The 115,343-nt window shown below is 40.2% G+C and carries 97 protein-coding genes, 1 pseudogene and 1 riboswitch (1 of these 99 only partly in view); of the genes and pseudogenes, 12 read left to right on the top strand and 86 right to left on the bottom strand.

Annotated features, from left to right (window positions below; all coding sequences use genetic code 11):
- The 3 genes in view from G592_RS16625 to rsgA are tightly spaced (at most 42 nt apart) and all read right to left on the bottom strand, a layout consistent with a single transcriptional unit that may run on beyond the window.
- On the bottom strand, positions 1 to 95 hold the 5' portion of the coding sequence (locus G592_RS16625; protein WP_051194935.1) for a GNAT family N-acetyltransferase. The gene continues 718 nt to the left of window position 1, outside the view; the window shows 95 of its 813 coding nt (coding positions 1-95); its start codon is at positions 93 to 95; its stop codon lies beyond the left edge, outside the window.
- Between the two features lie 13 nt (positions 96 to 108).
- Positions 109 to 1,017: a DUF2268 domain-containing protein gene (locus G592_RS0113430; protein ID WP_028248270.1), complete on the bottom strand. Its 909-nt coding sequence runs from the start codon at positions 1,015 to 1,017 to the stop codon at positions 109 to 111.
- A 42-nt stretch (positions 1,018 to 1,059) separates the two neighbouring features.
- Positions 1,060 to 2,046 (bottom strand): ribosome small subunit-dependent GTPase A, encoded by a 987-nt coding sequence (gene rsgA / locus G592_RS16620; protein WP_051194934.1) that lies wholly within the window; start codon positions 2,044 to 2,046, stop codon positions 1,060 to 1,062.
- 357 nt (positions 2,047 to 2,403) lie between these two features.
- Between rsgA and G592_RS0113420 the strand changes: the two genes are divergently transcribed.
- Positions 2,404 to 2,784: a PH domain-containing protein gene (locus tag G592_RS0113420; RefSeq protein ID WP_028248269.1), complete on the top strand. Its 381-nt coding sequence runs from the start codon at positions 2,404 to 2,406 to the stop codon at positions 2,782 to 2,784.
- A gap of 49 nt (positions 2,785 to 2,833) precedes the next feature.
- On the opposite strand, the gene G592_RS16615 is transcribed toward G592_RS0113420, so the two are convergent.
- From G592_RS16615 to G592_RS0113370, 10 genes are all read right to left on the bottom strand, one after another.
- Positions 2,834 to 3,601 (bottom strand): EFR1 family ferrodoxin, encoded by a 768-nt coding sequence (locus G592_RS16615; protein WP_051194933.1) that lies wholly within the window; start codon positions 3,599 to 3,601, stop codon positions 2,834 to 2,836.
- Between the two features lie 191 nt (positions 3,602 to 3,792).
- The gene (locus tag G592_RS0113410) at positions 3,793 to 4,647 is read right to left on the bottom strand and encodes a KilA-N domain-containing protein (RefSeq protein ID WP_028248268.1); all 855 of its coding nucleotides are present in this window, start codon (positions 4,645 to 4,647) and stop codon (positions 3,793 to 3,795) included.
- A gap of 105 nt (positions 4,648 to 4,752) precedes the next feature.
- A complete protein-coding gene (locus tag G592_RS0113405) occupies positions 4,753 to 5,100 on the bottom strand; it encodes a helix-turn-helix domain-containing protein (protein WP_028248267.1) in 348 nt (115 codons plus the stop codon).
- 180 nt (positions 5,101 to 5,280) lie between these two features.
- A complete protein-coding gene (rlmD, locus tag G592_RS0113400) occupies positions 5,281 to 6,672 on the bottom strand; it encodes a 23S rRNA (uracil(1939)-C(5))-methyltransferase RlmD (protein WP_028248266.1) in 1,392 nt (463 codons plus the stop codon).
- Between the two features lie 9 nt (positions 6,673 to 6,681).
- Positions 6,682 to 9,018 carry an ATP-dependent helicase gene (locus G592_RS0113395; RefSeq protein WP_028248265.1) on the bottom strand — a complete coding sequence of 779 codons (2,337 nt, stop codon included), beginning with the start codon at positions 9,016 to 9,018 and terminating at the stop codon, positions 6,682 to 6,684.
- Between the two features lie 86 nt (positions 9,019 to 9,104).
- Positions 9,105 to 9,737 (bottom strand): DUF1836 domain-containing protein, encoded by a 633-nt coding sequence (locus G592_RS0113390; protein ID WP_028248264.1) that lies wholly within the window; start codon positions 9,735 to 9,737, stop codon positions 9,105 to 9,107.
- A 94-nt stretch (positions 9,738 to 9,831) separates the two neighbouring features.
- Positions 9,832 to 10,119 (bottom strand): YerC/YecD family TrpR-related protein, encoded by a 288-nt coding sequence (locus G592_RS0113385; RefSeq protein WP_015548776.1) that lies wholly within the window; start codon positions 10,117 to 10,119, stop codon positions 9,832 to 9,834.
- Positions 10,120 to 10,424: 305 nt separating this feature from the next.
- Entirely contained in the window at positions 10,425 to 11,435 is a 1,011-nt protein-coding gene (gene asnA / locus G592_RS0113380) for an aspartate--ammonia ligase (RefSeq protein ID WP_028248263.1), read from the bottom strand.
- A gap of 23 nt (positions 11,436 to 11,458) precedes the next feature.
- Positions 11,459 to 12,859: an asparagine--tRNA ligase gene (gene asnS / locus G592_RS0113375; RefSeq protein ID WP_028248262.1), complete on the bottom strand. Its 1,401-nt coding sequence runs from the start codon at positions 12,857 to 12,859 to the stop codon at positions 11,459 to 11,461.
- Between the two features lie 267 nt (positions 12,860 to 13,126).
- Entirely contained in the window at positions 13,127 to 15,214 is a 2,088-nt protein-coding gene (locus G592_RS0113370) for a beta-galactosidase (protein ID WP_028248261.1), read from the bottom strand.
- A 117-nt stretch (positions 15,215 to 15,331) separates the two neighbouring features.
- Here G592_RS0113370 and G592_RS0113365 point away from each other — a divergent pair, with 117 nt between their 5' ends.
- Positions 15,332 to 16,555, top strand: coding sequence for a DUF4317 domain-containing protein (locus tag G592_RS0113365; RefSeq protein ID WP_028248260.1), 1,224 nt, complete (start codon positions 15,332 to 15,334; stop codon positions 16,553 to 16,555).
- Positions 16,556 to 17,031: 476 nt separating this feature from the next.
- On the opposite strand, the gene pepF is transcribed toward G592_RS0113365, so the two are convergent.
- Positions 17,032 to 18,828, bottom strand: coding sequence for an oligoendopeptidase F (pepF, locus tag G592_RS0113360; RefSeq protein WP_028248259.1), 1,797 nt, complete (start codon positions 18,826 to 18,828; stop codon positions 17,032 to 17,034).
- A 135-nt stretch (positions 18,829 to 18,963) separates the two neighbouring features.
- Here pepF and G592_RS0113355 point away from each other — a divergent pair, with 135 nt between their 5' ends.
- A complete protein-coding gene (locus tag G592_RS0113355; RefSeq protein WP_028248258.1) occupies positions 18,964 to 19,329 on the top strand; it encodes a hypothetical protein in 366 nt (121 codons plus the stop codon).
- Positions 19,330 to 19,426: 97 nt separating this feature from the next.
- Here G592_RS0113355 and G592_RS16610 read toward each other — a convergent pair whose 3' ends face one another.
- From G592_RS16610 to G592_RS0113280, 15 genes are all read right to left on the bottom strand, one after another.
- Positions 19,427 to 20,425 (bottom strand): SPFH domain-containing protein, encoded by a 999-nt coding sequence (locus tag G592_RS16610; RefSeq protein ID WP_036953009.1) that lies wholly within the window; start codon positions 20,423 to 20,425, stop codon positions 19,427 to 19,429.
- A gap of 119 nt (positions 20,426 to 20,544) precedes the next feature.
- Positions 20,545 to 21,180 carry an ECF transporter S component gene (locus G592_RS0113345; protein WP_028248257.1) on the bottom strand — a complete coding sequence of 212 codons (636 nt, stop codon included), beginning with the start codon at positions 21,178 to 21,180 and terminating at the stop codon, positions 20,545 to 20,547.
- Positions 21,181 to 21,280: 100 nt separating this feature from the next.
- Positions 21,281 to 21,412, bottom strand: a riboswitch (FMN riboswitch).
- A gap of 55 nt (positions 21,413 to 21,467) precedes the next feature.
- The gene (locus G592_RS16605) at positions 21,468 to 23,006 is read right to left on the bottom strand and encodes a DHH family phosphoesterase (RefSeq protein ID WP_051194932.1); all 1,539 of its coding nucleotides are present in this window, start codon (positions 23,004 to 23,006) and stop codon (positions 21,468 to 21,470) included.
- A 111-nt stretch (positions 23,007 to 23,117) separates the two neighbouring features.
- A complete protein-coding gene (locus G592_RS0113335) occupies positions 23,118 to 23,624 on the bottom strand; it encodes a MarR family transcriptional regulator (RefSeq protein WP_081660416.1) in 507 nt (168 codons plus the stop codon).
- A 7-nt stretch (positions 23,625 to 23,631) separates the two neighbouring features.
- Positions 23,632 to 24,060 carry a 3-hydroxyacyl-ACP dehydratase FabZ gene (fabZ, locus tag G592_RS0113330; RefSeq protein ID WP_015548764.1) on the bottom strand — a complete coding sequence of 143 codons (429 nt, stop codon included), beginning with the start codon at positions 24,058 to 24,060 and terminating at the stop codon, positions 23,632 to 23,634.
- A complete protein-coding gene (fabF, locus tag G592_RS0113325; protein ID WP_028248255.1) occupies positions 24,057 to 25,289 on the bottom strand; it encodes a beta-ketoacyl-ACP synthase II in 1,233 nt (410 codons plus the stop codon). The genes fabZ and fabF overlap by 4 nt, the downstream gene beginning before the upstream one ends.
- Complete coding sequence (gene fabG, locus G592_RS0113320) at positions 25,289 to 26,014, bottom strand: 3-oxoacyl-[acyl-carrier-protein] reductase (protein ID WP_028248254.1); 726 nt, start codon at positions 26,012 to 26,014, stop codon at positions 25,289 to 25,291. Before fabG ends, fabF begins: the two co-directional genes overlap by 1 nt.
- Positions 26,011 to 26,964, bottom strand: a complete 954-nt coding sequence (gene fabD, locus G592_RS0113315; protein ID WP_028248253.1) for an ACP S-malonyltransferase — start codon at positions 26,962 to 26,964, stop codon at positions 26,011 to 26,013. Before fabD ends, fabG begins: the two co-directional genes overlap by 4 nt.
- A 29-nt stretch (positions 26,965 to 26,993) precedes the next feature.
- On the bottom strand, positions 26,994 to 27,929 hold the full coding sequence (locus tag G592_RS0113310) for a nitronate monooxygenase (RefSeq protein WP_028248252.1): 936 nt from the start codon (positions 27,927 to 27,929) through the stop codon (positions 26,994 to 26,996).
- A gap of 3 nt (positions 27,930 to 27,932) precedes the next feature.
- Positions 27,933 to 28,862: a beta-ketoacyl-ACP synthase III gene (locus G592_RS0113305; RefSeq protein WP_028248251.1), complete on the bottom strand. Its 930-nt coding sequence runs from the start codon at positions 28,860 to 28,862 to the stop codon at positions 27,933 to 27,935.
- Entirely contained in the window at positions 28,863 to 29,663 is an 801-nt protein-coding gene (gene accA, locus G592_RS0113300; RefSeq protein WP_028248250.1) for a carboxyltransferase subunit alpha, read from the bottom strand.
- Positions 29,664 to 29,694: 31 nt separating this feature from the next.
- Positions 29,695 to 30,462 carry an acetyl-CoA carboxylase carboxyltransferase subunit beta gene (locus G592_RS0113295; RefSeq protein ID WP_028248249.1) on the bottom strand — a complete coding sequence of 256 codons (768 nt, stop codon included), beginning with the start codon at positions 30,460 to 30,462 and terminating at the stop codon, positions 29,695 to 29,697.
- Positions 30,459 to 31,832, bottom strand: coding sequence for an acetyl-CoA carboxylase biotin carboxylase subunit (accC, locus tag G592_RS0113290; RefSeq protein WP_028248248.1), 1,374 nt, complete (start codon positions 31,830 to 31,832; stop codon positions 30,459 to 30,461). The genes G592_RS0113295 and accC overlap by 4 nt, the downstream gene beginning before the upstream one ends.
- A gap of 5 nt (positions 31,833 to 31,837) precedes the next feature.
- On the bottom strand, positions 31,838 to 32,296 hold the full coding sequence (accB, locus tag G592_RS0113285; RefSeq protein WP_028248247.1) for an acetyl-CoA carboxylase biotin carboxyl carrier protein: 459 nt from the start codon (positions 32,294 to 32,296) through the stop codon (positions 31,838 to 31,840).
- Positions 32,297 to 32,298: 2 nt separating this feature from the next.
- Positions 32,299 to 32,538, bottom strand: coding sequence for an acyl carrier protein (locus tag G592_RS0113280; RefSeq protein WP_028248246.1), 240 nt, complete (start codon positions 32,536 to 32,538; stop codon positions 32,299 to 32,301).
- Positions 32,539 to 32,750: 212 nt separating this feature from the next.
- Here G592_RS0113280 and G592_RS0113275 point away from each other — a divergent pair, with 212 nt between their 5' ends.
- Complete coding sequence (locus tag G592_RS0113275) at positions 32,751 to 33,143, top strand: pyridoxamine 5'-phosphate oxidase family protein (protein WP_028248245.1); 393 nt, start codon at positions 32,751 to 32,753, stop codon at positions 33,141 to 33,143.
- A 63-nt stretch (positions 33,144 to 33,206) separates the two neighbouring features.
- Here G592_RS0113275 and G592_RS0113270 read toward each other — a convergent pair whose 3' ends face one another.
- The 4 genes from G592_RS0113270 to G592_RS0113255 all read right to left on the bottom strand — a co-directional run bounded on the left by G592_RS0113270 (position 33,207) and on the right by G592_RS0113255 (position 46,045).
- Positions 33,207 to 34,163: a hypothetical protein gene (locus tag G592_RS0113270; protein ID WP_028248244.1), complete on the bottom strand. Its 957-nt coding sequence runs from the start codon at positions 34,161 to 34,163 to the stop codon at positions 33,207 to 33,209.
- A gap of 78 nt (positions 34,164 to 34,241) precedes the next feature.
- The gene (locus G592_RS0113265; RefSeq protein ID WP_028248243.1) at positions 34,242 to 40,685 is read right to left on the bottom strand and encodes an InlB B-repeat-containing protein; all 6,444 of its coding nucleotides are present in this window, start codon (positions 40,683 to 40,685) and stop codon (positions 34,242 to 34,244) included.
- A gap of 191 nt (positions 40,686 to 40,876) precedes the next feature.
- Positions 40,877 to 44,116, bottom strand: a complete 3,240-nt coding sequence (locus G592_RS0113260; RefSeq protein WP_028248242.1) for a hypothetical protein — start codon at positions 44,114 to 44,116, stop codon at positions 40,877 to 40,879.
- A 243-nt stretch (positions 44,117 to 44,359) separates the two neighbouring features.
- Entirely contained in the window at positions 44,360 to 46,045 is a 1,686-nt protein-coding gene (locus G592_RS0113255; protein WP_028248241.1) for a methyl-accepting chemotaxis protein, read from the bottom strand.
- Between the two features lie 258 nt (positions 46,046 to 46,303).
- On the opposite strand from G592_RS0113255, the gene G592_RS17200 reads away from it, so the two are divergent.
- Positions 46,304 to 47,620, top strand: a complete 1,317-nt coding sequence (locus G592_RS17200) for an HD-GYP domain-containing protein (RefSeq protein ID WP_051194931.1) — start codon at positions 46,304 to 46,306, stop codon at positions 47,618 to 47,620.
- On the opposite strand, the gene G592_RS17195 is transcribed toward G592_RS17200, so the two are convergent.
- From G592_RS17195 to G592_RS0113225, 5 genes are all read right to left on the bottom strand, one after another.
- Positions 47,621 to 53,686, bottom strand: coding sequence for an efflux RND transporter permease subunit (locus G592_RS17195; protein ID WP_051194930.1), 6,066 nt, complete (start codon positions 53,684 to 53,686; stop codon positions 47,621 to 47,623). It lies immediately after the preceding gene.
- A 149-nt stretch (positions 53,687 to 53,835) separates the two neighbouring features.
- Entirely contained in the window at positions 53,836 to 54,654 is an 819-nt protein-coding gene (locus tag G592_RS0113240; RefSeq protein ID WP_028248240.1) for a carbohydrate ABC transporter permease, read from the bottom strand.
- Between the two features lie 40 nt (positions 54,655 to 54,694).
- The gene (locus G592_RS0113235) at positions 54,695 to 55,588 is read right to left on the bottom strand and encodes a carbohydrate ABC transporter permease (protein ID WP_028248239.1); all 894 of its coding nucleotides are present in this window, start codon (positions 55,586 to 55,588) and stop codon (positions 54,695 to 54,697) included.
- A 101-nt stretch (positions 55,589 to 55,689) separates the two neighbouring features.
- The gene (locus tag G592_RS0113230; protein WP_028248238.1) at positions 55,690 to 57,015 is read right to left on the bottom strand and encodes an ABC transporter substrate-binding protein; all 1,326 of its coding nucleotides are present in this window, start codon (positions 57,013 to 57,015) and stop codon (positions 55,690 to 55,692) included.
- A 194-nt stretch (positions 57,016 to 57,209) separates the two neighbouring features.
- The gene (locus tag G592_RS0113225) at positions 57,210 to 59,414 is read right to left on the bottom strand and encodes an alpha-galactosidase (RefSeq protein ID WP_028248237.1); all 2,205 of its coding nucleotides are present in this window, start codon (positions 59,412 to 59,414) and stop codon (positions 57,210 to 57,212) included.
- 153 nt (positions 59,415 to 59,567) lie between these two features.
- Between G592_RS0113225 and G592_RS0113220 the strand changes: the two genes are divergently transcribed.
- Entirely contained in the window at positions 59,568 to 60,401 is an 834-nt protein-coding gene (locus tag G592_RS0113220; RefSeq protein ID WP_051194929.1) for an AraC family transcriptional regulator, read from the top strand.
- 11 nt (positions 60,402 to 60,412) lie between these two features.
- On the opposite strand, the gene G592_RS0113215 is transcribed toward G592_RS0113220, so the two are convergent.
- The 3 genes from G592_RS0113215 to efp form a co-directional block, all read right to left on the bottom strand.
- Complete coding sequence (locus G592_RS0113215; protein WP_028248235.1) at positions 60,413 to 61,561, bottom strand: FprA family A-type flavoprotein; 1,149 nt, start codon at positions 61,559 to 61,561, stop codon at positions 60,413 to 60,415.
- A 93-nt stretch (positions 61,562 to 61,654) separates the two neighbouring features.
- Complete coding sequence (locus G592_RS0113210; protein WP_028248234.1) at positions 61,655 to 61,858, bottom strand: hypothetical protein; 204 nt, start codon at positions 61,856 to 61,858, stop codon at positions 61,655 to 61,657.
- A 30-nt stretch (positions 61,859 to 61,888) separates the two neighbouring features.
- Positions 61,889 to 62,446 (bottom strand): elongation factor P, encoded by a 558-nt coding sequence (gene efp / locus G592_RS0113205; RefSeq protein ID WP_028248233.1) that lies wholly within the window; start codon positions 62,444 to 62,446, stop codon positions 61,889 to 61,891.
- Between the two features lie 172 nt (positions 62,447 to 62,618).
- Here efp and G592_RS0113200 point away from each other — a divergent pair, with 172 nt between their 5' ends.
- Positions 62,619 to 63,050, top strand: a complete 432-nt coding sequence (locus tag G592_RS0113200) for a CYTH domain-containing protein (protein ID WP_028248232.1) — start codon at positions 62,619 to 62,621, stop codon at positions 63,048 to 63,050.
- A gap of 10 nt (positions 63,051 to 63,060) precedes the next feature.
- Here G592_RS0113200 and G592_RS0113195 read toward each other — a convergent pair whose 3' ends face one another.
- From G592_RS0113195 to G592_RS0113180, 4 genes are all read right to left on the bottom strand, one after another.
- A complete protein-coding gene (locus G592_RS0113195; protein WP_028248231.1) occupies positions 63,061 to 64,068 on the bottom strand; it encodes a substrate-binding domain-containing protein in 1,008 nt (335 codons plus the stop codon).
- Positions 64,058 to 66,079, bottom strand: a complete 2,022-nt coding sequence (locus G592_RS0113190) for a methyl-accepting chemotaxis protein (protein WP_028248230.1) — start codon at positions 66,077 to 66,079, stop codon at positions 64,058 to 64,060. Before G592_RS0113190 ends, G592_RS0113195 begins: the two co-directional genes overlap by 11 nt.
- A 113-nt stretch (positions 66,080 to 66,192) precedes the next feature.
- A complete protein-coding gene (locus tag G592_RS16590; RefSeq protein WP_051194928.1) occupies positions 66,193 to 66,444 on the bottom strand; it encodes a hypothetical protein in 252 nt (83 codons plus the stop codon).
- 19 nt (positions 66,445 to 66,463) lie between these two features.
- Entirely contained in the window at positions 66,464 to 67,477 is a 1,014-nt protein-coding gene (locus G592_RS0113180; RefSeq protein WP_028248229.1) for a phosphatidylinositol-specific phospholipase C domain-containing protein, read from the bottom strand.
- 125 nt (positions 67,478 to 67,602) lie between these two features.
- Here G592_RS0113180 and G592_RS0113175 point away from each other — a divergent pair, with 125 nt between their 5' ends.
- Positions 67,603 to 67,863 (top strand): hypothetical protein, encoded by a 261-nt coding sequence (locus tag G592_RS0113175; RefSeq protein WP_028248228.1) that lies wholly within the window; start codon positions 67,603 to 67,605, stop codon positions 67,861 to 67,863.
- Here the strand turns inward: G592_RS0113175 and G592_RS0113170 are convergent.
- From G592_RS0113170 to G592_RS0113000, 35 genes are all read right to left on the bottom strand, one after another.
- Positions 67,860 to 69,368, bottom strand: a complete 1,509-nt coding sequence (locus G592_RS0113170; RefSeq protein ID WP_196801848.1) for a GGDEF domain-containing protein — start codon at positions 69,366 to 69,368, stop codon at positions 67,860 to 67,862. The genes G592_RS0113175 and G592_RS0113170 overlap by 4 nt on opposite strands.
- A 209-nt stretch (positions 69,369 to 69,577) precedes the next feature.
- Entirely contained in the window at positions 69,578 to 70,237 is a 660-nt protein-coding gene (locus G592_RS0113165; protein ID WP_028248226.1) for an alpha/beta fold hydrolase, read from the bottom strand.
- 32 nt (positions 70,238 to 70,269) lie between these two features.
- Entirely contained in the window at positions 70,270 to 71,031 is a 762-nt protein-coding gene (gene dapB, locus G592_RS0113160) for a 4-hydroxy-tetrahydrodipicolinate reductase (protein WP_028248225.1), read from the bottom strand.
- Positions 71,032 to 71,135: 104 nt separating this feature from the next.
- Positions 71,136 to 71,615: a cob(I)yrinic acid a,c-diamide adenosyltransferase gene (locus G592_RS0113155; RefSeq protein WP_028248224.1), complete on the bottom strand. Its 480-nt coding sequence runs from the start codon at positions 71,613 to 71,615 to the stop codon at positions 71,136 to 71,138.
- An 8-nt stretch (positions 71,616 to 71,623) separates the two neighbouring features.
- Positions 71,624 to 73,456 carry a translational GTPase TypA gene (gene typA, locus G592_RS0113150; protein WP_028248223.1) on the bottom strand — a complete coding sequence of 611 codons (1,833 nt, stop codon included), beginning with the start codon at positions 73,454 to 73,456 and terminating at the stop codon, positions 71,624 to 71,626.
- A 100-nt stretch (positions 73,457 to 73,556) separates the two neighbouring features.
- Entirely contained in the window at positions 73,557 to 74,846 is a 1,290-nt protein-coding gene (gene serS / locus G592_RS0113145) for a serine--tRNA ligase (protein ID WP_028248222.1), read from the bottom strand.
- A gap of 22 nt (positions 74,847 to 74,868) precedes the next feature.
- The gene (locus tag G592_RS0113140; protein ID WP_036952997.1) at positions 74,869 to 77,154 is read right to left on the bottom strand and encodes a protein translocase subunit SecDF; all 2,286 of its coding nucleotides are present in this window, start codon (positions 77,152 to 77,154) and stop codon (positions 74,869 to 74,871) included.
- A 54-nt stretch (positions 77,155 to 77,208) separates the two neighbouring features.
- Positions 77,209 to 78,594, bottom strand: coding sequence for a thioether cross-link-forming SCIFF peptide maturase (gene scfB / locus G592_RS0113135; RefSeq protein WP_028248220.1), 1,386 nt, complete (start codon positions 78,592 to 78,594; stop codon positions 77,209 to 77,211).
- A 98-nt stretch (positions 78,595 to 78,692) separates the two neighbouring features.
- Complete coding sequence (scfA, locus tag G592_RS16585; protein WP_015548727.1) at positions 78,693 to 78,836, bottom strand: six-cysteine ranthipeptide SCIFF; 144 nt, start codon at positions 78,834 to 78,836, stop codon at positions 78,693 to 78,695.
- 96 nt (positions 78,837 to 78,932) lie between these two features.
- Positions 78,933 to 80,099 (bottom strand): FKBP-type peptidyl-prolyl cis-trans isomerase, encoded by a 1,167-nt coding sequence (locus G592_RS0113125; RefSeq protein WP_028248219.1) that lies wholly within the window; start codon positions 80,097 to 80,099, stop codon positions 78,933 to 78,935.
- 71 nt (positions 80,100 to 80,170) lie between these two features.
- Positions 80,171 to 81,685, bottom strand: a complete 1,515-nt coding sequence (gene malQ, locus G592_RS0113120) for a 4-alpha-glucanotransferase (protein WP_028248218.1) — start codon at positions 81,683 to 81,685, stop codon at positions 80,171 to 80,173.
- A gap of 44 nt (positions 81,686 to 81,729) precedes the next feature.
- A complete protein-coding gene (locus G592_RS0113115) occupies positions 81,730 to 82,572 on the bottom strand; it encodes a carbohydrate ABC transporter permease (RefSeq protein ID WP_028248217.1) in 843 nt (280 codons plus the stop codon).
- Positions 82,572 to 83,423 (bottom strand): carbohydrate ABC transporter permease, encoded by an 852-nt coding sequence (locus G592_RS0113110; RefSeq protein WP_028248216.1) that lies wholly within the window; start codon positions 83,421 to 83,423, stop codon positions 82,572 to 82,574. The genes G592_RS0113115 and G592_RS0113110 overlap by 1 nt, the downstream gene beginning before the upstream one ends.
- Positions 83,424 to 83,613: 190 nt before the next feature.
- Positions 83,614 to 84,924 carry an ABC transporter substrate-binding protein gene (locus G592_RS0113105; protein WP_028248215.1) on the bottom strand — a complete coding sequence of 437 codons (1,311 nt, stop codon included), beginning with the start codon at positions 84,922 to 84,924 and terminating at the stop codon, positions 83,614 to 83,616.
- Between the two features lie 79 nt (positions 84,925 to 85,003).
- A complete protein-coding gene (locus G592_RS0113100; protein WP_036952991.1) occupies positions 85,004 to 86,014 on the bottom strand; it encodes a LacI family DNA-binding transcriptional regulator in 1,011 nt (336 codons plus the stop codon).
- Positions 86,015 to 86,658: 644 nt separating this feature from the next.
- A complete protein-coding gene (locus G592_RS17190) occupies positions 86,659 to 87,363 on the bottom strand; it encodes a hypothetical protein (RefSeq protein ID WP_051194927.1) in 705 nt (234 codons plus the stop codon).
- Positions 87,364 to 87,713: 350 nt separating this feature from the next.
- Positions 87,714 to 89,297, bottom strand: coding sequence for a DUF5722 domain-containing protein (locus G592_RS0113090; protein WP_028248213.1), 1,584 nt, complete (start codon positions 89,295 to 89,297; stop codon positions 87,714 to 87,716).
- A gap of 14 nt (positions 89,298 to 89,311) precedes the next feature.
- Complete coding sequence (locus tag G592_RS0113085) at positions 89,312 to 90,847, bottom strand: DUF5722 domain-containing protein (protein WP_028248212.1); 1,536 nt, start codon at positions 90,845 to 90,847, stop codon at positions 89,312 to 89,314.
- A gap of 217 nt (positions 90,848 to 91,064) precedes the next feature.
- The gene (gene ade / locus G592_RS0113080; protein WP_051194926.1) at positions 91,065 to 92,780 is read right to left on the bottom strand and encodes an adenine deaminase; all 1,716 of its coding nucleotides are present in this window, start codon (positions 92,778 to 92,780) and stop codon (positions 91,065 to 91,067) included.
- A gap of 59 nt (positions 92,781 to 92,839) precedes the next feature.
- On the bottom strand, positions 92,840 to 93,511 hold the full coding sequence (gene hypB, locus G592_RS0113075) for a hydrogenase nickel incorporation protein HypB (protein ID WP_028248210.1): 672 nt from the start codon (positions 93,509 to 93,511) through the stop codon (positions 92,840 to 92,842).
- A gap of 299 nt (positions 93,512 to 93,810) precedes the next feature.
- On the bottom strand, positions 93,811 to 94,578 hold the full coding sequence (locus tag G592_RS0113070; RefSeq protein ID WP_051194925.1) for a class I SAM-dependent methyltransferase: 768 nt from the start codon (positions 94,576 to 94,578) through the stop codon (positions 93,811 to 93,813).
- 42 nt (positions 94,579 to 94,620) lie between these two features.
- Complete coding sequence (locus G592_RS0113065) at positions 94,621 to 95,403, bottom strand: class I SAM-dependent methyltransferase (protein WP_028248208.1); 783 nt, start codon at positions 95,401 to 95,403, stop codon at positions 94,621 to 94,623.
- A 42-nt stretch (positions 95,404 to 95,445) separates the two neighbouring features.
- Positions 95,446 to 96,204: an ABC transporter ATP-binding protein gene (locus G592_RS0113060; RefSeq protein WP_028248207.1), complete on the bottom strand. Its 759-nt coding sequence runs from the start codon at positions 96,202 to 96,204 to the stop codon at positions 95,446 to 95,448.
- Positions 96,204 to 96,998, bottom strand: a complete 795-nt coding sequence (locus tag G592_RS0113055; protein WP_036952986.1) for an ABC transporter ATP-binding protein — start codon at positions 96,996 to 96,998, stop codon at positions 96,204 to 96,206. Before G592_RS0113055 ends, G592_RS0113060 begins: the two co-directional genes overlap by 1 nt.
- A 1-nt stretch (position 96,999) precedes the next feature.
- Positions 97,000 to 98,580, bottom strand: coding sequence for an ABC transporter substrate-binding protein (locus G592_RS0113050; protein ID WP_028248205.1), 1,581 nt, complete (start codon positions 98,578 to 98,580; stop codon positions 97,000 to 97,002).
- A 30-nt stretch (positions 98,581 to 98,610) separates the two neighbouring features.
- Complete coding sequence (nikC, locus tag G592_RS0113045; RefSeq protein WP_028248204.1) at positions 98,611 to 99,417, bottom strand: nickel transporter permease; 807 nt, start codon at positions 99,415 to 99,417, stop codon at positions 98,611 to 98,613.
- Positions 99,410 to 100,354 (bottom strand): nickel ABC transporter permease, encoded by a 945-nt coding sequence (nikB, locus tag G592_RS0113040; protein WP_028248203.1) that lies wholly within the window; start codon positions 100,352 to 100,354, stop codon positions 99,410 to 99,412. Before nikB ends, nikC begins: the two co-directional genes overlap by 8 nt.
- Before the next feature lie 231 nt (positions 100,355 to 100,585).
- Positions 100,586 to 103,786 (bottom strand): carbohydrate binding domain-containing protein, encoded by a 3,201-nt coding sequence (locus tag G592_RS17185; RefSeq protein ID WP_051194924.1) that lies wholly within the window; start codon positions 103,784 to 103,786, stop codon positions 100,586 to 100,588.
- Positions 103,787 to 103,957: 171 nt separating this feature from the next.
- Positions 103,958 to 104,431 (bottom strand): Cys-tRNA(Pro) deacylase, encoded by a 474-nt coding sequence (ybaK, locus tag G592_RS0113030; RefSeq protein WP_196801847.1) that lies wholly within the window; start codon positions 104,429 to 104,431, stop codon positions 103,958 to 103,960.
- 48 nt (positions 104,432 to 104,479) lie between these two features.
- The gene (locus tag G592_RS0113025) at positions 104,480 to 105,250 is read right to left on the bottom strand and encodes a methyltransferase domain-containing protein (RefSeq protein WP_028248201.1); all 771 of its coding nucleotides are present in this window, start codon (positions 105,248 to 105,250) and stop codon (positions 104,480 to 104,482) included.
- Between the two features lie 32 nt (positions 105,251 to 105,282).
- The gene (locus G592_RS17630; protein WP_155942211.1) at positions 105,283 to 105,444 is read right to left on the bottom strand and encodes a rubredoxin-like domain-containing protein; all 162 of its coding nucleotides are present in this window, start codon (positions 105,442 to 105,444) and stop codon (positions 105,283 to 105,285) included.
- Between the two features lie 406 nt (positions 105,445 to 105,850).
- Entirely contained in the window at positions 105,851 to 106,669 is an 819-nt protein-coding gene (locus G592_RS0113015) for a sugar nucleotide-binding protein (protein ID WP_028248200.1), read from the bottom strand.
- A gap of 2 nt (positions 106,670 to 106,671) precedes the next feature.
- On the bottom strand, positions 106,672 to 107,199 hold the full coding sequence (locus G592_RS0113010) for a cysteine hydrolase family protein (protein WP_028248199.1): 528 nt from the start codon (positions 107,197 to 107,199) through the stop codon (positions 106,672 to 106,674).
- 12 nt (positions 107,200 to 107,211) lie between these two features.
- Entirely contained in the window at positions 107,212 to 108,063 is an 852-nt protein-coding gene (locus G592_RS0113005) for a metallophosphoesterase family protein (RefSeq protein WP_028248198.1), read from the bottom strand.
- Positions 108,064 to 108,095: 32 nt separating this feature from the next.
- The gene (locus G592_RS0113000) at positions 108,096 to 108,683 is read right to left on the bottom strand and encodes a nitroreductase family protein (RefSeq protein WP_028248197.1); all 588 of its coding nucleotides are present in this window, start codon (positions 108,681 to 108,683) and stop codon (positions 108,096 to 108,098) included.
- 126 nt (positions 108,684 to 108,809) lie between these two features.
- Here G592_RS0113000 and G592_RS0112995 point away from each other — a divergent pair, with 126 nt between their 5' ends.
- The 3 genes from G592_RS0112995 to G592_RS0112985 all read left to right on the top strand — a co-directional run bounded on the left by G592_RS0112995 (position 108,810) and on the right by G592_RS0112985 (position 110,368).
- Complete coding sequence (locus tag G592_RS0112995; RefSeq protein ID WP_028248196.1) at positions 108,810 to 109,409, top strand: HAD family hydrolase; 600 nt, start codon at positions 108,810 to 108,812, stop codon at positions 109,407 to 109,409.
- A gap of 143 nt (positions 109,410 to 109,552) precedes the next feature.
- Positions 109,553 to 110,143 (top strand): helix-turn-helix domain-containing protein, encoded by a 591-nt coding sequence (locus tag G592_RS0112990; RefSeq protein WP_028248195.1) that lies wholly within the window; start codon positions 109,553 to 109,555, stop codon positions 110,141 to 110,143.
- 30 nt (positions 110,144 to 110,173) lie between these two features.
- Complete coding sequence (locus G592_RS0112985) at positions 110,174 to 110,368, top strand: hypothetical protein (protein ID WP_028248194.1); 195 nt, start codon at positions 110,174 to 110,176, stop codon at positions 110,366 to 110,368.
- Between the two features lie 76 nt (positions 110,369 to 110,444).
- Here G592_RS0112985 and G592_RS16570 read toward each other — a convergent pair whose 3' ends face one another.
- The 3 genes from G592_RS16570 to G592_RS0112970 form a co-directional block, all read right to left on the bottom strand.
- Positions 110,445 to 111,482 (bottom strand): Mbeg1-like protein, encoded by a 1,038-nt coding sequence (locus G592_RS16570; protein ID WP_051194923.1) that lies wholly within the window; start codon positions 111,480 to 111,482, stop codon positions 110,445 to 110,447.
- A complete protein-coding gene (locus tag G592_RS0112975; RefSeq protein ID WP_028248193.1) occupies positions 111,470 to 112,423 on the bottom strand; it encodes a putative ABC transporter permease in 954 nt (317 codons plus the stop codon). The genes G592_RS16570 and G592_RS0112975 overlap by 13 nt, the downstream gene beginning before the upstream one ends.
- A gap of 135 nt (positions 112,424 to 112,558) precedes the next feature.
- Positions 112,559 to 113,008: a GNAT family N-acetyltransferase gene (locus G592_RS0112970; RefSeq protein ID WP_196801846.1), complete on the bottom strand. Its 450-nt coding sequence runs from the start codon at positions 113,006 to 113,008 to the stop codon at positions 112,559 to 112,561.
- 349 nt (positions 113,009 to 113,357) lie between these two features.
- Here G592_RS0112970 and G592_RS0112965 point away from each other — a divergent pair, with 349 nt between their 5' ends.
- Positions 113,358 to 113,912 (top strand): GNAT family N-acetyltransferase, encoded by a 555-nt coding sequence (locus tag G592_RS0112965; protein WP_028248191.1) that lies wholly within the window; start codon positions 113,358 to 113,360, stop codon positions 113,910 to 113,912.
- A 443-nt stretch (positions 113,913 to 114,355) separates the two neighbouring features.
- On the opposite strand, the gene G592_RS0112960 is transcribed toward G592_RS0112965, so the two are convergent.
- The 3 genes and pseudogenes from G592_RS0112960 to G592_RS18175 all read right to left on the bottom strand — a co-directional run bounded on the left by G592_RS0112960 (position 114,356) and on the right by G592_RS18175 (position 115,287).
- Positions 114,356 to 114,907 carry a flavin reductase family protein gene (locus G592_RS0112960; protein WP_028248190.1) on the bottom strand — a complete coding sequence of 184 codons (552 nt, stop codon included), beginning with the start codon at positions 114,905 to 114,907 and terminating at the stop codon, positions 114,356 to 114,358.
- Positions 114,908 to 114,925: 18 nt separating this feature from the next.
- Positions 114,926 to 115,183 (bottom strand): annotated as a pseudogene (locus G592_RS18105) (flavodoxin family protein); the annotation flags it as partial.
- Positions 115,150 to 115,287, bottom strand: coding sequence for an NAD(P)H-dependent oxidoreductase (locus G592_RS18175; protein ID WP_330365460.1), 138 nt, complete (start codon positions 115,285 to 115,287; stop codon positions 115,150 to 115,152). The gene G592_RS18175 and the pseudogene G592_RS18105, both read right to left, overlap by 34 nt.
- Between the last annotated feature and the right edge of the window lie 56 nt (positions 115,288 to 115,343).

The following is a 115,343-nucleotide window of genomic DNA, read 5'->3' as shown; positions in this document are numbered from 1 at the left end:
GGATAATACTTGTTCCAAAAGCTACGCATCGCCATAAGTTCTGTATTGTAATAATCTTCAGGTTTTTCTTCCCTGATAATTAAATTCTTAATCAAATCCTGCCCTCCTTTACATTTCCCAGAACTCAGGGACTTCTTTTAGTATCTCGTCAGCAGGAAGGATAGTGGCTTTTTCTATAGGCATGCCAGTCTTTTCAAGATAATATTTGACCAAATAATATCCTGTGGCATAGCCTGCACAGTATGGCAAGCCCACCTTTGGGAACTGGCGCATTTCCGCCATTTCATCACCATAGAGATATGAAGTAATGTTGTCAAAACCTGTCACCTCCAGACCATCATGGATGATTTCCTTGATAAGAGGCATCAGCTCCATGTCTGTTTTTGTGACCCATGGCCCAAGGTACTCTTCGCCAAAAATTGTAGTGGCATAATTTTCCGCCAAACCTTCACTTACAATCATCTCGGCCACATTTACATCGTTTGTCCATTTGATAAACTGATAGCGCACATTGTGATTTGTTTCATGAGCAAGAGCAACTGGAAGTCGCTTTATATTTTCCTCGGTAGGTATAAGCCAACCCATGATAAATCCTGGAATTCCGCCATCCCCACAGTAGCCATCATTCATGATTGTGTATGGACTCTTTGGGTCTGCCAGAAGAATTGAATAGGTATATTCTTCTGTCTTCAAATCAATCCCATTATCGTAAAAACGAAGTAACGCTTTCTCGATAGAATCCTGACAGGCTGTCCACATCTCATCATTTGCCAGTGAGTTTATCTGATTTTCGTAACTTCCATCTATGTCCGATGGAGATGCCAAACCAAACATTCTATTTGCCATTATTATGTCGTAACCACCTGGGTATTTAGGTGTCATAGGTATGTGATAAATATCCCATTTTCCTTTAAATGGCATCATCATATCATAGCGGTAAATATCATCCTTTTTATCCTGGTCCGCCAGCATAATCTTCCTGTAAATATCTGGTGAGTATAGTCTGTTAACTTTCATTTTGTCCTCGATTTCTAGTAATTATTGTTATCAGTTACAGTATTAAAATTTGTTTTTCTTATAGGCCTTGGCCCACTTTGAAATCTCTTTTTTCTTGGCATAATTTTTTGTATTTTCCTGACCAAGATTTTGATAAAGCTGGAATCTTTCCAGGGATAATTCTCCATTTTCTATAGCAGCCTTTATAGCACAACCAGGCTCTGTATCATGTCTGCAGTTGCTGAATTTACATCTACTTTCAAGCTCGATAATATCTGAGAAAGTGCTATCAATCCCATCCTCCACCATCGCCATTCCAAGCTCTCTCATACCAGGAGTGTCGATAATAGAGACACCATTTTCTAGTTCGATTAACTGTCTGTGTGTGGTAGTGTGTCGACCCGTATCATCAGATTCTCTGATAGCAGAAGTCTTCATAACTTCTTCCCCTGTAATAGCATTGAGAAGTGTTGATTTTCCTGCTCCGGAAGAACCCATCAGGCAAATTGTTTTTCCTGGCTGAAGGTATTCTTCCAGCTCATCCATGCCAATGTCATATATGGCTGATATAGCATGAACTCGCACGTCTTCTGCAATTGTTTCCACCTCACGGATGTAGCGTCCCACGTTGTTGCAAAGGTCCGACTTCGTAAGAATCACTACAGGTGTAGCACCACCCTGAAGAACCATGCTGACATACCTTGCTATTCTGTTGTAGCTGTAATCCTCATTCAAAGATGTGACTATGAATACATAATCTACATTTGCAACCATGTACTGCATGACGCCTGTTTTGGCCTGATCTGGTCGCTGCAAAAAGCTCTTTCTTTCCTGCACTGACTGTATCATAGAGTCACCAGTTGAATTGTAATCAAAGCTTACATAATCTCCCACAACTGGCAATTTATCAGCACTTTCCTCATAGAAAAATCCCTTTAATTTAGCCGGAATATCCTGCCCCTGAAATTTGATTCTGAAGCTGTTCTTTTGAACCTCAGAAATACGTCCAAGCTGTTCATTACTAGTAATCTGTTCATTAGTATTATTCATTTCTTTGTCTCCTATTATTTTCAAAATCAAGAAATCGTACGGAGACCCTATATGGAAAACTGCCAGAAATAGGCATAAAGAAACCGTGACAAAATAGCCACGGTTGAAATCATATCAATAAGTTAAAATCCCAAAACCGAGGTCTTCATACGATATTCAGTTACAATCTCTGTGCTCATGACACGCATCAAATTTACCTCGCTTTCCTCTATATTTTTTTTTACTACGAGCACATTATTGCATAATTTTCAGTAAATATCAACACATTTATCATATTGATATATTATGTATTTAATTGTATTAGTGAGTAATAACGATTATAAATAGCAAAAGACTCAAATTTTAAGGAGGATAATGATGGCAGATATTTTATGGCATGACAGAAAAAGACATTTTGGACTTCCACTTAGTTTTACAAAATATAGCATGAGCGAGGACAGATTATTTGTTGAGACAGGATTTTTTAATCTTGTTCAGAATGAAGTGAGATTATATAGAATTCTTGATCTTCAGCTTAAGAGAAGCCTCGGTCAGCGAATCTTTGGAGTAGGCTCTATTTTTGTCAGCTCTTCTGACAAAAACCTTGGAACATTTGAAATTAAAAATGTAAGAAATTCTGCAAATGTAAAGGAAATGCTTTCCGTTCAGGTTGAACAGCAGCGTGAATCTAAGCGTGTGGTAGGCCGTGAATACATGGGCAGTGAATTCGAGCTGGACGACGATGATGACGATAGATAAAAAAATTACAGGGTACATGCCGAATGGCGCGTACCCTGTTTTATTGTCTTTAATTATCCTGTTGTAAAGTGAAAAATGGTCCCGGATATCTAGGCTTTCCGATTGTGTTTTCACCATACTCAATGGAGCCCTTCGGACAAAGATTAATGCAAGCCATACAGTGTGTGCAATCATCACCCCAAACTGGCTTACCTTCCACAATACTGATATTACCAAAGGGACATACTCTTGCACATTTTCCGCAGGAAATACAGTCGTCCTTTACCATAAATTTTTTGGTTCCCATGAAGTATTTATAATAAAGATTACCTATAGAAACAGTGAAAACATGCTCCAGCAATGAAATCCATCTTTCTTTTATTTTCTCACCATTTTGTATTTTGGTTGCAAGCTCCTCAATGTGTGAAACGGCATCCTTTATGACTTTAAGATTCTCAGCACTCTCCTGGGTTTTAAAAAATACAATATAATTCTGTGGCATCTGAATCTGTGCAGAGCCCATGTATTTAAAGCCCTTTTTCTTACATAGCTTTTTAGCTATCTTTGGTGTGGTGCCCATAGAAGCCACACAGGTAACTACAAAATATGCCTCTATGCCCGTAGGAAATGTAGCATCCTCAACGAAATCAACCATCGCCTTGGCAGGTGCTGACATATAGGATGGTGCAACAAAGATGTATTTTCCACCCTCTGTAAATGCAGGTTTCTCCTTTTTCTTTATAAACTCTGAGATATCACAAACTTTTTCATTTAAGGCATTAGCTATTCTCTCCGCAACAAATTTGCTATTGCCTGTACCACTAAAATATAAAACCATTATTCTCTTCCTAATTTTTTAATTAAAAGAAAAAGAACGAGCAACCCGCTCCTTTTAATAGACCTGCGGCAAAAAACCCGTTCCCAAAGAATTCTTTCTTATTCAGCAGCATCGATCTAGGTCTTAACCTTATCCGCTGTAGTGTTTAGTTTATACATAATACTTATAAATGTCAAAGCAAAAGTGTTTAACTAGGGATTTGTTGCACCAGGCAGTCTCTTAAGCCCCTCATTATTTACATATTCCAATGTTTGCATCTGTTTTACTACAAGCTGTCTAAGAAGTACCAATCTTTCTGATTGTGGCTTCCCCTGCTCAATTAAGATAGCATTATAGCTTTCCATATTTGCAAGTACCAACAGTTGATTTAAGCTTGCGAAATCTCGCATATTGTCTTTTTTATCTTTATTAGAATCTCTCCACTGTTTAGCTGTCTTGCCAAATAATGCAACATTAAGAAGATCCGCTTCACTTGCATATTTGAATGAAATCTGCTCTGGTGTAAGCTCTGGTGGAATAAGATTATCCTTAATTGCATCTGTGTGTATACGATAGTTAATCTTTGCAATTTCACGATTTAAATTCCAATTAATTGAGAGTTTACTATTTTCATCCTTCTTGAGTCGCTTATAGTCTTTAATGATATATAGTTTAAATTCAGCTGATATCCAAGACGCAAACTCCAGTGCAATGTCAGAATGCGCATATGTCCCACCATATCGACCAGCCTTTGAAACAATACCAATAGCATTAACGCTTTCTATCCACTTTGTTGGCGACATTGTAAATGCGTGTAGACCTGCCTCGCTTCTAAACCCGTCGAATTCGACGGGTTTAAAATCCGGATTATGAAGACTTTCCCATAAACCCAAGAATTCAAGAGTGTCCCTGTTTCTCATCCAGTTTTTTATGACATCATTTGGCGCATCACTCTTGTATTTTGCAATATCGGTTAAAGATATAAATTCATTCTCATAGTCCATAGTATAAATTCCTATGTCAAATCCTTTAGCGTGTATAGTATCTTTTATTATTGCTTTTCCCATGTTTATCTCTCCTATCTTTTAAGTTTTTAAACTTATCGAAATCGATAAGTTTAAAATACATAATCCTAATGTATCTAAACCGTATGTAAATGCACACGGTTAAAACTATAAATCTTCTAGTTTCGTCAGCTCCCCCAGCTTCTTAGCATACGTCAGCAGCCTCTTCTGGGCATCCTCATTTAAGCCTTCATATTCCAATAGTAGCTGTTTACCCTTGTAATCTACCTTAGACTCTGTGATATCAGCTTCATCTATTCCTTTCCCAGTAAGAAGAGCCTCAGGTGTTACCTCTAACACTCTGCATATATCCATAATCTTATCAGCTGAAGGTGTATGCCCCTTTGTCTTCCAGTCACTTATAGTGCTAGGAGCAATACCAGCTGCCTTGCCAAATGCATTTTGGCTTAACCCACGTTCTTTTATAAGAAAAAAAATTCTTTCTATAATTGTCATTGTAACTATCCGCCTTTCCGAATTGTGCAAATTCGTCATCACGTATATATTATCATAAGTGTTCATATTTGAACACTTAAAAAAGATTTAAAAAATAGAGGTCACAAATTGTGACCTCAAAAGTTTTTCCTATTTCATTTTGTAATTACAGTTCTACTAATCCCATACAATAATCCCCAATTATTTTCTAGTCAGTGCACAAATAGATTCACAATGATATGTTCCAGGGAACATGTCCACGCAAGCAAGGCGTGTAACCTTGTAGCCACGTTCAAGGAATACCTCAAGGTCGCGAGCAAGGCTGGTAGGCTTGCAGGAAATATAAACAAGTGAATCTACACCGTAATCAATAATCTTATCAAGTGCCTTTGGATGGATACCATCACGTGGTGGATCAAGGATGATATAATCTGGCTTCTCAGTGATATCATCGAGAACCTTAAGTACATCACCTGCGATGAAATCGCAATTCTCAAGTCCGTTGAGCTTGGCATTATCCTTTGCTGCCTCAACTGCCTCAGCGATAATTTCTACACCTGTTACATGCTTTGCTGCTGGTGCAATAACCTGAGCAATTGTACCAGTGCCAGAATACAAATCATATACCTCTGCACCGTCAGCACCGCTGGCAATAAAGTCACGTGCTGTGCTGTAGAGCACCTCAGCACCAAGTGAATTTGTCTGGAAGAATGAGAATGGAGTGATTGTAAAAGAAAGTCCTAAAATCTCCTCCTTGAACCAATCCTGACCATAGAGGATTTCTGTACCCTCATCGCAGACAACATCTGCTTCTCTATCATTCTTTGTATGAAGGATTCCTGTAAGCTTTCCTTTCCAATCTGGGCAATTAATAAGCGCCTGCTTCCAGCCCTCTAAAAGAGCAATCTCATAGATAGATGAAATCTGTGTGCTTGTAACAAGATCAACAAGGATCTCGCCTGTCTTTGCTGCCTTACGAACTAAAAGATGACGCAAATATCCTTCGTGAGTATTCTTGCGATAATATGGCTGCTTCGCATTTGCGAAGTACTCCAATGTGATAGTAAGAACGCGTCTCATATCAGCATCGATAATTTGGCAACCATCTACAGTGACAACATCGTAGAAGCTACCCTTTTTATGCATACCAAGAGTGAGAGGACCATCCTTTACCTCGTCACCAAAAGAGAACTCCATTTTATTTCTATATTCAAACTGCTTAGGGCTGGCCTTAATGCCTTCGTATGTGGCATTCCAAACATCCTCTCCGATTACAGGAGCCATAAGGTCATGAATCATGCCCTCCTTAATCTTAAGCTGCTCCTCGTATGGAAGAGACTGATATGTACAGCCGCCACACTTGCCATAGTGAACACATGCTGGCTCTGCCATCTCAAGTGCTGATGGCTCATCCACTGAGAGCAGATTGCCCTGTGCCTTTTCCTTGGAAGATTTCTTCACACGGACAGATACAGTCTGACCTGGAAGAACACCTTTTACACGAAGGCGGTCACCCTCAGCTGTCTCCACAATGCCCTTGTTGGGGAAATTTACTTTTATAACTTTACCCTGTACGATTTCTCCACGTTTCATAAATACCTCTTATAACTTTTTAAGTTTTGCGAAAGATGCGAACATCTTCTTCACACCGACACCATCGAACTCTACTGTAACCTCGTAATCGCGGCCCTCGTCGATGATATCTTTAACTGTTCCTTCTTTAAATTTGATATGGCTGACACGGTCGCCGATGCCATAATCCAAATCAGTTTTCTCAATCTTAGTGCCATTCTTATTGGCCACTGCTGTTGTAGAGCTGCCTACAGAATATCTGCTGGCGCTGTAGCTGCCCTTGCCTGTGCCGGCTGTAGATCCAGCTGTACCGTAGCTTGTAGAAGCGGCAAATGGCTTTCCAAATCCTGATGGCTTCTGATATACAGAATACTCCCCGATAGGTGTGCTGCTATAATCATCCATTGGCTTTGGCTCCCAAAGATTGCCCTTCACAAGCTCCTCTGGAATCTCCTTTACGAAGCGGGAAATCTTATGGAATGCAGTCTCGCCTCGAACCATTCTCATGCGTGCTGCAGTCATAGTCAGATGCTCTCTGGCACGGGTGATACCTACATATGCCAGACGTCGCTCTTCCTCAAGCTCTGAATCTGCTCCGCCACCATCAAAAATAGCTGCCTGGCCTGGGAACAATCCGTCCTCCATGCCGGCCATATATACACGAGGGAACTCCAATCCCTTTGCGCCATGAAGAGTCATGAGCACAACGTAATTGTCGCTTTCCTCGTAGCTGTCTATATCTGCAACAAGCGCTACATCCTCTAAGAATCCTGAAAGTGTAGGCTCCTCTCCATCGTCTCTTGCGTCCTTCTCATAGGCAACAGCCTTTGTAAGGAGCTCATCGATATTTTCGATACGAGCTTTTGCCTCATCTGTGCCCTCAGCTTTCAGCTCTGCCACATAATCTGTCTGATCCAAAATCTCCTCCACAAGAGCTGAAACGGATTCTTCCTGAGCAATCTGACGAAGCTTTTCAATCAGACTGGTAAAGCCCTGAATCTTTGTCGCTGCCTTTCCAATAGATGGCACCTCTTCGCAATGAAGCAATGCCTCATAGAAATTCAGGCCTCGTTCTCTGGCAAAATCAGAAACCTTAGTGATAGTGGTAGCACCAATTCCACGCTTTGGAATATTGATAATACGCTGAACAGCAATATCGTCACTGCCATTATCAACAGTCTTTAAATATGCAAGAACGTCCTTGATTTCCTTACGGCTATAGAAATTAACACCGCCTACAATCTTATAAGGGATGCCCTCATAAATCATTTTTTCTTCTATAAGACGTGACTGTGCATTGGTACGATAAAGCACTGCGCAATCCTTATAATCTGCTTCGCCTTTACGAACCAAGGCTCCAATATTACTAGCTATAAAGCTAGCCTCTTCATAAGCACTGTCAAACTGCTGGAACTGGATTTTATCTCCATCCTCAGCCTCTGTCCAAAGAGCCTTTTCCTTACGTCCCTCGTTGTTGGCAATGACAGAATTGGCAGCCTCCAGGATGTTTCCTGTGCTTCGATAATTCTGCTCAAGCTTAATAACGTGAGCTGCAGGGAAGTGCTGCTCAAAATTCAAAATATTATAAATATCCGCACCACGGAACTTGTAGATAGACTGATCGTCATCACCTACAACGCAAAGATTCTGCGCACCACCTGTGAGTAGACGAACAAGCTCAAACTGAGCCGCATTGGTATCCTGATACTCGTCTACCATGATGTATTTGAACTTATCATTATAGTAAGCACGAACGTCTCCATCTAAACGAAGGAGCTCTACAGTCTTCATAATCAAATCATCAAAATCAAATGCATTATTCTGGCGAAGACGAGCCTGATACTCACGATAAACTGTGGCCTGACGGGACATATTAAAATCTCCCATGGCACGATTAGTAAATTCTTCTGGACCAATCAATTTATTCTTAGCATCAGAAATAACATTTAAAAATGTGCGCTCCTTAAACTGCTTTGTATCTATCTGAAGATATTTGCAAACCTCTTTCATAAGAGTCTTGCAATCGTCTGTATCGTAAATAGTAAAATTGCTGCTGTAGCCCTGTCCAAGATTCTCGCAGAAACGACGGAGAATACGAACACAGCTGGCATGAAAGGTAGCTACCCAAACACCATCTGAGCCGAAGCCTACGATATTATCTATACGCTCCCTCATCTCTCTGGCAGCCTTATTAGTAAAGGTGATGGCCATGATGTTATAAGGCATCACACCCTGTTCTATTAAATAAGCAACGCGGTGTGTAAGCACTCTTGTCTTTCCGGAACCGGCACCCGCCAAAATAAGCACAGGTCCTTCGGTTGTGACTACACCCTCTCGCTGCTTGTCATTCAAAAAATCTAAATTCATAACAAAACTATCCTTACATTTATGATTATTTTCGAAACTTTGTTCTATAATTCTAACATAGAAACATAGTTGCTTCTACCTAATAATCACTTTTCTTTTGGTTTTTCTTTGGAACTATTGTCTGCCTTTTCCTCATCTTCACGACGGTTGGAAATATACTGTTCAATCATCATTTTCTTAACAAATACATCAAATGAAAGCAGGCAAATGAAGGTGAAATCCTGAAGTACATCCTTGCTTTCCTCGTCCTGGTCTGCAAAAGCCTCGCGACTTATGTTGTACTTCTTGATAATGTCCTTTGTTACTTCCTTTGCGACCTTGCGCTCGTAGCCTACCATGTCGCTATAAATATCAAAGAACGACAGACCTTCACTGTCCCCATAATACTTGTCGTTGATTGGATCCAAAATACTTTTGATATCCTTCAAACCTAAAAAATTCTTAAAGTAATAAATAAAGATAAGATTCAGCATATGCTCTCTGGAATACTTTTTCTTTTCTGGAGGTGGCATAAGCTGATTCTTGGTATAATTGTTTATCATAGTCTTAGTCATTGCCTTGTCTTCTGTGGCCTCACGAACTGTTCCTAGCTCCTGATCCAAAAATGTCAGCACCTGATCCATATATAAATCAATATTTGGAATATCAGCAGGATGAACATAGTCTATCTCAGCCAGCTGATGAAGAATTTCGTTAAGTCGTTTTCTAGAATTATCCATACGTTTCCCCTTATACAAAAAATGAGATGTAGTTTCAGAAACTACATCTCACATTTTAGCATAAATATAATACGAATCCAATTAAGCTATAATACTACTTACTGATTCTCTTAAGAACCATGTCGTAACCATCGTTTCCATAGTTAAGGGCACGATTAACACGGCTGATTGTAGCTGAGCTGGCGCCAGTCTCATCAGCGATGTCCTGATATGTACGCTCTTCACGAAGCATCTTGGCAACCTCGAAGCGCTGCTTCATAGCTACCATCTCGTTAACTGTGCAAAGGTCTTCAAAAAATTCGTAGGCTTCCTCGACTGTCTCGAGGCTAAGAATGGCTCTTAAAAGCTCATCCATCTCTGCTGTTTCAAGTTTCTTATTCATTATCTCAAATACTCCTGTAAAATCCCTATAATACTTTACTGCCCTTTAATTCCTAAACTTTCCCTATGCAAAGGCCAATTCCCATAATCAATCCTCAGCATAAGTACAGTTTATCACACTAAAGTTTTAAAGTAAAGAATCATAATAAAAAATATGTCTAAAATAAAAAAATTTAGTTATAGTAATAATTTTAATCGCAAAAAATCGGCCCTCTAAAAGAGAGCCGAAGGATATTTTACGATAAAATTATTAATTTGTAAAGGATTTTGTTTCTCTCAGAAAGACACTATCGTGAAATATTCCGCCTACAGGATAACAACGCCCTTTTCATTTGCAGTCTTTACATCCTCTTCAGGCCAGATAGAACACTGTACCTCTCCGATATGGCACTTTCTGAGGAAGAACATACAAATACGGCTCTGGCCGATACCACCACCTATTGTATATGGAAGCTTCTTTTCAAGAATAGCCTTCTGGAATGGAAGCTCTGCTCTTTCTTCGCAACCAGCCTTCTGAAGCTGAGCCTTAAGGCTGTCCTCATCAACACGGATACCCATTGATGAAAGCTCAAGTGAAATATCATCTACTGGATAGTAAACGATAATATCACCGTTAAGCTGCCAATCATCATAATCAGGAGCACGACCGTCATGCTTCTCACCTGACTTAAGCAAATCACCTATCTTCATAAGGAAGATTGCGCCGTATTCCTTAGCAGCCTCATACTCACGCTGAGAATGGTCAAGATCTGGCCATCTGTCCTCAAGCTCCTGAGTAGTGATGAAGTGAATCTCCTCTGGGAGAATGCACTGTACATAGTCATATGAATTTGCAATATATTTCTCAGTAACGCGAAGAGCTGCATAAACGCTCTTTACGTACTTCTTAAGAGTCTCTTCGTTACGAGCAGATTTCTCGATGATACATTCCCAATCCCACTGGTCAACATAGATAGAATGAATGTTATCTGTATCCTCATCGCGGCGGATAGCATTCATATCAGTATAAAGGCCCTCGCCTACATTGAAACCATAACGGCCAAGTGCCATTCTCTTCCACTTTGCAAGAGAGTGAACAACCTCAACCTCTTTGTCGTTCTGTTCCTTTACACCGAAAGCAACTGGACGCTCAACACCATTTAAGTTGTCGTTCAAACCTGACTCAGGTCTTACAAAAAGTGGTGCTGTAACACGGTGTAAATTTAACTCAGCTGTAAGCTGTGCCTGGAAAAAGTCTTTAACTTTCTTAATAGCTATCTGGGTCTCTTTCAAATCTAACGCTGACGCGTAGCCATCTGGGATGTAAATCTTACTCATAACTTTCTTCCTCCTAGTCTATCTTATAAGTCACAATTTCCAACTGTACGTGGGAATGGAATTACGTCACGGATGTTACCCATTCCTGTGAGGTACATTACGCAACGCTCGAATCCAAGACCAAATCCAGCATGTCTAGATGAACCATACTTTCTAAGGTCAAGGTAGAACTGGTAATCCTCTTCCTTGAGACCGCACTCCTTCATTCTCTGAACAAGTACATCGTAGTCGTCCTCACGCTGTGAACCACCAATGATCTCACCGATACCAGGAACGAGACAGTCCATAGCTGCAACAGTCTTTCCATCCTCATTGAGCTTCATATAGAATGCCTTGATTTCCTTTGGATAATCTGTAACGAATACAGGCTTTCCAAAAATCTTCTCTGTAAGATATCTCTCGTGCTCTGTCTGAAGATCACAGCCCCAAGATACCTTGTAATCAAACTCATCATTGTGCTTCTCAAGCTCAGCAACAGCATCTGTGTATGTGATGCGACCGAAATCAGAAGAAGCTACGTGATGTAATCTATCAAGAAGTCCCTTGTCGATGAAGTTGTTGAAGAACTCCATCTCCTCTGGAGCATGCTCAAGAACGTAGTTGATAACGAACTTAATCATGTCCTCAGCGAGAATCATATCATCCTCAAGATCAGCAAATGAAATCTCTGGCTCAATCATCCAGAACTCAGCTGCGTGACGAGTTGTGTTTGAATTCTCAGCACGGAATGTAGGTCCAAATGTGTAGATGTTCTTGAATGCCTGAGCATATGTCTCACCATTTAACTGACCTGATACTGTGAGGTTTGTAGCATGTCCAAAGAAATCCTGTGAGAAATCAACCTTGCCATCCTCTGTCTTAGGGATGTTGTTAAGGTCCATTGTTGTAACCTGGAACATCTCACCTGCACCTTCACAGTCAGAACCTGTGATAAGTGGAGTGTGTACGTATACGAAATCACGCTCCTGGAAGAACTTGTGAATAGCGTATGCACAAAGAGAACGAACTCGAAATACTGCCTGGAATGTATTTGTACGTGGACGAAGATGTGTCTGTGTACGAAGATATTCCATTGTGTGTCTCTTTGGCTGGATTGGATAATCTGGTGTAGACTTTCCTTCTATCTCAACCTTTGTAGCCTGAATCTCAAATGGCTGCTTTGCCTCTGGTGTAAGTGTAACGATACCTGTTACATATACTGCTGCACCTACATTTAGATGGCAAACCTCGTCGAAGTTGTCAATCTTATCCTGGTTAAATACAACCTGTACTGGGTTGAAAAATGTTCCGTCAGCAAGTACTAAGAAACCGAATGTCTTAGAATCACGCATGTTGCGGACCCAACCTGAAACTGTAACTTCCTTGCCGTCGAACTCTTTAAAGTTTCTTGAAAGTGTTCTTACGTCTGTAGTTTTAACGCTCATTGTTTTACTCCTTATAATTTTTATACTGAAGAACAGCAATAAAATAGCCCCACCAAACTTGCGCTTGATGAGGCTTTCTAATTCTTACTTAATTTGAACAATCTTCAAATCTCATCAACACAATAAAATTAAATCCCCTGATTATTATTCACGGAATTATTATTGTTATTATTGAGATTGTTAAGCATAGATGTAAATGCCATGACTGTTCCCCTTCTTTATTTGAGTAAAGTATAGTTATTTAGACTTTTAAAGTCAAGTGCCTTTTTAAGCCTGCCCTTCCAAAGTCTCCACCAAAGCCACTTCTCCAAGGGCAAAATGCATGCCTTCGGCCTTTTCAAGCCTTCCAGCCATTGTGGAAGAAACGTCCACTACCACATCTTCCTTCTTTGGTGTGATATAAAGTGTCAGCACATCTCCTTCTTTTATGCCAAGCTCTTTCAAACCAATTTCCCAGGTCTTTTCACAGCAAAAATCATCGTGAACCAGCTTGCCTGATGCATCAAAAAGGCTGCCAATGTCGCCGCTATAATTAATCTGAAGCAATGTATCCTTTGCTTCCTCATTGAGCATCGGAATCTCAATAGTAAATCTGGACTCCCCGCACTGCACAGGTGTAAGTACTCTTTTATTTTGATTAATAAGTTCTGCAGGTGGCTTTATTTCCGTAAACTCGTAGCTCATCTCTCTGGATAGGGTAATGAAGCAAATTGTCTTCCCGTTAACGTACATAGGAAAACTATAGGAAGGGCTATCTTCTGGAACAATAGGTTCCTCACCTTCAAATTTATATACTGGCTTCATTCCCTCTGGTTTAAAGAAAATATAGGAAATCACATCCGGTGATTCCACCCTGGCCAGTGGCTGCACTGTAGCATACTCAAGCTTTATTCCATCCAAATCAAGATTAATAGGAAGTATGGCTTCCTCTCCTGCTGCAATGATCAAATCATCTATGTTTATTTCCTTGCCCGGCAACTTGATTGTTATTGATTCCCCTGCCTTATCGGAAAGCTTCACATGATCCTGATAATTATTGATAAAAAGGAATCCACTTTCCCCATCTGTGCGGGCAGCATATCGTAAATACGAAGTATCCTCAGGCTCCCTACCTTCATTATCTTCAGCCAATAGCGTGGTCATGGGACAAAGCAAATGGCCAAAATGCTTTACAAAGGTATGTATACATCTCAGCCTATAATAGCTTGGACGAAGCTGACCAAACTCACCTATAGGTGCATTGTAATCATATCCCAGCTTTGGCACCTGATGCTCATTTAAAAATTCCGTAGCAAATCCATGAGGATTGGTGCCACCACGGTACATGTAATAACCAAGGAAATTACATCCCCCCGCCATCTTCACGTTCGCCATAGCATCCACTGATTCATATGGAAAATGGAATCGATAATTATAGAAAGGAATCATTCCTCCGCCCATTTCACAGCAGGAATAAGGCATGGATTCCGGCTCATAAAATGGCTCAAAATTGTAGGTGGATTTCACAGCATTATTGTGATTATCCCTGTAAATATATTCTGGTGTGGCTGGATGCTTGTAGTCCTTATTTCCATAGAACATCCAAGGCCAGAATGCATAACCTCCCCAAAGTGGAAGCATATGCTCTGTAGGTGTGGCAGCACCACCCCAGCCTGTACATGTGTAAAATGGAGTCTCTATTCCCTCTTCAATAGCAAGCTTTTTCAACGCGATAAGATATTCATCACCATCTTTTCCACCATTCACCCACTCGTTGGAAATTCCTGTGGACATCTCCCAAGGCGCCGCTGAGTGCATATATTCATTGTCAAGTTGAGCAGCGATGATTGGGCCTCCATCCTTAAAAAGTAGACCCTGAATCTGCTGTCCTATAGCCCTGTAAAAAAGTCTCACCTGCTGCAAAAACTCAGGATTATTACCTCGCACATCATAAGGCTTTCCATAAAGCCAGTCTGGCAGGCCACCATTTCTACACTCACCATGACAGAATGGACCAATTCTAAGGATTACGAACATGTCATGCATCTGGCAAAGCTCCACGAACTTTCTCAGATTTCTTCTGCCAGAAAAATCAAACTGCCCCTCTATCTCCTCATGATGGTTCCAGAAAACATAGGTGGAAATTATATTTAATCCACCTGCCTTCATCTTCAGGATGGTGTCCTCCCACTGGTTTTCAAACACCCTTGAAAAATGACACTCACCGCTTATAGCAAAGAAAGGCTCCCCATCTATTGTCATATAATAGTTGGTAAAACCTATCTCCTTCCCATCAGGATTTCTCCCATAAAATGTCTTTGGTAATGGGTAAATCTCCTGCTTTCTTGCCTTTGTAAAATCTAGTATATGTTCCATAAAAATCCCTCAATTTCCTTTAAAAAGAAAAACTCTTGATATCAAATTTTGACGCAATTATAATTATAAAGCATGTTACAAAAGATGTAACTAATTACTATTTAGGAGTAGCGATTTATGAATAAAAAAGAAATAAATGAAATAAAACGACGCTTTAAAAAGGATTCCTGCAACTTCGACAAGATGGTAGGTTGCTATGTTGATGCCAACAAGGAAATGGTTCTCACTTTTAAGGAGACCTTCCTTAATCTTGAGGATGAAGAATTCCACAAGTATCTTGAAATTGCAAACAAGTCCCTTTCAGGAACTGTAGGAAACAACTTGCTAGAGCTTCCATTTGACCCAGAATCTGAAATAGAAGGAAGCGGTCACGACCTTCTAATGAGACTTCGTGAAAGCCGTCTTCAGGATGAGAAGCTTCTTATCGAATATTACAACAGAATTATCGAGTCATATGATTTCGTTGGAAACTACTTGATTCTTCTCTATCACGACACATACGATATTCCTATGAAGACTTCAGATGAGCTTACACTTGATGAGTCTGAGGAAGTTTACGATTACATCATCTGTGCTATCTGCCCTGTAGCTCTTTCTAAGCCAGGACTTGGATATCGTGAGGATGAAAACAGAATCGGTGCACGTATCCGTGACTGGGTTGTTGGTCCTGTAGATACAGCATTCACATTCCCATGCTTCTCAGAGCGTACTACTGATTTACATGCATGCTTAGCTTACACAAAGAATACAAAGGAGCCTCATGTAGAATTCTGGGAGAACTGCATCGGCTGCGGCACAAAGAAGACTTCTACTCAGAAAAAGAATGCCTTCAACAATATTCTTGATCAGGCTCTTGGAGAAGAGACAGATGAAACTATCGAGACAAAGCTTGATATTCAGCAGAATCTTTCTGATTTCATCACTGTAGAGACTGAGCGTCTTGGTCAGGATGAGCCTATCATCCTAGAGCCACAGGATGTTGCAAACATCCTCACTGATTCTGGTCTTTCTGATATAAAGGTGGAAAAGATTCAGGCCAAGTTTGAAAACTACTTCGAGGAGCAGCTTCCACTTGCAGAAGAAATCCTGGATGAGAAGGCTCTCAAGAATAATGAGCTTCGTGTAGAAAAGAATGTTCTTAAGGAGCGTGTTGTAGATCTTACAAAGCAGCTCAAGGAAGCAACAGGTGTCACAGAAGATGGCAAGCCAGCCGATATCGTAGTGAAGGTTTCAGAAGACAAGGCAGCCACAGTCACTACAGCATATGTAGATGGAAAGAAATGCGTCTGCGTTCCAATCGAACCAGATGAAGTATTGTTCTTGAATGGAGAACAAATATAATATAAAGCTTTTGGCTAGTCAGCCTTTCTTTTGCATTTTACATCGTTTATGCTGCAAGATATCTGGACTACTTATGTAATAACCAAAAGGTCCAATACATCCGTATACTTTTTACATACATTTACAGTCATATACATATTATCGAATTATATGACCGTAATATAATTTTTTTGAATTTGAAGACTACGGTCATATTTAGATAAACATCAGATATGACCGTAGTCTTTTGATTTATTTCCATATATTTTACGGTCATACTGCCCAATTATTACCTGATGAATGAGCGCCAACTCTTTCATATACAATCTATGCTCTAATCCTACGGTCATCCGTCTTATTTTCTCTTATTTGACCGTAGGATTGAAAAATCAATTTTTTAAACTACGGTCAAATACCAATAAGTTTGTCTGATTACCGTAATAATCCACATAAAAAAAGAACTAGCATTGTGCTAGCTCTTTTAGATATTCCTTACATTATACTAATGTCTTCAACTCTTCTACGATTTCTCCCATCTTAGCAAGTGCTGCTTCGATTGGAGCTGGTGTGGTGAGGTCTACACCTGCAATCTTGAGAAGCTCAACTGGTGCGTCTGTGCATCCACTTGAAAGGAACTTCTTGTAGCGTGCTACTGCTGGCTCACCCTCCTTTAAAATCATGTCTGCAATGGCAACTGCTGCACAGAAGCTTGTTGCATACTGATATACATAGAAATTGTAGTAGAAGTGAGGAATACGTGCCCACTCATATGCAATCTCATCATCAGAAATCATATCTGGACCATAGTACTTCTCGTTGATTTCCTTATAAAGCTTGCAAAGATTCTCAGAGTTGAGATTCTCGCCAGCCTCTACCATCTCGTTTGTAGTCTTCTCAAACTCAGCGAACTGTGTCTGACGGAAAACTGTACCCTTGAAGCTGTCAAGGTAGTGGTTGAGAAGGTAAGCCTTCTCCTTCTTATCAGTGCAGTTCTTAAGAAGGTACTCTAAGAGAAGAATCTCGTTACATGTAGATGCTACCTCTGCAACGAAAATCTTGTAACCACTGTAGATATATGGCTGTGCCTGATTTGAGTAATAGCTGTGCATAGAGTGCCCCATCTCGTGAGCTGTTGTAAACATGTCATCAAATGTATCTGTGTAATTAAGAAGCATGTATGGGTGAACACCGTACGCTGTAGCTGAATATGCACCGCCGCGCTTGCCCTTGTTCTCATAAACATCAATCCAACGATTTGCAAAACCTTCCTTAAGAAGAGCTACATAATCATCACCAAGAACTGCAAGAGCCTCACAGATAGTCTTCTGAGCCTCCTCATACTTAACTGTCTTTGCAGCATCTGGAATCATTGATGTGTAGATATCATACATATGAAGCTCATCCACACCCAGGCACTTCTTACGAAGAGAAACGTATGCATGTAATTTATCAAGATTTGCATTTACTGTCTTAACAAGATTGTCGTAAACCTGTGGTGACACATTGTTTTCATCAACAGCTGCCTCGAGATTTGAGCTGTAGTTGCGCACACGTGAATTGAAGATATGCTGCTTTACTTCACCGTTATAGATAGCAGCCATTGTATTTAAGTACTTCGCATAAACACCATAGTATGCTTTGAATGCATCCTCGCGAACTCTTCTGTCGGCAGACATAAGCATTGGTACAAAACGGCCATCTGTAAGAACTACTTCTTCGCCATTCTCATCCTTGATTGCAGGGAATGTCATATCAACATTCTTAAATGCGCTGTAAACTTCTGTTGGTGTGTTGCCCATTTCCTGTGTCATGGCAACAACCTTTTCCATCTCTGCTGAAAGTGTGTGAGCCTTTAATCTCTGAATCTCCTTAATCTGGAGTCTGTAAAGCTCAAGCTCTGGCTTTGCTGCGATAAATCCCTCGATTACTGCTGCATTGCAGGCAAGGATTTCAGGTGAAACAAATGCTGTGGCTGCATTAATCTTTGCATAGAGAGCAAACATTCTCTGTGACATTGACTGATGCTCAGTATTTCCCTGATCCTGATCAAAGATACGCTCAGCATAGTTAAATGCAAGCTCAAACTTTTCCTCAGCTATAGCGCTAAGCTTAAGAACTGCAAGAAGGTTCTCTGCACTCTCACATACCTTTCCCTGGTATTTACCCACCTCAGCAAGCTTCTCATTTATAAACTTGATATCAGCTTCCCAAGCTTCTTTATTCTCGTACATTGCGCTAAGATCCCATGTGTCCTCTACACGAACCTGGTCGCGGCTTACTAATTCCTTTGCCATAAAAATATTCTCCTATTAATTAAATTTAGCTGAAAGATATTTTAACACATTTCAAACTTTCTACACCATTTTTTCAAAAATACATTGTATCCTAATAATACAGTACAAAATGTCGTTTGAAAAAAGGAGTCGTTTATGTCAGATAGCAGAGCAGATCTTATCAAAGGACTCAATCAGGCAATGAATGGTGGCAAGGAAGACGAGCTTGGCCGTCAGTTCTTTGCTGATACCAACACACTTAAAACTGGCGCAGCTGGTGGAAATGTTGAGGTAAGTGTTTTAGTTTCAAAGGCTGAATTTGCAAGAATTGCAAGTGGCGTTGTGAAATATCACATCACAGACCGCCGCGGAATTGAAGATGGAAATGATATTATTTTCAATGAAGTGGAATCTGATGGATTTACCCAGACAGGTCACAAGCTGACCAAGAGAGTATGTGATGTTAAATCTTATCTTCAGGTGCCAGGCCTCAAAGATGGATTCAATATCGTATCATTTTAAAACTAAATATCGAAGTAAACTGCGTACTTTTTGTACGCTGATATAATAAAAGGACTCAGCTACCATCCAGTTTAGATGGAACGCTGAGTCCAATTTTTTATTCTGCCTCTACAAGCTTACGTGTTGTAGCACCCTTATCTGCATCGCTGCAGCATGGGTCTTCTTTCTTTGGTGTCTCCTTCTTAGGAGCTGATTTGTCGATTGGTGTGCTCTCACCAAATCCAAGCATCTCAGTCTTGAATGTAAGATCAGCTGCTGCTGATGCAAGGTCTGTAGGAACTACAATCTTTGTTGCTCTGCCATCGCCCATCTTCTCTAATGCTTCAAGCTTCTTGATAAGAAGAACTCTCTCATCCATATTTGCTGCCTTGAGCATTTCAATACCGCGAGCCTCAGCCTCATATACAAGGCGGATTGACTCAGCCTGACCTGTTGCTCTTGCGATAGCTGCATCTCTTTCAGCCTCAGCTTTAAGAACCAGGGCCTGCTTATCACCTTCTGCTCTGGTGATAGATGCCTGCTTGTGACCTTCTGCCTCAAGAAGAGTCTCACGACGATCACGCTCAGCCTTCATCTGCTTCTCCATTGAACGCTGAATTTCCTCTGGTGGAATAATGTTCTTAAGCTCTACACGGCCTACCTTGATTCCCCAAGGATCAGTAGCCTCATCAAGGATAACTCTCATCTTAGAGTTGATATTGTCTCTTGATGTAAGAGTCTGATCAAGCTCAAGCTCACCTACGAGGTTACGAAGTGTTGTAGCTGTAAGATTTTCAAGAGCAAGGATTGGGCGCTCAGCACCATAAGCATAAAGCTTAGGATCCTGTACCTTGAAGTAAACTACAGTATCGATTTTCATGATAACATTATCCTTTGTGATAACGTCCTGTGGTGGGAAATCAGCCACCTGCTCCTTCAAAGAAACCTTCTTTGAAACTCTCTGAAGGAATGGAATCATAACATGGATACCTGCCTGCCATGTAGCATGGTACTTACCAAGGAACTCGATTACATATACGTAGCCCTGTGGAACAATACGAATGCCAAAGGCGATTATAACCAAGATTATGACTAAAATAGTAATTAATACTGGCATAACAAAACCTCCTCATTAATTGTTTTTTATGGTTTAAGTATAATAAATAAAGGAGCGGATTTCTACTCAAAATCTGCTCCTTTAAACAATTCTAATTGTTCCAAAATAGTAATTTAACTCTAGTTATTTCCCTTTAATAATGGGCGAAGTGGCTGATAGATAAGCACTGTAATAATTGCTGAAATCATACCCTTTATGAAAGTGAATGGTACGTTGAACATAAGTAAGCACTTCTCGATTGAATCAACCTTTGCAAATGGTGCTACAGCCTGGTAAGCCTCCACGATAACTTCCTTTGGCATGAAGTTGTAGTATACCGGATATACGATATAAAGGTTTGATGGGAAGCTGATAGCTGCCATGATAATCGCACCTACAACTGCACCAAGAATTGCATTTGTCTTTGTCTTCTTGTGGTGATAAATAAGACCAGCTGGAAGTACAAAAGCTGCACCTAAGATGAAGTTTGAAAGCTCACCTACACCACCTGTCTGAGTAATTGTAAGGTGGATGAGATTCTTAATCAAGCAAACGATAACGCCATATACTGGGCCAAGTGCAAATGATGCCATAAGTGCTGGAAGCTCTGAAACATCAAGCTTGATAAAGCTTGGCATAATAGGCACTGCTGTGTCTAAGAACATGAGGACGAATGCAATTGCTGAAAGCATTGCTGTCACTGTCATGCTTCTTACGTTTACTTTTTTCGCTGTTCTACTCTCCGCATTTGTTGCTGAAAAATTTGTTGTATCCATGTTGGACCTCCCTGAATAATTAATTTGATAGGAAGTCTTCTAAATTAAGAAAAGCCCTGAGCATAAACTCAGGGCATTGCGTACACAAATAAAAATATCTGCACATCTTCTTCCATCCAGACTATACTGTCGGTACTGGAATCACACCAGTTCAGTCGTAATGACTCGCGGACTATCACCGCCGGTCAGGAATTGAAAGCATAAGCTTTCGCACCTTGCCCTGAAGATTTCCTATTTAACTAATGAAACTATACTATATTTTGCACAATTAATCAACAAAAAAACGTCTACTCTACAGGTGTATAAGTCTTGTGGAACAGCTCGTTATCTACCACATAGATGTTTGAAAGATCGTTTTCTGAAACTACCATGTAATCACCTGGACGACCTAAGCAGTAGTTCTCTGGATTCCATTTTGTAAATACCTTTGTACGGCACATGAGCTCCTTGGCATAAATGTTTCCATTGCCCTCATAAGTACATGAATGAACAAGTGGAAGTAAGCCCATGGCAGTTCTATCTTTAAGCTTTCTGATAGAAGGTGCATATTCACCTGGGAACTCATATTTCTTGTCGCAAATCTTGTAGTATTTATCGAAAAGCTCTACCTTAGTGATGTAGACTTCTCCACGAACACCTACTGCAATGATAGTGTCTTCTTTTATTTCAAGCTCCTGGTCACCTTCCATGGCACGGATAACAGCCTTTGTACCAACTGGGAAAATCTCACTTCCCTTAACATATCCGATAGTGACACCCTTGCTCTTGTATAAATCCATGGTGCTGATATCAGCTGAATATTTTCCGGCGTAGATAATCTCATTATCCATGAAGTATTCATCCATACGCTCTCTGAAGAAATGCTGAATAGCTGATGGAGTGTAATCGAGCTCCTGTCTTTCAAGGAGTGAGCGAACGATGAATCCGCCGGCCTTTGTGAGGTGTCCACCTCCATCGCCTACACCCTGACAAATAAACTTGGCAAGCTCATCTGCCTTTACTTCCTTAACGCAGCTACGCACTGAAAGCTTAATGCCACCCTCGTGAATAGAATACGCAAGACAGCTCTCCACATCCTCCACCTGGAGCATCATGTCGGAAATAATACCAAGGATGTTAGGATCACATGGGTCTGTTTTAACTATTGAATAATGATTCTCGTGGTAATACTCTGAACCGAGCAGCGCAATTCCCGCAATGCGGAGCTCTTCCTGAGAAATATTAGAATTCTTAAACTTTATGATGGCAGAATTACTGTATTTGAGGTAATCTCGCATATCCATGTCCAAAGGATGCTGGATTTCGGAGAAATTATTACTGTCTGTCATAAGACCATAGTAAAGAGCTGTAGAAAGCTTTTTATCTTTCTCTACTGGATAGCCTTCTTCCTTGAGCATGTCCCAAAGAATAGTAGAACAGCTGGCAAGATAAGAACGAATCTCTGAAAGCTCTGGCAATGGATTAGATATCTGATGATGATCTATGACTGCTATCTGTCTGGCCTTAAAGATGCGGACATTTCCCTCTCCGTACTGACAGTCTACTGTGACAATAAGCTCTGGAAGCTCCTGCTCACGAATGCCTAGAAGCTGTGAAAGCTGAGCCTGATGACGCACATAATGAATGTCTACGCCAAGGTCGGAAATCATAAGCTTAAGATTACTCTTAGTAATCTCGAAATTTCCTCCATAGACGAAGGCTACAGTCTTGTCATGGGCCCTGAGGTACTGTGTCAGAGCCATTCCTGAGGCAATAGCATCAGCATCAGGGGTGTTATGACACTGAACTATTATATTGTTGTAATCTAATAACTGTGTAAGTTTCATATATACTCCCAATATTTTATCTGAAAACATTATACCGTATAACGCTTGGTAAATGTTAACAAAAAAGGTTTGAAACCTAAAATAGTCTCAAACCTCTGAATTATATATCTATTATTGAGTAACTTCAACAGGTGGAATTGCCACTTCATGCATAAGTTCAAGTGACATATCCCTAAGGATACCATCCAATATCTCTACCTGCTCAGCTGAGAAATATTCCTGAGCACGTTCTACTACAGTACTAACGTACTTCTGAGAAAGATTGAAGTAGTTATAATATTTTTCGGTCACGTGAAGATGGTACTCGCGTCTATCTGTCTCTGACTGTACCTTTTCAATGTAACCCTTCTGAATCAAGCTGTTTACTTTGTAAGCTGCGTTTGGTGATGATACATTAATAAAATTTGCAAACTCTGCAACTGTAGGGTTCTTAAGTGCGTGAATAATCTCCACACAGAAAAGCTCCACTGTGGTCAGTGATGTCTCACGAGAATTTAACTTCTTGAACATCTCCTGATAAAAGTGAATTTTAAATTTGGTGTACACCTCGGAAAGTGTCTGTTCTAACATTTCTAGTACCTGTTCCTTTTTGTTATTTATGTCCCCAAGTACCATCATAGCGAAATTACTCTCCTATGGCAAAGGAAATTTCTGCCTTTGCTGCAATCTGGCCATCTACATAAGCTACGGCCTCACCAAATCCTACAGGTCCTTTTCGAGATGTGAGCTTGCATTCAAGCTCCAAAACATCTCCTGGTTCCACCTGCTTTTTAAAACGGGCATTCTTTATTCCACCGAAAAAAGCAAGCTTGCCTTTGTTCTCTTCCTCTGTCAAAAGAGCTACCGCCCCAACCTGGGCTAAAGCCTCTATAATCAGCACTCCTGGCATAACAGGATGCCCTGGGAAATGTCCAAGAAAATGCATTTCGTTTGCTGTTACACATTTGATACCCTTGGCATAATTTCCAGGCTCACACTCCTCTATTCTATCCACCAAAAGAAATGGATAACGGTGTGGCAAAATCTCCTGAATCTGTGATGAATTTAGCTTCATGCGTACCTCCTGAATACCAAGGATGCATTGTGACCACCAAAGCCCAATGCATTTGAAAGAGCCACATTAATCTTCTCATTACGACCGATGTTTGGAACGATATCAAGGTCGCATGCCTCATCCTTTTCACGATAATTTATTGTAGCAGGTACAAATTCGTCTTTAAGTGCAAGTGTTGTAATGATAGCCTCAACAGCTCCTGCTGCGCCGAGAAGATGTCCTGTCATAGACTTTGTAGAGCTTACCTTAAGCTTGTATGCATGGTCGCCAAATGCCTTTTTAATGGCAAGTGTCTCGCCAGCATCGTTAAGGCTTGTGCTTGTTCCGTGGGCGTTGATGTAATCCACATCTGACATTTCAAGGCCAGCATCCTTAACAGCAAGTGCCATACATTTTGCTCCGCCTTCTCCCTCTGGATTTGGAGCGGTAACATGATAAGCATCACAGTTTGAACCATAACCAACAATCTCACCATAAATCTTTGCACCACGGTTGAGAGCATGCTCTAATTCCTCAAGTACAAGAATACCGGCACCCTCGCCCATAACAAAGCCATGACGTTCCTTATCAAATGGGATTGATGCACGATTTGGATCCTCGCTTGTGCAGAGAGCCTTCATGGCCTGGAATCCACCGATTCCAAGAGGAATGACTGTACCTTCGGCACCACCGCAAACCATAACATCTTCATAGCCATCACGAATTCTGTGGAAGGAATCTCCAATGGCATTATTTGAGCTGGCACAGGCTGTAACTACTGATGTGCACATTCCCTTTAATCCGTATGTGATAGCAATCTGACCTGCTGCCATGTTGCTGATAGACATTGGGATAAAATAAGGTGAAATCTTGTTATAGCCCTTTGTCTCACCCTTTCCATGTTCCTCAGCGATTGTTGAAAGACCGCCGATTCCTGATGACATGATACAGCCCATTCTGTCGTGATCTTCCTTTTCCAAATCAAAGGCTGCATCCTCCATAGCTTCCTTGGCAGCTGCACAAGCGTACTGCGTATACACATCCATACGTCTTGATTCCTTTGCGCCAAGTATCTCGGCTGCATCAAAATTCTTAACCTCTCCTGCTAGCTTTACCTTGAAATCAGTGGTGTCAAAATGGGTAATCTGACCGATTCCGCACTTTCCTTTTTTCACAGCATCCCATGTAGACTGAACGTCGTTTCCAAGTGGATTAACTGTGCCCATTCCAGTAATTACAACTCTTCTCATTACATTCCTCCGGTAACTTCTATAACCTGTCCTGTTACATAGTCAGATCTCTCTGACGCCAAAAATTCAACCACATTAGCCACATCCTCAGGACTTCCAAAGCGTCCTACAGGAATCTGCTTTAAATAATCCTCCTTCACATTTTCAGGAAGCTTATCTGTCATGGCTGTCTGAATAAATCCAGGGGCTACCGCATTTACGGTAATACCTTTGCTGCCATATTCTCTTGCAACTGACTTCGTAAATCCGATAATTCCAGCCTTGCTGGCAGCATAATTTGACTGGCCAGCATTTCCATTTACACCGACGATAGAAGTGATGTTTACAATCTTTCCTCTTCTGGCCTTCATCATGTCTTTAATTGCAGCCTTTGTACACAGGAAAGTGCCCTTGAGATTGGTATCAACAACGGCATCGTAATCCTCCTCGCTCATACGAAGAAGAAGTCCGTCCTTTGTAATTCCCGCATTGTTTACAAGGACTTCTACCGGACCCATAAGATCCTTTACTTCATCAAACATGTTTTTTACATCAGCTTCGTTACTTACATCAGCCTTTATAAACATTGCCTGAACTCCAAATTTCTTGCACTCAGAGATAGTCTCCTGTGCAGCAGATTCATTTCCGGAATAACAAATGGCAATATTAAATCCCTGTCTTGCAAGCTTCTCTGAAATCACTCTGCCGATACCTCGGCTACCACCTGTAACTAAAGCTACACTCATGCCAACTCCTCCAATGCATTTTCAAAATCTTCAACAGTGTCTATTGAATAAACCTTTACATTATCAACAGTCTTACTAATAAATTTGCTGATAGCCTTACCTGGTCCAATCTCAATGATTGTATCCACTCCGGCATCAGCCATATATTTAATGGAATCTTCCAGGTAAACTGATGACTGCACCTGCTTTTCCAAAAGCTTTGGAATCTGCTCGTCACCTGTTTTTTCTCTGCCAATGCAATTGAAAATAACCTTTGAATTTCCTTCCTTGAAATCTACCTTTTCAAACTCTGCAGCCAATTTATCTCCTGCTGGCTTCATAAGTTTTGTATGGAAAGGACCACTTACCTTCAGAGGTAAAATTCTCTTGGCTCCTGCCTCTTTCAGATATGTACTTGCCTGATCTACTGCAGCTGCATCTCCTGAGATTACAATCTGTCCTGGGCAGTTGAAATTTGCTGCCTGAACAATAAGCTCATTACAGAAAAATGCGTTTGCTTCATCACAGGCTTCCTTCACGATATCTCTGTCAGCACCAAGCACTGCGCACATCTTTATAGGTCTGTCTCCAGATGCCTCTGCCATAAACTTTCCTCTCTTGGCAATAAGCTCCAGGATTGTAGACTCATCCAAAATTCCTGCCTCATAAAGGGCTGAGTATTCTCCAAGGCTGAGGCCACAGGTGTAGTCTGCCTTGATGCCCTTCTTGTGAAGAAGCTTTGTAACGCCGATGGCAAATGCAACCATTGCTGGCTGAGTGTACCTTGTCTCTGAAAGCTGCTCCATCGGACCATTAAAACTAAGGTCTGCCACATTCATCTCTGTAACACCACTTACTGCATCAGTTGCATTATCTATGGTCTCTCTGAACTCTTCATATTTTTCATAAAAATCCTGACCCATACCTACACGCTGAGAACCCTGGCCAGCATATACAATTCCTAATTTCATAATTCTCCTAATCCGCTGATTACGCTCGTTTATATTGCTATATTTCCCGCACTGTGTAATGTTTTCTTAGCATTTACATACATCTCATCCAGGATTTCTACTGCAGGACGTATACGTGTGAGCTGCCCACAAGTCTGACCTGCCATAAGTGAACCATGAACTGTGTCACCTTCTACTACGGCTTTGCGAAGACTTCCTAGAGTCATACGCTCTAAATCCTCGCGGCCTGCACCTTCAGCCTCAAGCTTGAGATACTCGCGAGCCATCTCATTTTTGATGACACGTACTGGTGCGCCCTGACTGCGTCCAGTTACAGTTGTGGAATTATCCTTTGCCTTGATAAGAGCCTGCTTGTAATTCTCGTGAATTGGACACTCCTCTGAAACCAAAAGACATGTTCCAATCTGTACACCGCATGCTCCCATAAGAAGGGCTGCAGCCATCTGCTTTCCATTTGCAATTCCACCTGCTGCGATAACAGGCACATCCACTGCTGCTACCACCTGAGGAAGCAGGGTCATTGTGGTCATATCACCTACGTGTCCGCCAGACTCGCCGCCCTCTGCAATGATTGCATCAGCGCCTGCTCTCACCATCATCTTTGCAAGTGCCACAGAAGCCACTACGGGGAATACTTTTGCGCCCATAGACTTCCAACCTTCCATGTACTTTCCAGGATTTCCAGCACCAGTTGTAATGAACTGGACCTTTTCCTCGATGAGCATTTTTGCAATGTTGTCCACATCAGGATTCATCAACATAAGATTTACACCAAATGGCTTGTTGGTTAATGATTTGCAAATCTTTATCTGCTCACGAAGCTGCTCAGCATTCATACCACCAGATGCCACCAGACCAAGTGCTCCTGCATTGGAAACTGCTGCTGCAAATTCACCTGTAGCGATGTTAGCCATACCGCCCTGAATAATAGGATATTTAGTTCCTGTTAAATCATTTAATTTCATAATCTACATCTCCATAACCACGGCGCCCCAGGTCTTTCCTGCTCCAAAGGCACACATGAGAACTTTATCGTTTTTACGAATTCGGCCATCAGCTATTGCCTCATCAAGTGCAAGTCCCACACTGGCTGCTGATGTATTGCCGTACTTTTCTATATTTACAACGAATTTATCCATCGGTTGTTTTACTTTTTTCGCGATGGATTCAATTATTCGAAGATTTGCCTGATGTAATACAAAATGGTCAATGTCGTCATAAGTAAGTCCTGCCTTTTCAACCACCTGCTCAATAACCTTTGGCACTGTGGCAACGGCAAATTTATATGTGCCCTGACCATCCATGTGAATAAATCCATCTGGGGATTTGATGTTAATCATCTCCTCATCCCCGCTTACGCCAATCACCGATGTATAGCTGTTCTCCGCAAGCTCCACCACTGCAGCTGCAGCGCCATCACCAAATAACACGCAGGTACTTCTGTCTGTCATATCCATTTTCTTGGAAAGTACCTCAGCACCAACTATCAGTCCGTACTGTGCATTTCGCGCCATCATCAGTGCTCTGATTGTTTCAAGCCCAAATATAAATCCGGAGCATCCAGCGCCAATGTCCATGGCAATTATGTCATTTGAAAGACCAAGTCTGCCCTGAATAATACATGCGCAGGATGGTGAAAAATAATCTGCTGAAACGGTACAAACAAGTACCACTCCAATCTTTTCTTTTGGAATACCAGCACGCTCAATCGCCTGTTTTGCAGCCATCTCGGCTAGCCATGTGTGATTTTCTTCACCTTCCACATGATGTCTTTCAGACATGCCTGTGCGCTGACTAATCCACTCATCACTGGTCTCAACTATCTTTGCCAAATCGTCGTTTGTAACTATCTTCTTAGGAGCCTGAGCTCCTGTAGCTATAATTTTTATTCCAGTCATTTACACATTTTCCATTCTAGCCGAGGTTCCTGTCTGTAAGAATCCCTCGTCAAAGCTTCTAAATTTTTCAAATCTCTCCTGGGCCAGTTCTTCCCCTGACATTTCGTCTAATTCCTTTAGGGCGCTGGCAATCACATTTGAAACCCTGATATACAAACCTCTCTCAGGAATAATTCCATCGATAACACCAAAATCAAACAAGTCCTGAGCAGTAAGCTTCATAGCCTCAGCGGCCTCATCACGTCTGCTGCTGTCACTCCATAAAATAGATGCAAATCCTTCTGGGGAAAGGACTGAGTACACAGCATTTTCCAGCATGTAGACTCTGTTGGCCACAGCAAGACCAAGTGCGCCACCACTGCTACCCTCACCTGTAACAATAGTGATTACAGGAACCTTCAGAGAACTCATGGCTGCAAGATTTCCTGAGATAGCCTGGGAAATTCCATAAGCCTCAGCCTCCAGTCCAGGATATGCACCTGGTGTATCAACAAAAGTGATAATTGGACGACCAAATTTCTCCGCCTGCTTCATAAGTCGAAGGGCTTTTCTGTAGCCTTCAGGACCTGGCATGCCAAAATTGCAGGTAATATTTTCATTTACATCATTGCCTTTACGATGACCAATTACAGTAACTGGTCTTCCCTGAAAAAGCGCGATACCGCCATATATGCTGGCATCCTCTTTTCCGAGCATATCTCCCTTCTGCTGGAAGAAATCCGTAAATACGTTATCGATGTAATCAGTAATCTTTGGGCGGTCCTTTTCACGGGCTGCCAGAACTCTGTCGATAGCTTTCATATAAACACCTCATCAGTCACCTGTAGTGACCTTAACTATGTAGCATCAATATTTTTGTGAGAGTCACCTTCATATCATCTCTCTTCACTACCTCATCCACAAATCCGTGCTCCTCAAGAAACTCGGCTCTCTGGAAGCCTTCTGGAAGAGTCTGTCCTATGGTCTGCTCGATTACTCGAGGGCCTGCAAATCCAATAAGTGCTCCTGGCTCTGCAAGTGTGATATCTCCCAGTGTGGCAAAGCTTGCGCTTACGCCGCCTGTGGTAGGATGGGTGAGAACTGTGATATACAATCCACCCTGACTCTTAAACTTTTCAATAACCGCACTGGTCTTTGCCATCTGCATCAGAGAGAGGATTCCCTCCTGCATTCTGGCGCCACCGCTGGCAGTGAAAATAATAAGTGGAAGCTTGTGTTCCATGGCATACTCAGCACTTCTGCAAACTGTCTCACCAAGCTCGATTCCCATGGAGGCCATCATAAATTTCTTATTCATGATAGCCAGCACCACAGGATATCCACCAATCTTGCATTTGCCAGCAATTATTCCATCATGCTGTCCACTTTCGGCTCGAAGTTCTTCTTTCTTTTCCACATATCCTTCGAACTCTAAGGGGTTTGTTTCGGGAAAGTCAAAATGAAATTCTTTGAAAGTGCCGGCATCTGCAATATCTTCTATGCGATCTTGAATAGTGTACTCTGAGACTGGCTTGATAGCTGGAGCCAACACCTCTTCAGGGTTCTCGCGAAGTTCTTTATAGCGATTAAATTTTTCTTTTCTTTCATCGACTACATTCATTCGTCTACCGCCTTATCCCATGCCAAAATCTCATCAATGTGTTCCTCGATGAAGCCCACATTATAATTTCCTTTTACGAAATCCGGATGATGTAAAAGCAAATAATCGAAGTCACCATTTGTGATAATGCCTTCTGTAACAAGCTCTAGAAGTGCTCGACGCATACGTCTGATTGCTTCAAGTCTTGTCTGGGCATGTACGATAATCTTTGCCATCATGGAATCGTAAAAAGGACTTGTCTCGTAGCCGTTGTAAAGAAGTGTATCCACTCTTACTCCCGGACCACCAGGTATATTTAAGAATGTGATTTTTCCAGTGTTTGCCATAAATCCCTTTGAAGGATCTTCTGCGTTAATTCTGCATTCAATGGCATGTCCTTTTAGTCTCACATCTTTTTGTTTTAAATTCAAAGGCTCGCCAAATGCTATTCTGATTTGCCATTTAATCAAATCTATTCCAGTAACAGCCTCTGTCACTCCATGCTCCACCTGAATTCTTGTATTCATCTCTATGAAGTAGTAATGATTTTTCTCATCAAGTACGAATTCAACTGTTCCAGCATTGGTATAGCCTGCAGCCTTTGCCGCAAGCACTGCAGCCTTACCCATAGACTTACGCAAATCCTCATCTATGAACATGCAAGGACTTTCCTCGATAAGCTTCTGATTCTTTCTCTGAATAGAGCAATCACGCTCACCCAGATGGATTACATTGCCATACTCATCTGCCAGAATCTGAAACTCAATGTGACGAGGATTCAAAACAAGCTTTTCAACATACATTTCATCGTCGTTAAAGCACGCTCTTGTCTCTGCCTTTGCTTCCTCATAAAGCTTCTGCAAATCCTCTGGATGATAAACACGGCGCATTCCTCGGCCACCACCACCGGCACTGGCTTTGATTAACACCGGGTATCCGATTTTCTTTGCAATCTTTTCAAGTTTCTTGAAGTCCTCAACAGGTCCTTCGCTACCAGGAACAACTGGAACACCTGCCTTCATCATCATTTTTCTGGCAGTGGATTTGTTTCCAAGTGCATCCATAGCATCAGCTGTAGGTCCTATAAATGTGATTCCTGCTGCTTCGCATTTACGAACAAACTCAGAATTCTCTGAAAGAAAACCAAAGCCGGGATGAAGTGCATCGCATCCTGTAACCTGAGCTGCTGTGATGATAGCATCCATATTCAGGTAACTGTCTGCTGCCCTGCCGCCACCTATGCAAATGCTTTTTGTGGCAAGCTTTACATGAAGTGATTCCTTATCTGCTGTGGAATAAACTGCCACACTTTCGATATTCATCTCCATGCAGGCTCTGATTATTCTGATTGCAATTTCCCCGCGATTAGCTACCAAAATTCTATTAAACATAACTACTAATCTCCTATGAGAAACAGCTGATCTTCAAAACCAACAACGTCCTGATTCTTAGCGTATATACTCTTAATCACACCATCTCTTGGTGCAGTGATTTCACTCATCATCTTCATGGCCTCGATAAGACATAAAACCTGTCCGGATTTAACCTTATCTCCCACCTGAACATATGGCTTATCCTCTGGGGATGGAGCTGAATAAAATACACCTACAAGTGGTGCAAGGACAAGGTCGCCATCTGGCTCTTCCTGCTCCTGCTCCTCTGTGCTGACAGCTGTTTTTGGAAGTGGCATCTCTACAATGTTGCTCTTTGGTGCCACATCCTGAGACACCATAATAGTCTGTGCCTCAGATGGCTTTTTGAATTTGATTTCCACGCCATCCTGTTTAATTTGAAAATATGAGCTGCCGCTTTCATCGAAAGCTTTGAGCAGCTCCTTAATTTCTTTAGTATCCATGATTACTTATGTGCCTCAAGATAATTTACGATATCAGCTACTGTCTTAATCTCTGCCATAGCATCCTCATCGATAGTGATGCCTGTCTTTTCCTCTACTGCAAGTGAAAGCTCTACAGCGTCAAGTGAATCAGCACCAAGATCCTCGAAAAGGTTAGCTTCCATTGTTACCTTCTCTGATGCACAGCTAAGTGTGTCGATAATAACTTCCTTTACCACATCAAACATTGCTACTTCTACCATAATTGTTCTCCTTCTCTGTTGATAATTATTCTCATTGTTTAAAAGATTTTAGTTAAAATATTTTAACTAACTAAGCAATATAATACCCATCTTTTTTACTATGTCAAGGTATTAGTTAAAAATTTTTAGGTATTTACTCAGCTGTTGTATTATTCTCTAATGAGTTTTATAATTAGTTGCATACAATTGAACACACGGAGGAGGATAAAAATATGCAGGAAGTATTAGAATTTCTCAAGGCTTGTGGTACATACTACTTAGCTACTGTTGATGGAGATCAGCCAAGAGTTCGTCCTTTTGGAACTATCCATATTTTTGAAGATAAGCTTTACATCCAGACAGGAAAATCAAAGGATGTTTCAAAGCAGATTCAGAAGAATCCTAAGGTTGAGCTTTGTGGATTCGCTCAGGGTAAATGGGTTCGCGTAGCTGGAGAGCTTGTACGCGACGACAGAATAGAAGCAAAAAAGAGCATGCTTGACGCATACCCTTCACTTCAAAATATGTATTCTGCAGAAGATGACAACACAGAGGTACTCTACTTCAAGAATGCAACTGCAACATTCTCATCTTTTACAGAAGCACCAAAAACTGTAACATTTTAAACAAGACACAAATTAAGCACCTGTAACTAACAAGCATTAGCCTGTTAGTTACAGGTGCTTTTTCTATCTTCTTTTCTTACTGTACAACGCCTTGAAACGCTCCCTAATCATGGCCGCCATCAATATTCCTGCTGCAATAAACCATCCAAGATTATCGTTTGCAAATAACGAAATCTTATGATCTTTTGCTTTCACTACAGCTGTTGTGGCTTTCTGTTCCTGCTCATCAAAAATAATTGTATATACCTCCAACGAATCAGCATTGATTGTTATAGTGTCAGACCTCTTATCTAAATCCTCATGAATTTCGGTTTCATTATTATGCAGGCATATAGTGTAATAATCCTGTGCCAGTCCTCTGTAATATTCAGGAATTATCAGTGTCAACTTGATTGGTGCCTGCAATTCTTTTACATCTACCCAATTATCATGATTCATTTTTACCTGAACAGATACATCAATAAAATTTCCTTTTTTGATATTTGGAACTGTATTTCTAAGGTCTGATATAGCTTCTTCTATAAGTGCCAAATCATCTCTCGAAACACCACTTTGGTAAAGAGGAACAGTTCTCAAATTAATCTGAGCCTTGCTTCCTGCCCTTACGCTTTCCATCTGCTCTGGTGTCAAAATGGCCTGTACAGCTGCCTCGGCATCCACTATACGAGCCTTTGAAACAGTCTTATTATCATTTTTTATTGTCAGTACAATTGAGCCATGACCTATTCTGAAGTTGACAGGCTTTTCTTTAACTGTGATAACGTTTTCGTCTGACTCCTCATCTAAATATCCTTCGTCAGCTTCTTCTGTCTCTATTTCAGCTGCAGATTCCTCAACCTCTTCTTCATCAGAATCAAAAAGTTTTTCCAGAACTTTTAGTTTTGGAATAGGGGCCTTTACTCTGCCTTCAGTGTTTTCTGTATTTGTTTCTTGGGCAACAGCAATATTGCCTGCGCATGTAAATGTAAGCGCAGCCGCGATTCCAAATACTACTATTTTTCTAAATGTAGCCTTAATCATAATCACGACCTCCTATCTATCACCCATTACAAAAATCCCCTTATCTACCTTACATATCGGATAGATAAGGGGTTCTGTTTACATTAGAGTCTTATGATTTCGAGCTTTTTTCACACTTTCACGTCTCTTAGCCTGAAGTGAAAGTCTATCTCTTAGGAATACTAGTAATAATGCAATACCCGCTACAATCCATCCCATTATGCCCTTGAAAGGTCTGGAATTATTACTGTTAACAACTGCTGCCTTAGCAGCGTTGTCTTCATAGAGAATTGTGTATGTAGAGAATCTGTCACTACCGATTGTGATAGTTTCATCGTCCTCATCCAAATCCTCTAATAATGTTGTCTCACCCTCATGTACTCTGAGAATGTAGAATTTTTCTGACTTTCCTTTGTCTTCATCAGATATGCCAACTGTGATTTCGATTGGCTTTCTGGTAGTTGTGATAGCATCCCAGTTATCATGGTCAAACTTAACCAGTAATGAAATATCGATAGACTCAGCCTGCTTGAGATTTGGCATAGTCGCTTTCAAATTCCTGAACTCAGCAGCGATTATATCCTTCTCATCGTCTGTGATACTATCCTCTGACAAAGCTGTTGTCTGAACTTTAATCTTAACCTTGCTACCATTCTCAACCATTGCGAGAAGCTCATCTGAAAGAATCGCCTCAACAGCTGCCTTAGCATCAGCAAGACCTGCGTTTAATGCACCTGTTCCGTATGCTCCGCCACCCTGACTTGTGTTAGCCATAGCAACTTCTATTGCGCCACTACCATATTTGAGTGTTACAGGCTTATTTGATTCTACTGTAACAGGCTCTGATGATGTAGAAACATCTACTACCTGCATGATATCAGGATTGAAAAGCTCCTCGTCAGATATTGTCTCTTCAGACTCTTCATCATTATTCAGTAAAGCATCAACAACCTTATTTATTGGATTCTTCTTATCCTCGCCAGTTTTATCCTTATTGTCCTTATCCTTATCATCGGTCTCATCTTCACCCGGAATCACGGATGGAGTTGCACTTGGACTAGGGCTTGGAGTACCTGGATTAGGCTTTCCTGAATCAGAACTTCCTGAATCAGCCTCTGGTGTTGGTGTAACTGTTGGTACTATGGTGCCTACAGGGATTGTTCCTTCGGAAATATAACTAATAGTATCAAAGGCATTTTCCCTTACTGGTAACAACTGTATTACATATAACACAATGGATTTGCCATCGTCATTATCAGTAATTGTGTAGTCCTGATTAGCAGCAAGTAGCTTTTCATTCACTTCTTCAAGTGTAATGGTTCCATCTGGATGTAAATCATCTGCATAAAGCCATGCATATCCTGACAATTGTAAATTCTTTAGCTTATCACTGACTGTAAGCACATCTCCTACCTGTGGTGCCGAATCCAAAACCTCGCCTGTATCTGCCCTGTAAATTTTCGCCATGCTCTTTTTCAAACGAGTGTATTCATCATAGAAATATGCTACTAATACCATATCCTCAGCTGGCATAGTATATTCGTAATAATAAACTCCATCTTTCTCACTCCAGCTATCTGAAATTTCAATGATATAATCCAGCCATATTACATCAAAATCATCTGAGATATCATTAGATGCAAAGCATATGAACTCATATTTGTCTGCAGGGTCAATCTTAATCTTTACTATATCACCTGCATTGTAATAATCCTTCTTTGTCTCAGGTGTAATTTCAGCTGTTCCATGTGTCTGTCCATCCTCAGGATTAATTCCTGCATGAACATCTAATATAAACGTTGTACTTTCTTCATATGTTACAGTAACAGTAACATCGCTATCAGGCTCTCTGAAACAATATGTATTACCTGATATTTTGACAAGATTTACATCACGCCCCTTTGCATCCTTGGCTACAACTGTCTTTGGCTTATAACCTGCCTGTGGTGTAAGAGTTAATACCACTCTATTCTTAGTCCTTATTTTACTTACATCTGGAGAAATTGAATATGACTCACCTCCATATCCATTTTCCACTATAACAGTATGATGTCCCGCATGTATACGATTAACTGATCGGGTTCTTGCAGACTTGTCTGTTGCCTCATTTGTTACTTCAACATATATATATTTGTCAATATCTTCGCCTGTAAGAAGATATGTATCACTTGTAGCCCCCTGGATTTCCTCATCATCGCGATACCACTTATATTTAAGTGGCTCTGTGCCATAAATCAATTCACCTATACTAGCAGACAACTCATTTCCATCTTCCTCTGTACCAGTGAGACTAACAGTATTTGTTGTCTCTCCAACTATAACTGAATCGGTATAGCTGGCAAAACTATTGCTTGTAGCTTTATATCGAACTACATAATGGCCCTTCAAAACAGGTGTAATATCATATAAAGCATCGGTGTATTCTGAATCATCAGCATCCTTAAGCTTATACTCCATATCTGTTGATGTTCTGATAATCGCACCATATCGCTTTAATGTTCCAGCATCCCACTCGTATACCTGAGGAGCTCGTGGTATATCTAATTGGACGCTAACCCATTTACTAGGTAAATCCGTAGCTGTTTCTTTAGTTCTAATATAGATATATTTATAATATGTATCATTTCTTGCAAGGGTTTCTGTAAGAGAAATAGTTGCACTTCCTGTAGTTGCTTCATTAGATGTGGCAAGCTCATATATTCCATCTGCTGCAACAGATGCGGTCTCACCTAAATAATCATATGTAATTGCATCTGCAGAATAAATGTAGGTGCCTGCTCGTTTTCCTACAGGTTCTGTTGTTATAGTAGCTGAATACTCTACATCTCCATAAGTCTGAATAGCTTTTACAACAATTCTCTTACCCAGATATTCCTCTTCAATTTTATCCAAATATGCACGTTCACTAATAGGATTATCTAAATCATCCTCAAGATACCATGCGTAACTTATGAAACCTGAATTATATCCAGGGATGGCCTCTGTATATGCCTCCAACAAATCATCTATTGAAGGTGCTACAAATGGATTAGTTCCGTAATAATACTTAATATGTAAATTATCATTGCTTAGCGGAATTATCTCGTCAAACTCTGCATAGATAGTGACATCCTGTGCTGGCATTTTAAAATATCTGTTTGCTACATTGATTCTGCCATTAATTCTTGGTCTGTAATATACATAAGCAGCATCTTCACTAATCCAGATTTTCTTTAAATAGTAACCTTCATCAGGAGTGACCGTAATATCTATCTCCATATTCACTTTAGAAGTATTACCTGGTTCTTTCGAATGGCTTATTGTTCCATGCCCTGTTACATTTTTAGAGATATTGTAATAAATTATTGTAGTATCAAACTTTAAATAAACTGTCTTTGCTGGCTGTACGAAGCTATATTCTCCTGTCTCGTTATTTGTTGTGTATGGTATATCATTCTTGCTACCATCCTGAAGAGTAAAGCTATTTAAAGTATAACCAGGCTTTGCTTCCAGTTTAAAAGTAACAGTGTCATTTGTTCTAATTGATCCCTTAGCTGGAGTAATAGTAACATTAACCGCAGTTTGGCTATAAGATACAGTTCTCCTCTTACCAATTACTACGTCTGTATAATCAGTCTCAGCTTCTTTATCCGGTTTAGATTGAGTAGCCTTAACTTTAAACCTATGTCCTATATCATCTGTTGTTAATACATATTTATCCTCAGAATCAGCCACTGTATTAGTAGCAAATACTTCATCATCTCTATACCAATAAAATATGTATGTACCTGTGGTACCTACAACCTTTGCTGTTAAGGTTTGTTCCTCTTCTATAGCTTTAGCAGAAAGAGTGACCTTGAAATCGACAATACTAAATTCTTTCGCAAGCTCAATTTCTTCAGAAGCAGTTGTTATAGTTACCTTAACAATATAATTACCTATTTCGCTTGGTGCGCTGGCAAGTACCTGGTCTGAATCTGCGCTGTAATATCTATAATCACCTATAGAATAGTTTCCTTCAGTAGCTGAAGGGAAACCATTTTCCTTTACTAATTCAGCTGATACAGCAGTACCATTATAAGCTTTATCATCACATACTAATTTTGCATTTTTGCCATATAAATAGCATTCTTCTTTATCGCATGAAGCTTTAACTGTGACATCGTCAACTTTCTGAATATTCCAGTCATGGGTAGTTACTAAACCATCAACAGCTTTTACTGCATAGTGATTTAGTTCTCCAAATGCTTGGACAGCAACGAGGTATAGTTGTTTTCCTATATCTTCTGGCTGAACAGTATAGATTCCATCATTTACATCGTACAGATAATAATCTGTCTTATCAAAATCTCCGTCAAAACCTAAAGCTAGTAACTCTGCTAATTGTGTAGCATCCACCCATCTATAATAAAGTATTGGTGAATCATAGATGGTTGCTGATGCAGTTATAATTGTCTTTAGTTCATCCCCAACACATGGGTCTCTTCCTAGATAATCCTCCGTTTCAGCATCAACAATATATACTCTGCTACTGTTTAGTCTGTAAAAGTCTTCTATAAATAATCCACGTAATATAACATCCTCAGCAGGCATTATATAGTTGTAGTAGTATGCATTTTCTGTCTTAACATATGTAACATCATCAGATAAGAATTTGGTAACACTAGCATTACAATCCTGATTAAAATCATTTATAGTAATAAAAATAAAATCGCAATCAGTATTAGGGACAAATTTTAGTTTTATTGTTTCTCCTTCGCTATATCTTCCATCTTCGTTACCATCTATGATTGTTACAGTTCCATTTGCCTGGCCATTACTGTCTGGAATAATACCTGCCTCGGCTGTAAAGGTATACCTTCCATCAAAATCCTGAAGAGTAATATTTATAGTTACTTGCTCTATCCCAGCTACCTCAGGGTTATCAGATTCAACATCATAATTGATAGTAAGTTCGACTGTATCACCCACTACGAACTCATCCTGTATTGTAATAATGCAATGATCCTTTCCGTCAGACAAATATGGTGTACCTAAAGTTACTTTCCCCAAATCATCTGTATTGTCCACTTGTACACCACACGAAAATGAATCTGATGCAGCTACTCCCAATGTCTCAGCCACTTCGGTAATATCAAAGGAATCACGATTATATATATTCCACACATTAGCGTTGCTTGTAAAAATAAGCATATACATTGAGAAGCCATCAGTCTCAACACTGATTGTGGAATTATTCTCTTCTACAATTGCCAATTCATCTACCTGATTATTATCATCAATATGGTAAACTTCTGTCTCTAATTTTGAATTGCCAATCTCATCAGTCTCAAAGGAAACTGTTACATTGCCACGGCTTGTGTCAGGCTGTACTTCATTACCTGCTGCATCAACTATAGAAATATCAAAAGTATAGCTGCTGGCAACATTCTTGTGTTCACTAGTCTGAGCGTCTACAAGCTCTTCTACCTGTGCTTCCTCTTCACCTGTTATTTTGTGTGCGATAAGTCTTACTCCTTCTGGGAATACACCTTCATCAGCACTAACTGTAATCTTCACGCCATCAATAATAGTAGACTGAGTGAATGCTGGTCTGTTTTCTGCAGGAAGTACTCTTACTTCGATAGTTGGAAGATTTGCTGCCACATCATAAAGCCATGAAATTTCAGGCATCAAAACATAGTTTGATTCCACACTAAAATCAAATTTTCCAAAAGTACTTCTTGCCGAATCAATTTTCCAAGATACATTTTCAAAAACAACAGTCTCTCTATTTGTTACTGTCTCAACTACAGTTTCATACTCTATCTCTGGCTCTGCTGCTGGAGCTTCTACAGGCTGGTCTGTAGTCTCTGCAGGTGTTTCTTCTGGAGTATCTAATTCCTCTGCATGAGCAATAATCGCAGGGAATAATAAACCAACTAGATCCGGTTCTGCTGAAGGATTATCTGTTGGTTCACTAACAGGCTCTGCTACTGGCGCTTCTACAGGAACTGGTGCTGGTTCTGGTGCTGGAGCAGAAACTTCTGGAGCTGGCTCAGGAGCTGGTGTCTCTGGAGATGGTTCTTCTGGTGTAGGCTCTTCTGGCGCTGGTGTCTCTGGATTTGGATCTGGTTCTGGATTTGGAGCATCTGGAATTGGCTCACCTGAATCAGGCTCCGGTGTTGGCGTAACCTCAGGAGCAGGCTCCTCTGGTGTAGGCTCTTCTGGAGTAGTCTCAGGATTTGGTTCTGGAGTAGATGTGTCCTCAGGAGGGGCCACTGGATCCTCAACAGGTTCCTCTTCCTGTACAGGCTCCTCTGTTTTCTCCTTTGGTATAAGAGTTTCCTTTTTAACTTCCTTTTCTACAGTCACAGTCAATGTAGAAGGGAATACGATTTCCTCAACACTTGCCCCAACTGTGAATTCCTGAAGTCGAATGCTGTCTGGTATTTCTTCAAATGCCACAATACGACCAGACGAGCCTCTAAGCTCATCTGCTATAGTGTTGAAGTTCAAACCTGTCACAATAAGAAACAGTATTAAGATAATCGATACAATTCGCTTTACTTTAATCTCCTTCATATTGTGCACCTCCTCTCTAAAACCCCAACCAGAGGTGGCTTTATTATCCCCACATTTAAATTCTAAAATAAACCAAAAAGGACCTGGTCATGAACCAAGTCCTTTCGCAACATTTCCCTAATTGAATTGTATCACAATTATCGTTATAAATCAAATATATCTGATAATATATTTTAAAAATATAACTTTTTCTATAATATGTGGCTATGATTTAATGCTTTTCTAAGGCTTGCACGTCTCTTTACATTAATTTCGTGCCTATCATTAAGGTAAACAAATAACAATGATAAACAAACTGCCAACCATCCAAGCTTAATTCTTGATAAAGGAATCACTGATGATTTCTCATTATCAGCACCATTGTAAGTTTCTATCTTATCATAAAGTATAGTGTATGTTGAGAATCTGTCACTTCCAATAGTGATTGTATCTTCATTGTTATCTGTATCCTCTAACAAAGTAGTCTCAGTGCCGTGTACTCTGAGAATATAATAGTTTTCTGACAATCCCTTATCATCATCTGGTATGCTAACCGTAATCTCAATAGGCTTTCTTGTGGTTGTTATATAATCCCATTCATCATGGTCAAATTTAACCATTAATGAAATATCGATAGACTCTGCCTTCTTAAGATTTGGCATAGATTCCCTAAGTTCTTTGACACCCTTATCAATAAGATCCTTTTCATCATCAGTAATGCTGTCTGATGTAAGCGGAGTGGTTCTAACTTTGATTTTCACCTTACTTCCTGACTCAACCATGGCCAGGAGTTCATCTGAAAGGATTGCCTCGATTGCTGCCTTTGCATCAGCAAGACCTGCATTGAATGCTCCACTACTTCCATCGCTGTTGTTTGCCATTGCAATTTCTACAGCACCGTCACCATATTTGAGTGTTACAGGCTTATTGCTTTCTACTGTTACAGGCTCTGACGATGTCTCTAAATCTACATACTGCATGTTCTCAGTGTCAAATAATTCTTCGTCTGATGGCTCTTCAACGGTATCATTGCCACCTCTGTTAATAATCTTGTCGATGACTTTCTGGATTGGGTTCTGTGGCTTCTCTTTTTCATCTGCATCATCTTCTGAAGACTTAGGTGCAGGCGTCGGTGTTGGAGTTACAGTTGGAGAGGTTGTAGATTTACCTCCACCTGATGAGCCACCTCCAGAACTGTTATCCTTTTGTTCCTGATTATATCCCTGAGTTCTTTCTCTTACAACAGCTGGGAATTCTTTAACAGCATACAGATTAAGATCTTCAAAGGACTGAATAACTATGAGATAAAGTTTATTTCCTATATCTGATTCCTTTACCTCATATACTCCGTCTTCTACCTTATATCTATAGTAGCCATCCTTATTGAAATCATATTCATATCCTCTAGCTACCAGCTGCTCCAATTCTGCTGCATCTACCCATTTGTAATACAGCATATAATTATCTGTATTTTCATCAAAGTTGTAAGTAACTTCTGGTATAATAGCCAACTTGTCACCAGGACATGGTGCTGATGTCAGCTCCTTATCTGTGTTAGTATCATAAACCTTTACTCTTTCAGGAATCACCCTTATATATCCAGGCATGAAGTATACTTTTAGGTCAGCGTTCTCATCTGGCATAGTGTATTCATAATAATATGCACCTTCGCTTCCAACATAAGTAACCATATTTTGAAGCAAAGACACCTTATCCATTTCAAGGGAGCCATTAGGAGCATTTAAAGTAGTGCAGAGTAAATCAAACCCATCTTTAGGTGTAAGTTTTAACTTTATTTTATCTCCAGCCTGATATTTACCATCTGCATGTTCACCACTAACTATTTCTACAGTTCCATATGGTGCTTCAAGTCCTTCGATGTCAAAGCTGCCTGCAGAAACAACAAAATCTATACCTTCGATAACTTCACCTGATACGTATTGAATATCATAACAAGATGTATAATCATCTTTCGAATAATCTGTGATTATTGCAGCGGAAGGTATAATAGAACCACCACTAACCGTTGTTGTTATCTGTGACAGGTAATGTTTATCTACTAAACCCTGACAAATAACACGAGAGACATCATTGTCTACTATATTAAGACCGCTGTTAGCCACTTCCTGACTAAAATATCTATCCTTGGCCGTTATGGTAATCTTTTTTTGCCTTACTTTAACAGTTCCCAGTCTCTCAGGAGGCATATCTTCGTAATCACTGTTTCTTGACCAAATCATCCACCATACATAATAAGTACCGGCATTTCTGACAAATGGTGTATACTGCACGAAATCACCAAGTTCAGGTGTATAACCATTATCTTCTGTCACGAAATAACACATGATTCCAAGATCAGACTCACCTCGTATTAAAAGATCATGATAATCACCATCATATGTCCATCCGGACACAATTTGTGGTGCTACTGTAGCTACTGCCATAGGAGCATCTGAAACAGGATATGTGGCAGCTGAATGAGAAAAGGTAACCTGATAATCAATCTGGCCGTACTCGTTAACAGGTCTGCCCTGAACGACTATAGCAATAAGATGTTTTCCTATATCTTCTGATCTGACAGTATATTGTGTTCCCGTAGTGTACCAACCATTTATTTGTGGGGTAAACACTTCGCAGGTATAGCTTACATCTGGATCTGAATAATCTCTATTATCATGCAAGCTTGCATTTTCAGAATAAGTCCAATAGTAATAAAGTGGAGAAGCATCTGTGTTTATATTCATAGTTAATACTTCACCCACTAATGGATTTCTATTTAAATTATTGCCATCTATATCTTTAATTGTAACTGTACAACCACCTATATTAATTATAGGTACTTCTTTTATCTCAAATGTCAGAACAATTGGGTCTCCAGTTTCTGATTCATATTCACCATATATATCAATATGAGCTGTATAAATGCCTACATCGATAAATGGATGCTCAATGTTTTCATAGTCCCACTGTAAATCGTATTGATTTCCTACAACAAATTCTGGCACGTCTTCTCTAAGGCAAACCAATGTTGGAATATGTTCATTTCCATCATAAGTCACTGATGCGGGATCTAGTTGTAAATCTGATGCCCTAATAATATTTGAATCATCTGGCTCTGGATTTGCACCTAACAAAACAGGAGGCTCTGGATCTGCTGTGTCTGGATCTGCTGGGTCTGGGTCTGCTGGCTCTGTATCTGCTGGATCTGGGTCTGCTGGGTCTGGACCTGCCGGGTCCTCAGGGACCTCTGGTTCTTCAGGTTCCTCTGGTTCCAATAGTTCTGGCTCTTCTATGTCTGTTATTGGCTCTTCAGCTGGAATAGCCTCTATGATTTCATCGTCTGTATTATCTAAATTATCTAAGTCGTCAGCAAAAGCATAAAAACCTAACCCTGTCAAAGTCAACAGGATTACCATTCCCAATGCTGTTATTTGCTTAATTCTACTCTTCATAACTGTGTCCTCCTTATTTCCATATTTCGTTGGAGTCACCTTTATCTATAATAATCATCGGCTGCCAGATTATCTCTTCATAGTTTTTTCACCGATTTTTAACAGATTCTGAGTAGTAAAATACAAAGAAGGACCTGGTATTAGAACCAAGTCCTTCCAAATAACAATTCCCTATTCAAATTGTACCACAATAATCATTATATTTCAATTATATCTGACAATTATCCCAGATAGTATAACGCTTTACCTCTTTAATTCAAACTTCTCAACAAGACCCTTCAATGAATTTGCATGCTCGTTCATCTCATGGCTGAGAGCCAGTGATTCTTCTGAGGTTGCAGCGTTGTTCTGACCAACGGAAGAAATCTCTCCGATATTAGCTGACATCTCTTTTACAGATACTGCCTGTGAATTTGATGCCTCAGCAATAGTCTTAACCTTTTCTGCGATGCCCTGAACCTGAGCCACCATGCCATTGAGCTTTTCAGCTGTATCGTTGGCGATAGTAATACCTTCCTCTACACTCTTAAGAGATGCACCGATAAGTCCTGCTGTATTCTGGGCAGCCTCTACAGTCTGACCAGCAAGCTGAGATACCTCAGTAGCTACGACTGCGAATCCCTTACCAGCTTCACCTGCACGGGCTGCCTCAATTGAAGCGTTAAGAGAAAGCAGGTTTGTCTGGTCAGCAATGGCATTGATTGTATCAATAATCTTTGAAATCTCCTGAGATGACTCAGAAATTGCATCCATAGCCTTAACCACATCCTGCATTCGCTGATTACCTTCTACGATATTCTCAGCAACAACTTCAACCTCTTTAGAAATAGAAGTTGCATCAGTAGAGTTACTTGAAATCTGTTCTGTAATATCCTTAACTGTTACAGAAAGGTCATCAACAATATTAGCCTGTGATGTAACTGTATCTGCAAGGTTTTCACCTGCACCCGCGATCTGATTTGCACCGTCTGAAACCATTTCTGATACTTCCATAATTTCTGTCATGGAATCCGAAATCTTTCTAGAGAATTCATCAATAGAATCCTGAATGGCTCTGAAATCACCACGAAAATCTTTTTCAAATGATATATTAAAGTTTCCGGCTGCCATTGTGGACATCTTACTTTCAATTTCATCTATACAGTACGCAAGGGAATCAATAGCACTTTTCAACTGCTTGATAACTCGACCAATTTCATTATCCACATCAAAATCAATGTCCACGTGAACATTTCCATTTGCCAGCTCGCTTGCTGCATGGTCGAGGATTTCCAAATCGTCATTAATCTGCTTAGTCAAATCCCTTGTTGTTTTCTTGCTTCGTGTAACTATGATGACAAGTGCTACAAACAGTATCACGATTGCAACAATAATAACTATACTGATAATACGATATTTACCAGCAGCTGCTGCTTCTGCAAGCTCGCCTGTCTCATCAAGAGAATCTGCCAGAGTCTCAGCTGCTTCATTCAGTGTGGAATTAAAGTATTCAACTGCCTCCTGATTCTGTCCTGCTTCCACCATTGTAAGCATTTCAAAGGAAGCTGTCTCAAATGCCTTCCAGTTAGTGGTCAGTCTTGAACCAAGCTCTTCATTATTAAGATTCTTTGAGATTACTGCAAAATATCCCTCAATCTTTGGGAATCTCTTTTCAAGATCTTCTTTCTGAGCTGCAGTTACATCTGGATTATTAGATGCTACTGCGAACAACAGACGCTTATTAATTGTCTGTACGTCTTTACGAATTTCCATCTGATACTTTTCAGTTACAAACTGGACATTGTAAAAACTGTAGAAATTCACAAAGATAACCGCCAGAAAAATACCCATTACGATGGCGCTGGTTAAGAACATTTGGATAGAGAAACCAGAAAAGTATCTCAACGCACCTGCAATAGTTCTCTTGTCATTTGCATTTTTAGACCTCATAAAATTAACCTCCAATATAATATGCCAGCCTTATGATTTCCAAGAGTATTATTCCACACACCACCACACGCTTATTATATTGCAAGCAGACAATCAAATTGTTGATTTTCACATAAAGTTTGCAGTTTCTTTATAGTTTTTTAACTAATACAACGATATTTTCCCTATCCGCTTAGGTTACATACTTTTGACATATTTTGATGTTAGACTTTTTTAATAATGCAGTAGTATGTGTTTTTTTACTATAGAGGTTTCTTGATGGCTATATTTGATTATTTCTATTACAACTGGCCAAAGCTTATTTTTGCTGCCTGGTTTTCAATCTTCAACTTAATACTTGTGGTCACATACGTAAAAGATAAGCGCTTTCTTATCGAAAGATTTCTTATTGGCTTTTTTGTATCAAGTGCCTTCATGTCTATAATCGCGGAAATAATCGGTGTTTCCGTTTACAACATAATAATCGACAATGGTCTTATTACTGATAGTTACAATTTCTTCTTTATAGCTAACAGTATTCTTTTTGACTGCCTTTTTGTTTTTATCGGCGGAAATCTTTTTAGTTATTTCACTGGTTTAAGAAATTATGTAGGTGCCAGCATTTACATGGAATATGTGTGTCTGGAAAGATTATGTCTTGTAGTGGCTACAAATTATGCCAACTATATTGGTTGCTATGTCGTATTCCAGTTTTTAATGTTCGTAATGATGAAGAAGAACCTGAAGTATTTGTTTGACACTTCTTCATTGAAATGGAAAAGAATATTCATGTATTTGATTGGTCTTTTCTATACATTAGACCTGTTATACTCTGCATATCTTATTTTCCCAGAGCTTGGAACTAACGTCATAAACATCCAAAATGTATTTTGGCTTGATACAATGGCAATTATCTCATGCGCATTTGTAGCAGGCTATGTTAGTATTTCCATTTCTGAATCTAAAGAGCATGATGGAAAGATAGAATATTTTGAACGTCTTCAGCGTTCTCAGGAAGATATAATAATCACTCTTGCAGAAATGTCAGAGGCAAAATCTGGCGAAACAGGCCAGCATGTTAGACGAGTTGCTGAATATAGCAAACTTCTAGGAACAAAGCTTGGGCTTGAATATGAAGAAACAGAGAATTTAAAAATCGCTGCCATGATGCATGATTTAGGCAAGCTTATGATTAGCCATGACATAATTGAAAAGCCTGCAAAGCTTACACCAGAAGAGTACGATATCGTGAAGCAGCATACTCAGTATGGCTGGGACATCCTTTCAAAATCAGATGGTGAGCTTATAAAAATGGCCCGTATAATTGCAGTACAACATCACGAGTACTGGAACGGACAAGGCTATCCTCTCGGATTAAGTGGAAATGGTATCTCTATCTATGCCCAGATTGTATCTGTGGCTGATGTTTTTGATGCCCTCACAAGCGAGCGTTCTTATAAGAAAGCCTGGTCTACAGAAGAAGCATATGATGAAATAGTAAAACAGCGAGGAGAGCAATTCTCTCCTCGCGTGGTTGATGCATTTGTTGAATGCTTTGATATGATTTGTCTAATTAGAAATACTTATTTAGATTAATTATATGTATTTAACAATCTTATAAATATTCTGACCGCCCTTGTATTCATACTGGAAGCTATCCATAGCTATCAATACCATGATAGCGCCAAGATAATTAATATTTCTGCCTTCATTAATAAGTTCTTCCTGAGTCTCATCAGCGAACTCATTGAAAGGTTCTCCTGTATCTACCAATACAAGGGTTACACTTCTGGACATCTTATCGAATCCGTATTTTACAGTTATGTTTTTATCACTGCTTCTGCGAAGCTGGTGTACCATATTCAGGTAGATTTCTTCAACAGCCAAATCGATTATCATCTTATCTCTTAATTCGCATTTACGATAATCCAATTTAGAGTCAATGTATTTCAATACACGAGGAAGATTACTTCTACGCCCCTCTATGCTGAAGTTCTTAAGCTTCGCTTCTGTAGATTCGCTCTCATCATTATAGAATATCTGCTCTTTACTTCTAATGCGGGTAGCCACTTTATCTTTTCCAGTAACAATAGTCTTATGCATACGTCTTCTAACTTTAATAATTCCGTTAATAACATATCTTAGAGACGCTGCAAATATTACCATAGCCAACAGGACTAAATACTTATAGGCAACTCGTTCTCTTCCTGTAAATCGTACGTTAATATTCAACTCATTTCCTTCAACTTCATAGGTATTGTAATTACCCATTTTGCCAGTAGGAACTATAGATGTCTCACTTCCATCTGAACCTATAACAAACAACTCAGGAGCATAGGAAATATCACCCAGCTCTATTGTTGATTTAAATCTAATGGTATGTTTCTTCTGACCATCATCAGGAATAACAAGTTTTATGGACTCATAATCTGAAACACCATTAATTCTTGCATTCATGTTTTCATATAAGTCCACATCATACAGATATTCTCGCTCAACTTTAAGAACATCGTCCTGCTTAAATAGACCGTCAACCAGAATATCACTTTGGAACATCTTCTTGCTGTCACCTGAAGTATCCTCTCCAATGGTGGTTCGGTACTTAACATATCTGCCAGTTATGATTTCATCATTTTTGATATCCAATAATCCTTCCGTATCCCAGACTACATAATAACCAGCCCTTGCTGGGAGGCTTGGATATTCTTCAAGAGTAACACCTTCACCATATTTTTTATGCTGGCTCTTTAAAAGAATTTCTCCATCAGGATACTCAGGATCACTTAAAATATATGAAACATTAAATTCCGTCAAATCGGCTGGCAGGTTTTCATCTGTTATTGAAATCGGCTCAGCTTTTAATGAATAGCTCACTCTGTCTAATCCCGCAAGATCATCACTGACAAAGTAATTATCCCTTACGACGCCTTTATCTCCCACATAGCCAGCTATAGAACCGTAGCAACTCTTGGCATTTTTAACCTTAACCACTGAATAGCTGTCGCTAATGTGCATGCCTTCTCCAGCTATTCCACCCACATATTTACTTCCATCAACAATACCTCTTGTTTTAGAAGATAAGATATAGGAAATAGACTGGCCGCAAATACCACCAACATATTCGCCGGAAATGGATTTGATGTCACCATAATTAGCGCACCCCTTTATAGTTCCCATTTCCTGTATACCGCAGATTCCACCTTCGTAATTTTTCTCTCCAATTACACTGTTGTAATTTGTATTGTTACGAAGGACGCACTTGGTAACGTACTTGGACAGCAGATTGCCCTCTGCCAATCCAGTGGAATCACTTTCTCTATCCAAATCGTACTCAATAGCCATAGTTCCAACTATTCCTCCTACATCCAAATCGGCCTGAATGCGGGCAAAATTAGAACAGTTTTCTATAGTGGCATCAGTGGTAGAATCAACCTCTTTAATGGAAACATCTTCGTATATCTCATGATCTCCAATATTAGTCACACCATTGATAGCCTCAGAGAACAATTTCATGACAGTGTTAAACTGCTTATTAACAGCCTGCAAATCATCTGCAAGATTTCCTGTGGCATTATTTGCTTCCTGATTAAGAATGCCAAAATTATCATTGAGACTGTTAATATTATTTATCAAAGACGCAGAGTGGGCCTGATACAAATCAGAGAATGGAATAATTTTCTTGAGCTTACCGTCAGCAGCCTTATCAGCTGTAGCACTTATTGTGTTTCCAACGGCTTCTATCTCTGACATTGCCTTTTGAATAACATTAATAACAGTAAGTGCCTGGTCTCTTGTATCTCCTGTCATCCTTGGCAGGTAATCAACATAAAGGGACAGAATTCCTGCTGCACCTCGTAATGTTGACCATGTTGAATCGCTATCCAAAAGTGTCTTGGCATCTTCGTATTTTGTCATATCTTCATCAGTCAGATATTTTAGAATATCGAATTCTTCAATTGCTGCTTTGATTCTGTTTACAGCATCTATCACATCTGTTGTCGCATTTGCGGAATGGTCAATAACACCTCCACTACCTGCCACACCTTCCATGATATAGTCAGCTCTTGATAAAACATCATTTGCAGCACCGGCAACACTGTTTGAATAAGTAACTGTACCCGTCATAACGTAATACAGGTCATCTATGGTAGATGATGTAAGGCCCTGAATAACACTCATTCTATAGCTAATTAGATTTGACTGCTTCTTGGCATCTGAAATCACTTTGCTGATACTGTTGCTTAATTTATTTATTTCTGTATCCAGTCTTCCAGCTGTGGAACCATCCATATCTACAGTTAAAAATGGCTCGGCCTGACCTACGATTCCACCTACATCTTTTCTTCCTAAAATTTTGGAATTATTAATACAACCTACAATATATCCTGACTGTCTTCCTGCTATACCACCAACGTTGTAACCTAAATGTTCATATCCAACGTTTTCTGAATTAATACAATCCTGAATAACACCAAGAGACAGACCGGCTATTCCACCTACATCTGTGATAGCTGCGTCAAGGTTTCTAACATCGCTAGGATTCCTGTTGAAATGCTTTACAAAGTTCATCATGTTACTGATGGCACTCATCATGTTGACCTGCTCATCAGTTTTTGATGTATTGACCAAAGCATCATTTTTACAATTAGCCACGTAACCCCTGTTCTCACCAACAATACCACCAACAAAATGCTGGCCTTTTACATATCCCCTTGATGAGCAGCCAAGTATCTGACCATTAAGCTGGTTTACACCTGCAATGCCTCCAATATAATCACTGGATGAAATGACACCATCAAAAATACAATCATTAATAACGCCGTAGTTATTTCCTACTATTCCAGCCACGACTGCCTGCTCACCTACAGGCAATACTCTACCTGCAACTCTTAGGCTTGTGATGACTCCGGTGTCCTGAAGGTTTGAGAACAGTGCACAATTTGAAATACTTTCATTAGAGATATATATTTGGATTGTATGTCCGCCACCATCGAAATATCCGCCAAAAGAAGGCACCGAAATAAAATCATAGCCAAGGTCAATGTCCTTCTGAAGAATAACCTTCTTGTTTACCGACCATGTATCAAGGCTACAATTTTTTACAAAGGCAGTGAAATCATCTTTTGAAGATATATAAATCTCCTCTATTTCACCATCAACTATCTCCAGTCTTTTATCACGAATATCTGCATCAACATCATAGCTGTGTTGAACTGACTTTTCGTGGGTACCAGTTTTAAGGTCTGTTACATTGGAAGCACATACACTCATGCCCATCATATTAAATGCCAAAAATGAGATTAAAATCAGACTCATTAACTTGGTTTTGCTGGTCTTCTTGTGTGGAGTCAGGCTTTCTTTGAGCTCATCAATATTACCCTTTGCAAAGAATGATGTAACTTCAATCACCTTGTCACCCACAAGCAAAATCTGAGGAAGCACGAACATGGTAACAAGGATAGATATAATTGTTCCCTGTCCAAGATATTTTCCTATGCCATAAATAGAACGCTCAGATGTCATTCTTCCAATCAATACTCCTGAGGCTGCAAGCATAGTTCCAGAGGTAATGATTGTTGGGAATGAAACATTCATTGTCTCTATAATAGATGCCCGCTTACCTGTGTTGGTTCTCAGCCTTATGTATCTGCTGGCGATTACAATGGCATAGTCAATATTTGCACCCATCTGAATAGCACTAACCATTAAGAATGACAGGAAGAAAATATTATCGTGAGTGATAGTTGCACTTGAGAAATTAATCCAGATACATCCCTGAATTACACCAATCAAAAGCAGTGGCATTCCTACTGACTTAAATGTAAACAGCAGAATTATAAGAACGGAAATGATAGAGATTGCACTTGTCACAATGTTATCTCTGGCAAAGCACTTCTTCAAATCATAATCCACCACCGATTGACCTGCCACGAAGAATTCATCTACTGGGAAAAATTCCTGAGTCACTTCATGAAGATCATCTATATACTTAAAAGTTTCCTCGGATTCCTCTGGAAGATTCAGATTGATTATAATTCGATCATATTCTTCACCTTGAAGCTGATTCTTGGCGAAGCTTATCATGGTATTGGATTCTCTTATCTGCTGAGTAAGTTCCTCGCCAACAGTAACATAACCTTCGTCAACTTCTCTATAAACAAATGAGAACATATCAATAAATGGAACCTTGTAATTTTCGATTCCATTAACAGCCTTGGTATAATCTTCATCATCCACGGCGTAAGCAGTGTAAATCAACTCAGCCATTTCATAATCAACATTTACCAGCTCAGAGAACTGTCTAGGTGTGAGCTTCTCTGTCAGAGTATGGCCATTCATAATCTCAATGTTTGCCAGACCCATAACATTGTTTACTCTGTCGTCTAAAACAAGCTCATCTATCAAAGCTTTTTGAATATCATAGTCGCCCTTTGGGAAAATCAATATTAAAGAATTCTCTTCCTCAAAGTTTTCTCTTATCATCTCTTTTGCGATATAGACAGAATTTTCTTTAGGGGTTGATACCTTGGAATATCCGTAAACATATGGTACCTTTGATGAAAGATTAATGGCGATTACAATAACCAATAAAAATATAGGTGGGATAATATATCGTGTTTTATACGCAAATCTTCCAACGAAGCTTATATTTGGAATAAAACTTTTATGCTCAGTCCTTTCGATTGCTTCGGCGAAAACCATAACAAGACTAGGCAGTAACGTAAATACACAAATGATACTTATGACTATTGCCTTAATCAAAACACGACCTACATCGCCAACTATTGTGAACTCCATGAAAAGCATGGAAATGATACCGCCGATAGTTGTAAGAGAACATCCTAATATCTCAGGAATTGCCTTTGACAGAGCTACTATACAGGCGCCCCTGACATCTCTATATTCTCGTTCTTCATTATACCTGGTTACATAAATTACGGTGTAATCTACAGAAAGAGCCAGTTGAAGTACGATTGTAATTGAATTTGATACGAAGGAAATGGTACCGAACATGTAATTTGTACCCTGTTGAATGATTGCCGCACAGGCAAACATCACCAACATAATTGGCACATCTATATATGATTTGGTGGTAATGATAAGAACCACGATTACCAGGAAAAATACCATTACAGCAATAACCTTGATTTCTTCTGTAGCCAGCTCAATATTGATGGTACTCATATTAGTAGAGATATAGCTGTCGTATTTAGAAAAATATTTTTGAAGTTTTTTAAGAAGAACGGCACTCTCATCATCTTTAGTACCGTAATCAAATACGATACCCAAAAATGCAGAGCCATTCTTGTAGTGTTTATCTGAATCATCAAACTCCACCTGGAAAACACCTTTTATATTTTCCACATCCTGTTTAACCAGAAGAGCCTGATCATAAGATATGTTTGCAATCATCACATCCATTGTTGCATAGGTAGAGAACTCTCGCTCCATGATGTCCAAACCGCGACGAGTCTCAGAGTTTTCCGGTAAATATACCTCTAAATCATCCTCTACCTTTACCCAATTAGATGAGAAGAATGAAAAAATACATAAGATTGTAAAGATAAGCAAGAAAAGAACATGTTTATCAACTATAAACATGCACAACTTCAATATCAAGTTGTTTCCAGCCTTATCGGCTTCATTTCCCACTTTACCCATATAGCATGCCCTGAGCCCTCAGCCAGTGGCTATGAGGGCACAATAGACTATAGTACTACTTAAATTATAGGACATTACTATATGGTTCTTTAGGGTTTTAACCGAATTTTTAGGCTTATTTCATTGAATCTACATACTTTAAAATAGGATTAAAGTTTTCCACCTGATGTAGCAATTCCTTCGATAAACTGCTTCTGGAAAATTACGTAGATTACTATCATTGGAAGACATGCAATAAGTGCTGCTGCCATCAGCTCTGGATAATTAGAAGAGAACTGCCCCTGCATCTTTGAAAGTGCGCTGGCAAGTGTAGTCTGATTGGTATCTGGACATACAATCATTGGCCACATCAAATCCTTGTAGGCAAACACTGCGGTGAAAATGCCCAGCGCTACCATGGAAGACTTAGTAAGCGGAGCCATGATAAATAGGAATGTCTGTCCAATATTACAGCCATCTAATCTCGCAGCCTCCTCAAGCTCTCTTGGTAGGCCCATGTATGCCTGTCTCAAAAGGAAGGTTCCAAATGCTGATACCAGACCTGGGAATAACAAGCCCATCATGGAATTTGTCCAACCTAGCTTACTTACCATGACATACTGTGGAATGATGAAAATCTGTGATGGTATCATCATCTGAAAAAGCACCAGCCCAAACATCAGATTCTTTCCCCTGAAATTTAGTCTGGCAAAGGCATAGCCTGCAATTGTAGATGTAAGCACCGCGCAAAGAACGCGAAGTACAATCATCATAACCGTATTAAAATACAATCTTCCAAAATTTACATTATGAAGAACTTCGTTAAAGTTGCTAAGTCTAAAATGAGATGGGAAAATAACAAATGGATCCATCTGTGTAGACTCACCAACTGTCTTGAATGCTGTAAGAACCATCCATGCAAAAGGAACCAGCATAACGAAGGACATAATCACTAGTACTATATATATTATGGTTTTATTTTTGTTCATAGCTTTCCTATCCCTTCTATGTAAGAAGATTCCCTCCTTATTACGTATAGTGTACCCACTTCTTCTGTCCTATCATCTGAAGGACTGTGAAAATCATAATTACAACCAAAAGTACAACTACAACTGTAGCTCCATAGCCCTTATTGCTCTGCTGGAATGAATACTTATAGAATAAGCAAACCAGTGACTGGGTCTTGAAAAGAGCTGGGTTGTTGTTATCAATAACCATGTAGATAACATCAAATACCTGCATAGCAGCAATGATTCGTGTAACCATTACAAAGAAAATAGTTGGTGAAACCAAAGGTATTGTGATGCTAAAAAACTGCTGCACACCGGTAGCTCCATCAATTGCAGCTGCCTCATAATAATCCTTTGGCACCTCCTGAAGACCTGCCAAAAACAAAACCATATTGTATCCAATAATCGACCATATACCGATTACAGCAATCGAATAAATTGCGATTTTCGGATTTGAAATCCAGTTTGTTTTACCTGGAAAAATATGATTCAACAAACCAAATTCTGAATTATAAAGCCATTTCCAAACCATAGCTATAGCAGCTGGTGCTGCAACCATTGGAAGGAAGAATATAGTTCTAAAGGTACTTTTACCTTTTATTTTCCCATTTAAAAATACTGCTAAAACCAACGCAATAATAATTGAAAGTGGCACCTCCACAACTGCGTATTTTAAGGTGTTAAAAAGTGCCTGCCAAACCTCTTTATCTGCAAAAACCTTTTGATAATTAGCAAAGCCTACAAAAATATTTCCTCTTCCAAAATCACCTGTCTTAAAAAAGCTCTGATAAATCGTTTGAAAGATTGGAATGATATTGAGAACAATCAAACCAACCATTGTTGGCAAAATAAACAGCCAGCCCCAAATGAACTCGCTTCGTTCTCTATGAGTTGTTTTTCCCTTTTTATTCATAACACTAATCTCCTAACTAAAAACGGTTAAAGGGCACAGCCCAAAAGCACTGCGCCCTCATCCCCAATATTTTTTATACCTATGAAAAAGAAGAAAAAGAATTACTCCTCACTAAGAGTCTGATTCATGCTATCGCAGATTTCCTGGCAAACTGTCTTAACATCCTTATCGCCAGTCCAAGCTTCCTTGAGCTTCTCTGTCTGCATATCTTCCCATGTTGTTGTGTACTTAGAATATGGTCTAAATACAAGGTCAGCATCAAGCATCTTCATATGACCATTAAGATCAAACTTATCTGTGCAGTTTACCCAAAGATCAGAGCAGCCCTCGTAAGCTGACATTGTTACACCAAGCTCAGCCTGCTTTTCCTGCATCTCCTTAGAACCGAACCACTCGATAAGTGACCATGCAGCATCTGGATTCTTTGTGTTAGCTGAAGCAGCCCATCCAAGACCATTGTAGATAGAAACTCTCTTACCTGTCTTTGCATCCTTTGGAAGAACAGCTACATCACAGTTCTCTGCTGTATACTCGTTGTCCTTGAAGGCAGCTACCATCCAAGAGCCCTGTGTAACCATTGCAACCTTACCTGACTCAAAGAGTACATCTGCACCTGACTCAGAAATTGTATTAAGATCTGGGCAAGAACCATCCTGAACCATATCTACGAAAAGCTGAATAGCCTTCTGTGTCTCTGGCTTATCATAACCAGAAGACTTCTTGTCTTCACTGATGATTTCTCCGCCCATAGAATATACTGCGTTGTAGAATGAATCCTGATTGTTTGATGGAGCAATTGCATATCCCCAGTGATCATCATTTGTGAGCTTAGCTGCTGCATCTGCAAAATCATCCCATGTCCATGTGTCATCTGGATAAGCTACGCCCATCTCATCAAAGATAGTCTTGTTATACCAGAGAGCGATTGTATCGATATCCTTTGGAACTGCATACTGCTTTCCATTTGACTTATAAAGATCAACAATACCCTCATAGTAATTGCCCATGTCAATCTTGTCGCTCGCTGCGATCTTATCTGTTAAATCCATGAGCATGTCATTTTCCATGTACTTCTGTGCCTGATTTGAGTGCATCCAGAATACGTCTGGAAGCTCTCCACCTGAAGCACCAGCCTCAAGAAGTGTCCAATAATCATCCCAGCCAACTACCTGAATAGTAGCCTTTACCCCAGACTGAGCTGACCACTCGTCAATGATTTTCTGAAGACCAGGTCTCTGATTTTCGTCCCATATAGAAACTGTAAGTTCGCCTTCAACACTGCCCTTCATTGCCTCTGGAGCCTCTGTAGCTTCCCCACCTGCAGAATCTCCTGCGCCGGATGTATCACCACCAGCACCACCACACGCAACCATAGACACTGCCATGAATGCGCTAAGAACCATTGCAGCTAATCTTTTAGCCATCATAATACATACCTCCCATATTTTCCTTTTTTCTTCATTGTTCGTTCCTTCGAACATATACCCATCTTAGCTAATCTGTCCCCTTATTAGCATGGAATAATCACACTATTAAATGTCTAAATGTGACATATTTCGACAATACTATTTCCAAAATAAAGAAAGCAGATTTTGCAATATGCAAAACCTGCTTTCTAAGCTTACTCTGCTTCAAGTATAAACATACGAGATGTGAAATCCTTGTCGGCATGATACCATGGTTCGTCAGCACCCATTGTGCCAAGTCCACGTTCCATAAGGAAATCTCCGTATAATTTTTCCTTGTTATTAATATTGTAAATAAGGTTTTCGTCGAGACCCTGAAGTTTAATTGTCTCCATTCCGATGTTTGGAGTCTTGTGGGTCTTGTACATAACTACGACCGCCTTCTTCTTATCATCTGAAACAACCATCCAGCTTGCAATATTCTTCTCAAATGGAGACTGCAATCTGTAAAGTGTTCCGTACTGGAAAAGTCCTCTGTATTCCTTCATAAATACAATTTGGCGCTTAACTGCTTCGAATTCTTCCTCATCCACATCGTTAAGATCCAGCTCGTAGCCAAAGGTTCCGAAGCATGCAATATTTGCTCTGTCATCTACGTGCATGATACGTCCAGTCTGGTTGTTAGGTGATTTAGAAACGTGAGCACCCATAGATGCAATTGGATAACCGTAGCTTGTACCGTACTGAATCTTCACACGCTCATGTCCATCTGTATCATCTGATGTCCATGCCTGTGGAGCGTAATATAATAGTCCTGCATCAAATCTTCCACCGCCGCTTGCGCATGACTCAAACAAGATATGTGGGAAATCCTTAATGAGTCTCTCGTAAAGTGAGTATACTCCAAGGATATATTTGTGATAAACCATGCCTTGCTTTTCAGGCTCTATTCCTTGGCTAAAGCACTCTGTAATTGAGCGGTTCATATCCCACTTGATATAGCTAATATTTGCCTTTGAAATAACGTCGTAAAGCTGATGATAAATGTTATCTACAACCTCTGGCTTTGAATAATCAAGTACCATCTGGTGACGACCAAGAGTTCTTCTGCGTTCTGGTGCAGCAAGTACCCAATCAGGATGTGCACGATATAAATCAGAATCTGGATTTACCATTTCTGGCTCAATCCAAAGACCAAAATCAAGACCAAGCTCGTTTACTTTTTTAGCAAGTCCTGTAATTCCATCTGGAAGCTTATTCGTATTTACGAACCAATCTCCAAGTCCTGCATAATCATCATCACGCTTGCCAAACCATCCATCATCAAGTACAAAAAGCTCTACGCCTGCTTCCTGTCCCTTCTTAGCAATATTAAGAATCTTCTCCTCATCAAATTCCATCTCTGTGGCTTCCCAGTTGTTGAGAAGAATTGGTCTTGGCTTGTTCTTGTATGGTGAACGAACTAGGTTGTTGTTCATAAATTTATGAATGTTCTGGCTTAAATCATTAAGACCCTCCTTGGTATATGAAATGATAACCTCAGGTGTATCAAACACTTCCCCTGAATTAAGAGGCCATACAAACCAGTTTGGATTTATACCCATTGTGAAGCGAAGTTTACCAAAGTTATCCACCTCTGCTGCCGCTCTAAAGTTACCGCTGTAGACAAGATTTACACCGATTGCTTCGCCCTGAAATTCATCTGTATTTTTACGCTTCAAAATTACAAATGGGTTGAAGTTGGCACTTGAATGTCCACGCATGCTTTCGATGGAAATAATGCCCTTTTCTACTGAGCGAACATGTGGATAACGCTCTCTTCCCCACGCTCCCTCAAACTGCATCCAGTCATACTCATAATCAGGCAAATCTAAGCAAACACTATATGCCTTTGTAAGCTTTACTTCCTCAGAGCCAAGATTTCTAAAACTTGAATGACGAGTAATGATATTGTAGTTTTCATAGATTGTGTAATAGAGAGTTACCTCTACATTTATCAATTCATCCTTGCAAACAATCTCAAGGGTTGTCGCTTCTGAATCCGTATTTACGTAGCTGGCTGGAAGACCAGGAATTGGTTTCTTGCCCTGATATATTTCATATCTATCATAAACAAGATTGGTTACTCTAGAGCCATTTGCCTGTCTGATTTCATATGCTGGTCCTCTGAAATCACCATTACCAAAAGCTGGATATTCAAGGCTTGCAAGCTCCTTTGTGTAATTCTCATCATCTGTTACTGGACAGCAAAGTGGTCTTCCTGCCAATGTCTGATATCCATATATAATCTGATTTTCATTTATTCTTTTTCCAAAATAAAGCTGACCGATTTCACCATCACGGCATTCACCGATTACATAGCTAACCTTTGAATTGTATAAATGAAACTGCTTCTCTTTTTCAAAAATTTTGATAGCCATATGTGCCTCCCATTGAAACTAATTTTTCCTTACGATAAAATGAATTATAGTATTCATAGGCGTTTTTGGGGATGTTTTTGTTGACCAGATTAATGTCATAATGTGACATATATGATATGCACCGCGGCTAGCGGCATTTAGGAGAATAATAAAATGGAAGTTACCGGCGTAGACAAAGTCAAATTCATTGACTGTACAAAATCCAACGATTTTTATCTTTTCGAAGTGGGACGTTACAAGTGTGTTCCAAACTACAGCTATGGCCCAATTGTGCGCACCCGCACCATTTTTCATTATGTAATTTCTGGCAAGGGATATCTCATTTTAGATGATAAAAGATATGATATAGAAAGTGGCCAGGGGTTCCTTATTCCAGCCAAATGCAAAGCCTACTATGAGGCCGACGCAGAAGATCCATGGGAGTATACCTGGATTCATGTGGACGGTCCACGAACCATGGAACTGTTTAACAGTGCTGGAATTTCAGAAGAGAATCCTATATATATTCCAAAATCTGACTCTGGTATTATCCTGGATATTCTCGGAGATATCTATGACCACAGCGACAGGGAATGCTATTGCTATGCCAAGGTTTACGAGTTCTTTGACACCATCATTTCTCTTTCTAAAAACAGAATCTTTAATGATGTGGATCCTCGCCTGGCATATGTAAAAAGCGCAATCAATTTTATTCGACTTAAATATTCGGAGCCTATCAGTGTGGAGGAAATTGCTGCGGCCTGCGGCCTTAATCGCAGTTATTTATCAAGACTTTTCAAGCATGCCACCGGATACACTCCGCAGGAATACCTCAGCTCTTATCGCATGAAAAAAGCTACTGAGCTCCTTCTGGAAAGTACAGAAAGTGTCAGTAGCATAGCATTACGTGTAGGATACTCGGATGCATTTACGTTCTCGAAGGCTTTTAAGCGCTTCAAGAGCGTAGCACCCAGTGAATACCGAAAATCACATGGTGTAGAAGTATAGCTACAAGCTATTTATAAATTCTTTACTAACTCATCCATCTGAGCTTCTGATACGTCGTTTAATGTAGATTTGATTGATACGACTGGCTCGATGAATTCTAATCCCTTAGATGACTCGAGGATGGTCTTCATGCAACGTGCCGCCTGAGGTGCCCATGTTCCGTTCTCTACGAAGCCAACCTTACGATTCTGGTAAGCCTTTGCTGTAAGGTGATGTAAGAAGTCCTGCATAGGCGGGAATAATCCACCGTCATAAGTACATCCACAGCATACCATCTTATCGTAATAGAATGCTCTGGCAACTGCCTCTGACATGCTGTCACGAGTCACATCGATAAACATAGTCTTCTTACCTGCTGCCTCAAGCTTCTCCTGAAGTTTGAGAGCGGCTTTCTTTGTATTTCCATGGATAGATGCGCTTACGATAAGCACGCCCTCTTCCTCTGGCTTATAGCTGCTCCACTTGTCATAAAGATCAATATAGTGACCAAGATTCTCTGTAAGAACAGGGCCGTGAAGTGGGCAAATCTTTGCAATATCAAGACCTGCTGCCTTTTTCAACAATGCCTGTACCTGAACACCATACTTACCAACAATGTTAAGATAATATCTACGAGCCTCATCATCCCATGGCTCATCACAGTCAAGGGCGCCAAACTTTCCAAAGCCGTCAGCAGAGAAAAGAATCTTCTCGCTAGACTCGTACTCAACCATAACCTCTGGCCAGTGAACCATAGGTGCAAAAACGAATGTAAGCTCATGGCTACCAAGTGAAAGTGTGTCACCTTCAGCTACTACATGCTTTCTATTCTCAAAGAGAGCTGCATCCATAAACTGTCCCATCATAGTAAATGTCTTTGCATTTCCTACTACTGTTGTCTCAGGATACTTCTCAAGGAATACCTTAATAGAACCAGCGTGATCTGGCTCCATATGTGATACTACAAGATAATCTGGCTTGCGACCTGCAAGCTCTCTCTCAAGATTTCCAAGCCACTCATCTGTGACTCTTGGATCTGCTGTATCCATAACAGCTACTTTTTCGTCTAATATCAAATATGAATTATAAGATACTCCGTTTGGAACTGGATATTGACCCTCGAACAAATCAATTGTCTTGTCATTACATCCTATGTACTTAATAGAATCTGAAATATGCATGATTAACCCTCCTTCTGAACTTATCTATATAATAGCAAATTCGTGTATAAAAAAGAACCTTGGAAAACCAAGGTTCTTAAAAGATTCAATTATTTATTTTCCAGAGAGTCTCTCAACAATTGTATCAAGTGTCTCGCGAGGCACTGTACCGTCACGATATAACTGATTTATAGTGCTGTCACTTCCAAGAAGTGCTGTGGCATCAAGCCATGTACCTTTTTGGAATTCTTCATCAAATACAGCAAATATTTTTCTGTTTTGTAAAAGCTGTGAAAGCGGAAATTCTCTGTAATCCATAATAATCCTAACTAAATAACTGTCTCAATATTAAACACGTGAAAGATACTCACCTGTTCTTGTGTCGATCTTGATTGTCTCGCCGTTCTCAACGAAAAGTGGAACGTAAACAAGTGCGCCTGTCTCAACAGTAGCTGGCTTTGTAGCACCTGTAGCTGTGTCGCCCTTGAAACCTGGCTCTGTATCTGTAATCTGAAGCTCTACGAACATAGGTGGCTCAACTGAGAAGATTGAACCATTGTGTGAAAGCATCTTAACGATCTCGTTTTCCTTAACGAACTTAAGAGCATCACCGATCTGATCTGCTGTAAGAGCAACCTGATCATATGTCTCAACATCCATGAAGTTGTAAAGCTCACCATCATTATAAAGGTACTGCATATCCTTACGATCGATACGTGCAGCTGGGAACTTCTCTGTAGGACGGAAAGATGTCTCTGTAACACCGCCACCCTTGATATCCTTAAGCTTTGTACGAACGAAAGCTGCGCCCTTACCTGGCTTTACGTGCTGGAACTCGATAACCTGGTAAACCTTGTTATCCATCTCGATAGTCATACCGTTTCTAAAATCACCGGCTGTAATCATTATAAAATCCTCCTTAACAGGTGCGAAACAACATCCTTTCGCACATTTAATACTAATTCAATTGGCCCTAGGCCACACTCGTATACAGTATTTTACCTCAGAAGCGCAAGAATTTCAAGACATTTATATATTTCACACCTATGTTACTATGTGTAAAAGGAGCGAAAAAACTATGGAAATTGAACGCAAATTCTTAATAAAAGAATTACCAGATTTATCTAAATATAATTATGTTGATATCGAGCAGGGCTACCTCTGCACTCATCCTGTTGTCCGCATAAGAAAAAAGAATGACAAATATATTCTTACCTATAAGGGTAGTGGACTTATGGCTCGTGAAGAAATCGAGGCTGAGCTTACAAAGGAAGCCTATGAGCACCTTAGAGAAAAGATTGATGGCCACGCTATTACTAAACGTCGCTATCTCATTCCATTTGATCCATATACTATAGAGCTGGATGTTTTTGAAGGACATAAAAAGGGCCTCATCATGGCGGAAGTAGAATTTCCATCCATTGAAGAAGCCCAGAATTTCGTTGCCCCTGATTGGTTTGGGGAAGATGTGACAGATAATAGAGAATATCATAATTCTAATATGATCTGACACCTCATCTTTATTTCATGTAGTCCTTCACATTGCTGGCATCTACTCTTTCAAATGGAACCCAAATGTAATATCCATCTTCTGATAATCCCTCTATTCCATCTGCTGTGCCACCGCTTGCCAATGCCTTTGTTAACTGAATAGCCTTTTGAGCTTGGCCATCTGCTGACTGATAAACTGTAAACTGCATCTCGCCCTTTGCAATAGATTCGCATCCTGCAACAGTTGCATCTACACCTACTACAGGATATTTATCCAAGTCATAACCAGCTTCTTTTAGAGCTTCTACGGCACCAAGTGCCATATCATCATTATTACAGAAAATTGCATCAAAGCTTTGATTCGTTTTCTGGAAAATACGGAACAAATCCTTTGCCTGATCAGGATTCCAATTCGCAGTATCATCAAAAACGACATTAACTGCAACCCCTTGGCTTCTCAACCAGTTCTTTACTGATACTGAACGGGCTACTGCTGCATTATGAGTTGCCTCTCCACGGAAAATAATAATGTTCATTGAGCTTGGCTTGCCCAGTTTATTGTAAACATACTCAGCCTGATATTCACCGGCATTCATCTCGTAGCTACTAACAGCCATATATTTATTTGGCTTTAGGAACTGCTCATCAGGACAAGCATTAACGTAAATAATTGGTTTATCACCAGCTGCAATTTCAAGCTGCAATGCTGTTGCTCTATCAACAGGCAAGCAAATGATAGCATCATATCCATCCGCTACCGCTTTTTTAATCTGCTCCACCTGATCATTTGTAGAAGCGCAAGCCTCCCCAATTGTAAGATCTATACCTTCACTAGGGGCATATTCTGCAAGCTTATCCATCAGCATCTGCTTAAAAGTATCAGATGGAGGCCCTGAGTAGAAAGCCTTGAGTCCTCCAGAACCTCCAGAGCTACTAGAACCTCCAGAGCTTCCACAGCCTGTCAAAACCAATCCTAAGGACATTATAATTGTAAGAAGAAGTACCGTAAGGTTTCTACATTTTCTGCTAACCTTCATAATCACTTACCTCCTCATCAATCTTGAATTTCTGAACATAATCCGTAAGCTTCTGAGATGTATTTGCCAACTCGTGAGAATTGTCTGCTACATCCTGACTGCTCTGACTAATGCTATTGGCCTGTTCAACCATATTCTGTGATGTTTCAAGAATCTCATCAGCACTAGCTGCCTGCTCCTCAGATATTGCAGCAACATTGTTTGCTACATCATCAACCTTCTGAATATTATCAAGCATCAATTCAATCAATTCATTAGATTTTTCTATGTTAAGATAAATCTTATCAAAGGTTTCAAGCGCTGTACCGATTCTCTCTGAGTTTTGCTCAATTTCCTCCGCACTTGACTGAGCCTGCTCTACAACACTATCTATTGCTCTACTAACCTCATTGATAAGGTTCGAAATATTCTCTGCACTGGAAGCTGAATTCTGAGCAAGTTTTCCAATTTCTGTTGCAACAACTGCAAATCCCTTTCCTGCCTCACCAGCTCTTGCCGCTTCAATGGAAGCATTAAGTGAAAGTAGATTTGTTTCATCTGCAATATCTTTAATCAAGCTGACAATCTTTGTGATTTCCTCAGAAACCTTTCCAACCTCATTGATTGATTCTACCAGCTGATCATTACTGCTCTTGATTTCTTCCATGGCAGCTGAAAGCTGTTCCATGTCAGCCTTACCTTTCTTACTTATCTCTACAGTCTCTTTCATGCTGACATTAGCCTCATTTGAATTATCTCTTGTGTCTGCCACTACCATAGCAAGAGTTGTTGCATTTTCAGCAATTTCATTAACTGCTATTGCGAGCTGATCTACTGTAGCATTCAGATTCTGCATAGCATCCGCCTGTGAACGAGATGCATCAAACATATCCTTTGAAACTCTATCTGAGTTATCGGATTGTTCTTTCAGTCTTTCAGACTCATTATTAATCTCAGATAGCATTCCTCGCATCGACTCTACAAACTCACTTACCTTCCGGCCCATAAGTCCGATTTCATCATTGCTCTCCTGTTTAACCTTAATTGTAAAATCACCAGCAGACATATCAGAAATATGCTTTGTAATATTTCCAATAGGTGCAATAACTCTACTTACAAGTACATTAATAAGAATAACTATAAGGATAATTGCTACTACACCAATTATTGCCAAAAGCTGTATCAATTTATTTACGTCCTGTAAAATTACACTATTGCTAATATAGGAAACAAGATACCATTCAGTTCCAGCAATATTTCTGAATGCCACCTGATAACCTTCTATTTCGGTGGTTGTATAATCACGTTCAGCAAATTTCTTTGCTATACCTGCCATAAGCTTATCTGAATCATCTTCACCAAGAACTGTGAATATTCTAGAGGCATCTCTGTGAGCCAATATAGTGCCATCAAAAGAATCAATAAGGAAAGATGTTGCCTGATCCATTTTTACACCAGAATTAACGATAATACTAATTTGGTCTAGTGTAACATCAGCTGCAAAAACTTTAAGTTCGTCGCTTCCATCATTAAGAATACCTGATGCACTTATAACGGAATCACCATTTGCATTTTTATAAGCCCCACCATAATTCAGGCGCACACGAGTAATACCCTGCTTATACCATTCCTCATCCTTTGGATTTGAAACAGTTTTAGAGGATTCACTAGCCTTCATGAATTTACCTGATTCGCTGGCAATATAAAATCCGTCAGTACAATAGGTGTTGTAGCCATAGAATGCATCCAAAAGAGACTGCAGAGCCTCATCGTCAGGCTTCTGAGTCTCAATAACCTGCTTGGCTGTTGAGAAATTCTCGAGATTTTTCTGTAACCAGGATTCGATATTATCTCCCTGATTTGAAATAGAAGAATCAAGCTGAGCTGTTGCCATTTTTTTCAGACTCTGGCTGGAAATATAACCAGAAATAACAACCAGTAGTATCACCTGAAGCAATACTACTGGCATCAATAACGCAATCAGCTTATTCTTTATTTTTGCGTGCTTTTCTGAAGATTTTGTATTGGCCATGGTATTCTCCTTAACTAAGAAAAATGTATCCCTTACACACTACACTAAAATCATTTTAATACCACAGCCACATTATTTGTTGTTTTTCGCCAAATTTTCATACATATTTAACATTAACGTCTAAATCGTAATGTCTCGTATTTTGATCGAGTTCGAACACAATTTTTTAGATCCTGAACTCTGGATTCGATATCTCCATCTTCCACAACTACATCTATTGATGAAGCCATATTATCAATGAGAAGATTGTCAAAATCCATAATAGGTGTAGCTACCAAAATTTTGTATTTCTCCTCAAAATCGTCTGTATCCAAAAAATCTAAAAGTATTGGATTGATTTCTTCTTCATCATAATTTCTTTCCATAATCTATATTGCTCCTAACTTAAAAATTCGAATAATAAATATGTCTTGCCAAATCAGCTGTACCAAAATCTACAATGATAACACCATAGCTGGTCTCTGATTTTAGCTCATATTCCATAAGCAGAGTATTCAAAGCTTTGGCGTAGCCCTTTGGATGGCCAACCTTGCCATCTCCGGCTGTGCTGACGAAATTCAAAAACATGGTAGTCTCGTCAGCTTCGCAGTTTTCCAAACCATCCACTACAGCTTCATATTTATCCTCAACTGTGTATTTATATCTGTCCTGAACCCAGAATCTGTAACCTGAATTAACATAGAGCTCGTAAGGAATGTCCGCTGGTACTCTGTTGTCCTGCTCGTCCCATATCATGTTCAGACCAGTAATATCTGATGCAACCTCATCATTAAATCTGGTGCCAAGGACAATTCTGCCTCTGGCCTCGCCCAATGTAGGAATCTCGTTTTCTGTATACCAGTAATCCTTATTAGACTTTACCTGCTCTAACAAAAGCTTCTGGATGTCGGCTGTAGAATAATCTTCATCCTCAATCTTGATATTGATAATGACTGTCTCTGTGGAATGCTTCTGAAGGAATTTGTAAACGTCAGCAACAGCATCATCAAAATACAGAAAGTCTGAGAAAAGATTTCCGTCGATGTGGCAGCTGGCAAAGTCATGAACCAGCTTTAATTTATCCCCATCCTCAGTCTCCTCGATGGCAACTCTGAAATCCAGATATCTGTAACCATTCTCAAGCTGCTGAGCTATGGATGTATCCTGGCATCTCATAACATAACCCAGTGCTACATTCTGTGAAGCACTGTTGTGAGCACCTGGAATAGTAATCTGCGAAATGTAAACATCGTCAGAAAGCTTCTCCATCCAGTTGGCGGTATCAGAGTAATCCTTTGACATATCAATGGTGAATTCCGACTCTGTATCATCATCACTGACGAACAGAATAACAAGAATTCCTACTATGATTGCAATCATCACTCCACAAATTATTCTGAAAAGCCTTCCTTTATCCATAAGCATGTCCCCCGTTAATTAGGCCTTAACATATTCTATATAAATATATTACCATTCTTTAGTGACAAAGTCTTTCAAAATCGGTACTATTGAATAGAATTATATTGATTTTCGGAGGAAAAATAATGATAGACAGAGGAAGACTCTTATCACTTGGATATTATAAAAAAGCTCCCTCATTTACAGGGAGCGATAAGAATAAATGTTATAAAATTGAAAGATTCCGTGAAGAGGATTCTGAGGAGGATATGTTCAAGGCCACCATCTGGCCTGGCCCATTCAGTTCAGAAAACACTCCTGAAGAATCAAAGCAGTCGAAGCTCGCTGCCTTCACCGAAGATGGCTTGCAGGAACTGGTCGACTGGATGAATTCTTTGGATATCTAGCAGGATTTACAAGCTTTTTTATTTTCATACATCGATGCGTCTGCGCGCTTTACAAGTGCGCGGAAATCCTCATCGAGCTTTTCATCAAACATTGCAGTTCCGATGGCTACACCAATCTTATACTGATAGCCGCCTTCGTGATTTGCTGTGTAAATCTTTGTCATAAAGAGCTTCTTCAAACGCTCCATGTTAACTGCCTTATTGGCAGGAATAATACAACAGAACTCATCTCCACCTGTACGGTAGCAGGTTCCATATCTTCCAAATACACTATTGAAAATCTCTGCAACAAGTGTGATGTACTCATCTCCAGCTTCATGACCGTATGTATCATTACAAGCCTTAAGTCCATTAGCATCAGCAACTACAGCAATAATTCCATCAAGCTTCTTTTCTGCCTCTACATGACTTTCAAAAGCATTTCTATTGTAGAGACCAGTCATTGTATCCGTAAGGGCGAAAATTTCAAGCTGCTTAACATGGCGGCCCTTCTCAATAATCTCGTTAGTTCCCTTAATCAAATCCCACGCAAGAAGACTTACAAAAATAAGGAACATATAGCGACCCATTTTATCTGAGTCACCAACCTCACTGTAATAATTTCTTACGTCAATGATAATCGAGATAGTAAATAGTAATACTCCGGTAGCACATATTTTTGTCTGACGAGAAAAATCTCTATGATAAAGCTGAATAGCAATCGCTGAGACAACATATATAGCTGCAACAAGAATTAAAATCTGCATGTAAACAAGAGTCTCTCTATATTCTAAAATCTTCAATAAATGAAGCGCAGTAAATACGACAAACTCGACCATAGATGCTATGACTATAATTCTCTTAACTATCTTTCCATTGATTCCCAAATAACCATCAAAGAACAGTACAAATGGTGCAATAACCATCATTAAACATAAATATGGAATTACAGAGTCAAAGATTTTGTTATTAAAAAGAAGCACTGATACGTCTGTCTCGTTCAATGTCCATGTTCCAATGAATAATGCAAAATACGCCAAATGAACTAACTCTCTGCCCAAGTTAAGTCTCTTGTTCATAAATGCATAGTAAATCAAAATGATAAAACTAAATATCACAATTAATAAACTTGCACAGAACTTTGGCAAAGAATTTCTGAGCAAATTATCATACATCTGGTATGCATTTCCCACATAAAATGTAGGAACCTGATCCTGGACACATTCATATACTGGCTTAATGATAATAGCCACATTAAGCATCTTTTCATTTACTGATATAAAATTGTAAGCTGAACCTGGTGTAGAACCTAAGATGCCTCCTGTTTTGGTAAATGAATAAATCTCTCGTCCAGAATTATAAGCTTTTACAAACTGATGAGATGTGTAAAACATGAAGCCGGAATAATGGCTATCAAAAGAAGACAAATCAAAGAAGTACTCCTTTGAACCATCTTCTAATCTTGCCACCTGATATGGCTCAATCTTGATGGTAGGAGTATCACTCTCTGATTTCTCGTTCGTCACTAAGAAGCCTATAACAAGTGCACATGCGCACAGTATAAGCATCAGATTATTTAAACGTTTTTGAAAATTAAAAATTAACTTATTCTGATTCATCGTCATTACCAATTGAAAACTTTTTCACGTAACATTATATTTCTGAATAGATTTCACATTTCATTCACATTTTATAACATTATACATTCCTATTGGTATAATGGCAACTATCAAAATTATCTAATAAAACTTTCTATATGTGGGTATAAAGTATCTTTTTGTACAATATAGCTACTATGAGTTTCCCCTGAGAGTATTTTTAACACTGAATTAGGGATGCTAGAAGCTATCTTTTCGGATTCCTTCTGTCTTACACAATCCTTCTCTCCGGCAAAAATCATAGCTGGAACAGCAATCTTTTTCAAATCCTCTGGACTGATATCTGGTTCCTGTAACATCATCAAAGTTTTAGGGTCGTTGGTTTTCTTGTAATACCTTTTCATTTCCCTGATATCCCTGTGATGTAATCCTGCTGGAGTAAGGTTTGCTCCGCAGCAGATAATTCCAGAAAGTAATTCACTAGCCTCCATAGCCACCAAAAGGGCAATAATACCTCCGTCAGAATATCCAAGAAGATATGGCTTTTCAATATCTAATGCCTTAATCAGATTAATGACATCCTTTGCCATATCGCCATAATGATATTCCTTTGGTGTGGCGCTCTCACCGTGGCCTCTTGAATCCATGGCATAAACTACATGGTCTCTGCTGAGAGGCTCTACCAATGGATCAAAGATATGGTGGTCTTCGCTATTTCCATGTATGAGAATAACCGGGGTTCCCTGTTCCCCGGTTCTTTCATAGCATATTATCTGTGAGTTTAACTGAATATACATATACACCTCATCCATCCCCCCTAGGGAGAAGGCTATTTATTTTCGATAACTTTCTTCATATCATAGAGTCCTGCTGGCTTACCAGCAAGGAACTTAGCTGCCTCTACAGCCCCCTTACCAAATACGCTCTTTGAATAAGCAGTATGCTTGATTGTGATAACCTCATCAAGTCCTGCAAAGATAACCTCGTGTTCACCTACGATATTTCCACCACGAACTGCTGAAATACCGATTTCATTCTTAGGTCTCTTCTCACGTCTGTCTGCTCTACCATAGCAATACTCGTACTTCTCGTCTAAAGCATCATTACATGCATCTGCAAGTGCAAGTGCTGTTCCACTAGGAGCATCAAGTTTCTGATTGTGATGCTTCTCCACGATTTCGATATCAAAACCTGCGTCAGCAAAAATCTGAGTAGCTTTCTTACATAAATCAAATAGTGTATTTATACCCAATGACATGTTTGCAGAGCGGAGAATCGCTACCTTTTTACATGCAGAATCAACGTGTGCAAGCATCTTGTCATCAAGTCCTGTAGTGCAAAGGACAACTGGCTTCCCATTCTTCTCGCAAACATCAAGCATATCATCAACAGCTGCTGCTGTAGAAAAATCAATTACAACATCGTAGTCCACATCAACCTCTGCAAGTGAATCAAATACTGGATACTCATTGTCGATACCCTTAAATTTATCTACTCCTGCAACAATAGTTACCTCAGAATCATTTTTGCAAATATCTGTGATAACTCTTCCCATGTGTCCGTTGCATCCGTGCATTACTACTTTTGTCATTATTCTACCTCTCTCTTTCTACTGCTTTTGCCAACTGTCCTATTTGGTCATATATAAACAGAACTGCCATAGAAGCCCAAAAAGCCCATGGCAGTTCTATGGAATTACTTCTCAGGTTTTAAATTTAAAACACTGTCAGCAATTTCAAATATTCCTCTTGTAATATTTAATCCTGTCAAAATGACATTAGTTGAATATGAACGTCCCTCCAAAGCGCATAAAATATCCTGCTCTGGAACGATGCCTTCATCAACAACGCCAAGAATCTCATCAAGAATAACCAGATCGCTTTCGCCTGTACCGAGAACCTTCTTAGCATAGTTAAGACCATTTTGAATATTCAAAATCTCTTCCTGCTTTTGTTCATCTGTTAACTCAGCGAAACTCTCTTTTGAGCGCTCAAATCTAAAAAGCTTAATTTCAGGCTCAAGCTTACTTAAGTACTCAGTATTTGTCTCAGATTTAAGGAACTGAATAATAGTAGTGGTGCGTCCCTGCGAGGCATTACGAATAGCCTGTCCTAAGGCTGCAGCTGACTTTCCCTGTCCAGTTCCGTAATATACTTGAACAATTCCTTTTTCCATAAGTCTCCTTATTTCTTAAAGCTAGCTCTCTTTCTAAGTGTAGGATCAAGAATTCTCTTTCTGATACGAAGAGATTCTGGTGTAACCTCTAAAAGCTCATCTACATCGATGAAATCAAGTGCCTGCTCAAGGCTAAGTACTCTTGGTGGTACAAGTGTAAGTGCTTCATCAGCTGAAGATGAACGAGTATTTGTAAGGTGCTTCTTCTTACATACATTAAGTTCAACATCCTCTGCACGAGAACACTGACCAATAACCATACCAGAATAAACCTTTTCGCCTGGTCCGATGAAAAGTGTACCACGATCCTGAGCTGAGAAAAGTCCATATGTAACTGACTCACCAGTCTCAAATGCGATAAGTGAACCAAGCTTACGATAAGCAATGTCACCCTTGTAAAGCTCATAGCCGTCGAAAATTGTATTGATTATACCATTTCCCTTAGTATCTGTCATGAATTCTCCACGATATCCAATAAGACCACGTGAAGGAATCTTAAACTCAATACGAGTGTATCCACCTGCGATAGGTGTCATATTCTGAAGCTCACCCTTTCTCTGAGAAAGCTTCTCGATAACAGCTCCTGTAAACTCATCAGGAACATCTACATAAGCGCGCTCCATTGGCTCGAGCTTATGGCCCTTTTCGTCTTCCTTGTAAAGAACCTCTGCCTTTGATACAGCAAACTCAAAACCTTCACGACGCATGTTCTCGATAAGTACTGAAAGGTGAAGCTCACCACGTCCAGAAACCTTAAGTGAATCTGGTGAATCTGTATCCTCTACACGAAGTGATACATCAGTGTTAAGCTCCTTCATAAGACGCTCACGGATGTGGCGTGAAGTAACGAACTTACCTTCCTGACCAGCAAGTGGGCTATCATTTACAATGAAGTTCATTGAAATAGTAGGCTCAGAAATCTTCTGGAAAGGAATTGGATTTGGAGCATCTACTGCACAGATTGTATCTCCAATGTGGATATCTGAAATACCAGAAATCGCAACGATAGAACCAATCTGAGCTTCTGTAACATCTACTTTATTAAGACCGTCGTACTCAAAAAGCTTTGAAATACGAACCTTATTATTCTTTGTCTCGTCGTGTGCATTAACAACGATAGCATCCTGGTTAACCTTGATAGAACCATTCTCTACCTTACCAATACCGATACGTCCAACGTACTCGTTGTAATCGATTGTAGAGATAAGTACCTGTGTAGGTGCCTCTGGGTCACCCTTTGGTGCTGGGATGTAATCAATGATAGTCTCGAAGAGAGCTGTCATATCCTTATGCTCTTCGTTAAGGTCTCTGATAGCAAAACCTTCCTTAGCTGAAGCATAAATGAATGGGCAGTCAAGCTGCTCATCTGACGCATCAAGATCCATGAAAAGCTCAAGAACCTCATCGATAACTTCGTCTGGACGAGCCTCTGGTCTATCGATTTTGTTAATACATACAATAACTGGTAAATCAAGATCAAGTGCCTTCATAAGAACGAACTTGGTCTGTGGCATTGCGCCTTCGAAAGCATCTACTACAAGTACAACACCGTTTACCATCTTAAGTACACGCTCAACCTCACCACCGAAGTCAGCATGACCTGGTGTATCAATGATGTTAATCTTTGTGTCCTTGTAATATACTGCAGTGTTCTTTGAAAGGATAGTGATACCACGCTCACGCTCAATATCATTTGAGTCCATGACACGCTCTGCAACTTCCTGATTCTCTCTAAATACACCTGACTGCTTTAAAAGCTCATCTACAAGTGTAGTCTTACCATGATCTACGTGTGCGATGATGGCAATGTTTCTAATATCTTCTCTACTCTGAATTGACATATAATTCTCTTTTCTTAATTCTTACAATAAACTACATTGTAAAAACCTACCCCTAAATATCAAGCAGTTCTCAAAACGAGAACTGCTTGATTATAAAACGTTATTTCAAAGGTGTCAACTCAGTCTTTCCACCCATGTATGGACGAAGTGCTTCTGGTATAGCAACTGAGCCATCTGCACGTAAGTTGTTCTCCAAGAATGCGATAAGCATACGTGGTGGAGCAACTACTGTGTTGTTAAGTGTGTGAGCAAAGTACTTGTTTCCGTTCTCATCCTTAACACGAATCTTAAGACGACGTGCCTGAGCATCGCCAAGGTTAGAGCAGCTACCAACCTCGAAGTATTTCTTCTGACGTGGTGACCAAGCCTCTACGTCACAAGACTTAACCTTAAGATCTGCTAAATCTCCTGAACAGCACTCAAGTGTACGAACAGGAATATCTAAGCTGCGGAATAAATCAACTGTGTTGTTCCAAAGGATATCGTAGTACTTCTTTGAATCCTCTGGCTTACATACAACAATCATCTCCTGCTTTTCGAACTGGTGGATACGATATACACCACGCTCTTCAATACCGTGTGCGCCCTTTTCCTTTCTGAAGCAAGGGCTGTAGCTTGTAAGTGTGTATGGAAGATTAGCTTCATCATTGAGTGTATCAATGAACTTACCAATCATAGAGTGCTCTGATGTACCGATGAGGTAAAGGTCCTCACCTTCAATCTTGTACATCATGGCATCCATTTCTTCGAATGACATAACACCAGTTACTACGTTTGAACGAATCATGAAAGGTGGGATGCAATATGTAAATCCTCTGTCGATCATGAAATCACGAGCGTATGAAATAACTGCTGAGTGAAGACGAGCGATGTCTCCCATAAGGTAGTAGAAGCCGTTACCAGCGACCTTACCAGCAGCATCCAAATCGATACCATTGAATCTCTCCATGATATCTGTGTGATAAGGAATCTCGAAATCAGGAACAACTGGCTCGCCGAACTTTTCGATTTCTACGTTGCAGGAATCATCAGGACCAATTGGAACGCTAGGGTCGATAATGTTAGGAATCTTCATCATGATTTCCTCAACCTTATCAGCAAGCTCCTTCTCAACTGGCTCTAAGTCCTTAATCTTCTGCTTGAGCTCTGCTACCTCAGCCTTAGCCTTCTCAGCCTCATCCTTCTTGCCCTGACCCATAAGAGCACCAATTTCCTTTGATGCCTTATTCATCTGAGCACGGAGGTCGTCAGCTTCCTGCTGAGCAGCACGTCTCTTGTCATCAAGCTCGATAACCTCATCTACGAGGCCAAGCTTATGCTCCTGAAACTTTTTCTTAATGTTTTCCTTAACTGCGTCTGGATTCTCACGTAAAAACTTAATGTCTATCATGTTTATTCTCCTACTTCTAATCTTAATTCTTTGAAGCAAACTTAAGCTTAAAGATGTACCAAAGCTGTGTTGCAATAAAGATTGATGAATATGTACCAGCAATTACACCAGCAAGAAGTGGTAATGCGAACTCTCTGATTGATGATACACCAAGGATGAGGAGCATAAGTACCATGATTGCTGTTGTGATTGATGTTGAAATAGAACGTGAAAGTGTCTGAGCAAGTGAGTCATTACAAAGTGCCTTAAGTGTCTCAGCATTTTCTGTTCTGATTGCCTTATGGTTTTCACGGATACGGTCGAATACGACGATTGTATCGTTGACTGAGTAACCGATAACTGTAAGCATACATGCGATGAATGCAGCGCCTACTGAAATTCTGGCGAATGCATAAAGTGCAAGTACGATAAGTACGTCATGTACAAGGGCGATGATTGCTGAAGAAGCAAATCTGATGTCCTTGAATCTGAACCAGATATATACAAGCATGCAGAGTACTGCAACAAGTACGGCAATTGTAGACTGGCTACGCATCTCGCCTGAGATTGTAGAACCGATTGTCTGCTGTGTGATAGATGTTTCCTTAACCTGGAACTGGCTCTCGAACATCTCATTTAAAGACTCTCTCTCTTCAAGAGTAAGGTTTCTTGTCTTGAAGATTGCCTGATTGCTTCCATCTACTGTTGTAGTCTGGATGCTTCCCTCGCTAACACCGATTGTCTCAGCGATTACAGGTACTACCTTTGCATCTAAATCTGCAAGTGAATATGTCTCATTGAAATCAACTGTTGTAGATGTACCACCAAGGAACTCAAGTGAGTAGTTAAGACCTGTACCTGTCTTAGCCTTGCAAGCTCCCATTGTGATAAATCCAGCTGCGATAATTACAACTGAAATTGTAATGAAGATTGCCTTCTTGCCAACGAAGTCGAACTTTGAAGGCTCCTTAGCCTTTCCATAGAACTTAGCATCACGAATACCAAGTGCATAGAAAGAGTTAATAATAATTCTTGTAATAACAAGTGCTGTGAACATTGATAAAACAACACCGAGTGCAAGAGTGATTGCGAATCCCTTTACAGAACCTGAACCAAGGATACCAAGTACTGCTGCTGCGATAAGTGTTGTGATGTTACCATCAAGGATGGCTGAAAGCGCCTTTGAGAAACCTGACTCAATAGATGAAACTACTGGGCGACCATTCTTGATTTCTTCACGGATACGAGCAAATACGATAACGTTAGCATCAACCGCCATACCGATTGAAAGAATCATACCTGCGATACCTGGAAGTGTAAGTGTAATATCAAATGCCTTAAGAATGCTGATAAGCATTGCTGTGTAAAGTGCAAGTGCAAGTGAAGCTGTAACACCAGGTACAAGGTACATAATGATAAGGAAGATCATTACGAGACCAAGACCAACACCTGCTGCGATAAGTGATGTTCTAAGAGCATCAGCACCAAGCTGAGCACCTACAACCTGTGACTCTAACTCCTGAAGCTCAATATCAAGACCACCGATACGGATGTATGAAGCAAGCTTGTCAGCTTCTTCCATAGAAGACATACCAGAAATTTCACAGTTACCTGTTGTGATTGCTTCGTTTACCTTTGGAACTGAAACGAACTGGCCATCATAGTAGATACCAATTGTCTCGCCTGCAAGAGCTGCTACTGTAGTAGCGTCGCCGAATGCCTTTGTTCCTTCGTCGTTGAACTGAAGTGTTACAACATACTTTGTAGCGCTTGTTGTCTTGTCCTGCTCGGCTCTTCCCTGAGCTGCTGTAACTTCTTTACCTGTACAGATTACTGAACCATTATCAATAAGTGTCTGGATATCGTAGTTGAGAACATAGCCAGCCTGACCATTTTCGTCTGTGCCGTATGTGTAGTTCTCATTTCCATCGTTATCCTTCTGAGCGATGAAATAAAGTGTACCAGGAGTACCTAACTCCTCCAATAATGCGTTTGCATCTGAAACGCCAGGAATCTCAACTGTGATTCTGTCATCGCCTACGCGATAAACATTTGCCTCTGTTGTTGAGCTCTCCTCGCCAAGGTCATTTTCAATACGCTGCTGAAGCTTAAGAATTGTGTCTGCCATCTGCTCATCTGTAGGCTTGTCTCCAACTGCTTCGTATGTAATGCTGACACCACCATCAAGGTCGAGACCAAGCTTTAGGCTGTCATCATTTTCTTTAATTGTGCCTGTAATAACTGTGAATGCATAGTAGCCAAGTAAGCCAAGAATAACTACAAATGCAACGAGCCAGGCAATCCCCTGTCCTTTTTTTAAACGTTTCATTATTTATTCTCCTATCTTGTAATTTATAACTGCTGAGCAGTCTAAAGAGGTGGTTTATGCCTCTTTTGTTTCGTTAATCTCTGCATTGTGCACCTTTAATGCAATAGCACACTCAACACGCTTCTTCTGAAGCTCACATCCTACGTGGTAATTTCCAAGGATGCTTCCTGTGAAGTTAAATGCATTTGCTGCACATCCGCCGCTGCAGTAGAATCTTGCAAAGCAATTCTTGCATTCTTCTTTTGCATAAACATTGCAGTGCTTGAACTGATTTACAACTTCTTTGTTCTTAACCCCGCTAAATACATCACCGAGACAGAAATCAGTATTCCCAACGAACTGGTGACATGGATAAAGCTCACCAGTAGGTGTAACTGCCATGTACTCTGTACCAGAACCACAACCTGAGAGACGCTTGTAAACACAAGGACCGCCCTCTAAATCAATCATGAAGTGGAAGAAGTTGAAATCTTCGTCTGTACCCTGACGACGCATCATCTCAGCACAAAGTGAATCGTACTCTTCGAAGAGCTTTGGTAAATCCTCCTCACGAAGAGCATAATCATCTGTCTCCTGTGCAACTACTGGCTCAACGGAAATCTGCTTGAAGCCTTCATTTGCGAGATGAATAACATCCTTAGAGAAATCAAGATTGTTACGTGTGAAAGTACCGCGAATATAATATCTGTCCTGATTACGTGAATCAGCAAGCTTCTTGAATTTTGGCATTACGATATCGTAGCTGCCTGCTCCCTTTTTGAATGGACGCATGAGATCGTGAATCTCTGGACGACCGTCGCAGCTAAGAACTACGTTAGCCATCTCCTTATTAGCGAATTCCTGAATCTCATCATTTAATAACACACCGTTTGTGGTGAGTGTAAATCTAAAGTTTTTGTTGTGCTCTTTTTCGATTGAGCGACCGTAGGCAACTAAATCCTTAACTACCTGCCAGTTCATAAGTGGCTCGCCGCCGAAGAAATCTACTTCAAGGTTTCTTCTGCTGCCAGAATTTGCAACGAGGAAATCAAGTGCCTGCTTACCAACCTCGTAGGTCATAAGCTCGCGCTTTCCTGTGTGATATTCTCCCTCTTCTGCGAAGCAATACTTGCAGGCAAGATTGCAATCGTGTGTTATATGTAAGCAAAGAGCCTTTACAACTGTAGGACGTGCTGTAAAATCAGCAATCCTTGGCTCGTAGTTGTCTTCTGTAAATAATGCTCCATCGGCGATAAGCTGTTCAATCTCAGACTGAATCTCTGAAAGCTCTGCCTCTGAAACCTCTGGATGGCTTTTCTTCATCTGATCAAGTGCTGCATCCTTTCCCTGCTCCTGCCAGAGACCAAGGAAATCGTATGTGATCTCATCTACTACGTGGATGGCACCGCTATTGATATCAATAACAATGTTGTAACCGTTGTTTTTAAACTGGTGAATCACTAAAAAAATGTCCTTTCATAAACGCACAATAGACCGTTCCCCATCCCGTGGGATGAGGACCGGTCTGCGTTAAATATTACTTCATTAAATATGAGCAATTACTTAGAGTGCTCACAGCTCTGGTTTCCAACTGTACAAGAAGTCTTGCAAGCTGACTGGCATGATGTCTGGCACTCGCCACATCCGCCTTCCTTAACAGTGTTCTGTAATCTTGCAGTATTTAATGTTTTGATGTGTTCCATAATGAATATCTCCTTTTCTTTAAACAGCTACTACTCACAGTAACCCTAAGATTAATTGATTATACTATAAATCGGCCAAAATATAAAGTATTTTCCTTATTCTGCCTCAGCAGGTGCTCCTGTGTAATTTGCATTGTCGATGCAGAAATCAAGTGCCTTCTGTGTAAGGTAGGCCTGACGGAAATATCTCTCGCCTGTGTAGCCGTCTACATCATATACTTCATAGAAGCTTGTCTCATCAGATGTGCCTGATGATGAAAGAACTCCCTGAATGAACTCCTTGTATCCTGCCTCGTCAATCTCAATGCCCTCAGCCTTTGCAATAGCCTCAAGGATAAGCTCTGTCTCTGTAGACTCCTGAATGCTTGTCTTCATGCTTTCAACATAAGCATCGTAATCCTGTCCCATTGACTCAAAGTATTCCTTTGCAGTAGTGCCATATGACTGATACTGCTTGTCATAAACACTAAGGTACATATCTACTCTGGCCTGAAGAAGATCCTCAGGTACCTTTGATACCTTGCTATTATTTAAAACTGCGTTTAAAACAGCTGTCTGCTTGTCGCTCTTAAGATTGTTCTCAAGGCTTGCTGTGTATTGTTCCTTAAGTGCATCCATGTAAGCATCTACAGTGTCGTAACCAAACTTATCAGATACGATTTCATCTGTAAGAGCCTCCTTTGAATCGATGGCCTTTGCAATGTAATTAACCTGGAATGTGAAGATAACTGTCTGTCCAGCTAGATCTGCATTGCCATAATCCTGTGGGAATGTAACCTCGTAAGCTACTTCCTCGCCTACCTTGTGTCCTACAAGGCCAGATGTAAATCCTGAGATATATCCGCCGCCTGTAGCAGAGCTGTTGTTTCCAATATCAATAAGCTGATCCTCTGCAGAACCGCCGTCAAAAGCTACGCCGTCCTGTGAACCAACATAGTCGACATTTACGATAGAATCCTCTGCGATTTCCTTTGCGCTGCTGTCCTCTACATAGATAGCTGCCTCAGAGATAGTCTTTGATACATACTCATCAAAGCCCTTGTCTGTGTACTCGTACTCACCGTCAAGAGTGATATCAAGTCCTTTGTAATCGCCTAATGTAACGAACTCGTCTACATCATATTCAATAGGTTTTACATCAGACTTCTTATCTGCCGACTGCTCTGTCTTTGTATCAGCTTTCTCCTCTTCCTTGCTGCCGCAGGCTGTAAAAGAAAAAGCTAAAGCGCCCACTAAAATCAGTACCAAAAATCTATTTTTCATTTGTAAATTCCTCCTCAAAAGTCTGAATTAGTTTACCACATATTCAATTTTTAGGCAAAGAAAAAGCTCGCTTACTTGCGAGCCTTTTTCTTAGCTTTAGGGGTTTTTTTAGTTCTGTCGTACATAACCGACATATCGAATATCTTCTTAGCCAATTCAGGAGCCATCTCCTTAGCAAGAAGTCGCCACTGCCAGTTACCACTTTCTGTGCCTGGCACGTTGATTCGATTATATTTGCCAAGTCCAAGGAAATCCTGCATCTGAGCTACAAATAAAACTGAAACTGAGCTCATTCCGCCGCGAATCATGCCCCAGTTAAATCCCTCAGCCTTTGAAATACCAAGGTACTTGCTGGCATATTCCTTGTCCTTCTTATCTGCCTCTTCATACCAGCCCATGATAGTTGCATTGTCATGGGTTCCTGTGTAGCAGATACAATTTTTATCATAAGTGTGAGGCTGATAGTTGTTTGGTTCACCTGAATCAAAAGCGAATTCAAGAACCTTCATTCCTGGCCATCCACTATCCTGAAGAAGCTTTACAACTGTAGGTGAAGGCTCACCTAAATCTTCAGCAATAAACTCGATACTTGGGAATGTCTTTGAAAGAAGTCCAACAAGATCCATTCCTGGTCCCTTCTTCCATTTACCATTCTTAGCTGTCTTGTCCTTTGCAGGAACAGCCCAGTACTCATCAAAACCTCTGAAATGATCAATTCTGAGAACGTCATAAAGCTTTGCAGCTCCGTCAATTCTTCGAATCCACCATTTATAACCATCATTTTTCAAAGCCTTCCAGTCGTAGCATGGATTCCCCCAAAGCTGACCGTCTTCGCTGAAATAATCTGGTGGCACACCAGCCACCTCTACTGGATAATTGTCTTCATTCAGACTGAAGAATTCTGGCTCAGCCCAGACATCACATGAATCCAGTGCAACATATATAGGAAGATCTCCAATTACCTCAATGCCAAGACTGTTAATATAAGTCTTAAGCTTAGCCCACTGCTTAAAGAACAGATACTGAATATATACGAAGAATTCAATATCATCCTCAAGCTTCTTAGTGTACTTTTCAACAGCCTTTGCCTCATGAAGACGAATGTCCTCCTCTGGCCATTCCTGCCAGCTAAGCTGACCAAAATGCTTCTTAATTGCCATGAAAAGCCCGTAATTTTCAACCCATGGGTTTTTCTTTCTGAAATGAAAAATCTCACCGAGAGCATCTTTATATCCTCTCTCCTTTGCCTTTTCAAGGATCTTGAAACGACTTTCATAAATCTGACCATAATCCACATAACGTGGGTTGGTTCCCCAGTTTTCAGCCTCGACCTCTTTCTTGGTCAGAAGGCCTTCTTCAATAAGCATATCAAGATCAATGAAATAGGGGTTTCCGGCAAAGGTAGAAAAGCTCTGATATGGGCTGTCTCCGTAACTAGTTGGACCTAAAGGAAGTACCTGCCAGTATTTCTGGCCGGCAGCCTTCAGAAAGTCCGCAAAATCATATGCGGCTTTTCCAAAGGTACCTATTCCATAAGGTGAAGGTAATGAAGATATAGGGAGCAAAATTCCACTACTTCTTTTCATATTTAATCTCCTTTAAATATTATAAGGCTAGCGGGAAGGCAGGCTTAGCCCTTAACCGCACCTGCGATTACACCTTTAATAATGTATTTCTGTAAGCATATATACATAATTATGATTGGTAATACTGTCATCATAATACATGCCATCATTGGTCCCATCTCTACATGTCCATAGCTTCCACGGAAGTACTGGATAAGGATTGGGATTGTCATATATTTCTTTCTGTCGAGAACAAGGTATGGCAAAAGGTAATCGTTCCAAAGCCACATTGTCTCTAAGATAGCTACTGAAATAAGTGTTGGCTTCAAAATTGGAAGCACGATCTGGAAAAATGTCTGGATTGGATTGCAGCCGTCAATCATAGCTGCCTCTTCAATCTCAAGTGGAATTGACTTCATAAATCCTGTGAACATGAACACCGCAAGACCTGCGCCAAATCCAAGGTAAATAATGCAAATATTATATGGTGTATCAAGGTCCATTCTGTCAGCTGTAGATGCAAGTGTGAACATCAGCATCTGGAAAGGAACTACCATTGAAAATACAAATAAAGCATAGCATACCTTTGAGAGAATTCCGTGAACTCTGGTGATGTACCAGGCACACATTGATGTACAAATTAAAATCAAAACCGCAGATGATACCGTGATAACCAAGCTGTATCCAAATGCTGCTGCAAATCCCTTTGATGAAAGAGCATCTGTGTAATTGCTGAAGCCTACAAAGCTCTTTGCATCTGGAAGTGTAAATACACTGTTAGTGCTGATAAAAGCATCACCCTTAAGTGAGTTAATCAAAATCATAAATACTGGATAAATCCAGCAAACAGCCAGAAGACACAATACTATAAACACGATAAGACGTGCAACCTGTTCTTTTGCTTTCATTACTGCTGTACCTCCTTTGATTTAGTAATCTTAAGCTGAATCATGGAGATAAGTATTACCATAATACAGAAAATAACTGCTTTTGCCTGACCATATCCCTTCCACTGTGGGCCTGTACGGCTGTAGAAGGTGTTGTATATGTTAAGGGCAAGCATCTCTGATGCGTGAGCTGGCTCACCGCCTGTTAATGCAAGGTTCTGATCAAAGAGCTTGAAGCCGTTTGTGATTGTCAGGAATGAACAAATTGTAATTGAAGGCATTACGTTTGGAATCTTAATCTTGAAAAGAATCTGTCCTGTTGTAGCACCATCAATCTTCGCTGCCTCGATATAATCATCTGGAATAGACTGAAGACCAGCGATGTAAATAATCATCATATAACCAATCTGCTGCCAGCACATAAGTATTGTCAAACCTATGAATCCGTATGTAGCATTAAGTGCAAGAAGTGGCTTTTCCAAAAGTGAAAGCACGCAGTTGATAAGAATCTGCCAAATGTATCCAAGAACGATTCCTCCGATAAGGTTTGGCATGAAGAATACTGTTCTGAAGAAATTTGAACCTTTAATCTTATTTGTAAGTGCAAGGGCAATAGCAAAAGCTATTACATTTATAAGTACTGTGGATACCACAGTAAAAAGCGCTGTGAACCAAAATGAATGCCAGAAATCAGCATCTGTAATGGCATACGCATAATTTCCAAATCCAATGAATGTAGACTTCTTTATAGTAGTAAATTTACAAAATGATAAATATAAGCCCTGAACAAAGGGATAAATAAATCCAACCGAGAATGCAGCCAATGTTGGCAACACAAAAATCGGCCAGTACTTTCTTATTGCTTTTTCCATAATTATTCCTTTTTTGTGTATTATTTGCAGTGAAACTTTCCAAAATTATGGAGGGCGTTAGGCCTCGCCCTCCAATGTTAGTTATCCGCGTTTTATGCCGTAGCAAGAACCACGAATTGGGAAGAAAAACTCTTCTATGTGAACTGCCCTTTGAGAATGGTTAATTCAGGCAGTTTACATCAATATAAAATTAGTGACTTGCAGCGTACTCTGAAGCCCAACCATCAACGAATGCTGTAACAACATCGTCCCATGAACCTGTACCAGCTGCATAAGCTGTAAGAGCTGAACCTACACCGTTCTTCCACTCTTCAGATGGCATTGTTGTAAAGTTCCAAGAAACTGGAGTCTTGCCTGCCTCTGTGTATGCTCTATCATTAAGAACGAAAAGGTTTGTTGTATCTGCTGCCTTCTTGAAAGGAATAACACCAATCTGCTCAGAAAGCATCTTTGTACCTGCATCAGATGTTACCATCCATGTAAGGAAATCAATTGTTGCCTGAATATCTTCCTCAGAAGCCTCTGAGTTTACACACCAGAAGTTCTCTGTACCTGTGCAAAGACCCTGATTCTTCTCATCGCCAGCACCAACATAGATAGGGATCATAGCGAGCTCATCATCTGTCATGCCCTTATCTGTAAGGTTTGCATACTCCCAAGAACCATTCTGATAAAATACAGCCTGTCTGTCAGCGAATTCGTTCTCAGCATCATCGCCTGTCTTTCCAGCAAGGTCAGCTGGCTTGCATGTAGCGTTATTGATGTAGAGATCCCAAATTGCCTTGTAGTTATCAAGGTACTTGCCCTCGATAGCGTCTGTAGAATCGATGCCCTTATCCTGATATTCGAAGTAAATTGGAAGGTTTGCAAGGTGTGTCTTGAATCTCCAGTCAGAAGAACCATCCATACCTGCTGATGTAAATGCTGCGAATCCAAGCTCATCCTTGCGAGCTGTAATATCCTCTGCAACTTTCTTTAAATCATCAAAGCTCTGAATATCCTCAAGTGTGTAACCAGCCTGCTCAAGAAGCTTTGTGTTTGTGATGATACCGTAAGACTCGATAACGTATGCAATACCAGCAACTGCATCATCATTGTAAAGTGCGAATGAATCGCTTGTAAGCTCATTGTAAAGTGATGAATCCTTAAGGTCATAGCAATAATCTGCCCAGTTTGCAAGACCTACAGGGCCATTAACCTGGAATAATGTAGGAGCCTCATCCTTTACGATTTCAGATGAAAGTGTCTCCTCATATGTACCAGAAGCTGCTGTGATAACAGTTACAGGAACGCCTGTCTCCTCTGTGTACTGCTTAGCAATCTCCTGCCAAGCCTCATCTGCCTCTGGCTTGAAGTTAAGGTAGTAAACCTTTCCACTTGCTCCATCAGTTGATGCAGAATCCCCTGCTGAATCTCCTGAAGCGCTTGAACCACAGCCTGCGAATGTAGCAGCTGCCATCATTGCGATTAACCCCAGTGCCAATACTCTCTTTCTCTTCATTTCTTACACTCTCCTTTTTTGAAGTTTAAAATTTTATGTTTCTCATCCCTATATTCGATAGGAATGTTAAAACCAATTTTTAAACTTCTCGGAAGGACTCACCTTCTCGTAACGTGGTGGACAGTAAGATGTGCTTGTGATTCTTTTTACCTTTAATAATATCTACCACAAGCTTCACTGCCTCATCACCCATTTCTTTCATAGGCTGACAGAGAGTGCTCAAAACCGGATTCATATACTCAGAAGCCTCAATACCATCGATTGCAATTACTGCTACATCACCCGGTATTGATTTTCCAGCCTCTCTAAGGGCTTTCATAGCGCCCATAGCCATATTATCCGAGATGGCAAATACTGCCGAAAAGTCGTTATTCTGTTTTAACCATGCTTTCATGCCCTCATAGGCATCAGCGATGTTGTAACTATTTATAGGAATGATGAGATTCTCATCAAGTTCTATCCCAAAATCATTAAGTGCTCGCTCGTAGCCGGCGAATCTCACCTGGCTGACTGAGCCATCATCTGGACCTGAAAGAAGAACTGCAATTCTTCTGTGCCCCTCTTTAAAAAGATACTCAACTGCTTCATATGCAGCCTGATTATCATCTATACAAACACTCGAATAATCTGATTTATCAAGTGTTCCGTACTGGTTGTTAAATGTACAGCAAACAAATGGCACATTTATAGCTGAAACCTGCTCCTTAGTGTAGTTAAGTCTTCCTCCAAGGAAGATAAGACCAAGAAGCCTCTTATCCCTTTCCATTCTGGCTGCTGCCAGGATTTCATCATCTGAGGTGCCAATCTGCTGCATCACCATTGTGTATCCAGCCTTCTCAATCTTGTCGGCAATCTCAGTAATAATCATTGTATAGAATGGATTAGAAATACCTCTTACCACCAGTCCAATGTTGTCTGAAGATGATTTTCCCAAATCTCTCGCACTGGTATTAGGTATGTAATTGTATTCGTCTACTACAGCAAGGACCTTTTCCTTTGCTGTCTCACTGACATCTGGGTGATCGTTAAGGACACGTGAAACCGTGCTAACGCTGACCCCTGCCAGCTTAGCTATGTCTTTGATTGTCATTTGTTTTCCTTCCATTGCATATAAATGCTTTTTTACATGGGGCCTAATCCATGTTATTTTGGAAACGGTTCTGGGAACGTTTCCAGTTCATGATAAAATCATAGCCTACTGACCTGTCACAGTCAATAGGCTATAAACATTTCGCTTTTTATAACAAATTTAATCCACAGTTGTCGTGCACATTTTACAAAATAATTCTTTTAAGTGATTTTTATATCCTTTTTGTGTCTAGGGCTAGCGCCGCCTGATCTTTTATTACAATATATTGCCGTCAATCCATGCCTAGTCATGACCTTTTATCATAAAATACCCTAGAAAACCTATACTTTCGTTAGCTTCTGATAAAATCTTGCTGCCTTTCTCGCTTGCACCTCTTATTTATCAATTTCCCATTCTCCACTCCGCATATCTTCATCGTCTATTGATAAATCCCAATAAATTCTATAGCCTTGCACCTTATTTTTATCAATGGCCAATGAGAAACCAATGCTTCCCAGCTGTGTTTCTGATAAATATCATTTACAGGCCGGCAAAACTATACATTTTTATCAGAGCCCAACGAGAAATCAAACCTTAACCACCGTCGTTTTGATAAATGAATTTCAACCATAAAAAGAGATCCAGATGTCTCTGGATTTCTTGCATCACAACTTCATCGTAGCTATAATAGCCTCCGCCTCAGCATAGGAAAAAGGATTATCCTGTGTCTCAAATGAAAGGAATAGGTTTTTTCCTGGAATCAAACCATTCTGATAAAGGACTTTCAATTTCATGTACACTCCTCTTGCGTAGTCCACATCATCCATCCTGCCTAAGTGCTCCCAATATAGGATGGATTTAGTATGAGGATTTAGGATTGTGAAATCTGGATAAAATTTATTTTCTCCAATAATAAGCTCAGCTTCATATCGATAAGGTATCCCCGCATGACTTAGTGCCATAGATATGAATACTTCTGATTTAGAACGGACATATTTACCATCTGGGCAGCAATATTTTAATTTCTCCGGATAATTAGGATTGGTGTTATATTTTTCATTGCGCCATTCTTCTATGCTTCTTACATTGCCGATGTTATTAGGTAAAAGTTCGAAATACCCAGGATCCTCCACAAACCATTTCAACTTTGATTCAGCATTTGAAAACTCAGAAACCGCATTTTCTATATAGTATTTCTTTTCTAATAAAGCTTCTCTTTCAAGAGTTATCATCTGCTTTTTTGCGTACTTTTCTGCAAGCTTCCTATTTTTCTTTGGTATGTATATATATTTAGATTCCTGAATTAGATACCATCTAAAGGATCCATTATTTTTATATACTTTCAGCTCACCCTCAGGGAATCTGGACAATTCTTCTTCTATTTGTAAAAGTCTGGAATCTATATGCTGTAATTGATTTTCTATATAAATATCGATACTTCTGTACCTCCTAACTCTATATTTTGTTTGGTGTAAAAAGTGGAAATATTTGTGTGAACCACAAAAGAAATATATGCATACGAAAAAAAGACTTAACTACAATAGCATCTCTTCTGGATGAAATCAAGAAAAAGTTATTTTTACCAAATCAATAATTTATCTTTGCGCATTTTATAATGTTTTCATCTCGACTCTTATTATTCAAAAAACCTAACTTCCACATCAAAAAAGGAGCCCCAAATATGTGGAGCCCCAATAAAATCAATATTTATATGAAAATATTATCTAGGTGCAATGAGAGTATTTAAATCTACTCCTACCATTGCGCTTGCCTGTGCCACGTATTCTGGCTCTGCAGCGTGTTTGTAGTAATCATAAGATGGCTTGTGAGTGTTGCCATAGCGCATAAGTCCAAATGCGAGGCCCTGTGGAACCTCGATGACTGGATCATCCTTCTCGCGGGAAAGAATGAAGCCATCGATGTGACTGTTGTTATTTACAACAAGCATCGCATATGTAATAGCTGCGCATTGGACTTCTTCCCCCTGTGAAGAGGTGTAGCCCTGCTCTGAAAGTTTCACTGTACGTACTGCGCCGGAAGGTGAAAGCAACTCTGGCTGGCTAAGGAAATCTGTTACCACATCTATATTATATACAGATACAAATCTTGTACCCTGATTACGCTGAATGTTGGCTGTTGGCACCCAAGGTGTTGCAGATGTCAGTGGATAATTGTATGCGTGGAAAGCAAGTCTCCAGTCGATATTTCCCTGAGCTCTGATACAGTTGTTGAACTGGGTAATAAATGCCTTTGCACCATGAACTGTTTTCTCGTTGAGAGCCCAGTGATGGTCTGTACAAATATATACGTTGGCATTTGCATTTTCTGACTTAATCGCATTGTAGAGAACGCGGAATGCATTAGCGTACTCCTGAGCATATACTGGAAGATTTCCACCGCAGCTCATGTAGTTCCACTCATTCCATGCATTAACCTCGTTACCAATAATGAAATTATCTACTCTGGCATTCATACTAAAATATGAACGTGTGAGCCATCTCTGAGCGATGAATGAACCTGCTGCTGCAAGCAACTCAATACCTTCAGTTGATGTAGCATTGAGACCATAATAGTTGTGCTTACCAAGACCATTTAAAGCATATGGGCTGATGAATTCACCCTGTGAAGCCTGGTCTACAAGAAGAATCATTGTAACCTGAACACCCTGCGAATTAAGACGTCCAAGGTAATTATCAAAAGCTGTAATGTAACGTGTGTCAAAGTTGTATGTCTTTCCGTTGTAAACATAAGGCACACCTGAGCCACCTGAAATCTTTGAAAGTGGAAGGGATACTGTTGCCTGCTTTACACCAAGGTCTGCAAGTGTACGCATACCAAGGTTGTCCATGCTGGCATCTGTAAGGATACCCTTCTTACCATTGTCCATTCTAGGAACAGCTCGAGAACCGCAAGCCTCTGGGTTGGTGATATACATGCTGTTTGAAGCAGCTGTAAGAGCTCCGCCCTTCATAACGCAAACTGTAAACTTCTTATATAAAACAGAAGCTGCTGAATTCTTATTTAATGGGAATGTGAAATTTGCTGCTGCGGCAACTGGAGCCTGAGCAACCTCCATACCTACATTGCCTGCCTGATTTGGGTCAGATGCAATAAGGTGATAGATTCCATCATCAGATGCTGTCTGTCCTGAGGCTGCAACTACAACATTGCCGCCTTCAATAACTGCTCCGCCAATAGCTACGCCACTGGCTGCCTCTGCTGTGAGACCAGGCCCTCCAGCAAAAACTGTAACAACAAGTGCCACTACCATTAAAACACTTGTAAGCTTCTTGAAAACTTTCATAATTCATCCTTTCATTATCTAGGTGTGATAAGTGTAGTAAGATCAACTCCTGCTGCTGCATTTGCCTGAGCAATCATATCCGGTGCAGTTGGGTTCTGATAGAATGCGTATCCCATCTTCTGCGAACCGTCCATATTGCAAAGTCCATAAGAAAGGCCCTGTGCCAATTCTTCTGGATGATCCATTTCACGAGTAATAATCAAACCATCGATATATCTGTTGTTCTCAGCTACAAGATTTGCATATACAAGTGATGCTGCCTGAAGTGCTTCGCCCTCGTGGCTCACATATCCAACCTCAGACATCTTTACTGATCTGACAGCTCCTGTTGAAGAAAGCATATCAGGTGTGCATAAGAAATCTGTAAGTACATCTATATTTGCTACTGTAACGTAAGGAGTACTCTGGCTGTGTGAAACGTTCTTTGATGTCTCCCATGCTCTTGGCGCATAAAGTGGAGCATTGTATGGATGAACTGCTACTCTCCAGTCAACATTTCCTTCGCTCTTAATAATGCTGTTGAGCTTTGTGAGGAATTCTTTGCCTGAAATATAATAAGAAGCCTCTGCTCTAGCCCACTGGTGATCGATACATGTGTAAACATTTGCTGTAGCATTTTCTGACTTAATTCCGTTGTACATAATACGGAAAGCCTTGGCATATTCCTGCATGAAAATATCATTTGAACCACAATTCATGTAGTTCCAAAGCCACCATGCATTTACCTCATTACCAATGATAAAGTTATCAACCTGGCCATGACCTGTTCCGCCATAGTGTCTTGCAAGGAAAGATGCTGCATCCTGAAGTGCTGTGATACCTTCAGCTGTGTTTGCGTTCATTCCATAATAATTGTGAGCGCCTAAGCCATCATAAGAATATGGATTGATATACTGCTGTGGTGAAGCTCCATCAATAAGGATAATTACGTTAACCTGCATACCAAGTCTGTTGTATTTCATTACTGAATAATCATATCCAGCTAATCTTCCAATCTGGGAAATAGGGATATTTAAATTAACCTGCTTTGCGCCAAGGGCTGCTGGCTGGTTTTTGTCAGCAACTGACTTTAACAACTCAGGAAGAATTCCCTTCTTTCCAAAATCCATACGGCCTGGTGCCAAAGATGCACATGCTTCTGGATTTGTAATATACATGCTGTTTGAAACAGGCTTAAGAGCTCCGCCTGACATTACACAAACAGTAAACTTCTTATATAACATAGAATTTGCAGTGCCCTTTGCAAGAGGTACTGTAAATGTTGCTGCCGCAGATACAGCTGCCTGAGCCACATCTGTTCCAGCTGGTGCAACCTGATTTACATCTGAAGCAACAAGATGATACATGCCATCATCTGAAGCTGCAGTTCCCTGTGAAACAACGGCCACGTTGCCACCCTGTATTAAAACACTACCAATTGCAACACCAGCTGCTGCAGCTGTTGTCTTAGCTGCTTTAGCCTCAGCGGTAAGGCTAGGTGCTGCTGCAAATGTAGTAACCATAAGTGTCAAAACAAGTGCGATACTAGCAATCTTTTTAAACAATTTCATATAACCAATACTCCTTTCACATTCAACCCTGTGATTCTCCCCCGCAATAAGGGAGCATATCAAATATACATTGGAATTATAAAAAATGTGTGAATAAATATTTGATTGGCAAAATATAACACAAACAATTCACATTTAGAATCCCTATTCCTGTGAAATGTTTGTGAAAAACAAAAAAGCCTGTGGATATACCACAGGCCTATAAATCTATTGATTATTATTTTGATATTTTCCACTCTTCTACATCTACTACTCCCAAGGTAGTGATTCTTAGGGCTGGAATTACTGGAAGTGCCGTAAAACTCAGGGTCATAAAAGGGTCGATGCCTTTTCGTACCCCGGCAGCATATGCTGCTTCATGAATCTCAACCAGCCTCTCTTTTGCATTTTTCGCAGACTCAGAGCTCATCAAACCTGCCACCGGCATAGAGTATGCAGCCTGCACCTTTCCATCACTGTAAACCAGGGCACCGCCATTCATATCTTTCAAGGCATTAATACCTGCAGCGATGTCCTCATCTGAGGTTCCAATGGCAATTATGTTGTGACTGTCATGGGCAACAGAAGTAACTATGGCGCCATTTTTCAAACCATAACCATGAATAAAACCAACGCCTACGTGACCGGTATTTTTATGTCGTTCCACAACAACAGCTTTTAAAATATCTGCCTCAACATCTATCTCCTTAGCCATTCCCTCTCGGGTGGTATAGAGCTGTCCATCCACAATGCCAAGGACTGGAATCTCTTTTTCCACATTCAACATCTGCACAGTGATTTCCGGCATATGGAAACTGTCCATTGCTTTAGCCTTTAACTCAGGAGAAATAGTGCTGCGGCAATGAGTCTCAAGATAATCATCGGTAAGCTCATTTCCTTCTTTATATACGCTGTGAATATCTACAGTCTCCACATCATTAAGCACCACAAAATCCGCTAAAAATCCAGGGACAATCGCGCCTCTGTCTCGCAATCCTATATAATCTCCGGCTGTGTAGGCTGCCATTTTAAAGGCAATCGCAGGATCTGCTCCCAGCTTAATTGCCTTTCTTATAATATTATCAATATGGCCATCATCCATGATGTCATTTATATGTCTGTCATCAGTGCAGAACATACTGTGAGATGCATATGGCTCTTTGCAAAGGTCAATCAAAGCCTCAAGATTCTGAGCCGCTGTGCCTTCGCGAATCATAATCCACAGGCCAAGCCCCAGCTTTTCCATTGCTTCATCCAGGTATGTACATTCATGGTCTGAAAGTACTCCTGCAGCCGCATAGGCCATCAACTGATTTCCCGTCACAGCAGGTGCATGTCCATCTATACGGCTTCCGTTTTCGATTGCCGCATATGTTTTGTCCAGCACGTCCTTTTTTCGTGACACTACACTATTAACATCCATTACCTCCGCAATTCCGCGGACTCTTTTATTTTTAAATAATGGCACCATATCCTGAGCCATAATGGATGTAGCCGACTCATCAAATTCGCAGGATGGTACACAGGATGGAACCATAAAAAATACGTCCAGCGGAAGTTCTTCGGTAGCCTCCAGCATAAGATTAATTCCGTCCACTCCCATAACATTGGCTATTTCATGTGGGTCAGTGAGAATAGCTGTGGTGCCATGTTTTAAAGCTTCCTTGGCAAAAATCTCTGGGATGACGGTAGTACTTTCAATATGAATATGGGCATCAATAAATCCCGGAACAATTGTCTTTCCGGTCATATCGATTTCCTTTTTCCCCTGGTACTTTCCAATTCCTGCAAAGGTTCCATAAGCGATTGCTATATCGCCTTTACGAAACTGATTTGTAAAAACATCCAAATACGATACCTTCTTTAGCACAAGCTCAGCCGGCTTTTCGCCACTTGCAACAGAAAGAAAGTCCTCATACTCTGCCCTTGTCATGTTCTTCTGTTGGTAATTCATTATATAATTCTCCTATGTGCACAAAAAGGCCCAAGGGAAATTCCCTCGAGCCTTTAAAACTACGCTTTTGCCCTGGCAATCTCCTCTTCAAGCCATGCAATAACATCATCCAAGCCTTCACCAGTCTTACCGCTTACAAAGAAAATCTTTGCATTTGGGTTCAGCTTCAATATTCTTTCTGTAACCTTTTCCTTGCTGAAATCAAAATAATCCAGCGTATCAATCTTATTAATAAGAACCACATCACTTATCTCAAACATAAGTGGATACTTAAGTGGCTTATCATCTCCCTCTGGAACTGATAAAAGCATAAGGTTCTTATTTGCTCCAACATCAAACTCCGCTGGACACACAAGATTTCCAATGTTCTCTAAAATAAGAAGATCGAAATCCTTTGTATCATACTCCATAAGGGCGCGACTGGTCATATCTGCATCGATATGGCAAAGTCCCATGTTGTGAATCTGAATAGACTGCACACCTGTGGCATCAGCTACGCGCTGCGCATCGATGCTTGTCTCGATATCCACATCCATCTCGCCAATCTTATATTTACCTTTCATTCTGTTGATGATAGCAGAAAGCGTGGTAGTCTTTCCTGAGCCAGGACCTGACATTACATTTACAAAAAATGTGCCCTGGTCTTTCATCTGCTGACGAATGGCTGCGGCAGCAGCTTCGTTTTCAGCGAAGACGCTCTCTCCAATTTCAATTACTTTTACTTCACTCATTAATTATTTACTCCTTAAAATACCCTTTGAAATATATTAACTTATAAGTATAAAAAAAGCCAGCGAGTTGTTCGCTGGCGTTATTTTCGGGGAGTGCGACCAAAGTTGCCCTTGGTCGCTGAGTTATGAAAAATTTGGTATTAGCTTTTCGCTAGTACGATAAGTACTATAACATGTGCGGCGCGTTTCCGCAAGATATTTTTTCATATTTTTTTCACAAAATTGTATTTTCCTTGTATTTTGAGTTTGTAACGCCTAACCTAATACACAGGGTGTGTATTATTGTTGAAAATCCGGCATTACCAAGGCTTGCAACCCGTTATGCAAAACATCTTATCAGGTATGTAAAACTCATCATGTTCTATGAAAATGCGGCTTCCAAAATCAATATCTTTCGTAATGTTTTCGTAATTATTTCGTAATAATACCTCTTCATCCCACTGTGGTCTGTCCAGCGTACTGATTGTCAGCATATGGTAAATGTCATGACATTCATCTTTCAGACTATCTGAGATTTTGCTGTGAGCAAGATTCTCTGGACTCTTGAGATTATGGGCTCCCTTGGCGTACTCAGCATCGAAATTAATTAGAATTCCGCCTTTTTTCAGCACTCGGTTCCACTCACAATAAGCATCTATAGGATGTGGAAGTGTCCATGTAAGATTGCGGGAAATGACAACGTCGAAGGTCTCATCCTCGAAATCAAGCTTCTCTGCATCACCGGAAACTGCTCTTACCTGAGAGGAAACTAAACCGTATATCCGAATCATTTCATTAGCTTTTGCAACCATCTCCTCTGTCAGATCGATTCCTGTGACCTGGTGTCCCAGTCTTCCAAGAATAATCTCGAAGAAACCTGCTCCACAACCAACATCTAATATCTTAAGACTTTTGCCCTTTGGAAGAAGCTTCACTATCTCTTCTGTCCAGCGGGCTGCCTTATTACTTTCTATCTCATCATGACGGAGTTCGAAGAAGCTCTCGGCACGCTTAGTCCAGTAGCACTCCACTTTCTCCTTTATGTTCTCTGCCTCCTCCTCGAAGGCAATATGATGTAACTCACCCATCGTTAATTCCTAACTAACTCCACCAATGTGGAGAACAACTATTTATACTGTACCCTTAATTAATTTCACCATAAAAAGTGGTGTAGATTTATAATTTACTAATTCCTTTTGAGAATAAACCTGCTGGCCCACGTCCTCCTGGACTGTGACATTACCAACATTTAACCCTGTGAGATACTCCAAATCCCACTGTGGACGAAGCTTTGCTGTGAGAGGCATCTGGCCTGCGATAACTTCCATCTTGTCAAAATTTTCCCCGATGTTGTAATCGCCATATCCTTCCTCTGCCACATTCTGGCGGTCCTCAGCAAAGGCTGCACGCTTTTCTTCATCTATAAGGTATCTGTACCAGTTGGCATCAAAAACCATCATGAGACCACGTGGCTTTAACACGCGGCTCCACTGCTGATATGCCTTTGACGGATCTGGAAGATTCCAGGTAAGATTTCTGGAGATAACCACATCAAAACTACAATCGTTAAATGGCAGCTCCATAGCATCACCCTGAACAAACTGAATCTGTTCTGCAATATCCCCTGCATTCCCCTTTGCCTCAGCAAGCATAGTCTCCGCGAAATCAAAAGCTGTGACCCTGTATCCAGCCTCAGCAAGGATGATAGAGATAAACCCTGGCCCTGCACCAATATCGATGATGCTGATGTCAGATGGCTGTCTTCCAGGAAATACTGCCGAAATCTCTTTAGACAAAAAAGACGTCCAAGTATTTCTTTGGACGCCTGATAATTCTTCTTTATTAACTTCCGAATAACCTGCTGCCCTCTGTAACCAGTAGGCTTTGTTCTCCTTTGTTAAATCCGCGTTCATACCGCAAAGTATACCACACCTGTCCATTATTCCCAACCACAGTTACAGAATAGAGTCCACTAATAACTTAGTATACTCAGCCTGTGGATTATTGATGATATCATCTGGTTTTCCCTGCTCTACAATCTCACCATCATAAAGCACTATCACCCTGTCGCAAAAGCTCTGTACCAAAGCCAGATTATGACAGATAAAAATAATACTTAAATCTCTTTTTCTGCGAAGCTCGTCCAAAAGCTCAATAATCTGTTTTTGGACTGTTACATCAAGTGCGCTGGTAGCCTCATCGCAAATCAGGATTTTTGGCTCCACTGCAAGAGCTCTGGCAATTGCTGCTCGCTGACACTGTCCACCGCTGACCTGATGTGGGTATTTGGTGGCAAAATCAGGTGTAAGACCAACCTTTTCCAAAAGCTGTGCCACTATTGTAGCTGCCGCTGATGGTGAAATTCCTCTGTTTCTTAACGACTCATCAATTCCGTAGCCAAGAGTCTTTCTTGGATTGAAAGATTCCACTGGATTCTGAAACACCATTTGAATATTGCTATAGAGACCAAGTGGATCTTCACATCTTTGCTTTTGAATATCATTATCGCATATACGAATTTCACCAGAAGTAGGTGAAATCAAACCAGTGATAAGTCTTGCCACGGTACTCTTACCACTTCCAGATTCTCCAACTATACCAAGAGTCTCGCCACGCTCCAAAGTAAATGATATGTCTTTTACTGCAAGAGTGTCAGCGCTGCCGCGATTTATGAAATTTTTGCTTACATTTTTAACAGTAATCATTTCTTCCATTAAACAATCTCCCGACGCTTCTTAAGTCTTGGTACTGCCGACAGCAGCATCTTGGTGTAATCATTTGTTGGATTGTGAAGGATGTCCCAGGCTGGCCCGTATTCCATCTTATATCCATCCTTCAACACAAGAACTGTGTCAGCCATGGCCGATGCCACGCTGATGTCATGTGTAACTATAATAATGGCTGTTCCAAAAAGCTCTCTGAGAGCAAGCATCTCATCCACCACCTGCTTTTGAACCGCCACATCAAGGGCACTTGTAGGTTCATCTGCAAAAAGGATTGATGGATTTAAAAGCATGGAAATTGCTATTCCCGCTCTCTGATTCATTCCACCTGACAGCTCAAATGGATAACTGTTCCAAATCTTTTCTCCATCCTTGAAGCTAAGCTTTTCAAAAAGCTCAATTGATTTGGCTTTGGCCTCAGCCTTGTTTACTTTTCCATGGGCACACATACTTTCAAGTATCTGGTCCCCGATAGTTCTAATTGGGCAAAGTGAACCTTTTGCATCCTGAAAAATCATTCCGATTTCGGCACCGCGAATCTGTCGCAGTTCCTTCTCTCGAAGTGATAAAAGATTAGTTCCTTTATAGCTAATCTCGCCCTTGGTCACCTTACCATTGTCGTTCAGCAGCCCTAGCGCAGAGCGAATCAGCGTGCTTTTTCCACTGCCTGATTCGCCTACAAGAGCCAATATCTCCCCTTCATGTAAAGAGAAGCTAATGTCGTGAACAACGGGGCACTTCTCGAAGGAGATTTCTACATTTTCGTAAGTTAATAATGAATCCATATTATTCGATATCTAAATCTGCTGTGAACTCGTAGTAATCACTTGGGTGTGCCTCAAGTCCTACTACGTTTGATTTCATAATCATGCTCATACGAAGGAATGAGCAGAATATGAATGCATTGTCATCAAGAATTTCCTGCTGCATCTTGATAGCGATATCACCTCTGGCATCTGCATCAAATGTTGAGTTCATTTCCTCTGCAAGCTTCTGAATCTCATCGCTGTGATATCCGCCACGGTTCTTTGATGAGTCATCTAAACAATGTGTTGTGAAGAAATACATTGGGTCGCCGATACCGCATGTAACGAATGCAGCTGCGTATACATCCCACTGATCCTTCTCAGCAACGATTGTTCCATGGTCTGCAGTAACATTTAACTGGATATCAAAACCGATATCCTTAAGAGTGGCCTGGGCACTTTCTGCAAGAAGTGGAAGCTCCTGACGGCTAGGATAACTAATCCATCTGATTGTAAGAGTCTTTCCATCCTTCTCTCTGATTCCATCTCCATCTGAATCAACCCAGCCTGCTTCCTCAAGAAGAGCCTTAGCTGCTTCTGGGTCATAGCTTTCTGTCTTGACTACATCGCCACCAAATGTGAAGTTCTCAGGGAATGCGCCAACGCCAACATAGCCATAACCATTTAGTAACGTATTTACGAATCCCTCTTTGTCGATACCCATAGCAAGTGCCTGGCGAACTGCATCATCCTTAATTACAGGTGAGTTGTAGTTCATCTGGCAATAGAAAGCACGACTTGTAGGTGTACCTGTGAATACATAATCATCATTTTCAAATAATGGGTAGTTTGCATACGCCATACCATATGCCGCATTAATGTCACCATTCTGAAGTGCAAGTGCAAGTGTATCGCCATCTGTGATAGTAAGAACAGTGATTTCATCCATCTTTACTTCACCATTCCAATAGTTATCGTTCTTTACAAGATTAAGGTGATCACTTGTAACAAGCTCTGTACATACGAATGGACCTGTACCTACAACGATGCCATCAGCATTTCCAGCCTCAACATCGATTACGCATCCATAAGGATCGCAAAGGTAATTCATAAGTGTAGGCTTTGGTGTCTGTGTCTTGATTGTAAGAGTCTGACCATCAGCCTCAATTGTATCGATTGCAAGGTCGCCTGCTGCTCTCTCATGAACAGCTACAAGGTCCTCGATGCAAGCCTTTACTGCTGCTGCATCTACAGCCTTACCATTTGAGAATGTAACACCATCCTTAATGACAACCTTCCATGTAAGTTCATCTACATTTTCAAAACTCTCAGCCACCCATGGCTCAAGCTCCATATTGTCGTTGAATTTAAATAATGTCTCACCAACGCCGTAACGAATGCATGCCCATCCACAATATGTATCATGTGGATCAATGTTTGCCTCCTCGTTTTCAGCATTAAATGTTGTGTCGCCAAAAATAAATGTCTTTTTGCCATCTTCTGTCTGTGTGTTATCTGTGGCTGAGCCTGACTCAGTCTTTGATGCTCCACAGCCTGTGAATGCCGCTAATGTAAGCGCCATTGCAAGACATACTGCAACTGACTTTTTTAATCCTTTCATATTTCATACTCCTTTCTCTATATGGCGCGGTTACTTAGGATCAAAATAATCCCTAACCGTATCACCCAACAAATTGAAAATTACTACCGAGACGAAAATTGCAAATCCCGGTGAAAGTACCACCCATGGATAGGTCTGAAGCATGCTTCGTCCGTTTGACATCATGCTTCCCCACTCTGCAACAGGTGGCTGGGCTCCAAGTCCTAAAAATGAAAGACCTGCAAGTTCCATCATCATTGTTCCTATATCTAACATGGATGTGACCAATATTGGTCCCATGATATTAGGCAAAATATGGCGAGTGATAATCTGTATTGGACTATCTCCTGCCAGCCTTGCTGCCTGGATGAAGGATAATGCCTTCACGGATAATGTCTGGCTTCTGGCAACTCTCGAATATTTCGGCCAGCTTATAACCGCCAGGGCTATTACTGCATTTACGATTCCACCTCCCAAAAGGGCTGCCACAGCAAGGGCAAATACTAGCCCTGGAAAGGCCAGAAAGAAATCTGATATTCGCATTACCACTGAATCGATTTTGCCTCCGCAATAGCCGCATATGACGCCTACAGCGGTACCGAATATTGTAATGATGGCAACCAATGCCAATGTTGATAAAATGCTGGCTCTGGCGCCAATGATGACTCTTGAAAACATATCCCTGCCATAGGTGTCTGTTCCCATAAGATGCTCCGCTGATGGAGCGTTGTAGCTAAGGGATAAATCCTGTGCATAAGGGTCATATGGACATAGCCTGTCAGCAAATATGGACACAAGAATCAGGGCAGCTGCCATTATCGTAAATACGATAAGTTTTTTACTTGGCTTCTTAATCATTGCATGTGTCCTCCAATCTGATTCGTGGGTCTAAAAGCCTGTATGATAAATCTGTAATCAGATTAACTGTCACGTAGATAATTGCCATCCACATAACATAGGCCTGAATGATTGGATAGTCGCGCATGTTGATGGCATCTACCGCCATCTTACCAACACCATCCCACATAAAAATGGATTCCACTATGGCTGTTCCACCAAGAAGACTTCCTATGGAAAGCGCGAGCAATGTGATAATTGTCACAAGGCACTCTCGAATTACACTTTTCCAGAGAATCACTGGAAACTTCACGCCGCGGGATTTTGCTCCCAATATGTAATCCTTGCTAAGCTCATCTAAAACTGTGGCACGGACCTGTCTTAAATACTTTGCACTCATGGCAATTGCCAGTGTAAATGTAGGCATAGCCACGCTACCAAGGGTCATATCTTTGGAAATGATTGGAAACCAGCCCAACTTGATTCCAAGCAAATACATCAACACCAGGGAAACAAAAAAGTTTGGCATACTGTTACCAATAAAGCTGATGAATCTGATTAAATAATCCCAAAATCTGTTTTTATAAACTGCTGAAATTATGCCGAGTGGGATTGAAATTACTATGGTAAGTAAAATAGATGTAACTGTAAGAAACAGTGTGGCAGGCAGCTTGGAAATGAATGTCTCAAAAACATCCTTTCCTGAAACGTAGCTTACGCCCATGTCTCCATGGAGCAGCTTTCCGAACCACACAAAATATTGAATTAAGAAAGGCTTATCCAATCCCAGTTCTGCCTTTGCCGCCTGAAGCTGCGCCTCTGAGACCACCTGCCCTGTGTTAAGCATCTTCTGCTCTACAACATCGGAGCCAGCCAGTCTCATCATTGCAAAGGACAAAAATGTGATTGCAATAAGTATTGGAATCAACTGTAAAATACGTTTTATACTATATTTCAAAAAAGAATACCTCTAAATAATCATCACCATTTCATTAGACACCTTAGTGTACCTTCTGCCTGTGACAGATTCAAGAAATTAGAGAGATGTAAGGCATTCATAAAAAGAATGGTGATATTCTTGTCGGGAATATCATAAAAATACAGCAGGTAATTTCTTACCTGCTGCATACTAGAAATGGGGTTTTATTAGGTTTTTGTACTTTAATAGGTTTTACGATTTATGAAAAGTTTATGGGAAAAGCTTGCTTAACCAGCCAAGAATAGTCTTTACAACCTTAACAACTACCTTAACTACCTGCTTGATTACTGTGATAACCTGCTCAGGTGTAGGAGTTGGTGCTGGTGTTGGCTTAACCTCTGGAGTTGGTGTTGGTGTAGGTGTTACTACTGGTGTAGGAACTGGAGTAGGCTCAACTACTGGTGTTGGCTCTGGGTCTGTTGGGTTGCTTGGACTTGGCTCAACTGGAGCTGGCTCTCCTGACTCACCTGGAGCTGGTGCTGGTACTGGCTCATCACCATCCACCTCTACTAACTCGATATCATCAATATAAACGTCATGCTTTTCTGTAATTCTGATTCCATCTACAGATCCCATTGTGATGTTGAATCTTGTATTAGAATCTGTCTCATTCTCCATTGTGAATGTGTGAGTGAACGTCTTCCACTCTGGACCGATTTCTACAGAACCTGTGCCGCTGTAGTTTGTCCAGTTACCTTCAAATTCCTGGAGAGAGTACTTGATTACTCTATCGATAGTTGACTTTGCTCTGAATGAAACCTTGTATGTCTTGCCCTTCTCAAGATTTACACCATCCTGATTGAGCTGTACATACCAGCAATTGTCATCTGTATCTGCAACTGTATCTTCGATTGTCATAGCAAATGTGTTATCGTTTCCGTTCATGTTATCGATAACATAATTTGCACTTACTGAATCGTAAATGTATGGGCTGAATCCAGCAATACCTGCATTGAATGAACCATTCTTGATAAGAGCTGCCTCTGTGAAGAATACATTATCAAGATAGTATGTGCCTGGCTTTGTGAAACGAAGCTCTACATTTGATTCTGAGCGATCAAGGTTGTTCTCAACTACAACCTTCTTTGCGAAGTGCTTAAGTGAATCTGTAAGCTCAGGTGTTACCGCATGACCTGCAACGCTTACTGTGATTCCATCCTCAGCGCCATCTTCTGTATAAGCATCAAAGCTGATTTCGTACTGACCTGCTGCGATTGGTGAAAGCTCGCTCTGGCTGATTACGATTGGCTTCTTTGCACTTGTGCCCTTAGGTGCAACCACCTTGAGCATACGTGAATTCTTCTTATTTGTAACCGAAACTGCATCCTTGTCATTGTCATCAATATCCCAATATCCAAGTCTGCCCTCGCCCTGGTCAAATCCACCGTTGTAAATGTAGTTGCCATCTGGACGAATTTCCTTTAAATCTCCATCATCAACTGTCTCGCCTGACTTGTGAACAAGCTTAACATTTGAAATAGTAACTGCTGCTGTTGAGCCCTGCTTACCAAGGTTGAACTCAAGTGCTGTGTTAGCATCAGTCTTGTCATTCATTGTGAATGTGTAAGTGTAAGACTTCTTCTTTGTGCCAACCTTAACAGATGTATCCTGCATGTAACGTGTCCATCCTCTGTCTGGACCTTCAACATCAACAATAATATCTCTGTCTTCATCTGCTACAGCATCAAATGTGAGCTCATACTCCCAACCCTTGTACATTGGGATGCCAGCCTGCTTAAGCTGTACACTGTGATTCTGTGAACCTACTGCAGATGGTGTGATCTTAATCTTGTTGTTCTTTACCTTGTAAGTAGAGTCCTTAGCGTCGCTCTCAAGATGAAGTACCCAGTTATCTTTGTCAGCATCCTCTGCTCCGTCGAAAGCAATATCTTTAGAGAAATCACCATTTCTTACATAGTTACCTTCCTCATCTGGCTCTCTGTAAGTTACAGGCTCCTTTTCAGGACGCTTGCACTTAGCTTCTTCCTCTGCGTACTCTTCTTCTGACTTCTGATATACACGAACATAATCAACATCGTAGCTGTCGTCGTTCATGTGTGCATAAACATCATCATCTGGATATCCTACCCAGCTACCACCTACCGCAAGGTTTAAGATAACGTAGAAATCCTGATCAAATGGGGCTGGATAAGTGAGCTGACTTGCCTCATCTGCGCCTGTGTACCAGTCGTTAGTTGTGTAAACCTGCTCATCATCCACGAACCATGTAATCTTTCCTGGCTCCCAATCCATTCTGAATACATGATACTCATCAGCGAAGTCATTCTCCCTTAATGTCTTGCTGCCCTGATTCTCCTTATGGCCACTTCCCGCACTGTAACCATAATGAATTGTATGATAAGACTTTGTTGTATCCTGGCCCATTACCTCCATGATGTCCATCTCGCCACATTTTGGCCACTGGCCGTAAAGTCCCTCATCTGTTGCCATGAGCCAGAATGCTGGTAAGTATCCCTTTCCTGAAGGAACCTTTGCTCTGGCCTCAAATCTACCATATGTAAAATCGTGCTTGTTCTGTGTTGTGATACGTCCAGAAGTGATTTCTCTTCCACCGGCTGATGACGAACCGCCTGCTAAAGCTGAACCTTCGATTGTAGCTGTTGTTCCGCCGTACCATGCCCAGCCGTTGTCTGGATCAAGTACACTTACCTCTACACCTCTGTCTGCAGAAGCTGCTGTATCCATTGAGAATGCATAGTGATGATCCTTCTTAAGCTCAATGCCTGACTGCTGAAGCTGGATATGCCAGTTCTCATCACCAGAATTCTTAATCTCGATTACAGCCTTACCATCCTCGAATGAGCAAGAACCTTCACCTGGGCTGTTAAAGCCACAGTTCCACTCACCGTTCTCAAAATTTCTATCTGAAAGAACCTGAACATCATCTGTTGTATCTACAAGAGAGATGTTTGAAACCTTAACTGTAGCTGGTGCTACACCTGCGTCTCCAAGAGATGCAATCTTACCGAAATTTACTTGAAGAGCAATACTGCGTGAATCCTCTGCACTAAAATCAAAATCAAACGAAACATTTGTAATCTTCTCCTCTGCTGTCTCATCTTCAACTTCATCTGAAGTCTCTGACTCTGTTACGTGTGGCTTTAATGATAACTTTCCGTTCTTTACTTCGATATTCCCCTCATCAAGTGCTGTGTATCTCTGAAGCTCAGAGTTTACCCAGCCTGGTTCGTGCTGCTCTACGTTCCAGTCTGATGTGTTAAGTGAATCCCCCTCGAACTCGTCATTCCAAACAAGGCTGTAACCTTCGTCGGAATACTTGTTGGCGATGGAATTACTTGATTTTGCCTGTACCCCCATTGGCAAGCTTGTCACTGCCATAGCGGCTGACATTGCCAATGCGTAGGCTTTAAACCATTTTCCCTTTTTCATGCCATTTTCTCCTCCTTCATTAACATGAATATATGTATAGCTTAGGAGAATACATATCAAATTTATATCGAAATTAGATATTTTTTATCAAATCCATTCAAAGCATTTTTCACAAAAATAAAGACCTGTGGCTATGCAATTTAGCTACAGGTCTTGTAATTTTTATTATGGCTAGCACAGGTCTGTGACTGTAATAGCTGCTACCTTTATCAAATCTGCTGGAGCAAGCTCAATCTGGAATCCTACCTTGCCAGCACTGACATAGATTTTCTCATAGGTCGTTGCGGTCTCGTGGATGAAGGTCTTAAACTGCTTCTTCATTCCTATTGGTGAACAACCTCCATGCACATATCCTGTGAGAGGAAGCAGCTCCTTCTGCTTAATCATGCTGACAGATTTTTCTCCTGCTGCTTTGGCTGCCTTTTTAAGATCAAGTTCTTCCTTAACTGGAATGACAAACACGTAATAAGTATTTGTCTTGCCCTGTGTTACAAGAGTTTTGAAAACATGCTCTGGCACCTCACCCAGAGTGGCTGCAATCTCCTCACCAGTCATTGTGGCATCAGGCTCGTAAGAATATGCTTCATACTGGATTTTCTTTTGGTCCAGCACTCTCATAACATTTGTTTTGTCATTTGCTTTCATGATATTACCTCATTATTACTTTCTGTAATAACCCCTCAGCTGCCAGAATTATTTCTTTCTAGTTACAAGTAAGTATCTGTGAATTGTACCTTCCATCACTCCATTTTTATCAATGATTTCCTGCATCTCAAGAAGCTTGTCAAAGCACTTCTTTACAGAGAATCCTGGGAATTCCCACTCGATAATGTGAGCAAACCAAACGAAGGCTCCCACATCATAAAATTTGATTGGTCTGTAGGCTTCTTCAGCCTGAATAATTTCAAAACCTGCTTCCTCAAACTTCTTTTTCTGTATCTCAAGCTTGAGCTCTGGGAAAGGAAGTGGGGTATCTGGAAGAACAAACTCTACCAAATCTCTGTCATTATCTGCACCAACCTGCTCTGTGATAAACACTCCGTCTTTCTTAAGAATTCTGGCTGCCTCTGCTGCATTAAAATCACCGTGACGATTGATGTAAATGTCGAAGCGGTCGTTCTCAAATGGGATCTTATCTGCATCATCACATGCCTTGAAATCAATTCCAAGTGGGAGAAGTCTCTCCTTACAAAGCTCCACATTTGGTGGATATCCCTCTGTGGCAGCTGTGTTCTCATATGGGTGCTCAAGTGAAAGTAAAAACTCTCCACCACCTGTATCAAAATCTAAAAGCTGCATATCGTTTTTACGATATTTGTTTAATACCTCATCATACTCCCATGGAAGATCTTCCTCCTCCTCATAGCGGCCGTGAATATGAGAAAAATCCCATCCATGAATGTGAGCAATCTTCTCCTCCTCTAACCATTCTTTTCTCAACTGTTCAATTCTTGCCGAATCCATGTTGCCTTTGTGTCTCCTTTTGTCTCTATATTTTAGTCTTTATTTTGTTCTTCTTCTACTGGCGCATCCTCCACCAGCTCAAATCTGTCATCAGGCTGCTTGCATCTTGGACATACATCTATATCCCTGATGCTTTTGCCTTCTTTTTCTTCATCAAAAATGTACCCACAAACTCTACATCTGTACACTGCCATAGTAACCCCTCCCCTGTGATTCATTTATACTACCTGCAGCCTGCTTTGCTATTACAGATAGTAAGATTTTTTCTTCTTTTACTACCTATAGTTCATTTTCTGCCTCAGGCAGTAAACTTTTTTATTCCTCCTACTACCTAAATCTTGTTTTATGTCATAGGCAGTAATTTTTCCCCAGCTTGTTACTACCTCTCAGATTCTATTACAGTTTAGGTAGTAATATTAATTTTATTTTTTACTATCTACATCCTACTTTTTAACTCAGGTAGTAGATTCTTCTCATCTTTCTACTACCTATAAAAATCTCTCTGATGCAGGTAGTAGATTTCATTTTTTCTATTACTATCTATATCCTATTTTCTATTCTAGGTAGTAAGTCTCATCATAAATATTACTACCTAGCTTTTTATTTCTCTTTTGGGTAGTGGGAATGCTTTAACTTTCCCAATATCTCACTCTCTAAAACCTGTTTCCTCCTGGAATTATCCAAATAATAAATGCACTCTTTTTCCTGATTTGGAACTATGCAGCTATCATCCCACCCATGGAGACTACATAAAGCCTTGTTGAATTCATAATGTGATACCGGCTGCTCTTCTGAAATGTTGAGAACCCCAACATAGTCACTGCTGATTAACTCAACTATGGCTGCTGCCAGTTCATTTACTTCCACAATGCTGAAAATAATATTGTCAGCCCTGACATATTCTTCTCCAGAATCCAAATGCTCTTTTAGAGCCTTGCTTCTGACATCCATTTCTCCATATGGATTAATTCCATAGATGCTGCCAGGCCTTACTATGCAATAATTCTCCAGATTCTGTATTACTTTTTCTGATTTAATTTTACCATTAAAGTAATGATAATTGTACATATCAGATGTTCTTATAAGAGGTGTCACATCCTCAGACATTTTTTCTTCAAGAGCTACTGAGGTTGATAAAAATATCAGGCGGGCCGCACCAATATGCTGGCACAATTTCGGCATAACCTTATCTGCAATCTCTTCTTCCAGATTATGATTCATTACAGTCCAGATAATCGCATCCGGCTGAGAAGATTCCAGTATAGAAATAAGACTTTCCACATCTAACACATCCAGCTGCTGCATTCCATCAACTGGCTTGGAATTATATGTACCTATGACATCATTGCCTGCTTCTTTAAGCAAATGATATACAGTTTTGCCTAAAAATCCGCTTGTCCCAATTACTAAAACTTTCATTATTATCCTCTTAACAACTCTCTAGCCTCGTCCATGCTGATGCAATTAGCAAATCTATCATGCCACAAAAACTTATTATGGTAGTTATAACAAGTTTCCTTATCCATGTATTCATTATCAGAAGTTGAATTTGCATACTCTGGAACATAGATTTCAAAGCCTAAATCAAATGCTGTTTTTATGGTGGCATCTATACAGAAATTTGTCATAAGTCCCACTATCATAAGAGAATCTTCTTTCTTCTCTTTGAGATAATCATACAAATCTGTAGATGGATGAAGTGCACTGTTCACAGCCTTAGCGAAAATTCTTTCAGAAGCCTCAGGTGCAAACTCATCATAGATTTCATAGTCTACATCACCTACAGAAAATCCTGTTCCAGGTCCGTCATCATGCTGAACAAAAACTACCTCAACACCATTTGCTCTTGCCAACGAAATCAGCTTTTTGACATTTGCCTTAAATTTCTCAAACTTATAGAGTCTATCATCTGTGATTCCCTTTTGAGTATCTATAACTAACAGTGTCATTTCTACCCCTCCTTAACCAATTCCAAGTTCTTCAAGAGCCTTTTCCCAGCACTCATCTGGGGTTAGGTACCATGGCGATTTATATTCATCTATTTCCATAGCCTTACTCAATGCTGTGCCCTGAGAAATTTCCCCGGTACGAAGAACATGAATCACAGATCGACTCCAGAAAGGTGCGTACTCCATAAGCTCAGACTGGCGAATCTCTTCCTCTACTTTGTCCACATCCATTGGAAGAGTGATAAAGTCATATTTCCACTGGCTTCCATCTGATTCCAGCATGAGATACTTGGAGCTCTCTACACTGTTCATTGGAACTCCCACTGAACCTGCATTCAAAACCAGCTTGTCAGAATCAAGCACCACGCCCTGCACATGAGAATGTCCACAAAGGATATATTTCTCATGATAATTTTCAACAATCTCCCTTGTCTTTTCATCATTTGGAAGTAGCTTCTGTCTGTTGTTTTCTGCTGAGCCATGACATAAAAGCACAGGTTCCATTCCCTGTATTACCACATGTCTTGAAATAGGAAGACTCTCAAAGAAATCCAAATCTTTCTGCTCAATATACTTATAGCAATACTTCATGGCACCTACTGTGCTGTTTCCATCTATCCACTCACAATCCGGATTGTACTTTCTATCAAGCCAATAATTTTCCTTATTGCCTCTTATGAAAACACAGTCATTTTCTTCCTTAAACTTATAAAGAATCTCCATGGTCTTCTGTGGATATGGAAATTCCCCAAGATAATCCCCAAGGAACCAAAACTTTTCTGCTCCACGATCCTTAGCATCCTGCAAACAATTTTCCAGAGCATGATAATTTCCGTGTATATCAGATAGAACTGCTACTTTCATATTATTCCCCCTATTTATGCCTGTAAAACTTTTTATCTAAACTCAAGCACATCCTCAAGCTTCTTTCTAGGTCTGGTTGCAGGTGTCTCGTCTGCGTATCCAAGAGATACAGCTCCCACCAACTGTCCAGCTTCGCCAATAGCGGAAACTAAATCCGTATATGCGAAGCAAGTATTTGCAATCCATAATGTTCCAAGACCAAGCTCTGTGGCTCTGAGGAGCATGTTTTCTATTGCAGCTCCGAGAGATAATGTGTCACAAATCTCAGTGATTCTGTCATCTGTAGAAATAGCTTCATATGGTGACAGGCCATTTGTGTTCATAATCATGAATAACACTGGTGCCTCGCGCATAATCTTTAATGTATTAAATGCATCTGCAAGTCCCCCAGAAGACTCAGGTAATAGGGCGTGTGTCTCCTTTTCTTTTACAAGCGCCTGCTCCATTACATCAAGAATTTCATTCTTTTTTGTATCCGTATATACGATAAACTTCCAAGGCTGTCTGTTCTTTGCTGAAGGAGATAAAATTGCACCACTTACAATGTCCTCAATCATATCTCTGGAAACAGCCTTGTCTGTATATTTTCTAATGCTTCGTCGTGACTTAATTGCTTCCATAATATTACTTCTCCTTGTGATATTTTGTCCATTCTATCCTATTTGGGTATTAAAATCCACAAAAAAGATAGCCACGAACTAGCTATTCTAATATAATGGACATAATCGATTACGGAGGGATAAACCATGATAAAGACTATTATTTTCGATATCGGTGGAGTCTTAATTGGCTACGACTGGACTAAATATATGATGGATCTTTTCAACAACGATGAGACCACAGTCAATAAGTTAAAAGAAAACATTTTCAAACACTGGGATGAGGTGGACAGAGGCGTCCTTTCGGAAGATGAGCTTCTTGCCCTTTTCACAAAAGACATTCCAGAATTAACTAATGAAGTAAAACTTTTCTGGGAAAATCTTGGAGATGCTCTTTGGCAATATGATTTTACTAAAGACTGGCTCAATGACCTCAAAAACCGAGGCTACCAGATTTTATTCTTATCAAACTGGTCACACCATGTAAAAGAATGTGCACCAAAGCAATTAGACTTTTTGCCACTAATGGATGGCGGAGTTTTTTCTTACAAGGTAAATTTGATTAAGCCTGACCATGCCATCTACAAAGAAATCATCAAACAGTACAATCTCATTCCTGAGGAATGTGTTTTTCTTGATGACAGATTGGATAATTGTGAAGCTGCAAAAGAGTGTGGAATGAATGCAGTGCAGGTTATCAATCATGAAATCGCTGTAGAAAATCTTGAGAAGCTTTTGACAAAATAATGAGTAAAATCCCGATTTTCCGGGCCAAATTTAAAATGTAAAATCTTCTTTACATCCCGTATTTTCGCGGTTTGTAAAGGACATTTGATAGAAAATACATCAGAATTTAGCTAATCTGAAATCACAAACGAGGAGACAGAAAAATGGAACTAGGAAAAAGAATAAAGGAACTTCGTAAGACACTCAATTGGAATCAGGATGAGTTAGCCGAGAAGATGTTTGTATCGAGACAAACAATTTCAAGCTGGGAAAACGACAAGAGTTATCCAGATATCCAAAGTCTTCTTTTACTTAGTAATTTGTTTGACGTTTCCTTAGATCAATTAGTCAAAGGAGATGTAGAAAAAATGCAAAAGATCATTAACGACGACGATGTAAAGAATCTTAAGTTCTACTGGAAAATGCAGCTTGCTCTTGTAATTATCTTTGCTTTATCATTTGGTCCATTATTTTTGCTTATCGGCCTATGGTCACTTATTCCAGCATTGATAATTGCCGCATTATTAATGTATTTCGCCACTAAGGCAAATCAGATTTCAAAGTACAACGATATTTCTACTTATAAAGAAATCGTCACTTTCCTGAACGGCAAAACATTAGATGAAGCAAGCAAACAGCAGGAAATCGGCAAACGCCCTTATCAGACTGCTCTAGTGACTATTTGCAGCGGATTAATCGCAGGCGCCATAAGCCTTGCAGTTGTATTTGTAACAAAAAGATATTTAGGAATGTAAATTTTATTTAAAAAACGGAGGATAATTGAAATGAAAAACGTAAACAACAGATACTTAGTAATGATGATAATTGGATTAGCTCTTATTATTTTTGCAGGTCGTATTTTCGACAGAGAATACTTTATTGGAATCTTCCACGGTGCAGGTATTGTAACCTTCTTATATGCTATGGTTGCTAATGTTGTAGCCGCTTTCAGAACAGGGAAAAATGCTACTGAGCAGTAATTTTACTCAAGAAAAATGGAGTGATCAAATGATGATCACTCCTTATTTTTTACCTCAAATGTAATTGTTCCAGTCTTTATAGCTTCTTGGTAATCTTCTTTGATAAGCTTCCAGCAGTTTTTGTCATAGCCTTAAGTCCCTTAAGGCCACTGGTTTTCAGCTCTGAAAGAGTGAGGGCTCCTGTGGATTCAAAAATAGAAAACAGATTATCTACAAACTCATTTAATTCTTCATCAGTCATCTTATAAATGTTTTCCTTTAATTTTTGATCAACAAATTTTGCTGTTTTAGAAACATCATCTACAGTGACAAGCTGTTTTCCTTCGATACACCAGGTGGCAAGATTGTGCTGTGCCACTGCAAGGGCTGTGGATTTTACAACAATAGGTTTGTCAACTGGCTCCATAAGAAGACCAACAATTGACTCCTCAGGAATAATACTAATCAGCTTAGGACATATGGCCCTCATTTCCTTGGATTTTGCAATCTTCTCCATAAATCCAGGGCCGTCGTTACTATAAACATTCAGGATTCTTTCCCGGATGGCTGCGTCACACATGGCGGTGGCATACATAGCCAGGTGACCACCTTTAGAATGTCCACCTACTCGAAGCATCCTGTCATTTTCTGATGCAATATTATTCAGATATGTAACTGCCTGTCGCTCTGCTTCCACTTCTTCCAAAGCCAGCATAAAATCTTCCTTCCAGCCCACAATACTGTCATCTGTACCTCTGAAAGCGACATAGCTTGTTCCATCAGGGAGCAGAAATTCCATTGCGGCAAATTGCAGATTTTTATCCAGCTCATGCATACTAACGTAATTACGAATTTTCACATGGCGATATCTGTTAGTATCAGAGATGCTTTTCAATGTAATCGGCGCATCCCGAAGGATAGAGCCTTCCCCATATCTATTTTCATCGTGAAAATTTTTAAAATAGATGTCATTTACATCCTGAATATCAATTACTTCAGCGCCGTATTTCTCGAAAACACCATCTAATGGCACATAAGACAGACAGGAAAGTACCATGTTATCAATCACGTTGAAACCATCCTGCCAGAACTCCAAATCTCCACGCCACTTTATATAATCACTTAGTGTTCCCATAGGAAATTCCCTCCAATCCTTCTCTTCTCAATAATAGATTTGCACTCAGCTATTTCTTCCACAAGTCCCTTCATCTCCTCTGTGGCACTTTCCTCATCATAAAGGAGCTCGATTAATGATTCCTGTTTTGAAATCATCTTATTTTTAGCTGTTCCAACTGGATCCACAGTGGCAGCGAATTGCTCTCTGCTCTCTGCCAATCTTTCATTCATCTCACTCAGACGAACTTCGGCTTCTGCACGGAGACGTTCTGTCTCGATGCGAACCTCTTCCATGTGGGCTTTAATCTTTTCAGTACGATAGATTACATCAGGATAAGCATCTGCAAATCTGCGATAGAAGTATGATTTATCACTGAAGAGAAGAAGAATCTCTTTATTAATTTCTTCAGTATTATCAGCCTCACTGTTTTCAACGCCGGCCTTAACCATCTTCATGATAAACTGTGAGCTAATGTAATCTGTGATAAAAACACATGACAAAAGGCCTGCGATAATGCTTCTTGTCATGAGACTAATTCTGGAGAATAAATCGTAGAATATTGGATTAGCCAGCTCAATAATAGCAATTCCTCCAAGTCCGAAAAGGATCAGATTTCCAATCCATACTCGACCTTTAAGGTTCATTGGCTTTTGACTGTAATCCCACCATCTGGCATGATAACGTTTCTCCAGGAAATAGCTTGCAAGATATTCAACGATTCCACATACATTAAAAGAAATAACAAATGTGGTACCAATCGAAGATTCAAAGCCTGCTATCCCCTGCACTGAAACTGTAATAAGAACTGCCCCAAAGCCGTATATTGGCAGCCAGGGGCCAGTGAGAAAGCCTCTGTTAATGAATCTGTGAAACTGGCGATATTTCAGAGTAACCTCTATACACCAGCCGATAAATGAAAAAGCAAAAAACAGTAGTAGAAGATTGATTAAATATTCCATAGGGCACTACTCCTTATGATTTATTTACAACATCACACTGATAGTAACATATAAATGTGAATTGTTTTTCAATCTCTACTACTGTTTGTTTATTTACATGCTTGCGCGGTAAATTGCCAACATAGCCTCTCCTTTTTACTCTCCTATAGCCATTCTCATGCTGACAGTTCCTTCTATTTCAGACACTTCTTCAAAACCCATTCGCTTATACAAGCCATAGCCTATCTGCATTACAGCTGGTTTTGTGGTAAATGTGACCTCAGAAAACCCAAGTTCTTTTGACTTATCAAGCATGGTATTCAGCATGGTTCTTGCGTACCCTTTACCTCTACTATCTGGTTTTATAAATAATCTTTTAGCCTCGCAAGTAGAATCATTCAACTTTTTTATTGCTATACTCGCTACCGGATTATTTTTCTCATAGCCAACAAGAAGTGCACCCCCGCTGTAAAAGCCTTCCAAATCAGCTAGTTCCTTGTCAAAGGAAACAAAGCAGCTTTCTGCACCTTTAATCTGAGAGTATTCCATAAACAACTCTTTTACCACTTCAGTATCTTTACATTCTCTTACCTCAAAATCTGCCATAGTTGTCTTTCTCCCTTTCTTTTCATTCCAAGAATTTGATTCTGTATAAAATTCCAAATCACACCTTATGTAGTTGGAATGATGTGTGATTCCCATCTTATCCGTTTCGTAGTATTGCACCGTATGAATATAATCCATATCAAACCTCACTACCTTAATAATTGCTGGCGTATAGCGCAACTAAATTTATTACAATCATTCTAACTGTTCGTCTTTTCAAAATCTAGAGTTAGCTGCACTGCTCTCCCATTTCTTTGTCAATTCGTATAGATATCATCCTCCCAATCAAGTAAAATTGGAATCAACCAATCGGATTTAAGAGTTTTTTAATGTAGGAGAAAATAACACTATGGTAATAGAAACAGAAAGACTATATCTTCGCCCCTTTGAAGAGCACGATGCAGAGGATGTATTTGAATATCTAAATGAACCGGCAGTGAATTGTTTTGCTGATATGAAACTACATTCCTTGGAAGAAGCAAAAGAAGAAGTTTTAAAAAGAACGTCTGAGACAGAGTATTATTTTGCGATAGTTATCAAAGAATCTGGGAAAGTGATAGGCGAGATTGATGCTTATCCTGAACCTGCAGATGAACATGGCGCAGATTCTGTGCTGGATACCTTCAGTCCTTGCTGGATGTTAAATAAGGAATATCAGGGAAAAGGATACGCCTACGAGGCAGCACATGCATTTTTTGATTATCTTTTTAAGGATAAAGGGGCTAGGCGTATATATGCCTATACTGAGGACAATAATAAGGCAAGCCAGCATCTTTGCGACAAGCTTGGAATGAGACAGGAAGGCCTTTTCAAGGAGTTCATCAGTTTTGTTAAAAATCCTGATGGAACTCCGCGCTATGAGAATACTTATCAATACGCAATTTTGAAAAAAGAGTGGCAGTAAACTTTTTTCTTTCTTCTACTACCTAAATCTTGTTTTATGTCTCAGGTAGTAAATTCCCCCCAGCTTTTTACTACCTCTCATACTATATTGCAGTTTGGGTAGTAATATTAATTGTATTTTTTACTATCTACATCCAAATTTTTAGCTAAGGTAGTAGATCCTAATCTTTTTTCTACTATCTATAGAAATCTTTCTGACACAGGTAGTAGATTCCACTTTTTCTATTACTATCTATATCCTCTTTTCTATATCTAGGTAGTAAATCTCATCATGAATACTACTACCTAACTTTATATTTTTCTTTTGGGTAGTAGGAATGTTTTAACTTTTAAGATACCGTGGTAGTTAATACTTTAACAATAAAGAGGACAGCGGTTTTGACCACAGTCCTCTTCTTTCTATAATTTCCCATCTAGATTTTCTTATGTTCTCATCTTTGAAGATTACTTCAAAGCCATACCATCCTTAAACGCATTACCCACCTTAGCACCTATGCCAAAATAGGCATTTCCAAATGGATCAAAGCTGATAGGCTTAACCTTTGTAATATCCACAGCTCCGTCTGTTACAACACTTTCGTCAGCCGAGACATTTACGATTTCACCTACAAGGATTCCATTTTCAAAGCTCTTTACCCTGCATTCCATGGCAAGAGGAAGCTCATCAATAAGAGGAGCATCTACGAATTCACTCTTTGTGGCATGGAAACCGGCTTTAGCAAACTTCTCAGGAACTTTTCTTCCGGACTCAACGCCAACGTAGTCGCAAGGCACTACCTGATCTTCTGTAGCCATACTGACGGTAAATGCCTTCTTAACTTTAAGATTGTCCGTCGTCTTGTGATCGGACAGACTTATGGTAATCTCCTTAAAGTCTGTTGTAATTCCCCATGCAGCATTCATGGCATTAGGTACACCGTTCTCATCATAGGTTCCGATAATAAGTACCGGCTGTGGATACATAAGCGGCTTTGCGCCAAAATTAACTCTGCTCATTTGGATTTTCTCCTGTTCTTATCGTATAAAATGTGTCGGCTGCCACTCTTCTTTTTCAGGCAAGCCATATTTTTCTTTACCAAGTGCGATACTCTTCATAAGGAAAGTCATATTTCTCGCAAGAGTACGCATTGTCTGAAGTCCTTCTGCATCCTGCTCTGCCTGTCCTTTTTCTCTGCCATGTACGCTATTCCAGTACTGGCTGGATGCAACAGGCATTCCACTGATAGTGAAATACTTGTTTAGTTCATCAAATGTTGCAGATAGTCCACCTCTGCTTCAACACCTTCTGCCTCAAATACTTTTACCATTTCATTCAAAGCAATGCTTGTGTTTCCGCCCACACGTGGACTTCCGTTGATAATCAATACTTTTGCCATAAGATAAATCTCCTTTTACACAATAATCTTACCTTCTTATAAACTGATTTTCTGAC

The organism is Pseudobutyrivibrio ruminis CF1b (assembly GCF_000424005.1).
In the GTDB taxonomy this organism is placed as follows: domain Bacteria; phylum Bacillota; class Clostridia; order Lachnospirales; family Lachnospiraceae; genus Pseudobutyrivibrio; species Pseudobutyrivibrio ruminis_C.
Note: the sequence above shows the minus strand (reverse complement) of the source record. Positions and strands in the feature narration are given on the sequence as shown.

Coding starts and splice junctions, on each gene's coding strand:
- G592_RS0113430 (WP_028248270.1), bottom strand. CDS start 1,017: ATGAAAGTTAACAGACTATACTCACCAGATATTTACAGGAAGATTATG.
- rsgA (WP_051194934.1), bottom strand. CDS start 2,046: ATGAATAATACTAATGAACAGATTACTAGTAATGAACAGCTTGGACGT.
- G592_RS0113420 (WP_028248269.1), top strand. CDS start 2,404: ATGGCAGATATTTTATGGCATGACAGAAAAAGACATTTTGGACTTCCA.
- G592_RS16615 (WP_051194933.1), bottom strand. CDS start 3,601: ATGGTTTTATATTTTAGTGGTACAGGCAATAGCAAATTTGTTGCGGAG.
- G592_RS0113410 (WP_028248268.1), bottom strand. CDS start 4,647: ATGGGAAAAGCAATAATAAAAGATACTATACACGCTAAAGGATTTGAC.
- G592_RS0113405 (WP_028248267.1), bottom strand. CDS start 5,100: ATGACAATTATAGAAAGAATTTTTTTTCTTATAAAAGAACGTGGGTTA.
- rlmD (WP_028248266.1), bottom strand. CDS start 6,672: ATGAAACGTGGAGAAATCGTACAGGGTAAAGTTATAAAAGTAAATTTC.
- G592_RS0113395 (WP_028248265.1), bottom strand. CDS start 9,018: ATGAATTTAGATTTTTTGAATGACAAGCAGCGAGAGGGTGTAGTCACA.
- G592_RS0113390 (WP_028248264.1), bottom strand. CDS start 9,737: ATGGATAATTCTAGAAAACGACTTAACGAAATTCTTCATCAGCTGGCT.
- G592_RS0113385 (WP_015548776.1), bottom strand. CDS start 10,119: ATGAATAAGAAACTTGAAACAGCAGAGATGGATGAGCTTTTAAGAGCC.
- asnA (WP_028248263.1), bottom strand. CDS start 11,435: ATGAGTAAGATTTACATCCCAGATGGCTACGCGTCAGCGTTAGATTTG.
- asnS (WP_028248262.1), bottom strand. CDS start 12,859: ATGAGCGTTAAAACTACAGACGTAAGAACACTTTCAAGAAACTTTAAA.
- G592_RS0113370 (WP_028248261.1), bottom strand. CDS start 15,214: ATGGAACATATACTAGATTTTACAAAGGCAAGAAAGCAGGAGATTTAC.
- G592_RS0113365 (WP_028248260.1), top strand. CDS start 15,332: ATGAATAAAAAAGAAATAAATGAAATAAAACGACGCTTTAAAAAGGAT.
- pepF (WP_028248259.1), bottom strand. CDS start 18,828: ATGGCAAAGGAATTAGTAAGCCGCGACCAGGTTCGTGTAGAGGACACA.
- G592_RS0113355 (WP_028248258.1), top strand. CDS start 18,964: ATGTCAGATAGCAGAGCAGATCTTATCAAAGGACTCAATCAGGCAATG.
- G592_RS16610 (WP_036953009.1), bottom strand. CDS start 20,425: ATGCCAGTATTAATTACTATTTTAGTCATAATCTTGGTTATAATCGCC.
- G592_RS0113345 (WP_028248257.1), bottom strand. CDS start 21,180: ATGGATACAACAAATTTTTCAGCAACAAATGCGGAGAGTAGAACAGCG.
- G592_RS16605 (WP_051194932.1), bottom strand. CDS start 23,006: ATGAAACTTACACAGTTATTAGATTACAACAATATAATAGTTCAGTGT.
- G592_RS0113335 (WP_081660416.1), bottom strand. CDS start 23,624: ATGATGGTACTTGGGGACATAAATAACAAAAAGGAACAGGTACTAGAA.
- fabZ (WP_015548764.1), bottom strand. CDS start 24,060: ATGAAGCTAAATTCATCACAGATTCAGGAGATTTTGCCACACCGTTAT.
- fabF (WP_028248255.1), bottom strand. CDS start 25,289: ATGAGAAGAGTTGTAATTACTGGAATGGGCACAGTTAATCCACTTGGA.
- fabG (WP_028248254.1), bottom strand. CDS start 26,014: ATGAGTGTAGCTTTAGTTACAGGTGGTAGCCGAGGTATCGGCAGAGTG.
- fabD (WP_028248253.1), bottom strand. CDS start 26,964: ATGAAATTAGGAATTGTATATGCTGGCCAGGGTTCTCAGCGTGTAGGT.
- G592_RS0113310 (WP_028248252.1), bottom strand. CDS start 27,929: ATGAAATTAAATGATTTAACAGGAACTAAATATCCTATTATTCAGGGC.
- G592_RS0113305 (WP_028248251.1), bottom strand. CDS start 28,862: ATGACTGGAATAAAAATTATAGCTACAGGAGCTCAGGCTCCTAAGAAG.
- accA (WP_028248250.1), bottom strand. CDS start 29,663: ATGAAAGCTATCGACAGAGTTCTGGCAGCCCGTGAAAAGGACCGCCCA.
- G592_RS0113295 (WP_028248249.1), bottom strand. CDS start 30,462: ATGAATGTAGTCGATGAAAGAAAAGAAAAATTTAATCGCTATAAAGAA.
- accC (WP_028248248.1), bottom strand. CDS start 31,832: ATGTTTAATAGAATTTTGGTAGCTAATCGCGGGGAAATTGCAATCAGA.
- accB (WP_028248247.1), bottom strand. CDS start 32,296: ATGGATACTAAAGAAATTAAGGAGCTGCTCAAAGCTTTCGATGAAAGC.
- G592_RS0113280 (WP_028248246.1), bottom strand. CDS start 32,538: ATGGTAGAAGTAGCAATGTTTGATGTGGTAAAGGAAGTTATTATCGAC.
- G592_RS0113275 (WP_028248245.1), top strand. CDS start 32,751: ATGCAGGAAGTATTAGAATTTCTCAAGGCTTGTGGTACATACTACTTA.
- G592_RS0113270 (WP_028248244.1), bottom strand. CDS start 34,163: ATGATTAAGGCTACATTTAGAAAAATAGTAGTATTTGGAATCGCGGCT.
- G592_RS0113265 (WP_028248243.1), bottom strand. CDS start 40,685: ATGAAGGAGATTAAAGTAAAGCGAATTGTATCGATTATCTTAATACTG.
- G592_RS0113260 (WP_028248242.1), bottom strand. CDS start 44,116: ATGAAGAGTAGAATTAAGCAAATAACAGCATTGGGAATGGTAATCCTG.
- G592_RS0113255 (WP_028248241.1), bottom strand. CDS start 46,045: ATGAGGTCTAAAAATGCAAATGACAAGAGAACTATTGCAGGTGCGTTG.
- G592_RS17200 (WP_051194931.1), top strand. CDS start 46,304: ATGGCTATATTTGATTATTTCTATTACAACTGGCCAAAGCTTATTTTT.
- G592_RS17195 (WP_051194930.1), bottom strand. CDS start 53,686: ATGGGTAAAGTGGGAAATGAAGCCGATAAGGCTGGAAACAACTTGATA.
- G592_RS0113240 (WP_028248240.1), bottom strand. CDS start 54,654: ATGAACAAAAATAAAACCATAATATATATAGTACTAGTGATTATGTCC.
- G592_RS0113235 (WP_028248239.1), bottom strand. CDS start 55,588: ATGAATAAAAAGGGAAAAACAACTCATAGAGAACGAAGCGAGTTCATT.
- G592_RS0113230 (WP_028248238.1), bottom strand. CDS start 57,015: ATGATGGCTAAAAGATTAGCTGCAATGGTTCTTAGCGCATTCATGGCA.
- G592_RS0113225 (WP_028248237.1), bottom strand. CDS start 59,414: ATGGCTATCAAAATTTTTGAAAAAGAGAAGCAGTTTCATTTATACAAT.
- G592_RS0113220 (WP_051194929.1), top strand. CDS start 59,568: ATGGAAGTTACCGGCGTAGACAAAGTCAAATTCATTGACTGTACAAAA.
- G592_RS0113215 (WP_028248235.1), bottom strand. CDS start 61,561: ATGCATATTTCAGATTCTATTAAGTACATAGGATGTAATGACAAGACA.
- G592_RS0113210 (WP_028248234.1), bottom strand. CDS start 61,858: ATGGATTACAGAGAATTTCCGCTTTCACAGCTTTTACAAAACAGAAAA.
- efp (WP_028248233.1), bottom strand. CDS start 62,446: ATGATTACAGCCGGTGATTTTAGAAACGGTATGACTATCGAGATGGAT.
- G592_RS0113200 (WP_028248232.1), top strand. CDS start 62,619: ATGGAAATTGAACGCAAATTCTTAATAAAAGAATTACCAGATTTATCT.
- G592_RS0113195 (WP_028248231.1), bottom strand. CDS start 64,068: ATGAAGGTTAGCAGAAAATGTAGAAACCTTACGGTACTTCTTCTTACA.
- G592_RS0113190 (WP_028248230.1), bottom strand. CDS start 66,079: ATGGCCAATACAAAATCTTCAGAAAAGCACGCAAAAATAAAGAATAAG.
- G592_RS16590 (WP_051194928.1), bottom strand. CDS start 66,444: ATGGAAAGAAATTATGATGAAGAAGAAATCAATCCAATACTTTTAGAT.
- G592_RS0113180 (WP_028248229.1), bottom strand. CDS start 67,477: ATGGATAAAGGAAGGCTTTTCAGAATAATTTGTGGAGTGATGATTGCA.
- G592_RS0113175 (WP_028248228.1), top strand. CDS start 67,603: ATGATAGACAGAGGAAGACTCTTATCACTTGGATATTATAAAAAAGCT.
- G592_RS0113165 (WP_028248226.1), bottom strand. CDS start 70,237: ATGTATATTCAGTTAAACTCACAGATAATATGCTATGAAAGAACCGGG.
- dapB (WP_028248225.1), bottom strand. CDS start 71,031: ATGACAAAAGTAGTAATGCACGGATGCAACGGACACATGGGAAGAGTT.
- G592_RS0113155 (WP_028248224.1), bottom strand. CDS start 71,615: ATGGAAAAAGGAATTGTTCAAGTATATTACGGAACTGGACAGGGAAAG.
- typA (WP_028248223.1), bottom strand. CDS start 73,456: ATGTCAATTCAGAGTAGAGAAGATATTAGAAACATTGCCATCATCGCA.
- serS (WP_028248222.1), bottom strand. CDS start 74,846: ATGATAGACATTAAGTTTTTACGTGAGAATCCAGACGCAGTTAAGGAA.
- G592_RS0113140 (WP_036952997.1), bottom strand. CDS start 77,154: ATGAAACGTTTAAAAAAAGGACAGGGGATTGCCTGGCTCGTTGCATTT.
- scfA (WP_015548727.1), bottom strand. CDS start 78,836: ATGGAACACATCAAAACATTAAATACTGCAAGATTACAGAACACTGTT.
- G592_RS0113125 (WP_028248219.1), bottom strand. CDS start 80,099: ATGAAAAATAGATTTTTGGTACTGATTTTAGTGGGCGCTTTAGCTTTT.
- malQ (WP_028248218.1), bottom strand. CDS start 81,685: ATGAAAAGAAGTAGTGGAATTTTGCTCCCTATATCTTCATTACCTTCA.
- G592_RS0113115 (WP_028248217.1), bottom strand. CDS start 82,572: ATGAAAGCAAAAGAACAGGTTGCACGTCTTATCGTGTTTATAGTATTG.
- G592_RS0113110 (WP_028248216.1), bottom strand. CDS start 83,423: ATGGAAAAAGCAATAAGAAAGTACTGGCCGATTTTTGTGTTGCCAACA.
- G592_RS0113105 (WP_028248215.1), bottom strand. CDS start 84,924: ATGAAGAGAAAGAGAGTATTGGCACTGGGGTTAATCGCAATGATGGCA.
- G592_RS0113100 (WP_036952991.1), bottom strand. CDS start 86,014: ATGACAATCAAAGACATAGCTAAGCTGGCAGGGGTCAGCGTTAGCACG.
- G592_RS0113090 (WP_028248213.1), bottom strand. CDS start 89,297: ATGAAAGTTTTCAAGAAGCTTACAAGTGTTTTAATGGTAGTGGCACTT.
- G592_RS0113085 (WP_028248212.1), bottom strand. CDS start 90,847: ATGAAATTGTTTAAAAAGATTGCTAGTATCGCACTTGTTTTGACACTT.
- ade (WP_051194926.1), bottom strand. CDS start 92,780: ATGAATTACCAACAGAAGAACATGACAAGGGCAGAGTATGAGGACTTT.
- hypB (WP_028248210.1), bottom strand. CDS start 93,511: ATGAGTGAAGTAAAAGTAATTGAAATTGGAGAGAGCGTCTTCGCTGAA.
- G592_RS0113070 (WP_051194925.1), bottom strand. CDS start 94,578: ATGGGTGAGTTACATCATATTGCCTTCGAGGAGGAGGCAGAGAACATA.
- G592_RS0113065 (WP_028248208.1), bottom strand. CDS start 95,403: ATGAACGCGGATTTAACAAAGGAGAACAAAGCCTACTGGTTACAGAGG.
- G592_RS0113060 (WP_028248207.1), bottom strand. CDS start 96,204: ATGGAAGAAATGATTACTGTTAAAAATGTAAGCAAAAATTTCATAAAT.
- G592_RS0113055 (WP_036952986.1), bottom strand. CDS start 96,998: ATGGATTCATTATTAACTTACGAAAATGTAGAAATCTCCTTCGAGAAG.
- G592_RS0113050 (WP_028248205.1), bottom strand. CDS start 98,580: ATGAAAGGATTAAAAAAGTCAGTTGCAGTATGTCTTGCAATGGCGCTT.
- nikC (WP_028248204.1), bottom strand. CDS start 99,417: ATGATTAAGAAGCCAAGTAAAAAACTTATCGTATTTACGATAATGGCA.
- G592_RS17185 (WP_051194924.1), bottom strand. CDS start 103,786: ATGAAAAAGGGAAAATGGTTTAAAGCCTACGCATTGGCAATGTCAGCC.
- ybaK (WP_196801847.1), bottom strand. CDS start 104,431: ATGAAAGCAAATGACAAAACAAATGTTATGAGAGTGCTGGACCAAAAG.
- G592_RS0113025 (WP_028248201.1), bottom strand. CDS start 105,250: ATGGATTCGGCAAGAATTGAACAGTTGAGAAAAGAATGGTTAGAGGAG.
- G592_RS17630 (WP_155942211.1), bottom strand. CDS start 105,444: ATGGCAGTGTACAGATGTAGAGTTTGTGGGTACATTTTTGATGAAGAA.
- G592_RS0113015 (WP_028248200.1), bottom strand. CDS start 106,669: ATGAAAGTTTTAGTAATTGGGACAAGCGGATTTTTAGGCAAAACTGTA.
- G592_RS0113010 (WP_028248199.1), bottom strand. CDS start 107,199: ATGACACTGTTAGTTATAGATACTCAAAAGGGAATCACAGATGATAGA.
- G592_RS0113005 (WP_028248198.1), bottom strand. CDS start 108,063: ATGAAAGTAGCAGTTCTATCTGATATACACGGAAATTATCATGCTCTG.
- G592_RS0113000 (WP_028248197.1), bottom strand. CDS start 108,683: ATGGAAGCAATTAAGTCACGACGAAGCATTAGAAAATATACAGACAAG.
- G592_RS0112995 (WP_028248196.1), top strand. CDS start 108,810: ATGATAAAGACTATTATTTTCGATATCGGTGGAGTCTTAATTGGCTAC.
- G592_RS0112990 (WP_028248195.1), top strand. CDS start 109,553: ATGGAACTAGGAAAAAGAATAAAGGAACTTCGTAAGACACTCAATTGG.
- G592_RS0112985 (WP_028248194.1), top strand. CDS start 110,174: ATGAAAAACGTAAACAACAGATACTTAGTAATGATGATAATTGGATTA.
- G592_RS16570 (WP_051194923.1), bottom strand. CDS start 111,482: ATGGGAACACTAAGTGATTATATAAAGTGGCGTGGAGATTTGGAGTTC.
- G592_RS0112975 (WP_028248193.1), bottom strand. CDS start 112,423: ATGGAATATTTAATCAATCTTCTACTACTGTTTTTTGCTTTTTCATTT.
- G592_RS0112970 (WP_196801846.1), bottom strand. CDS start 113,008: ATGGCAGATTTTGAGGTAAGAGAATGTAAAGATACTGAAGTGGTAAAA.
- G592_RS0112965 (WP_028248191.1), top strand. CDS start 113,358: ATGGTAATAGAAACAGAAAGACTATATCTTCGCCCCTTTGAAGAGCAC.
- G592_RS0112960 (WP_028248190.1), bottom strand. CDS start 114,907: ATGAGCAGAGTTAATTTTGGCGCAAAGCCGCTTATGTATCCACAGCCG.
- G592_RS18175 (WP_330365460.1), bottom strand. CDS start 115,287: ATGGCAAAAGTATTGATTATCAACGGAAGTCCACGTGTGGGCGGAAAC.